This window comes from Butyrivibrio sp. (assembly GCF_017635265.1).
Lineage (GTDB): Bacteria > Bacillota > Clostridia > Lachnospirales > Lachnospiraceae > Butyrivibrio.
This window is the reverse complement of record NZ_JAGBLU010000138.1, coordinates 1-87,740: the sequence shown is the minus strand read 5'-3', so window position 1 is coordinate 87,740 and position 87,740 is coordinate 1. Positions and strand designations below refer to the sequence as shown.

Below are 87,740 nucleotides of genomic sequence, written 5' to 3'. Positions count from 1 at the left end.
TCCTTCATATATCCGCAAGTTCAACATGGTTCAGGAACTTGTTGATGGAGGTTCATTCCTTCTCAACTGCCCATGGACAGTAGATCAGCTTGATGCTGAGATCCCTGGACAGGTTAAGAAGTTCATGTATGATCACAAGATCAACTTCTACATCATGAACGGTTCTAAGATCGGTGTTGAAGTTGGAATGGGTCCTACAAGAATTAACACAATCCTTCAGTCAGCATTCTTCAACATCACAAAGATCATTCCTGAAGAAGATGCTATCAAGTTCATGAAGGATGCAGCTCAGAAGACATACGGCCGTAAGGGTGAAGATGTCGTTAAGAAGAACTGGGCAGCTATTGATGCCGGTGCAGATCCAAAGAACCTTATCAAGGTTGAGATCCCTGAGTCATGGGCTAACGCACAGGATGAAGGTCTTGACTTCAAGAAGGCAGAAGGATCAAGAAAGGATGTTATCGACTTCGTTAACAACATCCAGTCTAAGGTTAATGCACAGGAAGGTAACACACTTAAAGTTTCTGATTGTCTTCCATACGTTGATGGTGCTACACCTTCAGGATCAGCTGCATACGAGAAGAGAGGTATCGCAGTAAACGTTCCTGCTTGGGATGCTTCAACATGTATCGGTTGTGGATTCTGCTCACTTGTATGTCCTCATGCAGCAATCCGTACAATCGCTATGACAGACGATGAGATCGCTAAGGCTCCAGAAGGACTTCAGACAAAGCCACTTGCTGGAATGGATGGATATAAGTATTCAGTTGTTATTTCTGCTCTTGACTGTACAGGTTGCGGATCTTGCGCAAATGTATGTCCTGGTAACAATAAGGGCGAGACACTTAAGATGGGTGCTATCGCTGCTAACAAGGATGAGCAGAAGTACTTCGACTATGCTGTAACACTTCCTATTAAGGAAGACGTTGTTGCTAAGTTTGGCGAAGCTTCAATCAAGGGTTCACAGTTCAAGCAGCCTCTCCTTGAGTTCTCAGGAGCTTGTGCTGGTTGTGGTGAAACACCTTACGTTAAGCTTGTTACTCAGCTCTTTGGTGACAGAATGTACGTTGCAAACGCTACAGGATGTACATCAATCTGGGGTAACTCATCACCTTCAACACCTTACACAGTAAATGCTAAGGGACAGGGCCCAGCTTGGGATAACTCACTGTTCGAAGACAATGCTGAGTTTGGTATGGGTATGGTTCTCGCACAGAACGCTCTCCGTGATGCAATCAAGGAGAAGGTTGAAGAGATCGTAGCTGCAGGCGGCGCTGCTAAGGATGCTGCTCAGAAGTGGCTTGATACATTCAACATCGGTTCTGAGAACACAGCAGCTACAGAGGCTCTTGTTGAGGCTCTTAAGAACGACAGTTCAGATGCTGCTAAGTACGTTGTAAAGAATAAAGACTTTGCTGCTAAGAAGTCACAGTGGATCTTTGGTGGTGACGGATGGGCATTCGATATCGGATTCGGTGGTCTCGATCACGTACTTGCTTCCGGTAAGGATGTTAACGTTCTCGTTGTAAACACTGAGGTTTACTCAAATACAGGTGGACAGTCTTCAAAGGCTACTCCTACAGGTGCTGTTGCACAGTTCGCTGCAGGTGGTAAAGAGATTAAGCAGAAAGACCTTGCTTCAATCGCTATGAGCTATGGTTACGTATACGTTGCACAGATTGCTATGGGTGCTAACATGCAGCAGACAATCAATGCAATCAAAGAAGCTGAAGCTTATCCAGGACCTTCACTTATCATCGCATATGCACCATGTATCAACCAGGGTCTTAAGGCTGGTATGAACAAGGTTATGGATGAAGAGAAGAAGGCTGTTGCTACAGGATACTGGGATATGTTCAGATTCAATCCTCAGGCAGAGAACAAGTTCACGCTTGATTCTAAGCCAGCAACAGAAGACTTCCAGAGCTTCCTTGATGGTGAGGTTCGTTACCTTTCACTTAAGCTCAAGAATCCTGAGAGAGCAGCTAAGCTCAATGCTATGGCAGCTGAGCATGCTAAGGAGCACAGAGCTTATCTTGAAAAACTTGTTACACTTTACGGAAAGCAGTAATAAGAAAATAAAGACAAAAGAGAAGACCGGTTCGAATGAACCGGTCTTTTTTAGTAAAATGAAAAAATCAAATTTTTGAAAGTGTCTGAACGGCATTATCGGGGATGACAACCGAATAATGCTCATCCAAAAATTGCTGTGTTGCGGTACTTCCGATTTCTGTCTTGCCATATTCTGTAAGAAGTGAACAGATATTGGCAAATACACCATCTTCGATTTCACCCTGATGAAGTATCAGATAAAACTTACCGTTTACTTCATTTTTATATAAGGTGTTAATACCATTGAACTTCCTGCTTACAATTGCCGAGAATCTCATGACTTCATGTAAGGAGTCAAATGAAAAGATTCTTGAACCTTTTCGGCTTGGCTGACCTTTTTTTCGAGTGCCGGAGGTTTTCTCCTTGACTTTTTTTGAATCGGATAAAGGAGAAGAGCTTAGAGAACTGTCATAAAAATCTGACATATTGCTGTGCTGCAGTCTTCTGAAAAGACTTGAGACATCCTCGTCTTCGTCTTCGTATTCATCTTCATCATATTCATCGTAGTCGTCATCATCCTCGTCGTCATCTTCGTGAACTGAAGGAGCAAAGTTTGAAAAACGTGTATCAAGCTCTTCGGGATCATCAACTTTAGTAATGATAAGGACAATGCACTCTGAATTGATCGGGATAGCCTCTATCATAAGTGGGGTATCCTCAGCATCAAAGCCATATTCTAAATTGGCTTGCTGCATCATGTCCTGAAAAAGCTCTTTGGCTTTTTCGGTTCCATACGCAAGCTCTGTGATCTTAAGGTCGCGTTTCGCAAGGTCATCTCTGGTAAGGGTGCATCTAATCTGGTGATCATTGACTTTTTCAATCTTCATGATGCTTACCTCCTGACTTTGGAATACATAGATACTAGATGAAATGATATCCTATGTCAATACCTATATCGGCTTATTTTACTATTAAATTAAATGATATACAATAGGTTTTATGCAATTAAAATCTTAAGAAAATCTTAAGAAAATTCGATTGTTTTTCTTAAGAATTAGCTGATATTATTTTTTCTTGTGAGGTGCCTGCCGAGGATATGAATCCGGAAGGGAGGCGATTAGTTTCAGGGTACAATTTATTTTCTGCTATTCTTTTTTCTATGATTAAAATCATAGATGTCTTATGTTTAGTTTCGAAATAAAAATCCCCAAATTACTAATAAATTTTTAATCAACACAACAACAGAGCATTAACAAATCTAGTATTTTCTAATACTATTATACCATATTTTGTATAAGAAGATACGGATATAAAACAGGGTTTGGCGTTGGCATCTTACTGAGATTAAATTATGTCATATGAAAAGAATTATTAAAAAGCATTACTAACGAGGAATTATCACAAAATAAAATCCTTTTGGTTTTTGAAATCCACAAAAACAATCAATTGTATATAAGAGGCAACCCCGCCGTGAACATACATAAAGTGTAATGGTTGGATTAGGTACTTTCATAATGACGTAATAATAATTGTTTGGTATAATATAGGGCGATTGTAAAGGAGCTAGAACATGAAGAAAAAGGTGATTCCGGCGATTATTATAATCGCCCTTATTTTTATTTTAGGAGGAATCTATGCACTTCAGATTGTGTATGAACATTACTCTTATAGTACAGAGAAAGCTGATCTAAATGATTATTTTAATATATCAGGTGATAGTGATGTAGCTATTATTCTGGGAAATGAAATGATTGAAGAGAGAGCATATCTTATTGATGGCACTTACTATATGGACTTTGATTCAGTTCAGAAGTATTTAAATGACAGGTTTTATTATGGAAAGGCAGATGGAATACTGGTATATACAACCGCATCCAAAATAATAACAAATGAGATTGGAACTACGGTTTGGTCAGATACGGATGGTAATACATCAGATGAAGGCTATATCATCTCCAGACTTGATGGAGAGAATCTTTTAGTCGCTCTTGATTATGTAAAAAAATATACTAACTTTTCATATGAAGCTTTTACTGATCCCAATCACATACAGCTTACTACCAGCTGGGAAGATCAGCAGGTGGCAACCATTAAAAAGAATACACAGCTAAGAAAACGTGGCGGTGTAAAAAGTGAAGTTTTAGAGGAATTATCTGAAGGCGATAAGGTTGTAATTCTTGAAGAACTTGAAGACTGGGTTAAGGTAAAAAGTTCAGACTCCTATATAGGATATGTTGAAAAGAAACGTCTTGAAAATGAGACAACATTTAGTCCTATTCCTGTAACGGATTACGTTCCGGAAGAGTATACATCACTAACCAGAGATTATAAGATTAATCTTGGCTTTCACAATATAGGTGGATATGCAGGCAATGAGACACTTATAGCTTATGTTGAAAATACCAAGAAATTAAATGTCCTTTGTCCAACCTGGTTTGCACTTACTGATAACGATGGAAATATAAACAGTATAGCTTCAGCAGCCTATGTGGTTTCTGCTCACAACATGGGAATGGAAGTGTGGGCTCTTGTGGACAACTTCACCGGTGGAGACGGATTTTCCACATCTGAAGTTCTTTCACATGCCGCTAGCAGAGCAAACTTTATCGGTAACGTTGTTTCAAAGACACTTGAAGTTGGTGCAGACGGAATAAACCTCGATTTTGAATCTGTTGCGGCAGAGGATGGGCAGTCTTTTGTTGAACTTGTAAGAGAGATGTCGATTGCCTGCAGAAAAGCGGGACTTGTTTTTTCGATAGACAATTACGTTCCTATGAATTTTAATGATTATTATGATCTTGAAGAGCAGGGAATAGTAGCTGACTATTGCATTATCATGGGATACGACGAGCATTATGCCGGCTCCGCAGAAGCCGGGTCAGTAGCTTCTCTATCATATGTAGAAAATGGAATCATCAACACTTTAAAAGAGGTTGATCCTTCCAAGGTAATTAATGCAGTGCCGTTCTATACCAGAATCTGGCATACATCAGGTGGAGTGCTTTCAAGTGAAGCTGTATCCATGAAGGTCGCAAAAGAGTATATAAACAGTCACGGAATAGAAATGGTTTGGGATGCGGAAGCAGGACAGAACTATGGTGAATTTACTTCATCAGACGGCACTTTAAATCAGATATGGATGGAGGATGCTCTTTCTATAGGTCAAAAGATTGATGCCATGAAAGCAAGTGGCATAGCGGGTATTGCTGAGTGGTCCATTGGAATGGAAACCAGTGATGTTTGGGATGTTATTGCTGAATTTATGGAAGGGTAAGAAATTGGAAACAGAGTGTATAGTTATAGAAGAGAATAATATAGATGATACGGCTAAAAAGAATCTTCAAAGAGCCGGAGAGATTATAAAAAACGGCGGTCTTGTCGCTTTTCCGACAGAGACGGTTTATGGACTTGGGGGAGATGCATTAAATCCCGAGTCTTCCAAAAAGATATATGCTGCAAAGGGAAGACCTTCTGACAATCCGCTTATTGTTCATGTTTCTAACATGGCTGATGTTGAAAAAATTGTAAAAGAGGTTCCTGAAGCAGCAAAAAAACTGGCTGATGCCTTTTGGCCGGGACCGCTTACAATGATAATGAATAAAAATGATAAAGTTCCTTATGAAACCACAGGTGGTCTTGATACTGTAGCCATAAGGATGCCTAATAACAAGATAGCACTTGGTCTGATTGATGCTGCAGGTGGATTTATAGCGGCGCCGAGTGCCAATACATCAGGGCGTCCAAGCCCGACAGTGGCAAGGTATTGTCAGGAGGATTTGTCAGGCAAGATTGAAATGATAATAGACGGAGGCCAGGTTGGAATAGGTCTTGAATCAACTATCGTGGACCTTACAAGTGATGAACCGATGATATTAAGACCGGGCTATATAACGGCAGATATGTTAAAAGAGGTTCTTGGGTCAATAGCCATCGACAGGACAATAATAGACAGCACATCGACTCAAAGACCTAAGGCTCCCGGAATGAAATATAAGCACTATGCACCCAAAGGCGACCTTGCTATAGTTCAGGGAGAACAGGATAAGGTTATCGAATATATTAATGCAAGGTCTAAAGAGGCCAAGGCAGCAGGTAAAAAGGTCGGGATCATAGGAACAGATTCCACGAAGGCGCTCTATGAAGCTGATATAGTAAAGAGTGTAGGAAACAGAGATGATGAGAGTACCATTGCTCATGAACTTTTCAAGGTATTGAGAGAGTTTGATGATGAGGATGTTGATGTGATGTTCTCGGAGTCTTTTGACGAAAACGGAATCGGTCAGGCAATAATGAACAGGCTTTTGAAAGCAGCAGGTCACAATGTCATTTTGCTTTAGGTAGTTCTTTTGACATTGTGATGACTGTATTATAATAGTAAGGGATGGTAAGAAAATGATAGCATTAGGTAGTGACCACGGTGGATTTGAACTAAAAGAGGCTGTAAAGAAGCATCTTCAGGAGAGAGGACTTGAGTTTAAAGATTTTGGAACTTATGATCTTAACTCATGTGATTATCCTGAATTTGGAAGGGCAGCAGCTGAGGCTGTTGCAAGCGGAGAATGTGACAGAGGAATTGTAATCTGTACAACCGGAATAGGCATTTCAATAGTAGCCAACAAGGTAAAGGGAATACGATGTGCTCTTTGCTCTGAGAAAACATCAGCAAGACTTACAAGGGAGCACAATGATGCCAACATGCTTGCTATGGGTGGCGGAATGATTGGAACTGTTCAGGCACTTGAAATTGTTGATACATTTTTGGACACACCTTTTTCAGAGATGGAAAAGCACAGTCGCAGAATATCAAAAATAGAAAAATAATTACAACCAGGTTAGGAGGATTATATGGGAAAAGTAGTTATTATGGATCATCCACTTATTCAGCATAAAATAGGAATGATCAGGAGAGTAGAAACAGGTACAAAGGACTTTAGACAGACTATAAGTGAAATAGCAATGCTTATCTGCTATGAAGCTACCAGAGATCTTAATCTTAAAGATGTTGAGATAGAGACACCTATATGCAAAACAACTGTAAAGGAACTTAAGGGAAGAAAGCTTTGCGTAGTTCCTATTTTAAGAGCAGGTCTTGGCATGGTTGACGGAATGCTCGCACTTATTCCTGCAGCTAAAGTTGGGCACATCGGACTTTACAGAGATCCTGAGACACTTAAGCCTGTAGAGTACTATTGCAAAATGCCTGCAGATATTTCAGAAAGAGAGATATTTGTAGTTGATCCTATGCTTGCAACAGGAGGATCATCAGTTGCAGCTATTCAGATGCTTAAAGACAGAGGATGCAGCCATATTCATTTCATGTGTATCATTGCTGCACCGGAAGGACTTAAGGCTATGCAGGAAGCACACCCGGATGTAGATATTTACGTTGGTTCTCTCGATGAGAAACTCAACGAGCACGGCTACATCGTACCTGGTTTAGGAGACGCTGGAGACCGCATCTTCGGAACAAAGTGAGCGATAAGCGGGAAAAAGTTCAAATGATTTCAAGCTTGCTTGAGTAATCATTTGAATTTGAGACCGCAACGTACATGAGGAAGTAGTACGATAGTACGGATTCCGAATGTACGTAGGATTGCGCGAACGAAGTGGAGCAATCCGTATTATCGCGGTAGCATGTCGAGAGCGAAGCGTAGACATGCGTATTTTGTTACCAACGCTAGTATTCAAGGAGGACGCATGAAAAGAGAGGATTACATATCCTGGGATGAGTATTTTATGGGGGTTGCAAAGCTTGCGGCACTCAGATCCAAAGATCCTAATACTCAGGTGGGAAGCTGTATTGTAAGTGAAGACAACAATATATTGTCCATGGGATATAACGGATTCCCTAAGGGCTGCTCTGATGAGGATTTCCCATGGGAGCGCGACGGCGAGGATGAGTTATCAACTAAATATCCTTTTGTTACTCACAGTGAGCTTAATGCGATCTTGAATTACAAGGGTGGAAACCTGGTTGGTTCCAAGATTTATGTATCTCTTTTTCCATGTAACGAGTGTGCCAAGGCAATTATCCAGGCAGGCATAAAAACAGTAGTTTATGATAGTGATAAATATAGTTCATCAGCATCTACAAAGGCTTCAAAGAAGATGTTTGATGCAGCAGGGGTGAGGTACTATCAATATCAGCCTAGTGGAAGAAGCATAAAAATTACAATTTAAAAAGAAGGCATGAAAAGACGAGGGGATTGGGGAGTTACAACTAAATATAGAAAGCATTTTTTAATAATTGCATTGACCGTATTTGCTTTTTTTCTGGGGACAGCTTTTTTTCCTATTGAAACCCACGCTACTGAATCAACCAAAAAGCAGCTTGAAGAAGCAAAGGAAAAAAAACAACAATCTCAGGACGAGCTTGATAATACTAAAGATGATATAGCTGAGATGAATGAAGAGAAGTCTTCTCTTCAGGGACAACTTAATTCTTTGAATAATCAGCTCAGCGAGGTCAGCAGCAATCTGGAAGAAATAGAAGAGCAGATTGATGTCAAAGAAACAGAAATTGAAAATACGCTTGCAGAACTTGAAGCGGCCAGAAATACAGAAGCTGAACAGTATGCTTCTATGAAAAAAAGAGTTCAGTTTATATATGAAAAACAGAACTTTGTTTTTTTCGATATGATTCTTAGCTCAGGAAGCTTTGCGGACTTTCTCAATCAGAATCACTTTATAGAAGAGCTTTCGGCGTACGATAAGAGAAAGTTTGAAGAATATATTCAGACAAGAAAACTTATTGAGGAAAAGGAAGCAGCTCTTGAGGAGGAAATGGACCAGCTTGAGGAGTATCAGGTTAAAGAGCAGGCGGAGCAGAGCAGGGTTTCAGGGCTTGTAAGTCAGACTTCGGGAACTATTAAGCAGTATGCTAATGATATTTCTGATGCTGAGTCCAAGGCAGAGGAGCTTGAAGCGCAGATCAAAGCACAGGAAGCTGATATTAAGGCCCTGGAAGCAAAACTTGCGGAGGAAATGAGATTATCAAAACTGGCTGCAGCCTCAAAATGGAGAGATATTTCGGAAGTTACATTTGCAGAAGGTGACAGATATCTTCTGGCAAATCTGATTTATTGCGAGGCAGGTTCAGAGCCTTATGAAGGAAAGGTTGCGGTAGGTGCTGTAGTTATAAACAGAGTGTTAAGTTCTGTTTATCCGGATACTGTGGTAGGGGTAATCTACCAGAACAAACAGTTTTCACCGGTTGCAAGCGGAAGACTTGCACTTGCACTTGCTGAGGGTAAAGCCACAGCCGCATGCTATCAGGCAGCGGATGAAGCTATGACAGGATATTCCAATGTAGGAAACTGCGTATATTTTAGAACACCGATACCGGGGCTTTCAGGAATAAATATAGGTGGTCATGTCTTTTATTGATCATTATTTACAATTATTTTTTCAATAGGACCTACTAGGGACTCGATGCCATTATCGTATATTTCATTAAGGAGTCTGTTCAATGTGAGCAGACTCTTTTTAAGAAGAACTTCATCAATGAGGCGTTTTTCAAAAGCTTCAGAGAGTTCATCGAGGTCCACAACTTTGATAAGCCCGTTAGGATAAACTTTAACATCGGCCAACAGGTCGATTACCAGAAGCCTATTGGTTTCTTTATCATAGTCATAGGTAATAATATCACAATACCAGCATAACAAAGAGCCATCATCTTTGAGAAATTTGCTGACTTTGTAACCGCGATCAAGATAATAACATGAATATCCGCTAGATAAGTCGCACCTTTTGCGTATGGTGCTCCATTTAGTAACAATGAAAGAATCGGTTTGCTCCAGAATAATGTCATCCTTAAGCTCAAGACATTCGTCCGGAATGAAACGTTTGCGATAAAGAACGGGATTTTCCATAAGGGAACCTCCTTTTGGAAAAATCTTACTATTATATAAAATGAAAGTCAATTATGCGAGATAATTTAGTTAGAATAACGATAATAAAAATCATATATGCCATAGTGGTATTTGTAGTTGCTGTATTTATTCTAGGAAAGCTTTCAAATGGTGACAATGCAGATATGACAGCCAAAATGCAACCTGCAACGCTTCCGGTTGTTACGCTTGTTACTGATGAAGGCGCCGTAAATCCGCTTCATGGTTATCTTTCTGCTGTTGATGTCAATTACATTAGAGGATCGGTTTTGCCGACTGATCAAGACAGAAAATTTTCTTTTAATATAAATACCTATGGCAATAAGGTCTGGGATTTAGGTTTTGAACTTAGAAGTATTGATGGTTCAAGGCTTATAGAAAACACGCAGATAGTAGATTATGCTGAAAACGGCGATGTAATATCAGGTGATATACAGTTAAAAGACCTTATTACCACTGATACAGAGTATATGCTTGTCCTCGTTATGCAGACAGAGAGCGGCACAGCAAAGTATTATACAAGAGTTGTGTGGCCTGAAGATGGCAGCAAATACAATTTGGATGAGTGCCTTGACTTTGTGCTTGGCTTTTCCGAGGCCACATTCAGCAAAACAGCAGCAAAAGAATATTCGAAATATCTTGAGTCTAATTCAGAGGGGGATAATACAACCTTTAATAAGGTAGATATTCACAGTAGTTTTAATCAGGTAACATGGGGAGATCTTAATATCACAGCTCACACAACTCCGGATGTTTATGTTACTGATATACATTCTCAAACAGCCAGTTTTGAACTTCAGTACAGAGTTTCGATTAAAGATGGGACAATCAACAGAACCTACAATGTAGTTGAAGACTATCGTGTCAGGTATACGTCTGACAGACTGTACCTTTTAAATTTTGAGAGATCAATGAATTATATATTTGATTCAGGTTCATACTCCATCACTCAAAACGGTATTTATCTTGGCATCGAAGATCCTGAAATTGAGTTTAAAGAAAGTGACAGCGGAAGTGTATTTGCATTTGTAAGCGAGAATCGCCTGTTTGTTTTTAACAATTCTGAGAGTAAGCTGGCTTATGTTTTTGGCTTCTATGATAGTGATAATGATGATATAAGAACAAGGTGGAACAAGAATCTTATTAAGATTTTGAATATTGATGAAGCCGGAAATGTTAAGTTCGCTGTGGCCGGTTATATGAACAGGGGACTTCATGAGGGCGAAGTTGGAATTGCCGTATATGATTACAACATTTCTTTGAATGCTGTAGAAGAGCAAGTATTTATTAACAGTAGCAGTTCAGCTGAAATACTTATGAGTTATTTCGATCGACTGGCCTATGCAAGTAACAACGAAATGTTCTACTGTATGCTGGATCAGAACATATACGAGATAGATCTTATAGAGAAAACGGGAAGTTCTGTGGTTGATGATATAGGAAACGGGCAGTATAAAATATCTGAGTCCGAAAATGTTATCTCATGGCAGAATGACGATTTTAAGAGTCTTCATGTTATGAACCTGAATACCAGAGCTACTTCGGAGATTACTGCAGAGGACGGAGACTACATTATTCTTTTGGGCTTTATGGGGGAAGATTTAATATATGGACTTGTTCATGAGAGCGATGTCCTAAATGATCAGATAGGCAACCCTATTTATGCTATGTATAGTCTTAGGATTGAAGATAGTGAAGGAAATCTTTTGGAGAAATACAGCCCCGATGGAATATATATTACGGGAGTAACTGTCAATGGCAATCAGCTAAAGATGACAAGAGTTGTCAAGGACGAAGAAGGAACAGGGTATATAAGTACTTATGATGATCAGATCATGAACACACTTGAGGTCGAAAGTGGCAATAATACAGTTGATGTGTCATCAGTAGATGTATTTGAAAAGATTGTTCAGATTACTACCAAATCAGAGATCAAAACAAAACAGCTTCGAGTTCTTACACCGAATCAGACTCTTTTTGAGGGAGACAGAGATGTTGAGCTTGCAATTGAGAGAGATACGGAAAAGAATCCTCTTTACTATGCGTATGGACTTGACGGATCTGTTCGTATATATGCAAATCCTGCAAGTGCTATATTGGATGCTAATGATGCACCGGGCGTAGTTACTTCAGACAATAATGAATACATCTGGATCAAAGGAAACCTTTTAAGGTCCAATCAGATTATGGCCATAACAAGAATGGGTGAAAGTTATGAGAATATGACATCTCAAAACCCGGTGGCAGTATGCCTGGATCTGGTGCTGCAGTTTAAGGGGACGAACAGAGACGTTGAAGCATTATTGGAAAATGGAATGGGGGTTGAACAGATTCTTGAGAACTCACTGACTCAGGCCAGAGTTCTTGATCTGGATGGATGTCCGTTATCAACAGTTTTGTATTATGTGAATCAGGATATACCTGTGATATGTCTTTTAAATAATGGGGAAGCAATGCTTGTAATTGGATTTAATGAGCTTAATACAGTTCTTATGGATCCAAGTACCGGCACAGTTTATAAATATGGAATGAATGACTCGGCTCAGTTATTTGAAAATAACGGCAATCATTTTATTACCTATATTACGGAGGGTTAAACAATGAAAATTTTTGATTATAACAGGGTAAAAGATCCGGAGTTTTTTAAGGAGAATGTTATACCGGCGCATTCAGATCATGTGGCTTATGCTTCTGATGATGAACTTGAGGCCGGAGTAAGCTCACTTAAAATGTCTCTTAACGGACTTTGGAAATTCCATTATGCCAAGAATTACAGAGCGACAATAGATGGTTTTGAAAAAGAAGAATATGACTGCAATTTTTGGGATGATATACATGTTCCTGCTCATATGCAGATGGAAGGCTATGATATTCCTGCATATATCAATGTTCAGTATCCATGGGATGGGCATGAGGACATAGAGCTTGGAGAGATTCCGGAGGAGTTTAATCCGGTTGGAAGCTATGTTAAGTATCTTGAAGTGCCTTTTGATTGGAGCGGAAAAGAAATCCATGTAATATTTGAGGGTGTTGAAAGCGGATATGCTCTTTGGCTTAACGGAAGGTATGTTGGATATAGCGCTGATACATTTACTCCATCAGAGTTTGATCTCACACCATTTATAAAGCAGGGTGTGAACAAGATGGCAGTTCAGGTTTATAAATGGACTTCAGGAAGCTGGATGGAGGATCAGGATTTCTTTAGATTTTCAGGAATATACAGAAATGTATTTTTACAGCTTGTACCGGCAGTACATCTAAATGACCTTAAGGTCAGAACAATCTTAAACGAAGATTTTACAGAAGCTGAACTTGAAGTTACCCTTAAGCTTAATAAGGCAGCAGGAACAACAGAGTATGTACTTCTTAGAAACAATCATCCTGTTGTAAAGGGGAGTGTTTCCAATAAAGAAGAAGTTGTGATATCTGAAAAAGTCCAGAGCCCGGTTTTATGGAGCGCTGAAGATCCACAGCTCTATCAGCTTCTTTTGCATATCAAAGGCGAAAATGGGGAAGACCTCGAAGTAATTCGTCAAAACGTAGGTTTTAGGCGCTTTGAGATGAAGAACGGAATCATGCTTATCAACGGAAAGCGCATTGTATTCAGAGGCGTTAACAGGCATGAGTTCTCTTGTGACAGCGGAAGAGTAGTGTCAGATGAGGATACTCTTTTAGATATTCTCACTATGAAAAAGAATAATATAAATGCCATAAGAACCAGCCATTATCAGAATTCATCCAAGATTTACGAACTCTGTGATATTTATGGACTTTATATGATCGCAGAAAATAACATGGAGACTCACGGAAGCTGGTCTGCTGCATCAAGTCAGGAAGCTGCAATAGCAGGCGCAATACCGGGCAGCAGGGATAACTGCATGGATGTAATGCTCGACAGAATTAATACCACATATCAGCTCGATAAGAACCATCCATCAGTACTTATTTGGTCTATTGGTAATGAGTCCCACGGTGGAAAAGTGCCTTTCGAGATGAGTCAGCTCTTTAGAAAACTTGATCCGGACAGACTTGTTCATTATGAAGGCGTTTGTCACGACAGAACCTACAATGACACAAGCGATATGGAAAGCCAGATGTATCCTTCAGTTGCAAGCATTGAGAAATTCCTTAAGGAACATCCTGATAAGCCGTTTATCTGCTGCGAGTACACACATGCTATGGCCAATTCTAACGGCGGCATGTTCAAATACACGGACCTTGCTGACAGGGAAGAAAGGTACCAGGGAGGCTTTATTTGGGACTATGTGGATCAGTCAATCAGAAGCCGCAACTGCTTTGGCGAAGAGTATCAGGCATATGGTGGTGATCACGGAGAAAGACCTACTGACTTTAACTTCTCAGGAAACGGAATAGTAGACGGTCAGAGGAAAGAATATGCTAAGATGCAGGAGGTTAAATTCAACTACCAGAGCATCAAAGTGTATGTAGAAAAAGATAAGGTGAAGGTTGTAAACAAGAATCTTTTCACCAATACAAGTGAGTACACATGTGTAGCTGTTCTTGAAAGAAACGGCAAAAAGCTAATGGAGAGATTCATTGCTACAGCTGTAGAGCCTTTAGATGAAAAGACCTATGATCTTCCGGAAGCAATTGTAAATAAGATGTCTGTTTTCGGAACTGAACCATATGACGAAAATGGTCCTTTCCCGGTTGATGAATATGTGGTTACAGTTTCATTCAGACTTCGCGATGATACAAGCTGGGCAAATAGAGGTCATGAAGTTGCGTTTGGACAGGGAGTATTTAGAAATTCTGCTTCTACATATATTTCCTGCGCAAAGATAAAGGTTATCAAGGGATCTTTCAATATAGGAGTTAAAGGAAATCATTTCTCAGTTCTTTTCTCAAGAGACCATGGACTTGTATCTTATAATTATGCAGGAAAAGAAATGTTGGAATCTATTCCAAGACCAAACTTCTGGAGAGCGCCTGTTGATAACGACAACGGAAACAGAATGCCTCAGAGATATGCTCAGTGGAAGATTGCAAGCAGCTATATGACTCACTATCCGATAGTTGAGGACAGCACAGGTTACGTAAACGGTTCAGAGGAAGAGAGAAAGACATATCCTGTAATAAAGGAAGAGGAAAACAGCGTAAGCTTAACTTACAGATTTTTCCTTCCTACAACGCCTGCTTCATCTGTAGACGTGACTTATACAGTAACAGGTGATGGAAGAGTATGGGTAAAAGAAGATTATGAACCTGTAAAGGGACTTACTCCAATGCCTGAATATGGCATGATGTTCAGAATAAGTCCTGAGTACAAATTTGTTGAATACTATGGAAATGGGCCTGAGGAGAACTACTGCGACAGAAATAAGGGCGCAAAGCTTGGTGTGTTCAAGACTTCTACAACAGATGCCATGGAGAGCTATCTTGTTCCACAGGAAACTGGTAACAGAACAGATGTAAGATGGGCCAAGGTTATAGACAGAAAAGGAAGAGGACTTTTGTTTGAAGCTCCAATGACTATGAATTTCAGTGCGCTTCCATACACACCTGACGAGTTGGAGGCAGCAAAGCACCCTTATGAGCTTCCAAGAGTATTTAAGACTATCGTAAGATGCAGCCTTGTTCAGATGGGAATTGCAGGAGACGATAGCTGGGGAGCAAGAACTCATGAAGAGTTCCTTCTTCCAAACGATAAGAAACTTTCATTTGTAATGTCATTTAAAGGAATTTGATGATAACTGGGGCAAAAGTATGAGACCCTAAAATCATTTGATCAAAGGAGGAAATGAAAAATGGAACCGGTTAACAGCATTGATGCAGAGGACGATCAGTTTGCGTACAGATATGACACACAGCTTTTGATCGATAGAAGAGATGAGGATCTTGATGAGGATGAGATCGCAGATTATATCACAACTCACATTGAGGGGAACTCCCTTATTGCGGCAGGAGATGAGGATCTTGTTAAGATTCATTTTCATACCAATGAACCTTGGAAGGTCCTTGAATACTGCAATTCAATAGGTGAGATCTACGATATCGTTGTTGAGGATATGATCCGCCAGTCAGCAGGACTTCAGGGATAAGTTGTTAATGTCTCTTGGCAAGAAGAGATGTGTAGTATTTACAGATAGCAAATACTGGCTTGAGGTTACATTCAGTTGAAACAACTGATAAATCGTGCATGAATAAAAGTAGGAGAGAAGGCTATGAACGAGAACATTGTTAAGAGAAACGAATTGTTGGCACAAAAGGTTATCAAGGGGCTTGAATCCAGAAACATGACAGGCTACTATGCAGCTACCAAAGAGGAAGCGCTTAAGAAGGCACTTGAGCTTATTCCTGAAGGCAGCAGCGTATCTATGGGCGGAGCAATGAGCGCTCATGAGATAGGTCTCGTAGAAGCAGTGAAAAAAGGCAACTACAACTTTATTGACAGAGATGCCATGGAAGATAAGCGCGCAGCGATGCTTGCTGCTTATGATGCGGATTATTTCCTTGTAAGTGCCAATGCTATGACAGAAGATGGTGTCATTGTAAATATCGATGGCAATTCAAACCGCGTTTCTGCAATAGCCCAGGGCCCTAAGCATGTTCTTTTCATAGTTGGAATGAACAAGATATGTGATGATGTTGATGGAGCTATGAAGCGTGCAAGAAACGTAGCAGCACCTATCAACGCACAGCGTTTTGGCCTTTCTACTCCCTGCGCCAAGACAGGTTCATGCATGAATTGTAAATCTCCTGATACAATTTGCTGCCAGTTTTTGATTACACGTTTTTCAAGACACAAGGACCGCATCCATGTGATCCTTGTTAATGACAATTTGGGATTCTGAAAACTATAAATTGTGGAAAAGCCAGATAAAAAAGTAAGGAAATGTGGATATGCCAGTTAACGATATTAAAGCCGTGATATTTGATATGGATGGTACGCTTACTGATACGGAGAAGTATTATCAGATAGCATGGCCAAAAGCTTTTGCACATTTTGGATATGAAGCCCCAAAGGATTTTGCCCTTGAACTAAGATCCCTTGGAAGACCTTTTGCTCCCAGGAGGTTTAAGGAAGTATTTGGAGAAGATTTCGATTACGCAAAGGTGAGAGAGTATAGAAAAGGACTTGTTGAAGAACTCATAAAAGAGCAGGGGATTCCTCTAAAGCCCGGCGCCAAAGAGATATTGTCATGGCTTCGAGAACATGGAATCCTGACAGCCCTTGCCACAGCCAATGAATATCCAAGAGCAGAGCGATATCTTAAGAAAATCGACCTGTTTGACTACTTCGACAAGATAATCTGCGCCAACATGGTTGAGCTTGGTAAACCCGCTCCCGACATTTATGCCTATGCCTGCAATGAACTGGGCCTTTCGCCAGAGGAAACCTTCGCTGTAGAAGACTCACCAAACGGCGTAAACAGTGCGTACTCCGCAGGCTGCAACGTCATCATGATCCCCGACCTCACAGAACCTGACGAAGAACTTCGTGGAAAACTATACGCAAGACTAGATCGACTTGTGGATATTAAGAGTCTTTTTCTTAACTCATAAATAGTAAGACGCTTAATAGTGCGACCTTGATTCCTTGCAGAATATCTAAAACGTGGATTCAAGAAAGCAGTGGAAATGGGGCAAGTGTAGCTGGCTCGATTTAGAGTTTTTGGAATAATTTATGAAATGAAAAAAGAAGGTTCAAAGACCTGTTCTGAATAACATGAAAGGTCTTTGGGCCTTCTTTTTGAGTTTCAATAAATTACCAAAAAATCTATCAGAGAGCCGGATGCACTTGCCCCATTTCCACTGCTTTCTTGTTCACAATTTAGATTTTTTTCTCAGCTTCAAGGCTAGCACGAAGCTCTCCGCTGTTGTAGCGCTCAATGATATTGTTGATACGTTCAACAGGATTAAGAAGGTCGCTGATAGAAGCGTCGTGGTTAAGTGTATCAATAAGGTAGGCGATATACTTGCTCATATCGCAGCTGATATACCATTCACGTGAAAGAAGCTCAGGTGTCTGGTAAACAAGGTTGGTTGTAAATACTCTGTCGATGATTCCTTCTTCATAAGCCTTGTCGAATATATCCAAACCGCTTGTAAATAATCCAAATGTTGAGAATGCGTAAATTCTCGCAGCTTTGCGTTGTTTAAGTGCTCTTGCCACATCAAGCATGCTCTCACCTGATGAAATCATATCATCAACAATGATAACGGATTTACCTTCTACACTTGTTCCAAGGAATTCGTGAGAAACAATTGGATTACGTCCATTAACTACCTGTGTATAATCACGTCTCTTATAGAACATTCCTACATCAAGACCAAGTACACTTGCAAGATAGATGGCTCTTCCCATTCCGCCTTCATCCGGGCTTATTACCATCATGTGGTCAGAATCAATCTTAAGATCCCATATATTGCGAAGAAGTGCTTTTATAAATTGATATGTTGTGCGAACTGTTTCGAAGCCGTTAAGTGGAATGGCGTTTTGAACTCTGGGATCATGTGCATCAAAGGTGATGATATTATCAACACCCATTTTGACAAGTTCCTGAAGAGCGATAGCGCAGTCAAGAGACTCTCTTGAGCTTCTTTTGTGCTGACGGGACTCATAGAGGAATGGCATGATTACAGTGATTCTTCTTGCCTTACCGCCTACTGCTGCAATGATTCTTTTTAAATCCTGATAGTGATCATCAGGAGACATATGATTTTCTTGTCCGAAAAGAGAATAGGTCTGTGAATAGTTACATACATCTACAAGAAGATAAAGGTCATCTCCTCGTACGGAAGTTTTAATAACTCCTTTTGCTTCACCGGTTCCGAATCTTGGAACCTCAGCCTCTAAGATATAAGAAGGACGCTCATAGCCTGTAAATGCAAGGCTACCTTTATGTTCGTTCTCTCTTTCTGCTCTCCATTTTACGAGATAGTAATCGACTTTCTCTGCAAGGGACTGAACTCCCTTAAGTGGAATAATTCCCAGAGATCCTACAGGAATAGTCTCCAGATTACGTTTCTCTTCTCTTTTTGGCATTACTGAAAATCCTCGCTTTCTTTTCTTGCAATTTTCTTTATTTTTCTGATATCCTGACCTGAAAGTTTCAGGAGTCTGAAATTACTTGTTATCCTTGAAAAAATTCTGTCAGAGTAAGTGTTTTGCAATTGTTCAAGAGAAAGATTTGTGGTAATGATCGTCGCTTTTTTTCTGTTGTCGCGTTCGTTGAGACAGGAGAAAAGCTCGGAAGCCACAAAACTATTTGTACGTTCTGTACCAAGATCGTCGATGATCAGTAGTTCACAATTGTACAAATCCTCATAGATCCCCCTAAGTTCCCCCTTATTTTTGTAGTCAAATGAATTCTCAGCCAGTAGTTCAAATAATCCGGTCGAGCTAAAATATATTACAGAATGGCCTTTTTTAAGAAGCTCATTGGCAATACATATCGAAAGGAAAGATTTGCCAGTACCAACTGTACCATAAATAAAAAGATTTTGGTAGTCAGAACAAAAATTATTTATAAATTCTTCAGCAGCTTTGACTGCACCGCGGAATTTTATCAGATCCTCACCTTGATAGTATCTATCGGTTAAAAGCTTAAAATTAGCACTTTTTGTGAGCATTCTGAGATTGGATTTATCATAAAGAGTTTCAATTATTTTCTGTTTGAAACAGTGACATTTTTCATTGCCGATATAACCGGTGTCTTTGCAATCCTGACAGGTGTAACCCATATCAAGGTAGTCTGAAGAAAAACCTGCTTCAGTTAAAAGAATGAGTTTTTGTCTTGCAAGTTCTTCAAGCTCTCGTCTAAGAACAGACCGGTCCAGACGTTCTCCTGAAAGAAGCCTTTTGCCAAAAGCTACGCTGGCAGAAGCTGTTTCGTCTTCAAGCTCTTTATAGCCTTCAACAGTTTCGTAAACGTATCGCTGTCTGTCTTCTAATTCCTGTCTGTGAAGAGCACGCCGCTCTTCATATTCATGCATGATTTCATCATACTGAGCATTAGTTAGTGCCATGGTTTGTCCTCCAATAAGGCTTTGCATGTACTATTCAGTCAGCAGCCAGCACTGTGCTGCGGGCTGCGTGAGAAGGTGATTCAAGTGGCAATTTTGCTCATTGAGAAGTGATTTAATTGCAAAATTGCAGTATTACTGGTCAGGAACTGAACAGCAATCTTTGCACAATACAGCCCTGTACGTGCTTCAGGGAAGGCCTTGGCCGCCGCCGAACCAAAAGTACAGGGCTAAATTTTTGCAGTTCTTATCTGATTCCCCAATCAGGTAAGAGCTATTCCGGTTACCGGGCTGTTTTGTATAGTAACCTTAGTTGTCCAGAAGTTGTTTCTCAAGCTCGGCAAAATCATATGTATTTTGCTGAAACTGATTAAAACGGTTCTGGCTTCCGCTTGGGCGAATATATGATTCGTCAAAGCGGCTTTTAGTAGTGATGGATGATACGGAAGCCTTAGATCTTTTTTTCTTGAGATCTGCGGTAAAGTCGGCATCCAGTCTGGCAATATCCTCCCTTGAACTTGCTTTCTTTTCATGCCAGCTGCGAAGAATGCTGTCGCAATACTTCAAACGGTTTTTTTGAGTCGCCATAACAGTGCGGTCACAGGCTTCCATAATAATATCCATCGAAAATCCCAACTCCCCAAGCCAGGAACTGATGAAGTTTCCTTCTTTCTCAGTTGGGCTGTTTTCCATACCCAGGGCCTTCATGATACCGATTACATTCGGATCATGCTTATAGATTTCCGCGTGAGCCTGCTTTGGCGTCTTGATGCCTTCCTGACTCCAGTTTATAGCCACCTTTTCTACATATCTGAAATCAGCTTTATGATTATCGACGCAATATTGCATCAGATAGTCCAATAAATCATCTGAGAATTTAAGCTCATCATGAATATAGTAAAGCGTAAGCGCTTCTGTAGAAGTGAGAGGTCTTCCGAAATATTGCTCTGCAAGGAATACAATTCCTGCGCCTTCTTCTTCTTTGAAAGCGCGAAGCTCAGCGGCAGAGTATTTAGGCTTTGCCGGAGCTTTTTTTACTTCCCCTGCAATGTGTTCATCAGCAGCAATTTTACTGATCACAGGCTCACTGACAGTATGCTCACGAATATCCGGAAGAGGTCTTAAAACAGTATCGTTCTTTCTTCTGCCGAAATTAGTCTTAGGATTAATGTCCTCCATATGAATTCCGGTAAGATTACCTGAACCGTCATATTCAAGTGTGATAAGCTCTTTCTTTTCCCAGTATTTAAGTGCTCTTATGACATCTTTTTCTGTATGATTAAATTTATCTGCAAGTGCCGAAACGCTGGTAGGCAGGTTGGCACTCATCATACGCAGTAAAAAGAGGTAGATCTTAATCTGCGCATCATTTGCGTCTTGCATGTACTCGTCAATAAAAATATTGGAAACATTCGTAGAATCCTCCCCTAAATTATGACTGATTGTTACTCGCCCCATCATGTTATATTTTCACCTCAAGTTTAGTTACGAAGTTCAAAGATGCATTCATTTATTTGGTGCTCTCTTTCGAACAATTCAAATCTTAACACACAAATATCTTAAATGATATGGGAAAAAGTAACGAAGAAATCCAGCACTGGTGCGCATTTGGGGAATTGAGCCAATTGTGTGGACAATGTGGATAATGTGGATTAAATTATAAAAAAAATATAAAATAGCCAATCCATCAGTAAATAATGGATTGGCTGTTTTCCACCGGAAATTGTTTATACTTTTTTTATAAAAAAAGTGGATATGTGGATAAGTATCATTTACCAAGGAGTTCGTCGCCTATTTTAACAACATCACCGGCACCCATGGTTATCAACAAATCTCCTTTAGTGCAATTTTGCAAAAGGAACTTTTCTATCTCACTAAAGTTTTCAAAAGTTGGCAAATACATACATTCATGACCAAGATCTTTTATCTTGTCGCATAGCGTACGTGAGCTTATTCCCAGATTATCGGTCTCTCTTGCGGCGTAGATATCTGCCAAAACAACGTGATCAGCCAGAGAAAGAGCATCGGCAAATTCGTTCAAAAGAGCTTTTGTTCTGGTATAAGTGTGAGGCTGGAAAACACACCAGATTTTTCTGTGTGGATAGTTCTGTGCAGCTGTAAGTGTGGCCTTTATCTCTGTTGGATGATGGGCATAGTCATCAATAATAGTGATGCCGTGAACTTCGCCCTTATACTCAAATCTTCTGCTTGTTCCACCGAAAAGTGAGAGAGCAGTAGTGATGTGAGTGCTGTCTACATTTAATATAGTAGAAACTGCAATAGCTGCAAGGGCATTGTATACATTGTGAACGCCGGGAACAGCTAGCTTTATATCAAGCACAGAGCCGTCTTTTAAATGTGCTTTAAAAGAGGCGTTGCCGTGATCATCATAAGTAATGTCTGTTGGATAATAGTCAAAAGCGTCTGTGGAGCCGTAGGTAATAATTGAGCATTTAAGCTCATCCGTGATATATGAAACATTATCTATGTCACCGTTGATAACAAGAGTTCCGTCTTCAGGTAAAAGCTTAGCAAACTTTCTAAAGGAATGTCTGATATCATCAAGGTCCTTAAAGAAGTCAAGATGATCTGCATCTATATTGGTAATGATGCTGATTTTAGGGAAAAAGCTCAAAAAGCTGTTTGTATATTCGCAGGCTTCTGTAACAAAATATTCTGATTTACCAACACGGATGTTGCCCCCAATATCCTTAAATACGCCGCCGATTGAAAGAGTAGGGTCAGTATCTGCTTCCAAAAGAATCTTGGAGAGCATTGAAGTAGTTGTTGTTTTTCCATGTGTTCCTGCAACTGCAACAGGAAGATCATAATTAGTCATGATCTGGCCAAGAAGTTCAGCTCTGGTGAGCATTGGAATGCCGGCCTCTTTTGCTGCCATAAATTCAGGGTTATCGGGATGAACTGCGGCAGTGTACACAACTACGTCGATTGGTGAGCAGTCTGTTATATTTTCAGCTTTTTGTCCATATATAATGTTTGCACCTTGAGCAGAAAGTTTTTCTGTCATTTCGGATTTTTTGTTGTCCGAGCCCGAAACCTTAAAGCCCCTTTCTATTAATATATGGGCAAGACCACTCATAGATATTCCACCGATGCCCATAAAGTAAACATGTGCGGGTTTATCAAAATTAATTTTGTACATAAAATCCTCGATTCATGAATGTTTTTTTGACATAACAAATTATATTTAAGAAATCTGTAATAGCTACAAATTAATATGATATAACGCAATATATTCTAACACTTATTCTATCAAAGTCAAAAAACTATTCCCGCAATCGATTAAGCTAAATCTAATCTTAATAATCTTAATAAAAGAGATAAATAGAGTGTTTTTAATATTTATTTATGTTATACTTTTATATAAGAAAAAAGCGGTTTTCTGTGGCATGTCATTCGGCATGCCTGGTGTATCAAAGTCACGTTCTTGTGACTACAAAATGCAACGAGGTGGAACATGATAAAAAAAGAAATGATCGCCATGCTGCTGGCAGGGGGCCAGGGCAGCAGATTGGGAGTGTTAACTGCCAAGATGGCAAAGCCTGCAGTTTCATTTGGGGGAAAATACAGAATCATCGATTTCCCACTTAGTAACTGCATCAATTCTGGAGTGGACACTGTGGGAGTTCTTACACAGTATCGTCCCCTAAGACTTAATTCTCACATTGGTATAGGTATCCCGTGGGACCTAGACCGTAATTTTGGTGGAGTAACGGTACTCCCTCCTTACGAGAAGAGTTCTAATAGTGAATGGTATACCGGTACAGCCAATGCTATTTACCAGAACCTTGAATATATGGAGAACTACAATCCGGATTATGTTTTGATCCTTTCAGGTGATCATATATATAAGATGGATTATGAAACGATGCTTGATTTCCACAAGGCAAGTCATGCGGATGCTACAATTGCAGTTATGCCTGTTCCTATGGAGGAGGCCAGCAGATTCGGTATTATGATTACCGATGAAAACAAGAAGATTGTAGACTTTGAGGAAAAGCCTGAACATCCACGCAGTAATCTTGCTTCTATGGGTATCTATATTTTTTCATGGAAAGCTTTAAGAGAAGCTCTTATTGCTAACAAAGATCAGGCAGGTCTTGATTTTGGTAAGCATATTATTCCTTATTGCAAAGAACAGGGGCAGGCTCTTTATGCATATGAGTTTGATGGATACTGGAAAGATGTAGGAACGCTTACATCTTACTGGCAGGCAAACATGGAGCTAATTGATATAGTTCCTGAGTTCAATCTTTATGAAGAGTATTGGAAAATTTATACTGCAAGTGATGTTCAGCCACCACAGTATCTCGGATCTGACAGCGCAATTGAGCGCAGTATCGTAGGTGAAGGCTGTGAAATTTACGGTAAGGTTTATAACTCAGTTATAGGTCCCGGCGTAAAAATTGGAAAAGATACAGTTGTAAGTCACTCTATTATTATGAATGAAACAGAGATTGGTGAAGGCTGCAACATAGAAAAAGGTATCGTTGCCGAGAAGGTTAAGATTGGAAACAATGTAAGGATCGGAGCCTTCGAGGAAAAAGAAAATGAGACTAAGCCAAACATTTACTGTGAAGGTCTCTGCACTATCGGTGAGAAATCTGTTATTCCAAATGATGTAACAATCGGTAAGAATATTATGATTTCGGGAATTACTACTGCTGAGGATTACCCGGGCGGTGTCCTTGACAGCGGCAGAACATTAGATAAGGCAGGTGATTGACATGAGAGCGATTGGCATTATTTTAGCAGGTGGTAGCAGTAGCAGAATGCAGGAGCTCTCCAAGAAAAGAGCGGTTTGCGCTATGCCTGTAGCAGGTTTTTACAGAAGTATTGATTTTGCACTGAGTAATATGACAAACTCTCATATTCAGACAGTTGCAGTATTTACACAGTACAATGCAGGGAGCCTTAATTCACACCTTAGTTCATCAAAATGGTGGGATTTTGGACGTAAGCAGGGTGGTCTTTATGTATTTACTCCTGCAGTAAAGGCATCAGGAAATCTCTGGTACAGAGGTACAGCAGATGCAATTGCACAGAACCTTGATTTTTTAAGAAGCTGCCATGAGCCATATGTTATCATCACTTCCGGTGACTGTGTATATAAGATGGACTATGCTAAGCTTTTAGAGTACCACATTCAGAAGCAGGCAGATATTACTGTAGTATGTAAGGATATGCCTGCAGATATTGATACTGAGAGATTCGGAACCATCAGAATGAATGAGGAGAGTCGAATCGAAGAGTTCGAAGAGAAGCCTGTAGTATCAAGATCAAACACCATTTCGTGTGGTATCTATGTAATAAGAAGACGTCAGCTTATCGAACTCATTGAAAGAGCTGAAGAAGAAGAGAGATACGATTTCGTTAGAGATATTCTTGTAAGATATAAGGATATGAAACGAATCTATGGATACAAGATAAAAGAGTATTGGAACAATATCGCTTCAGTTGAGGATTATTACAGAACCAATATGGATTTCCTCAAGCCTGAAGTAAGACGGTATTTCTTCCGTGAGTATCCGGGTATCTACACAAAGGTTGTCGATCTTCCGCCTGCAAAATACAACGTGGGAGTTAACGTTAAAAACAGCCTTATATCCAGTGGATGTATTATCAACGGTGCAATAGAAGATTCCGTTATTTTCAAGGGGGCATTTGTCGGAAACAACTGTTACATCAAGAATTCAATCATCCTAAATGATGTATATATCGGCGATAATTCTCATATAGAGAACTGCATCGTTGAAAGCCATGGAACAATTCAGGCCAATTCTTACTACAAAGAAGAAAACGGCATAAAGATTGTAGTTGAGAATAATGAAAGATATGTATTGTAATTTTCTACATACATAAACACTGTTATGACCGAGAGGGGGTACATGATGAAAATAACAGACGTAAGGGTAAGGAAAGTCACAAAGCAGGGAAAAATGCGTGCAGTAGTATCAGTTACTTTTGACAATGAATTTGTGGTTCATGATATAAAAGTAATTGAGGGAGAAAGAGGATTGTTTATTGCGATGCCCAGCAAGAAGTCAACTGATGGCGAGTATCGCGACATTGCTCATCCAATCAATTCAGATACACGTAAGATTTTGCAGGACACAATTCTCGATGCTTACGACAAGGCAGCAGTAGATGAAACAGCAGATGATGATAGCATCTGATGCTTCATTCAGGGATTGACCGGTAACTCATCCGATAGAGAATCTCATGTGTGTTACTTGTTCAACCGCAATAAAAATGGTATAGTGAATAAAATTAAATGGGGCTTAAGGTACATTATGTACTAAGCCCCATTTATTTCGGTGGGGAAAAGAGTGATGAAAATGCTGGGGATTTTTAGGAAATTATTTGGAAAAAAAGAAGAGGAAACGGGAAGAATGTTTGTAATTGCGGGACTTGGAAACCCAGAAAAGAAATATTTTGAAACCAGACATAATGTGGGCTTTGCTACAATAGACGCCCTTTCAGATAAATATGGAATTGAACTTACGGAAACCAAGTTTAAGGCAGCATTTGGAAAAGGAAGGATTGGAGGAGAGAGAGTCATCCTTGTAAAGCCTCTTACTTATATGAATCTAAGTGGAGAGGCTATAAGACCGATATGCGATTATTTTAAGGTTGATACCAAGGAAGAGCTGATTGTCATATCCGATGATGTGGAACTTGATGTGGGAAATATAAGAGTCAGACCCAAGGGTAGTGCAGGTGGACACAATGGACTTAAGAACATTATCGCTCAGCTTGGACACAGTGATTTTAAGCGTGTCAGAGTGGGTGTCGGCAGGAAGCCGAAAGAGTACGATATGGTTGACTGGGTACTTGGTCACTTTGATGGCGAGGATCGGACATCCATAAAAGAAGGAATAGATTTAGCAGCAGCTGCAGTTGTTGAGATTATGGAAAATGGCGTAGACAGCGCCATGAACAGATTTAACGGTAAAAATAAATGAGAGCGATCACAACTCCTTTACATGAGTTAACTGAATTTGAAGAAATCAATAAGTATCTTGAAAAGCCCTTTGCATGTGCAGAAGTGACCGGATGCGTTGATTCCCAGAAACTGCACTTTATTGATAGCCTTGGCGCTGATTTTAAGTACAAGATTATAGTGACTTATTCCGATCTTCGGGCAAAAGAAATTTATGAGGATTACAAGTTTTATGACAAGAATGTCACTGTGTACCCTGCAAAAGACCTTATCTTTTATCAGGCAGATGTGCACAGTAACGAGATTGTAAGGCAGAGAATAAGATGCATGAGAAGACTTATTGAGGGAAGACCTGTTACTGTGGTCACAACCTTTTCTGCTCTTATGGCTCCACAGATAAAGCCTGAGATCATAAAAGAAAACATTCTTTCAATAGACAGGCATAAGCCCGTTGATGAGACCGATATTACCAGGAAACTTGTAACTATGGGATATATGAGGAACTATCAGGTTGAAGGTCCCGGCGAGTTTTCTGTTCGTGGTGATATAATTGATGTCTTTGACCTGACAGAGGAAAATCCTTACCGAATCGAACTTTGGGGAGATGAGATCCAGTCAATCAGAAGCTTTGACATTCTGTCTCAGAGATCACTTGAGAAGCTTGAATCAATAGAGATATATCCTGCATCCGAAATTATTTTGGATGAAGACAAGCTGCAGGAAGGAATGGACAAGATACAGGAAGAGACTGACAGATGTGTCGAGATGCTTCGTTCAGAGTTTAAGACCAAAGAGGCTCATCAGTTAAAAACTCAGACCGAGGAACTTAAGGAACAGCTTTTTGAACTAAAGACAACAGTTAACCTTGAAAGCTACATAAGATATTTCTATGAAGATACAGTTACAATCCAGGAGATGTTTCCCAAGGGCAAGAGCTGTATATTTATTGACGAGCCCGGAAGAGTGGCTGAGCATGCGATGGCAGTGGAGGCTGAATTCAGGGAGAGCATGACTCACAGGGCTGAAAAAGGATATGTTCTTCAGGGGCAGATGGACCTTTTGTATGGAACTGACAACTGTGTCAGCAGAATGGCAAATGGAAGAAGAGTTATTATGTCTTCACTTCCTGTTCCGAAGAGTCAGAATATCTTTTCACCGGAAAAAAGCTGGGATATTAAGGCAAGGAGCGTAGCGCCATATAACAATAGCTTTGAGTCACTGGTAAAAGACTTAAAGGCTTATGTTAAACAGGGCTATAGAGTGCTTATTTTGTCCGGCTCCCGAACAAGAGCAAAAAGAATCGTCGATGACCTTAGAGATAATCTGGTATCTGCATTTTACAGTGAGGATCCGGGCAGGGTTCTGAAACCCGGTGAAATAATGACTTATTACGGCAGGATATTAAAGGGGTTTGAGTATCCTGATATTAAGTTCGCTGTAATAGCAGAGTCTGACATTTTTACTGAGCATACCAAGAAAAGGAAAAAGAAAAAAAGTACCTATAAGGGCGAGAAAATTTCAGATTTTGCGGATCTTAAAATTGGCGATTACGTGGTTCATGAGGATCACGGACTTGGAATATACAGAGGTATTGAAAAGATAGAGACAGACCATGTGGTCAAGGATTATATAAAAGTTGAGTACGGAGATGGTGGAAATCTCTACATTTTGGCAACAGGTCTTTCTGTCATTCAAAAGTATGCATCAGGTGGAGACGACAATGAATTGTCTCATAAGCCCAAGCTTAACAAGCTAGGAAGCGGTGATTGGAGCCACACCAAAGCAAAGGTCAAGGCAGCGGTTGAGGAAGTTGCTCAGGATCTGGTTGAGCTCTATGCAAAGCGTCAGCAGGCCCTTGGTTATCAGTTTGGAAAAGACACGGTTTGGCAGCAGGAGTTTGAAGATGCCTTTCCTTATCAGGAAACTGAAGATCAGCTCACAGCCATCGAGGATACTAAAAGAGATATGGAGTCCACCAAGACCATGGACAGGCTTGTATGTGGTGATGTTGGCTTTGGAAAAACCGAGATTGCAATAAGAGCGGCGTTTAAGGCTGTTCAGGACGGTAAACAGGTTGCAGTTCTGGTTCCTACAACAATTCTGGCTCAGCAGCACTACAACACATTTTCGGAGAGAATGCGTAACTTCCCTGTAAGAGTGGATCTTATGTCAAGATTCAGAACTGCAGCGGAACAAAAAAAGACAGTACAGGACCTTCAAAAAGGCCTTGTAGATATTGTTATCGGAACTCACAGACTCTTATCAAAAGATGTGAAATACAAGGATCTTGGACTTCTTATTGTGGATGAGGAGCAGCGATTTGGTGTAACACACAAAGAAAAGCTTAAGACATTGAAAGAAAATATTGACGTTCTTACTCTTTCAGCTACTCCCATTCCGAGAACCCTTCATATGTCCCTTGTGGGAATCAGAGAAATGAGTGTTCTTGAAGAAGCACCCAATGACAGAATGCCTATCCAAACCTATGTTATGGAGTACAATGATGAATTGGTAAGAGAGGCTATTGTCCGTGAGCTTTCAAGGAACGGACAGGTTTACTATGTATATAACAGAGTAAGCACTATTGCAGATGTGGCAGCACAAATACAAAAGCTTGTTCCTGAAGCCAATGTGGCATTTGCACATGGACAAATGAAAGAGTCTGAGCTTGAAAGAATCATGTATGACTTCATTGACGGAACTATTGATGTGCTTGTATCGACAACAATCATAGAGACAGGTCTTGATATTCCAAATGTTAACACCATGATAATTCATGATTCAGACAAGATGGGACTTTCACAGCTATATCAGTTAAGAGGAAGGGTTGGTCGCTCCAACAGGACTGCGTATGCTTTCCTTATGTATAAACGTGATAAGATGCTAAAAGAAGTAGCTGAAAAGCGTCTTTCTGCTATCAGAGAGTTCACAGATTTAGGAAGCGGATTTAAGATTGCCATGCGTGACCTTGAGATTAGAGGTGCAGGAAGTCTTTTGGGCAGAAAACAGTCGGGACACATGCAGGCTGTAGGATATGACCTTTACTGCAAGATGCTTGGGGAAGCTGTCAGGATAAAGAAAGGTGACAGCAGCGATGATGAGCTTTTAAATGCTATCAATACCAGCATTGACCTTGATGTGGATGCTTTTATCCCAAATGAATATATTCTCAATGAAGAGCAGAAGCTTGAGATATACAAGAGAATAGCAACTTTGGAAAATCAGTCAGAATGTGACGATATGAGAGATGAATTGATCGATAGATTCGGCGAAGTGCCGCAGCCGGCTGATAACCTTCTTAGAATCTCTCTTTTGCGTTCAAAGGCGCATGCACTATACATTCCGGAAATCAAAGGTGGAAATGGAACGATAGAGTTTAAGATAAACCCTAATGCCAAAATAGATGCAGGCAAGATTCCCGGATTTATAGCTTCCTACAAAGGAAACATGGCTTTCCACAGCGCAGGAATTCCGGTATTTGTCTATAAATACCAAAAGGACGGCAATCCAGCTAAGGCTGCGCAGAAACTCCTTGAAGATGCAGAGGAGATTGTGGAAAAGATGAAAGCACTTGTACGTGACTAACAAAATCACAAGAAGATATACTTTCTTGTAAACGGACGCAGCCGAGCTGAAAGTGCAGGTATAGCTCTGTTCACTCTGATATTTTTCAATGTGATAAATTGGACATAAAACACCCACAAAAGCCTTGTTTCATACTTATTCAGAACACAAGTCTTTTGTGGGTTTATTTATATCCATTTATCATCATTTCAAAATAAATCGTTCACATCACTATGCCTGCACTTACAGTTCGTCTGCTGTTCTTGCAAAAATAGTAATCCCATAGCAATAAGTGATTGGCGAAAAATTATGGGAAATAGTAGAGTTGAATGGTAAGTACTTTGTTGTGAGGTGTATTGATATGGGGAATGTTCGTTTTCATTTGCCGGGGCTGAGATATAACTATCCGCTGAATATGTTTTGGATAAGTATGATGAAACAGTTCCCGCATTATTTTAGGGAGGGTGTTGAGATTGCATCATTTTTTGGTTCTTTTCCATTTTCGCTTTGGAACGGAGGAAGACTGATAGCTGATGATCAGTGTGACAGGGCCTTTGTACAAAATGTAATAAAGAGTATAAACGCAAATCACATTCCTGTACGTTTTACTTTTACTAATCCACTTATTACCGAAGTAGATTTAATGGATCCATTCTGTAATTTCTGCATGGAGACAGGAAACAATGGCATGAATGAAGTGCTGGTGTTCTCGCCACTTCTTGAGGAGTTCATCAGAACCAAATATCCTTCTTATAAGATTGATTCTACAACCTGTAAGGAGATAAAGGATCTCGACAGTCTTAATGCAGAGCTTGATAAAGACTATAAATACGTGGTTCTTGACTACAACATGAATAATAAGTGGGATCTGATAGAACAGATTCAGCACAAAGAGAAACTTGAAGTGCTGGTAAATGCCCTTTGTGTTCCCGATTGCAAGAGAAGAGGCGACCACTACAAGAACATTGCTCTTAACCAGGAAATAGTAAAAGAAAACCGTCTTCTTCCGAAGGATAAACAAAAGCCTCTGATTCCCTGGAAATGCGAGTATGGTGACAAAAACTGTATCTATACTATCCAAGATTATTCAACATACGTTTCCCCTGAGCTTATCTGGGAAAAATATGTACCTATGGGAATCAACAATTTTAAGATTGAGGGCAGAACCGCTAATCTCTTCTCTCTCATTGAGACTTACTGTCATTACATGATAAAACCCGAGTACATTGGAGAGGCGAGACTCCTTCTCATGGGAAATCTAGAAGCCTCAAAAATTATTCAGGTCAACAGGCCAAGACCTGCAGCATTTAAATAATTTACTTTCATGAGAACGCAAGAAAGTGTTGGTTCAGACTTTTCCAAGCTGCATGCGGTAGTACTTTTCGTAGAGACCTTCCTTTTTGATGAGTTCTTTGTGAGTGCCGCGCTCTTTGATACCATCTTCGTCGAGAACGATGATTTCGTCTGCTCCGAGGATGGTTGAGAGTCTGTGGGCGATTGTAATGGTGGTTCTGCCCACTGAAAGCTTGTCAAGACTGTCCTGTATGTAGCGCTCGCTTTCATTATCAAGAGCGCTGGTGGCCTCGTCAAGGATGAGAATCGGAGGGTTCTTCAGGAAAACACGCGCAATAGCTATTCTCTGCTTTTGACCTCCCGAAAGGCGGGCTCCTCTTTCTCCAACTTCAGTATCAAATCCATTTGGAAGAGTCTCGATAAATTCTAGAAGATCTGCATTTCTTGCGGCATCAATAATTTCCTCTGCGGTTGCATCAGGCTTTCCGTATGCAATATTTTCTTTTACCGTACCATTAAAAAGATATACATCCTGCTGAACGATACCGATATATGAGCGAAGTGATTTCTGAGTTACGTCGCGGATATCAGTACCGTCGATTAAAACAGCACCGTCTGTAACGTCGTAAAATCTTGGAAGAAGTGAGCATAGTGTTGTTTTTCCACCTCCGGAAGGACCAACGATTGCAACGGATTTGCCGGCATCAACGTGAAGATTAATATTCTTGAGTACTGCCTCTTCTTCCTCATAGGAAAAACTGACATTTTTATAGTCAATTACACCCTTAACATTCTTTAATTCTCCGGCATTTTTCTTATCAACAATTTCAGGCACGGTTTCCATGACTTCACGGAATCTTTCAAAGCCTGCAAGTCCTTTCTGAAGCTGCTCTGTAAATTCAACGAGGACGTTTACGGGATTTATGAAAATATTGATATATAGAGCATAAATAGCTAAATCTTCTCCTGTGATCTGACCTTTGGCTATAAAGAAACCGCCTGCTACAAGGACAGTTACAAACATAAGTCCTTCAAACAGGTTGTTTCCGGAGTGAAACCTGGCCATTTGGCGGTAGTTAGCCTGCTTGGAGTCAAGGAATGCGATGTTGGATTCGTCAAATTTCTTTTCCTCAATTTCTTCTCCGGTGAAAGACTTAACAACGCGGATTCCGCCGAGAGTATCTTGGAGAGATGAATTGATGCCTGCGATTTTCCGTCTGTTATCTGAAAAAGTTGCACGCATCTTTTTATTCTGGCTTACGGAAAAAACCGCCATACATAGTACAACCACAACGAGGCACATTGTCATCGGCACATTTATATTCATAAGAAGGATAAAAGAACCAACAATTTTAACCACTGAAATGAAAATGTTTTCAGGACCATGGTGAGCAAGTTCGGAAATATCAAAGAGGTCTGAGACCAGTTTGCTCATCATTTCACCGGTGTTGTGAGTATCATAATAAGAAAAAGAGAAGGCCTCGAAACGATCAAAGAGGTCGTGCCTCATGCCTGATTCCATTTTGGCACCCATCATATGCCCCTGATATGTGACATAGTATTTGCATAAAGACCTTACTATATACATAAGTATAAGCGCTATTGCCACAAGACCAAGACGGCTGAAGATAATCTCCGGTTCTTCAAGGAAAAGAGTACTTCTGAGAATTCTTAAAAACTGCGGGAACGCCAGATCAATAATAGAAAGAACGGTCGCACAGACAAGGTCAAACAGAAATACGCCAATATAAGGTTTGTAGTAGGGAATGAATTTTTTAATAAGTTTCATTGCAGACTCCTGTTAATAATATTAGTGTAATTTTACATTGTGCGCTATTTATTATCAAGCGCTCCATTTGGCTTTAATACTTTAAATGGTTAAAATGATGTGCTATAATTTGAGGCAGTTTAAATTGCGTTTTTGAGGAGGAAGATATGATAAATAGCCAGTACAAAGATATGCTCGGAGCAAAATCCGTTATCAGAGAGCTTTCAGAATATGCAACTGCAAGAGGAAAAGAAATAGGATATGAGAACGTTTTCGATTTCAGTCTCGGCAATCCAAGTGTGGAGGTTCCAAAAGAGTTTACCGAAGAAATGATACGTCTTTTACAAAATGAGGACACCATGACTCTTCATGGTTATACACCAAGTCTTGGAAATCCATTATATAAAGAGAGCATAGCACAATCTTTAAATGAACGTTTTGGGATGAATTATGGTCCTGAGCACATCTTTCCAACAACAGGAGCAGCCGGAGCGATTGCGCATGCAGTTAGAGCAGTCACTTCTCCCGGGGATGAGATGATTACTTTTGCTCCCTTTTTCCCTGAGTATTTTCCATATATTAAAGGCGCCGGAGTTGAACTTAAGGTCGTTCCAGCCGATACTCAGACTTTCCAGATTAACTTTGATAAGTTTGAGGAGATGCTTGGCAATAAGGTAATGGCTGTTCTGGTAAACACACCCAATAACCCCTCCGGAGTTGCCTATGGAACGGCTACTCTTACAAAACTTGCTGATATATTAAAAAAGAAATCTGCTGAATACGGACACACTATTTTCCTCATTTCAGATGAACCTTACAGAGAAATAGTATTTGAGGGGGCAGATACTCCTTATGTTTCCAAATTTTATGATAATACTTTAAGCTGCTATTCATTTTCAAAATCTCTTTCTCTTCCGGGCGAAAGGATAGGGTATGTTGCAGTTAATCCTGCTTGCGAAGGAGCAGATTTGATAGTTCCCATGTGCGGGCAGATATCAAGAGGAACAGGACACAATTGTCCACCTTCAATTATCCAGCAGGCAGTTGCAAAAGTATGCTCACTTACAGCAGATCTTTCCGTGTATGAGACCAACATGAACATTATTTATAAGACGTTAAAGGAGCTTAAATTTACTGTAGTAAAGCCTGACGGAACTTTTTATATTATGCCAAAGGCTCTGGAAGAGGATTCTATCAGCTTTTGCAAAAAGGCAAAGGACTATGACCTGATATTTGTGCCTACTGACGGATTTGGAGCGCCGGGATTCTTCAGAATGGCTTATTGTATCGATACAGAGAAGGTGGAAAGAGCCATGGATCGCCTTCGCGAGTTTGTCGAGGACAACTATACCGCATAATAATGGCAAAAATGATAACTTTTCTTTCATAAATGCGTTGACAATGCGGTTTAAACGGAGTAAACTCTATTTCGTAAATGACTTTACTGTTTTAAAGAGCTACATAAATCAAGCGTGATTTTGAGGAGGGGATTGAAATGCCTGAAGCAAAGAAGACGAATTCTTCTGTTAAGCCAGCAACTGCAACAAAAGCTCCTGTAACAGAAGTAAAGAAATCAGAAGTTAAAGAATTGACTGAAGCTATTATCAAAGCTGAATCCAAAAAGGAAACTACAAAGAAAACTGTAGCCAAGAAAGCTGCTGCAGCCAAGAAAACTGAGGCTAAGAAGGATACAGTCAAGAAGGCAGCACCAGCAAAAAATACTCAGGTCAAGAAGCCTGATACTAAGAAAGCAGCTGCTAAGGATGAAGAAGTTAAGGTAAGCATCGAGCTTCAGTATTCCTACAAGCACGTTCCATATGAAGAGATTATTCAGAATTCCAAGAATAATTACCAGTATGAAATGGGGGGAAATGTTGACGAAATCAAGAAACTCAGCATTTATGTAAAGCCTGATGAAGATGCAGCATACTATGTAGTAAATGATAAGGTTCAGGGAAGAATCGGACTTTGATCAATATGTTTATTGCGCTCTCTACTAAGTAGAGAGCGTTTTTTTGTTTTATATTTATTTTATAAAAAGCAATGTTGACATTACACTCTCATAGTGATATTTTAAGTTACAGAAGATATTAGCACTCAAATCAAGCGAGTGCTAACACCTCTAAAAATACCATTCCGATGAATTTAACCGGTGAAGACAGAGGAAGGGCAACATGGAATTAGATGAGAGAAAAAGAAAAATACTTCATGCTATAGTTAAGAATTATCTGGAGACAGGGGAGCCGGTAGGAAGCCGTACCATTTCAAAGTATACGGATCTTAATCTTAGCTCCGCGACTATCAGAAATGAAATGGCAGACCTTGAAGAGATGGGACTTATTTTACAGCCACATACTTCAGCCGGTCGTATTCCATCCGATCAGGGATATCGGGTTTATGTTGATGAGATGCTCCGTGATAAGGAACAGGAAGTTGAGAACATGAAGGAAATGCTCCTTGATAAGGAGGAGAAGCTTGAGAATCTTCTTAAGCAGGTGGCAAAGACATTGGCGATTGATACCAACTATGCCACGATGATATCTGCACCGCAGATCAGGAAAAATAAACTTAAATTTATACAGATAAGCAAAGTTGATGACGAACACCTTTTAGCAACCATAGTAATAGAAGGAAATGTCATCAAGAACAAGATCATTCCTGTTGAAGAAGTGCTGGATGATGCAACAATGCTTAAGCTCAACATTCTTATGAATACAAGACTTGATGGGCTTGCTGTTGAGGATATAAATCTTGGACTTATTGCTTCGGTAAAGCAGGAAGCAGGTATTCACAGCCAGATTATAGGAAATGTCATTGACGCGGCTGCTGAGTCGATTACAGCAGATGAGGACCTTCAGATATATACAAGTGGTACCATGAATATTTTCAAGTACCCTGAGCTTACCGATTCTACCAAAGCCAGTGAGCTTATAAGTACATTTGAGGATACCAAGGATCTTACAAGTATAGTTGAGAATACCCTTTCTTCCGACTCAGAGGAAACCGGAATACAGGTTTATATCGGCAACGAGACACCTGTACAGGCTATGAAGGATTGCAGCGTAGTAACCGCAACTTATGAGCTTGGCGATGGAATGAAGGGAACGGTCGGCATCATAGGTCCCAAGAGAATGGACTACGACAAGGTAATTTCTACATTAAAGAATATGAGACATGCGCTTGATGATTTGTACAAAAAGGGTTAGCGCAGATGATATACAAGTATTAGGAGGCACTAAAGTTGAGCACAAAGAAGAAACATGTTAGCGAACAGGAAAAGGAAGTTCTTGAGAATATCATGGAAGATCTTGAAAAAGAAGCAAAGGAAAAAGAGGCTTCTGCAGAGACTGAAAAGACTGAGCAGGATGTTGAGAAAGCAAAGGCTGATGACACAGAAGCTAAGGAACCTGACAAAGAGGAATCTTCCAAAAAAGAAAAGAAAGATCCTTTAAAAGAAAAACTGGATGAACTTAATGACAGACTTATAAGACAGGTTGCGGAGTTTGATAACTTCAGAAAAAGAACTGATAAGGAAAAGGCTCAGATGTTTGAACAGGGCCAGAGCAATGTATTAGAAAAACTGCTTCCTATCGTTGATAATTTCGAGCGAGGACTTGCAGCAGTTCCTGAAGAGGAAAAAGACGGAGCCTTTGCAGATGGTATGAACAAGATTTATAAGCAGCTTATCAAGCAGCTTGAAGACCTTGGAGTAACCCCTATTGAAGCTGTGGGAAAGGAATTTGATCCAAACCTTCACAATGCAGTAATGCAGGTTGAAACCGAAGAGTATGAATCAGGAATTGTAGCACAGGAACTTCAAAAGGGATATAAATTCCACGACACCGTGCTTAGACACAGCATGGTTGGTGTTAACAAATAAATAAGATAACAATAAGAGTTTGGAGGATAAAAAAATGAGTAAGATTATCGGTATCGACCTTGGTACAACAAATAGCTGCGTAGCAGTTATGGAAGGCGGAAAGCCAACTGTTATAGCAAATGCGGAAGGTGCTAGAACAACTCCTTCAATCGTTGCATTTACAAAGAATGGTGAGAGAATTGTTGGTGAACCTGCAAAGCGTCAGGCTGTAACAAACGCTGAAAACACAATTTCATCAATTAAGAGAGACATGGGTACAGACAATGGTCGTACAATTGATGGCAAAAAGTATTCACCACAGCAGATTTCAGCTATGATTCTTCAGAAGCTGAAAGCTGATGCAGAACAGTATCTCGGCGAAAAAGTTACAGAAGCAGTAATCACAGTTCCTGCATATTTCAATGATGCACAGCGTCAGGCAACAAAGGATGCCGGTAAGATTGCAGGTCTTGAAGTAAAGAGAATCATCAACGAGCCAACAGCAGCAGCTCTTGCTTATGGTCTTGATAATGAAAAAGAGCAGAAGATCATGGTTTATGACCTTGGTGGTGGTACATTCGATGTATCTATCATTGAGATTGGTGATGGCGTCATCGAAGTTCTTTCAACAAACGGTGATACACACCTCGGTGGTGATGACTTCGACCAGGCAATCATCAACTGGATGATCCAGGATTTCAAGAATAAAGAAGGCGTAGACCTTTCAGGCGATAAGATGGCTATGCAGAGACTTAAGGAAGCTGCAGAGAAGGCAAAGAAGGAACTTTCTTCTTCAACAACAACAAACATCAACCTTCCTTTCATTTCAGCAGGCGCTGATGGCCCTAAGCACTTCGATGTAGATCTTACAAGAGCTAAATTCGAAGAACTTATCCACGACCTTGTTGAGAGAACAGCTATCCCTGTTCAGAACGCTATGAAGGATGCAGGTCTTACTAACTCAGATATCGGAAAGGTACTTCTTGTTGGTGGATCAACTCGTGTTCCTTGCGTAGTAGAGAAAGTTAAACAGCTTACAGGTCAGGAACCTAGTAAGAACCTTAACCCTGATGAGTGCGTAGCAATCGGTGCTTCTATCCAGGGTGGTAAGCTTGCCGGAGATGCAGGTGCTGGTGACATCCTTCTTCTTGATGTTACTCCACTTTCACTTTCTATCGAGACAATGGGTGGTGTTGCTACAAGACTTATCGAGCGTAACACAACAATCCCTACAAAGAAGAGCCAGGTATTCTCAACAGCTGCAGATAACCAGACAGCAGTAGATATCAACGTTCTTCAGGGTGAGAGACAGTTCGCGAAGGACAACAAGTCACTTGGACAGTTCAGACTTGATGGAATCCCACCAGCTATGAGAGGTGTTCCACAGATCGAAGTTACATTCGATATCGACGCTAACGGTATCGTTAACGTATCTGCTAAGGACCTTGGAACAGGTAAAGAGCAGCACATCACAATCACAGCCGGATCTAACATGTCTGATGAAGATATCGATAAGGCTGTTAAGGAAGCTCAGGAATATGAAGCTCAGGATAAGAAGCGTAAAGAAGGAATCGATGCTCGTAACGATGCTGATTCATTCGTATTCCAGACAGAGAAAGCTCTTCAGGATGTTGGCGACAAGATCGACGCTTCTCAGAAGCAGCTTGTAGAAGACGATATCAAGGCTCTCAAGGAAACACTTGAGCAGACAAAGGACAAAGAGCTTTCTGACAGCGAGATCGATTCTCTTAAGAGCCAGAAAGAAAAGCTTATGAACGATGCTCAGGCACTCTTTGCTAAGATGTATGAGAATGCACAGGGAGCAGCAGGCGCAGGTCCTAACATGGGAGCTGGTGCAGGCCCGGATATGAGCGGAGCTTCAAATAATGCTTCATCAGCTGATGACAATGTAGTTGACGGAGATTACAGAGAAGTTTAATGTTACTGATTAGGATTAAACAGTAACAATTTAAGGATTAAAGGAGCAATATGGCAGAGCAGAAGCGCGATTATTATGAAGTCCTTGGCGTTAGTAAGAACGCCTCTGAGGATGAAATAAAAAAAGCATACAGAGTACTTGCCAAGAAGTATCACCCGGATATGAATCCGGGTGATGCTTCAGCTGCTGAAAAATTCAAGGAAGCATCTGAGGCCTATGCAGTACTTAGTGATCCTGAGAAAAAGCGTCAGTATGATCAGTTTGGTCATGCTGCTTTTGATGGCGGCGCCGGCGGATTTGGCGGATTTGATTTCAATGGAGCAGACTTTGGAGATATTTTCGGAGATATTTTCGGAGATTTCTTTGGCGGTGGACGATCACGTCAGGGAGCCAGAACAGGCCCGTCAAAAGGAGCTAACCTCAGAGCAAGTGTAAGGATTACCTTCCTTGAAGCAGTTTTTGGATGTGAAAAAGAACTTGAGCTTACAATTAAGGATTCATGTCCTACATGTCACGGAACAGGTGCTAAGCCCGGTACATCAGCACAGACATGTTCTAAGTGCGGCGGTAAGGGACAGATAGTTTATACACAGCAGTCATTCTTTGGAACTGTACGTAATGTTCAGACATGTCCTGAGTGCGGCGGAACAGGTAAGGTTATAAAAGATAAGTGTACCGATTGTCATGGAACAGGATATATTGCCAGCAGAAAGAAGATAAAGGTAACTATTCCCGCAGGTATTGATAATGGACAAAGCGTGAGAATTCGTGAAAAGGGTGAACCCGGTATTAATGGCGGACCAAGAGGAGATCTTTTAGTTGAGGTTATCGTATCTGATCATCCTATTTTCCAGAGAGAAGGATATGATATCTACTCAATGGTTCCGGTTTCATTTGCGGTTGCTGCACTCGGTGGAACTGTTCTTATTGATACGGTAGACGGAAAAGTTGCTTATGATGTAAAGCCGGGAACTCAGACGGATACAAGAGTAAGACTTCGTTCAAAAGGTGTTCCTTCACTTAGAGATAAGGACACAAGAGGCGATCATTATGTAACACTTGTTGTTCAGGTTCCGGAAAAACTTTCCAAGGAAGCAAAAGAGCTTCTTAAGAAATTTGATGAAAAAACAGGAGATTCCTTGACAGCTGCTGAGCGTATGATGGGCGCAGGAGATAAAGATCCAAACGGCGATGGTTCAGGCGGCAAGAAGAAAAAAGGATTCTTTAAGTAATTTTGGCATTTTAAATAATTTATGTTATTATACGCGTGAAGCGGAATTAAAAATCTGCTTCACGTTTTTTACTGTGTATAGTTTTTGCGGAGGTGTTCTATGAAGTGGATGCGCTTTAGAGTTCGTACTAACGAAGAATCGGAAGATATTATAATAAGCTATTTGGAGGACATAGGACTTGAAGGAGCTCAAATAGAGGATAATGCTCCTCTTTCTGCAGCTGATAAAGAGCAGATGTTCATAGATGCACCTGAGCTGGAACCGGATGAGAAAGATAGCGGAATTGAAAATGGTGCGGCTTTTCTTAATTTCTTTTTAGAGATAGATGATGAAAACATGCTTACTGTTGAGCTTGCAGATGATGACGGAGAGTATGTAAAAGTAAAAAAGAGCCCTGAAGAAATTGAAGAACAGATTAAAGAAAAGTTGGATGAACTCAGAAGCTTCTCTGATATTGGAGACGGAACTGTTTCTATATCAGTCACAGAGGATATAGATTGGATTAATAACTGGAAACAGTACTTCCATAAATTTTATATAGATGATATTCTTGTTATTCCATCATGGGAGAAAGAAACAGTTGAGGATGATGAAAAAGCCAATATGGTTCTTCATATAGATCCGGGCACAGCTTTTGGAACAGGAATGCATGAGACTACTCAGCTTTGCATCCGAATGCTTAAAAAGTACGTTACTAAAGATACAGAACTTCTGGATGTCGGGACAGGAAGTGGTGTTTTATCAATTCTTTCGCTTATGTTTGGGGCAAAGCATGCTGTAGGAACAGATCTTGATAAGTGTGCTGTACCGGCAGTAAAAGAGAATATGGAAAATAATGGCATTGCAGCAGAAAAGTTTGACATGATGATTGGCAATATCATAGATGATAAATCTGTTCAGGATGCTGTTGGATATGATAAATATGACATTGTTGTTGCCAATATCCTTGCTAATGTACTTGTACCTCTCACACCTGTTATACTTAATCAGTTAAAGACCGGCGGTATCTATATTACCTCCGGAATAATAAATACCAAGGAAGAAGAGGTAAAGAAGGCACATCTTGATGCTGGTCTTGAGATACTTGAGATTCATCATCAGGGAGACTGGGTTTCAATTACTTCGAGGAAAAACTGATGTATCATTTTTTTGTGGAAAGTTGTTGTCTTGCACCGGATTATAAGACGGTAGAGATTACAGGCAGCGATTACAATCATATAGCCAATGTTCTTAGGATGAAGGTGGGCGAACAGTTTTCTGTCAGCATCCGAGGTGATGAGGATGGAAAAGAGATCTTTTATGAGATTCAGGAAATAAACGACACCGGTGTTATCGGAAAGCTTATGTTTGTTGAAGAGGGGAATCATGAACTTCCTTCAAAAATATATCTTTTCCAGGGACTTCCTAAAGTTGATAAGATGGAACTGATCATTCAGAAAGCTGTTGAACTTGGAGCTTTTGAAATTATTCCGATGGCGACCAAGCGCTGCGTAGTAAAACTTGATGAAAAAAAGGCTCAGTCCAAAATAAAGAGATGGCAGGCAATTTCGGAGGCGGCTGCAAAGCAGAGTAAGAGAGCTTATATACCGAATGTTCATATGCCAATGACAATTAAGGAAGCTGTAGCTTTTGCCAAGGACATGGATGTTAAGCTTATTCCTTACGAAAATGCAGAGCATATTGATGAAACCAAAAAGCTCATAGAAGGCATTAAACCGGGAGAAAGCATAGCGGTATTTATCGGCCCGGAAGGCGGCTTTTCCGAGGAAGAGATAGGTCTTTGCAAAGAAAATGGTATAGAACCGATTACTTTGGGGACGAGGATCCTCAGAACCGAAACAGCGGGATTTACAATTATTTCATGGCTGATGTATCATCTTGAAGGAAAATAATAGGACGAAAACAAATGGAAGCATATTTAGATAATTCGGCAACTACAAGAGCATATGATGAAGTAGCGGATCTGGTTGCCAAAATAATGAAAGAAGAATACGGAAATCCTTCCAGTGTGCATCATATGGGAATGGTTTCAAGCGAAAGACTTTCGCAGTCAAGGGAAATGCTGGCATCGACTCTTAAGGTTGATCCACAGGAGATAGTTTTTACCTCCGGTGGAACTGAGTCTGATAATCTGGCACTTATTGGCGTGGCAAGGGCATGTAAATGGCGCGGCAATCACATTATTACAACTAAAATTGAGCATCCTGCAATACTTGAGACAATGGCTTTTCTGGAAAAAGAAGGCTTTGAAATTACTTATCTTTCAGTGGATGATACAGGATGTATAGATATTGATGCGCTTAAAAATGCTATCAGAAAAGAGACAATCCTTGTTTCAATAATGTTTGTAAATAATGAGATTGGAACTATCATGCCGATTCAGAAGGCGGGAGAATTAATAAAGAGCATCAATAAAGATATCTATTTTCATGTTGATGCAGTTCAAGCCTACGGTAAAATACTCATCAGACCAAGGACAATGAATATAGACCTTTTGTCTGTAAGTGGACACAAGATACACGGTCCTAAGGGAGTTGGCTTTATATATATAAAAAAGGGAACAAAGATTGTTCCTGTTTGTTATGGTGGTGGACAGCAAAGGGGAATGAGGTCAGGCACAGAAAATGTACCCGGAATAGCGGGACTTTCACTTGCGGCCAAAAAGTGTTATGAGGATTTTGACGCCAAAATAAAAAAACTTTATGATCTCAAGCAGTATACTGTTGATTCTCTCCTTGAAAGAGTTCCTGATATTAAAATCAATGGACAGAGCCCCATGGTTGGTGCGCCACACATCATAAGCGTTTCAATAAAGGGACTTGCAGCAGAAACAGTACTTAACATGCTTAGCAGTAAGAATATCTATGTGTCTGCCGGAAGTGCCTGCACTTCAAACAACCCACACGTGTCAGATACTCTTCAGGCAATAGGACTTGAAAAAGATTTGCTAGAATCAACAATTCGTATTAGTATGTCATTTATGACTACCAAAGAAGAAATTGATTATTTTTTGGATACATTATGTTCTCAGGTTTCAAACATGAGAAAGTTTTACAGGCATTAAAAAGAAAGAGGTATATATGCAGTATCATGCTTTTGTAATCAAGTATGCAGAAATTGGCGTAAAAGGGAAAAACAGATATGTCTTTGAAGAGGCATTGGTTAAACAGATACAAAGGGTTTTATCTAAGTGCGACGGTACATTTCATGTGAGCCGTGTTGCCGGAAGAATGTATATTGATGCCAAGGACTTTGATTTTAATGAGACTGTTGAGAGTCTTAAGACTGTTTTCGGTATTACAGGAATCTGCCCTGCTGTGTCTATCGCAAGGGATGGAGAGAATCATCTACCTGATACCGATGGAGTAGCAAAGGCTGTTATCGACTTTATTGATGGAGTTTACCCTGATAAGAACAAGACCTTCAAGGTAAAAGTAAGGCGAGTTGATAAGAGTTATCCCATGGATTCCATGGCTATGGCGGCAGAGCTTGGAGGAAGGATCCTGGATGCATACAAAGAGATGAAGGTTGATGTTCATGAACCTGATATTCTCATAAATGTTGAACTTAGAGAGAAGCTTAATATCTTTTCCGAAGTAATACCGGGTCCCGGAGGAATGCCTATTGGTACTGCAGGTAGGGCAATGCTTCTTTTGTCGGGAGGAATTGACTCACCTGTTGCAGGCTATATGGTTGCCAAAAGAGGTGTTGATATAGAGGCGGTTTATTTCAATGCACCTCCATATACAAGTGAAAAGGCCAAGCAGAAAGTTGTTGATTTGGCTGGAGTAATTGCTAAGTATACAGGAAAAGTTAAGCTTCATGTAATCAACTTTACTGATATTCAGATGTACATCTACGAAAAGTGCCCACATGAGGAGCTTACCATCATCATGCGCAGATATATGATGAGAATTGCAGATGAGCTGGCTTCCAGGTCCGGATGCATGGGACTTATTACCGGAGAGAGCATAGGACAGGTGGCGTCACAGACTATGCAGAGTCTTATGTGTACCGGTGAAGTTGTTACTGATATTCCCGTTTACAGACCGCTTATAGCGTTTGATAAGCAGGATATTGTGGATATTTCCTATAAGATTGATGCATATGAGACATCAATTCTTCCGTATGAAGACTGCTGTACTATTTTCGTGGCCAAGCACCCTGTTACAAAGCCCAGAGTGGATATTATCAGAAAACACGAAGAAAATCTTGCGGAAAAGATAGATGAGCTGGTACGAGTCGCTCTTGAGACTGATGAAATTATTGAAGTTAAGAGATAACCTTGGCAAGTGCTCTACACAAAAAGACCATCTTAAACAGATGTTTAAGATGGTCTTGAATAAACTTTTTAAAGAGATCTAATCCGGAAAGATTAGATCATGTAAGGCTTCAATACTTCGAGAACCTCATCTGCGCCGTCTTCAGCATGGATATTAAGATCGATAGGCTTGGAAAGATCAAGTGAGAAAATACCCATAATAGACTTTGCATCGATAACGTATCTTCCTGAAACGAGGTCGAAGTCATAATCGAACTTCGTAATATCGTTTACGAAAGACTTTACCTTATCGATAGAATTTAAAGAAATTTTTACGGTCTTCATTGCGCAAATACCTCCTTCTTTTCTTTATAGTAAACGTACTAACGGCAAAAGTCAATGATTTGACAACAACAAAATTAGAAAGAAATTTTAATATGCAAAATAACGTTAATGGATTAAAGATTGCACTTCATAATCTAGGATGTAAAGTAAATAGCTATGAACTTGATGTCATGAGCCAGAAACTTAAGGAAAACGGGGCAGAAATCGTTCCTTTTGATGAGAAGGCTGATGTCTATATTATCAATACCTGTACTGTTACAAATATCGCTGACAGAAAGTCAAGACAGATGCTGCATAAAGCCAAAAAGGAGAATCCTGAGGCAACTGTTGTTGCAGTTGGATGCTATGTTGAGACAGGAATTGACGGTGTTAAAAAGGATGAGTGCATAGACCTTGCTGTTGGAAACAACAAAAAGTCTGAGATTGTTGATATCTTAAATGAATTCATGGAAGCAAAAAATGATTCGGATGATAAGACTTTGAACGGCAGCTCGATCATTGATATAAACAATACTCATGAGTATGAGAATATGACTCTTACTCATATGCCTGAGCACACAAGAGCATATATCAAGATTCAGGATGGATGTAATCAGTTCTGCTCTTACTGCGTAATCCCTTATGCAAGAGGAAGAGTAAGAAGCAGAGCGGTAGTAGATATACTATCTGAGATAAAAGGGCTTGTGGCTGCAGGGTGCAAAGAGGTTGTTCTTACAGGAATACATACCAGCTCTTATGGAGTTGACTTCGGTGAGCCACAGCTGATTTCTCTGGTGGAACAGATTGGTGATATAGCGGGAATAGAGAGAATACGTCTTAGTTCTCTTGAGCCAAGGATAATTACTAAAGAAAATGCCAAGAGACTGGCAGCAATTCCTAAGCTCTGTCCACATTTTCATTTGTCACTTCAAAGTGGCTGCGACAGTGTTCTTAAAAGAATGAACAGGCATTATACTTCTGACGATTTTAAAGAAAGCGTCAGAATCCTAAGGGAAGTTTTTGACAGGCCGGCGATCACAACTGATGTTATTGTAGGTTTCCCCGGTGAAACAGATGAAGAGTTTGAAGAGTGCAGGAAATTTGTTACAGATATAGATTTCTACGAGATGCATGTGTTTAAGTATTCCCCGAGAAAAGGCACCGTTGCTGCAGGTATGAAGGAGCAGCTTACCGATAAGGAAAAGACAAAAAGAAGTGAAGTACTGCTTCATTTGACAAGAAAGCAGTCAGAAAGTTATCGTAATCTTTTTATCGGCGAAAAATTAAGTGTTCTGTGGGAAGACGAAGAAGAGATTAAGGGAAGAAGCTATATGATAGGGCATACTGACAGATATGTCAGAGTAGCAGTTTCCATAGATGAAAAAGAAAGGTACAGAGCGTATTCCGGGGAGATTACCACAGTTACACCTTCTGCCTTCTTAAATGGGGATACATTGCTTATTTGATTTTGATAGTGTAATATTTAATATATAATGGTGAACGGTTAATCCGTATCCGGTATCCGGCACTACGATGCCGGCTGCGTGAAATGTGATTTGAGTGCGTGTTGTATCAGATGCGTCGATGACTTGACAAAGAGCAAACTGATATCATATAAATAGTCAAGAAATGGAGATGGTTTTATGGCAGATCAGGATTTAGGAAACACCCAATTTTTCAAAGTAGAGGTTGAGCCTGAAACAGGGGTTAAGAAAGTTCTTTCTGTTGTTTATGATGCTCTCCTTGAAAAAGGATATAATCCGGTTAATCAGATTGTTGGATACATTATGTCCGGAGATCCTACTTACATTACCAGCCATAAAGGTGCCAGAAGTCTTATCATGAAAGTTGAGCGTGATGAGCTTGTAGAGGAAATGCTTACTGAGTATATTAAGAGCAATAACTGGGCAAGCAAATAATATTTTTGGAAGAAGTATATGCGAATAATGGGTCTTGACTACGGGTCCAAGACAGTTGGAGTTGCATTAAGCGATGAGCTTTTATTGACAGCAGGTGCCAAGGAAATCATCCGTAGAAAAGAAGAAAACAAATTAAGAAGAACGCTAGCGCGCATTGAGGAGCTTATTGAGGAGTTTGGGGTTGAAAAGATTGTACTTGGACTTCCTGTTAACATGGATCAGTCTCCCTCTGTGCGCTCTGAGTTGTGTCTTGAATTCAAAGACAAAATAGAGAGAAGAACAGGTATTCCTGTAGTTATGTGGGATGAAAGACTTACGACTGTAGAGGCTGACGAAATTATGGATGAAGCCGGAATCAGAGGTCGCGAGCGCAAAGAGTACGTGGATATGATAGCAGCACAGATAATTCTTCAGGATTATCTGGACAATAGAAAAACAAGTGGTGAATAATTTTGGAAAAAATAGTTTTTAGCCCCGATGGGGAAGAAGCAGTAGAATTCTACTGTCTTGAACAGACAAGCCTTGGTGGGAAGACCTACCTTCTTGTAACAGATGAAGAGGATGGAGACGGAGAGGCGCTTATTTTACGCGACGACTCCGATATTAAAGATGAAGAAGCTGTTTACGTTATTGTGGACGACGATCTGGAGCTGGATGCAGTTGCAGGTGTTTTTCGTAAACTGCTTTCTGAGGACGGAATAGATCTTGATATCTAACGGGGAGCATAGTTGGTAGCAGGTTCTGTTTGTCCGCCTATAAAAAATGGAGGATTTAATTTGAGTAAAAAGAAAATTGAAAATGCGTCCAAGCTGCAGATCATACCACTCGGTGGTCTTGAGCAGATTGGAATGAATATCACTGCCTTCAGGTATGAAGACAGTATTATTGTAGTGGATTGCGGTTTGTCATTCCCTGATGATGACATGCTTGGAATCGATCTTGTAATACCGGATATTACATATCTTCAGGAAAATATCGACAAAGTGAAGGGATTCGTGATTACTCACGGACATGAGGATCATATCGGTGCCCTTCCTTATGTCCTGCATGAACTTAATGTTCCTGTTTATGCAACACGTCTGACCATGGGAATTATTGATCATAAACTTGAAGAACACGGGCTCCTCAAAAAGACCAGAAGAAAAGTAGTTAAGTTTGGTCAGTCAATTAATCTTGGACAATTCAGAGTTGAGTTTATAAGAACCAACCATTCCATAGTAGATGCAGCGGCACTTGCTATTTATTCACCGGCAGGAACCGTGGTGCATACAGGTGATTTTAAGGTAGACTATACACCGGTATTCGGAGATCCCATTGACCTTCAGAGATTTGCGGAAATCGGTAAAAAAGGTGTATTGGCACTTATGTGCGATTCTACAAATGCTGAAAGACCGGGATTTACTGCTTCGGAAAAAACTGTCGGAAGAGCACTTGATTCTCTTTTTGAAGAACACGAGAATCAGAGAATTATCGTGGCAACCTTTGCTTCAAATGTGGACAGAGTTCAGCAGATTATAAATACTGCACACAAATGCGGCAGAAAAGTTGTTGTGGAAGGCCGCAGCATGGTAAGCATAATTGATATTGCCCAGAAACTTGAGTGTATCAAGATTCCGGAAAATACACTTATCGATATCGACCAGCTTAAAAATTATCCTGAAAACAAGACAGTAATCATTACAACAGGAAGTCAGGGAGAGAGCATGGCTGCTCTTAGCAGAATGGCAAGTAACCAGCACCGCAAGATAACAATCGGTGCCGGCGATACTGTTATTTTCTCTTCGCATCCGATTCCCGGCAACGAAAAGGCTGTTACAAATATTATCAATGAGTTGCAGATGAAGGGTGCAGATGTTATTTTTCAGGATGTTCATGTTTCGGGACATGCCTGCCAGGAGGACATCAAGCTTATATACACACTTGTAAAGCCCAAGTATGCAATTCCTGTCCATGGCGAGTATAGACATCTTATTGCTCAAAGCAATATTGCAAAAGATCTGGGAATTCCTAAGGAAAATATTTTTATTCTCACATCAGGCGATGTACTTGAAGTGGATGAGAGCAGTGCAAAAGTTAAAGGTAAGGTTCCGGCAGGAGCAATCCTTGTGGATGGTCTTGGAGTCGGAGATGTTGGAAATGTGGTGTTAAGAGACAGACAGCATCTTGCGGAAGATGGAATTGTGATTGTTGTATTCGGCATAGATCAGGAGAACGGACAGCTATCATCGGGACCAAGCATTGTTTCCAGAGGCTTTGTATACGTAAGGGAATCTGATAAGCTGATTGATGATGCAACAGATCTTGTTTATGATGAGCTTGTCAGCGCGCTTGACAAGGGCATTTATGATTGGAATAAGTTAAAAAATATTGTCAAAGACATATTGAGCGATTATATTTGGAAGAAGACAAAGAGACGACCAATGATAATGCCGATTATCATGTCTACAAATGACTGAGGCATTTAAGAGGAAGCAATTTATGAATGCAAAAAAAATATTTTTGGGACTGCTGGATACAATTATAAAAGTCGTTTTTATAATTGTTGTTGCTATGCTGATTGTAAGATATGCAAAGCTTGCATATGATTACGGATATCATATTTTTAACCAGACAGCGGTTTCGTCAGGGACAGGCAGAACAGTTTCAGTGATCATAGCAGATGGTGATTCTGCGGGAGAAATTGGAGAAAAACTATTTAGTGTGGGGCTTATTACAGACAAGACGCTGTTCAGACTTCAGGAAATGTTTTCTGATTACCATGGTATGGAAAAAGCAGGGACTTATGAGCTTAGCACAACCATGACACCTGAGGAAATGCTTGCGGCTATGTCCGGTGGAGAAAATAGTGATGATACCACAGTTGCAGACGATAGTTCTGAAAGTAGTGTGGCGGAAGAATCGTCTGAAGCTTCAGCGGAGAATTCAGAGGAAGTAAATGGTGGTTGAACAGGATAGAATTAAGGCATTTATCAATTCTCTGGACAGAGGAAACGAACCTTATCTGGATGAACTTGAAATAATTGCCAAACAACAGGACGTACCAATTATTCGTAAGGACACACAGGCACTTCTTAAGTTTTTGATGGCGCAGGCAAAGCCTGTAAATATTTTGGAGGTGGGTGCTGCTACCGGTTTTTCAGCTCTTTTGATGGCACAGTACAGCAGCCCCGAAACCAGGATAACAACCATTGAGAAATACGAAAAGCGGATACCTGTTGCCAGAGAAAATTTTATAAAGTATGACAGAGATAATAAAATCACACTTTTGGAAGGTGATGCGACAGAAATTTTAAAAGCTCTCCAACCGGGGTATGATTTTATTTTTATGGATGCGGCAAAAGGGCAATATATCAATTTTTTGCCGGATTGCCTGAGAATTCTTAATAAAGGTGGATTATTGGTGTCTGATAACTGTCTTCAGGATGGCGCTGTAATAGAATCACGTTTTGCGGTTACCAGAAGGGACAGAACGATACACGCGAGAATGCGCGAATACCTTTATGAGTTAAAACACAATGATATGTTGAATACAGTTATACTTACAGTTGGAGATGGAATGACTCTTTCTGTTAAGCTTTAAATGGAGATTGAATTATGAAAAAACCTGAATTACTGATACCGGCAAGCAGCCTTGAAGTGCTGAAAACAGCTGTTATGTTTGGTGCGGATGCCGTATATATTGGCGGTGATGCCTTTGGACTTAGAGCAAAAGCCAAGAACTTCAGTCCGGAAGAAATGAAGGAAGGAATAGAATTTTCCCATGCTCACGGCGTTAAGGTACATGTGACCGTTAATATTCTTGCCCATAATTACGATCTTGACGGTGTGGATGAGTACCTTCATGAGTTAAAAGAGCTTGGCCCGGATGCTCTTATTATTGCAGACCCGGGAATATTTATGAAGGCAAGAAAGATTTGCCCGGAAATAGATATTCACGTTTCTACTCAGGCCAATAATACAAACTATGAGACCTATAATTTCTGGCATGGTCTTGGAGCAAAGAGAGTTGTTGCGGCAAGAGAGCTTTCTTTAAGAGAGATAAAAGAGATAACGGCAAATACTCCCGATGATTTGGAGATGGAGTGCTTTATTCATGGCGCTATGTGTATTTCCTATTCCGGAAGATGTCTTTTGTCTAACTATTTCACCGGAAGGGATGCCAATAAAGGCGCATGTACACATCCCTGCAGATGGAAATATGCTGTTGTTGAAGAAAAAAGACCGGGAGAGTATCTTCCTGTCTACGAGAATGAGAGAGGAACATATATCTTTAATTCAAAGGATCTGTGCATGATAGAGCACATTCCTGAGCTTGTTGATGCAGGTGTTGACAGCTGTAAAATTGAAGGGCGTATGAAGACCGCTCTATATGTGGCAACTGTTGCAAGAACCTATAGAAAAGCCATTGATGACTTTTTCGAGTCAGAAGAAAAATACAGAGAGAATATGCCTTGGTATCTTGATCAGATTTCAAGATGTACTTACAGACAGTTCACCACCGGATTCTATTTTGGAAAGCCAAGTGATGAGGCACAGATTTATGACAGTAACACGTATGTTAACGAATATATCTATCTGGGTATAGTTAATGATGTTAACGAAAGCGGACTTGCACGCATCGAGCAGAGAAACAAATTTTCTGTAGGTGATGAGATAGAGATTATGAAGCCGGACGGAACCGATGTTAAGGCCACGGTAAAAGCCATGTACACAGAAGATGGTGAGAGTGTCGATTCCTGCCCGCATCCGCAGCAGATTATTGATCTTGAGCTTTCTGAAATTCCATCTAAGTATGATATTCTCAGAATCGCCAATAAACAGTAATATTATCTTATACTTTCTTATGCTTTCCGACCAGCATAAGAAAGTATATTTTTTTGTAGAAAAATAAGAAAGCTTGTTGTAAGATATATGGCAGAAAAATTAAACCGAAGGGGATGCATTGATGAGTGATAGGGTGAATGTTGAAGAGATCTTTGGTCAGAACGTCTTTACTCTTGCCAAGATGAGAGAGAGACTTCCAAAGAATGTTTACAAAGAAGTTGTTAGTGTTACGGAACATGGCGGTGAACTCTCCAAGGAATCAGCGGATGTTGTTGCCAATGCCATGAAGGAGTGGGCTATGGAAAATGGCGCAACTCATTACACACACTGGTTCCAGCCGCTTACAGGAATTACTGCTGAAAAGCATGATTCTTTTGTTGGAAGTGCTGACAAGGATGGAAGAATGATTACTTCATTCTCCGGTAAGGAATTGATAAAAGGCGAACCGGATGCTTCTTCGTTCCCATCGGGAGGACTTCGTGCCACATTTGAAGCAAGAGGGTATACTACCTGGGATATCACTTCTCCGGCATTTTTGAAAGAGTCGGGTGCCGGCGTAACTCTTTGCATACCTACAGCGTTTTGTTCATATACAGGAGAGGCACTTGATAAAAAGACACCTCTTCTTAGGTCAATGGAGGCTATTAACAAGCAGGCTCTCAGAATCGTTAGATTATTCGGAAATGATACAGCAACTAAAGTCAATGTTTCAGTTGGACCGGAGCAGGAATATTTCCTGGTAGACTGGGATAAATCACTGAAACGTGAAGATATCATCTTTACAGGTCGAACACTTTTTGGCGCTCAGCCACCAAAGGGGCAGGAGATGGAAGACCACTATTTTGGTGTTATCAGAGAAAGAGTTGGCGAGTACATGAAGGATCTTAATGAAGAACTTTGGAAACTCGGCGTACCTGATAAGACACAGCACAATGAGGTCGCTCCCGGTCAGCATGAGCTGGCACCTATCTACGAAACTGCAAATATCGCAGTAGATCACAATCAAATCATAATGGAAACAATGAAGCGTGTGGCAGAGCATCATCACATGAGATGTCTTTTACATGAGAAGCCATTTGCAGGTGTTAACGGTTCCGGTAAACATGATAACTGGTCTCTTTGCACAGATGATGGAATAAACCTTCTTGATCCGGGTGACACACCCAATAAAAATGTTCAGTTCCTTTTTGTTTTGGCCTGCGTATTAAAGGCAGTTGATAAGCATTCAGATCTTTTGAGACAGAGCGCATCTGATGTTGGTAATGATCACAGACTTGGGGCTAATGAAGCTCCTCCTGCTATTATTTCGGTATTCCTTGGCGAACAGCTTGAGGACGTTGTAAGGCAGCTTATAGAGACCGGTGAGGCCAAGTCAAGTAAGCGCGGCGGTAAACTCAAGACAGGTGTTTCCACACTTCCACAGTTTGAGAAGGATGCTACTGACAGAAACCGTACATCACCCTTTGCATTTACCGGCAATAAGTTTGAGTTCAGAATGGTTGGTTCATCAGATTCTATGGCCAGCTCCAATACAACACTTAATACGATTGTTGCAGAAGCTTTCTGCGAGGCGGCAGACAGACTTGAGAAAGCCAAAAATTTTGACGAAGAAGTTCACGATATTATAAAAGAATACCTTACAGAGCATCAGCGCATTATCTTTAATGGAGACGGATATTCAGATGCCTGGGTATTGGAAGCTAAAAAGAGAGGACTTCCGAATATTGCTTCAACAATTGAAGCGGCAGACACTCTTACAACCAAGAAGGCTATAGAACTCTTTGAGAAGTTTGGGGTTTATACCAAAACGGAGCTTGAGTCCAGAAAAGAGATTATTTTTGAGACTTATGCAAAGACAATCAATATCGAAGCTCTTACAATGATCGATATGGCTTCAAAACAGATTATTCCGGCAGTTATGAAGTATGCGGGAAGACTTGCAAGAGATGTCAATGAGATTACTAATGCCGGAGTAGATGCCAAACCACAGATAGATGAGCTTAAAGAAATCCAGGATAACCTCTCCAAGATGAAAAAAGCTTTGGATAAACTTAAGAAATATGAAGGTAAGGCTGCAACTATTTCAGATCAGAGGGAACTTGCTTTCTTCTACAAGGATGAAGTCAGACCTGTCATGGATGCTCTTAGAGCTCCTGCAGATGAACTGGAAATGTTGGTCGATAAAAAAGACTGGCCGTTCCCAACATATGCAGATCTTCTTTTTGAGGGATGATTATATACTCGTGAAAGCTAGGTAAAATAAGTGATTGTGAGGTTTCTTTAAAAAATTTAAAATTTTTTTAAAAAAGTACTTGCTTTTTAAAGAAACCTCACGTATAATCATTACTTGTTGATGGGCTATCGCCAAGCGGTAAGGCAACGGACTCTGACTCCGTCATTACGTAGGTTCGAATCCTACTAGCCCAGTTAATATAGTGAAGCGAGATTGGTGACAATCTCGCTTCTTTTTGTTTAAAACTTGATTATGCAGAATGATGTAAATTGTTTGTATTGGATCATTATAGTCATATTATCGGGAGGTGTCAGATGTATACCTTTAGTTCAAGAATCAGGTATAGTGAAGTTGATAGTGAAGGAATTCTTACACTTGAATCTCTTATAGATTATTTTCAGGACTGCTCAACCTTTCAAACTCAAGACGGGCCGGCAACAATGGAATATCTTAAGAGTCTTAACCTTGCGTGGGTTCTTAATTCATGGCAGATTGAGATAAAAAGATATCCAAAGCTATGCGAAGAGGTTGTTATCGGAACAGTTCCTTATGAACTTAAGGGAGCTTTAGGGCTTAGAAATTTTTTTATGGACACCAAAGATGGTGAGAGGCTTGCAGTAGCAAACTCTATATGGACTTTATTTAATTTTAAATCCAATTATCCGGCGAGGATCACATCTGTTATCCAAGAAGCTTATCCTCTTAGTGATAAACTTGAGATGAATTATGGTGACAGAAAGATTAAGATTCCATCTGACGGTATTAAGACCGACTGTGAAGAAATTGTTGTGAGACGGCACAACCTTGATACAAACAATCATGTCAATAATGGTCAGTATATCAGAATGGCCATTGATCAGATAAAGGACAAAAAAGGAGTAGTCTCTTCCATGAGGGCCGAATACAAAAGACAGGCCCGTCTTGGAGATATTTTGAAACCTGTTGTCATAGAAAATAAAAACGGTGATAATAGTGTATATACCGTGAATCTTAACAATAAAGATGACCGGTCGGTATGTACTGTAGAACTAATTGTTAAGTAATAGGACTTTAGGACGGAGGAACCATGATAAGATTAGGAGAAAAACAGACACTTGTAGTTATTAAGAAGGTTGACTTTGGAGTATATCTTGCAGAGGAAAACGGAAGTGATGAGAAAGTTCTTTTACCTGCTAAACAGGTGCCGCAGGGAACTGATATAGGGACAAAAATCGAGGTCTTTGTCTATAAAGACTCAGATGACAGACCAATAGCCACGACCAATGAGCCCAAGATAATGCTCGGTGACGTAAGAAGGTTAAAAGTAAAAGAAACCGGAAAGATTGGTGCCTTCATGGATTGGGGGCTTGAAAAAGATGTTCTTTTGCCATTCAGGGAACAGACCGCTAAGGTAAAAAAAGGTGACGATGTTCTTTGTGCTCTTTATATTGATAAGAGTTCAAGACTTTGCGTTACCATGAATGTATACAGATATCTTTTAAATGAGAGCCCATATGGCAAGGATGACAAGGTTCAGGGCACTGTTTACGAACTGAGTGATAACTTTGGCGCTTTCGTTGCTGTGGATGATATCTATTCAGCTCTTATCCCTAAAAAGGAACTCTATGGAAATATAAAGATTGGTGACAATATTTCTGCAAGAGTTACTTCAGTTAAGGAGGATGGCAGACTTAATTTAAGTCTTAGAGAGAAAGCGTACCTTCAGATGGATACAGATGCTGAAAAGATATATTCTATGTTGGAAGCCGGAGGCGGAAGAATTCCGTTTACTGATAAAGCTTCTCCTGAACTTATCAGGGAAAAGACAGGAATGAGCAAGAATGAGTTTAAGCGGGCTGTTGGTCGTCTTTTAAAGGAAGAGAAGATAGTCATAAAAGAGGACTCAATAGTTGTCAGATAAGGAGTTTGGCGTGGATTATAAAAGAGCTAACAGATCTTTTTTGTATATGATACTTGCCACATTGGCATTCACTCTGCTTTTGAGTTATTGGATCATACTTACGGGAAGCAGCCTTTCAATACTTACAAACAATGTACTTTCAGAGCTTGTGGTGTTGATTCCGGCACTGGCGGCTATTCTCTACGGCGGAGAGAAGATCACGGAGGCTGTTCCGTTTAAAAAAATAAAAATCACTACTCTGTTTATGATTGTCGTATATGTTATTAGCCTGTTTCCGCTGGTGTCCTTTGTGAATTCCGTATCTATGCTTTTTGTGGAAAATATGGTTAGTTCTATCAGCGGTGAAGTTCTTGCCATGCCGATGTGGACAATGCTTTTATCTATAGGTATTGTAGGACCTTTTGTGGAAGAGTTTGTTTTCAGAGGCTACATTCTCCATAGCTACCAAAGGACCGGGCGAATTATTGGCTCCATAGTTCTTTCTTCGATTCTTTTTGGAATGATGCATCTTAATTTTAATCAGTTTGCATATGGAACGGTAATGGGGATAATGTTTTGCATATTGGTTGAGGCTACGGGCAGTATATGGTCATCGTTTTTTGCTCATGCCCTGTTTAACTCAATCGAAGTTATCTACATGTATACTTTCCCAGACATTATAAGTGAGGCCGATGAAACACTGGAGAGTTACGGTGCAGGAGATGGAAGTACTTATCTGATGATAGGTATATATTTTGTACTGGCGGTGATATTTACAGCGATTGCTCTTTGCATAGTTTATAAGATTTCAGAGATGGAAAACAGAAGGGCTTTTGTTGACAGCATCCGTATGTATCCCGGACAGGGCTATAAACTTATTACTGTGCCTTTGATAATTGCGATGGTAATAGCTTTTGCGTGGATGGTATATGTGGCAACATACTTATAAAGCAAACGCCCGTGGCAGATTGAAAGCCAAGGGCGTTTTTTGATGGCGTTTTAGATGCGAATGTCTATGTTTCCTCCAATATCAGGATTAACAGATAACTCTGATACGGCATCAATGCCTTCGATCAAAGAACTACCTACATCCTCCATGAGATCAAGATTCTTGGAAAGCATAGCAACTCCAACATCAGTTAAAACCTTGTTCTGTGCAAGGACCATCGATAAAGCAGGAATATCCATAGGCACCTCCTGTGCGTCTGCGCTCTGAAACGTTCTTTAGGGCGCAATATACTTTATCCTGTCTTGTATATCGTCACGGTAACTTCGAATGTTAATACCAAAATGAAGAAGGTGTTTTTGTAAGTTTTGACTATGAAAATAAAAAAATGTACAAAAAAGCCCTATTAATTGGTGGATTTTTTTGTACATTTATATTAAAATGGCTATGTATAAATTCAGTAGAGCTAAGATGCTCTTCAGAAAGAGTGTAAAATGATTTCTAATCAAATTCTTCAGAATACCATTGACGGGTTAAAAAACATAGCACATGTAGATCTTTTTGTGCTTGATATTGATGGCAAGGAGGTCGCTTCCACAAGCAGTGATATAGGCAACATATCTTCTGCTGCAAGGGACTTTGTGGAATCTCCTGCTGATTCTCAGGAAATTCAGGGATATCAGTTCTTTAAAATATATGATGAGCAGAGCCTTGAGTACATTTTAATCTGCACCGGAAGTGGTGAGAATATCTATATGCTTGGTAAGATGATAGCATATCAGATCCAGACTCTTTTAGTTGCTTATAAAGAGAGATTTGACAAGGATAACTTCATTAAGAACCTGCTTCTTGATAACCTTCTTCTGGTTGATATCTACAGCAGAGCTAAAAAGCTCCATATTCAGACTGATGCCAAGAGAGTTGCCATGATCGTTGAGTCTGTTAACGGAAGGGACAATAATGCCCTTGAGATTGCCAGAACTCATTTTGGAAATGGAACAGATTTTGTCACAGAGGTTGATGAGGACAATATTATAATAGTTAAGGATGTTACTGACTTTAACAAGCCGGGAGAGATTGCCAAGTCCGCAGAAGAGATGCAGTCAGTACTTGAAAAAGAAGGGCTTTCCGGAGTAAGGATTGCCTATGGTACTGTTGTGGGAGAGATAAAGGAAGTCAGCAGATCTTATAAAGAAGCCAAGATGGCACTTGATGTAGGTAAGATATTCTTTGATGAAAGAAAGGTAATCTGCTACAGTGAACTCGGAATTGGAAGACTTATTTACCAGTTGCCGATCCCTCTATGCAAAATGTTCATCAAGGAAATTTTCGGTGGCAAGAATCCTGACGAGTTCGATCAGGAGACACTTACAACTATTGATAAGTTTTTTGAAAACAGTCTTAATGTTTCGGAAACATCAAGACAGCTCTTTATCCATAGAAATACTCTTGTATACAGGCTTGATAAACTTCAGAAGAGTACAGGATTGGATTTGCGAGTTTTTGATGATGCAATTACTTTTAAAATTGCTCTTATGGTTGTAAGATACATGAAGTACATGGAGAAGTTTACTTGATTGTAAATCTTTGCTTTTAATCTAATTAATTTGTTCTAGGAGAAATATATGGAAAAAGGCTACAGAAGAAAAAGGGGCACAAGGCAGATCCCTGATGATGAGGTAATAACCCTTGAGAATGTTACCAAGTCATATTCTACAGGTGCACCTGCATTAAATGGTGTCTCACTTCATATCAAAAAAGGGGAGTTCGTTTTTATCGTTGGAGACAGCGGTTCAGGTAAATCAACCCTCATAAAGCTTCTTCTCAGAGAGCTTGTGCCGACAGATGGTGAAATAACAGTTCTCGGTTATAATCTGAGAAAGATCAAACACAGTAAGATACCTAAGTTCAGGAGAAACCTCGGAATAGTATTTCAGGATTTCAGACTTTTAAAGGACAGGAACGTGTACGAGAATGTTGCTTTTGCACAGAGAATTGTACAGACTCCTACGAGAGAGATAAAGAGAAACGTTCCTTCTATTCTTGCAACGGTTAACCTTGCAGGAAAATACAAGAATAAAATAAACCAGTTGTCAGGTGGCGAACAGCAGAGAGTTGCCCTTGCAAGAGCGCTTGTAAATAAGCCTACAATTCTTTTGGCAGATGAGCCTACCGGAAACCTTGATCCTAACAATTCATGGGAAATTATGAAGCTCATGGAGCAGATCAACGAAAATGGTACAACAGTTATTGTGGTAACACATAACAGAGAAATCGTTAACGCCATGAAAAAGAGAGTTATAACCATGAAAAAAGGCGTCATTATTGAAGACGAGGAAGAGGGTATGTACATCGATGAGGATTAGTAGTTTCTTTTACACCATCGGACAAGGATTTAAGAATTTAGGCAGAAACAAGTGGTACACGCTTGCTTCCATAGCTACAATAAGTGCCTGCCTGTTTTTGTTCGGACTTTTTTATTCTATAATCACCAACTTTGAAAATGTAGTTAAGACTGCAGAAGAGGGAGTTTCGGTTACGGTTTTCTTTAACGAAGGAACTTCCGAGGAGCAGATACTTGCTGTAAAGAGTGATCTTGAACAGAGAGCGGAAGTCAGAGAGATAGTTTATGTTTCAGCAGATGATGCCTGGGAGGACTTTAAAGAGGAATATCTTGGCGAGTATGCTGATGGTTTTACAGAGAATCCGCTTGCTGATTCAGCTAACCTTCAGATATATCTTAACGACGTATCTTTGCAGGGAGCTTTGGTTACTTACATTGAGTCAATTGATGTTGTCAGAGAAGTTAACCGTTCAGAAGTTACAGCCAACACGCTTAGCGGCTTAAATGTTCTTATCGCGTATATTTCAGCCGGAATCATAATAATTCTTCTGCTGGTTTCCATCTTCCTTATCAGCAACACGGTTACAATGGGTATTGCGGTCAGAAAAGATGAGATTAACATCATGAAATACATAGGTGCTACTGACTTTTTTGTACGTGCGCCTTTCGTGGTAGAAGGTATCATAATCGGAATTATAGGGTCAATCATTCCGCTTGTAATAATTTACTTTGTTTATACAAATGCTATTGCTTATGTGGTATCAAGGTTTACCATGCTTTCAACGCTACTTAATTTCCTTCCTGTCAGCATTGTGTACAACAAGCTTGTACCTATTTCTCTTGCAATAGGAATTGGCATTGGATTCTTTGGTAGTTTCACGACTGTAAGAAAGCACCTACATGTATAAGTCATAAAGGATATTCTTTTACATTGAATTTACTAAAAAATGCTTATAATAACAGAATAGTTAAAGGGTTAATATGTGCAGCTACAGCAATTGCTATATTTGCAGGTAGCTGCATATCTTCGTATGCGGAAGTGACTGAGGAGAGTATCAAGGCAAAAGAAGCTCAGATCAGCGAAGCCAAAAAAGAACGTGATTCACTCAGTTCGGCAAAGACTAATCTTGAGAAGATAAAAAAAGATCTCGAAAAGAGCAAGTCGGATTTGAATGCATATATTACTGAGCTGGATGCATCGCTTACTGATATACAGACCAAGATTGACGCTCTTACGGATCAGATTACTGAAAAAGAGGCTGAGATAGAAGAAACCACAAAAGAGCTTGAGGAAGCTGAAAGAATTCAGCAGGAGCAGTATGAAGCCATGAAAAAGCGTATCAAATTTATGTATGAGCGTGGCGATACCATGTACATGGAGCTTCTGGCAGAATCAGGAAGCTTTGGAGATATGCTTAACAAAGCTGAATACATTGAAATGCTTTCCTCCTATGACAGAAAAAAGCTCAACGAATATATTGCAACCACTCAGCTTATTACTGTTACCAAAGAAGCGCTTGAAGAGGAAAAGGCGACGCTTGATCTTGCAATGGAAGAAAAGGAGCAGGAAGAAGATAATCTTCAGTCCCTTCTTTCAGCAAAGAATAGCGAGCTTTCGGCTGTTAAGACCGATATTTCCAATAAAGAAGCAGCTATAGCTGAATACGAGGCTGAAATCAAAGCTGAGAATGCTACAATAGCTGCTCTTGAAAAAGAGGTTGCCGCTGATAAGGCTGCTCTTTATAGTAGATATATGTATGATGGTGGTGTATTCACCTGGCCTTGTCCGAGCTATACCAGAATTTCTGATGATTTTGGTATGAGATTACACCCGACTCTTGGGGTTCAAAAAATGCATAATGGTATAGATCTGGCAGCGCCCGGCGGATCGGCTATCCTTGCAGCCTATAATGGCACGGTTGTAGCTGCTGACTATAACTCATCCATGGGTAATTACATAATGATTAACCATGGTGGTGGTCTTTATACCATATATATGCATTGCTCAGCGTTGTATGTCTCAAAAGGAACGGATGTTACTGCGGGAACTAAGATTGCAGCAGTAGGATCCACCGGAAGATCTACAGGTAATCATCTGCATTTTGGCGTACGCTTAAACGGAGCTTACGTTAGTCCATGGAATTATCTGAAATAATGAATTTTCCGGAGATAGGAGCGAAAAGAAATGGATTATCAAAACGGGTTCGATGAACAGCAGTACCGCGGAAGACTAAACAGAAGATTTTTAAGTGGAATTTTGGTGGGCTGTTTTGTGGCTTTATTTATAAGTGCTGCAGTTTGTATTGGGTACCTGCTTACTTTAAACGTGGCTACAGTTCAAAATGAAGTAAGTGGTAGTACGGTATTAAGCGAGGATATCCTGTCAAAGATTAACAAAATAGAAGCTGTTATCGATACTAATTTTTATAAGACGGATGTAACAACCGAGGATAAAGCAAATGGCTTATATAAGGGACTGATGGAATCTCTTGATGATCCATATTCAGTTTACTATACCGAGGAAGAGTTGACTGAACTTATGAATGATACCGAAGGGATTTACTATGGAATAGGTGCTTATGTAAGCATGGATCAGACCATGGCACTTCCACGTATCTCAGGAGTAATGGAGGGAAGCCCGGCAGAAGAAGCACAGCTTCAGACTGATGACATCATCTATGAAGTCAACAAAGAGAGCACACAGGGACTTGAGCTGAGCGAAGTAGTATCTCTTATAAAAGGCGAAGAAGGTACAACAGTTCATCTGACACTTCTTAGAGGAAGTGATCTTGAGGAAATAGAAGTTGATGTTATGCGTGCCAAGGTGTCAGTTCCAACAGTTAAAACTGAAGTCATGGAGGATGGAATCGGATATCTTCAGATTACGGAATTTGATGAAGTGACGCCGGATCAGTTTACTGAAGGGATGGCAGAGCTTAGAGCAAATAACATAGAAGGACTTATTATTGACCTGCGAAGTAATCCGGGTGGAAGTCTTACAGCGGTATGTGATATTGCAAGACAGCTCCTTCCAAAAGGAACAATAGTATATACTGTGGATAGAGAAGGCAACAGAGAAGATTATACCTGTGATGGAACTCACGAGATTGATATTCCTGTAGTAGTGCTTGTTAACAAATATTCAGCAAGTGCATCAGAAATTTTATCAGGTGCAATTAAGGACTACGGAATCGGAACGCTGGTAGGAACCACAACATACGGAAAAGGCATTGTTCAGAGAATCTTTGACCTTAAGGATGGTACTGCAATAAAGTTAACTGTAAGTAACTATTACACACCCAATGGTTCAGATATCCATGGAGTAGGAATAGAGCCTGACGTTGAAGTTGAATTTGATGCAGATGCATATGCAGAGGACAAAACTGATAATCAGTTAAATAAGGCTATAGAAGTATTAAAAGAGTCAATGAGTGAAGAGGAAGAAAAAGCTGGTTGACAAGAAAAAATAATAATAGTATCATTCAAAACTGTGCTAGGTCTTAGCACAGTTTTCTTTTTTTGGTTTAATTGCTCGTTCGAGCGCTTTTTCCAATTGTTAGAAATAGTTTTGGATTTACGTGTGTTATGAAAGGAATATCATGAAAGTTAAAGCGTGTATTTACACTGATGCTGGTAGGAAGCGCTCCGTTAACCAGGATGCTTCTCTTATCAAAGTGGCCGGCGCGGGTCAGGTTGGCAGAATTTCATTTGTTGCGGTTTGTGATGGTATGGGCGGCTTGTCAAAAGGGGAAGTTGCCAGTTGTAAAGTGATAAGGTCTCTTGAAAACTGGTTTCATGAAGAGCTGCCTTTAATGCTCGGGATTGGTGAGGATAAACTTTGGGAAGTTATTGAAAACTCATGGAGGAGACTTCTGGCGGATATGGATAAAGATATCAAACGCTATGGGAAACACAGAGGAATCAGTCTGGGGACAACACTTACAGCTCTTTTGCAAATTGGAAGGAAGTTTATTCTTATGAATGTTGGTGATTCCAGAATATATCTGGTAAGCAGGAAAGATGTGAGGAAAATCACCCATGACCATAGCCTTGTGCAGGAAAAAATTGATAGGGGAATTATTACCGAAAAGGACGCCGATGATGATCTGCAACAAAATGTACTTCTTCAGTGCATAGGACATGGAGGACCTATATCTCCTCAGATTATGTTTGGGGAAATCAGGACAAGTTCAACAGTAGTGGCTTGCAGTGATGGGTTTTGGAAAACAATTTCAGAAAAAGAAATTTTCAGATCTCTTTGTCCGCAGATGTGTGTAACATCAGAAGATATGCTGGAAGAATGCAGAAAGTTGACAGGGATGGCTATAGATCGAAAGGAACAGGATAATATCACAGTGGCTGCAATGTGCTTGGAATTTTGAAATGGATAGATTGGAGATAATAAAAAAACTTGGAGAAGGTGGAAACAGCCGGGCTTTTCTGGCCCGTGACAATAGTACCGGCAGACTTGTAACTTATAAAAGATCGAAAATATATTCCGGTGAAAATGTAGATGCATTCGTACACGAGGCATCAGTTCTAAAATGTTTTGGGACAAAAAAATACATGAACCTGATTCGTAAAAAGAGAATTCCGAAACTGGTATGTTTTGGGAGGACATTTATAGTTGTCAGCTTTATCCCCGGGGAAAACTTATTGGATTTGTTAAGAAAAAGAGGAAAACTGAGGGAAAAGGAAGTTTTGAAAATAGCAAGAGATCTTTTGACAATACTTAGAATTTTGCATGAAGGTGAAAAGCCTATTGTATATAGGGATCTTAAACCTGCTAACATTGTGATAAATGAGGAGGGACGAGCAAGTCTTATTGATTTTGGGGCGGCAAGGTTTTATCGGAAAGATAAGCAGGCGGATGATACTGTAAGCCTTGGTACAGTCGGATTTGCGGCTCCGGAACAGTATGGATGTCTTGGGCAGTCCAATGAGCAGACTGATATTTACAGCTTTGGAATGACCTTGACAGCTCTTTTGACCGGAGTGAACACCAAAGATTCAGAGGGGCTCAGTATGGTAAGGTGTGGCGGGCTAAAGGATGTTTCGCCCCAGCTTCTTTCAGTTATAGAAAAATGTATAAAAGCAGACAGAGACAAGCGCTTTAAGACATTTGAGGACGTTGAAAAAGAAATAAAGAAGGTTCCTTTAAGAATTTTTTTATGTCGTCTGGGGAGGGCTGCTAAACTTGCGGCCGCAGCTCTTTTTATATCGGCCATAATTACTATGGGAATAAAATATGGAGACAGCGCAGTTAAATTGATAAAAAACGATTTTGAAGACAGATATCCTGTCATTCAATACAGATTGCTGATTGCAAGACAGAGGATAACAGATTTCGCAGGAACATTTATAATACAGGAGAATTGATGATGACGATTTTTTTATATACATTTTTTGTGGTTTTGGGAGCTTTCGTGGTTATTATGGGCGTAGGAGGCGTACTTACCGGATATGGAGAGACAGAACATAAAAAAGAAATAGAAGGCGAAGCAACAGCTGCCATGTGTACGACAAATCTCTTAGAGGTGAGCGGCGATTTTTCCCGTGGAAAGATGGATGATCTTGTCATAGAACAGGATATGGTCTATACTTATGATTCCTTCAATCTGTGATAAAAACTGATAAAGAACAGATGTTTGCATAAGTGTAATGCTTGTGCTATACTTCCAATACATAATGTAACAAAGATGTCGCTGTATAACTTTTGGAGAATAATATGGGCGATTTTAAGTTAGTGGCTCCATATGAGCCCACAGGAGACCAGCCACAGGCTATTAAGGCTTTGGTTGACGGATTTAAGCAGGGTAATCAGTTTGAAACACTTCTTGGTGTAACAGGCTCCGGTAAGACTTTTACTATGGCCAATGTTATTGCGGCTCTGAATAAGCCAACGCTTATTATTTCACATAACAAGACTTTGGCCGGGCAGCTGTATGGTGAGATGAAGGAATTTTTTCCGGAGAACGCCGTAGAATATTTTGTGTCCTACTATGATTATTATCAGCCAGAGGCATATGTTCCTCAGACGGATACTTATATAGCCAAGGACTCTGCCATAAATGATGAGATCGATAAGCTTAGACTTTCTGCCACAGCTTCTCTTGCAGAACGTAAGGATGTAATAGTTGTAGCCAGTGTGTCATGTATATATGGATTGGGAAGTCCGGAAGAGTTTAAGGGAATGTCAATATCACTCCGTCCCGGAATGCAAAAGGACAGAGACGATATAATAAAGGATCTTGTGGCTATTCAGTATACGAGAAATGACATGGAGCTGGGAAGATGCAACTTCAGAGTTCGTGGTGATACAGTTGAGATATTCCCGGCTAACGCTGATGATTACCTTATAAGAGTTGAGTTTTTTGGAGATGAAATAGACAGGATCACAGAGGTTGAACCGGTTACAGCCAAGGTCAGAAGTGAACTGACTCACGTGATGATTTATCCTGCTTCTCATTATGTTGTTCCGCAGGAAAAGATAAACAAGGCTTGTGACAATATTGAAAAAGAGCTTGAGGAACAGGTTAAGTTTTTTAAAGGTGAAGACAGACTTATTGAGGCACAACGAATCTCAGAGAGAACTAACTTTGATGTTGAGATGATGAGAGAGACCGGATTTTGTTCCGGTATTGAGAACTATTCAAGGCATCTTAACTTCATGGCTCCGGGTGAACCTCCGCTTACACTGCTTGATTTCTTTGACAGAGACTTTTTGATAATTGTGGATGAGTCCCATATGACTATACCTCAGGTAGGGGCTATGTATCATGGAGACAGGAGCAGGAAGCTGACGCTTGTAGATTATGGCTTCAGATTGCCGTCAGCCCTTGATAACAGACCGCTTAATTTTGAGGAATTTGAGTCACATATAGATCAAATGCTGTTTTGTTCCGCAACGCCCGGTAAATATGAGGAAGAGCATGAACTTTTAAGAACAGAACAGGTAATAAGACCGACAGGTCTTCTTGATCCGGAGATTTCAGTAAGACCGGTTGAGGGACAGATCGATGACCTTATTTCTGAAATCAGAAAAGAGATAGATAAAAAGAATAAGGTACTGGTTACAACTCTTACAAAGAGAATGGCAGAGGATTTGACAGAGTACCTTGCTGAAGCCGGAATAAGAGTTAAATATCTTCATTCCGATATAGACACTCTTGAGAGAGCAGAGATCATAAGGGATATGCGACTTGATGTGTTTGATGTTCTTGTTGGTATCAATCTTTTAAGAGAAGGACTGGATATTCCTGAGATTTCTCTTGTTGCTATTATTGATGCTGATAAAGAAGGATTTCTTCGTTCGGAAACATCCCTTATTCAGACCATTGGAAGAGCAGCCAGAAACTCCGAAGGTCATGTTATTATGTATGCTGATAATATGACAGACTCTATGAAGAAAGCTATAGAGGAGACAAAGAGAAGGCGCGCCATTCAGGAAAAATACAATAAGGAGCATGGAATAACTCCTCAGACTATCAAGAAGGCTGTAAGGGATCTTATAGCCGTAACTAAGGCCATAGCCAAAGAGGAAGTTAAGTTTGAAAAGGAACCGGAGTCAATGAATCAGGAAGAACTGGAAAAACTCATTGCACAGGTTCAAAAGAAGATGAAAAAAGCGGCAGCAGAGTTGGATTTCGAGAATGCTGCAATGCTGCGTGATAAGATGGTTGAACTAAAAAAAGTTCTCAACGATCTTACTGAAGGTAAGTAACTGTGAGTAGTTTTTTATTTATACGGAGATAATATATGTCTGAAAACAGAATGACAAAAAAGAATACCACGACAAAAAGAATACTTCCGGCTGATATTCATGACTATATCAGGGTTCGTGGGGCAGCAGAGCACAATTTAAAGCATGTAAATGTGAAAATACCAAGAGATACACTTACAGTATTTACGGGGTTGTCAGGCTCCGGCAAGTCGTCTCTTGCGTTTGATACTATTTTTGCAGAGGGACAGAGAAGATATATGGAGTCCCTTTCATCCTATGCCAGAATGTTTCTGGGGCAGATGGATAAGCCCAATGTCGAGAGAATAGAGGGATTATCGCCAACTATTTCAATAGATCAGAAATCTACAAACAAAAATCCCAGATCTACCGTTGGTACTGTTACAGAGATTTATGATCATTTCAGAATGCTATATGCCAGAATCGGTATTCCTCATTGCCCTAACTGTGGTCGAGAGATAAGAAGGCAGACAGTAGATGAGATTTGCAATCAGATAATGTCTCTTGGAGATGGAACCAAGCTTCAGATTCTTGCTCCTGTAGTAAGAGGGAAAAAGGGTGAACATGCCAAGACTCTTGAAAGAGCAGTAAAATCAGGCTATGTGCGTGCGAGAATTGATGGAAGTCAATATGAGATTGCAGAAGAAGAGATTAAGCTTGATAAGAACATCAAGCATAACATTGAAATAATTGTAGATAGAATTGTGGTCAGAGATGACAACGAAAATTTAAGAAGGCGACTTACCGACTCGGTTGAGAATGCGTTGGGACTTGCTGATGGGCTTCTTTTAGTTGATGTAATCGGGGATAAGGAGCTTAGTTTCAGCCAGAACTTTGCCTGCCCTGATTGCGGTATCAGTATTTCTGAGATTGAGCCCAGAAGCTTTTCATTCAACAATCCCTTTGGCGCTTGTCCGGACTGTGCCGGACTTGGATATAAAATGGAATTTGACGAGGATCTTATGATCCCGGATAAATCTCTTTCATTAAATCAGGGCTGTATTGTTGTTATGGGATGGCAGTCTGCACACAAAGAAGGAAGCTTTACCAATGCGACACTAAAGGCTTTGGCTAAAGCGTATAAATTCAGTATGGATACTCCTTTTCAGGATCTTCCCGAAAAGGTAAGGCATATGCTTGTCTATGGTGCTGACAAGACTGTTAATGTTCACTATAAGGGTTCAAGGGGAGAGGGAGATTATCCAATTCTGTTTGACGGACTTATTAAAAATGTTGAACAGAGATACCGGGAAACTTTTTCTGAAACTGCCAAGGCTGAGTATGAGGAGTTCATGAGAATCACTCCGTGTCAGCTGTGCAAGGGCCAGAGACTGAAAAAAGAATCCCTTGCAGTAACAATTGATGACAGGAATATCTACGAGATAACTTCAATGTCAATTGATGAACTGCAAAAGTATCTTGAACAGCTACAGCTTTCAAGCTATCAGGAAATGGTTGGTGCTCAGCTTTTAAAAGAAATAAGAGCAAGAGTGGGATTTCTTGTAGATGTGGGACTTGATTATTTGTCTTTGTCCAGAGCTACCGGAACTCTTTCAGGAGGAGAAGCTCAGAGAATAAGACTTGCAACACAGATAGGTTCGGGGCTTTGCGGAGTCTGCTACATCCTGGATGAGCCCAGTATCGGACTTCACCAAAGAGACAATGATAAACTTCTTAATACTCTGAAAAATCTTCGTGACCTTGGCAATACACTTATAGTTGTTGAACATGACGAAGATACAATGAGAGCAGCAGACTATATTGTTGATGTAGGTCCCGGGGCAGGATCTAAAGGTGGAAAGATAGTTGCCTGCGGAACAGCTGAAGAAATCATGCAGGTAAAGGAGTCCATTACAGGTCAGTATCTTTCGGGAAAGCTAAAAATAGAAGTTCCGAAGACCAGAAGAGAGCCAAAAGGATGGCTCAAAGTTGTAGGAGCACAGGAGAACAACTTAAAAAATATAGATATAGATGTTCCTCTTGGTGTACTCACCATAGTAACCGGAGTTTCAGGGTCAGGAAAGAGCTCTTTTGTTAATGAAATATTGTACAAGCATCTTGCAAGAGATTTAAACAGAGCAAGAGTCATTCCCGGAAAACATAAGGGGATTGAAGGACTTGAACAGGTTGATAAGGTTATAGCGATTGATCAGTCGCCTATCGGAAGAACTCCCAGATCTAATCCGGCTACATACACAGGCGTTTTTGATATGATAAGAGATCTTTTTGCCGGAACACCTGATGCCAAGGCGAGGGGATATCAGAAGGGAAGATTCTCATTTAACGTTAAGGGCGGTCGATGCGAGGCCTGTGGCGGAGACGGAATTATCAAGATCGAGATGCATTTCCTGCCGGACGTTTATGTTCCATGTGAAGTATGCGGAGGAAAGCGCTATAATCATGAGACCCTTGAAGTTAAGTACAAGGGAAAGAACATATATGATGTTCTTGATATGACAGTAGAAGAAGCCCTCGGATTTTTTGAAAATGTTAAGACCATAAAGAGAAAGATACAAACTCTTTATGATGTAGGACTTGGATATGTTAAGCTTGGTCAGCCAAGTACCGAACTTTCAGGTGGTGAAGCTCAGAGAATAAAGCTGGCTACGGAACTCAGTAAGGTTGGAACCGGAAAAACCGTATATATCCTTGATGAACCTACTACAGGTCTTCATTTTGCAGATGTACAGAAACTTGTGAAAATCATGCATGAGCTTGTTGAACAGGGAAACACAGTGGTTGTTATTGAACATAATCTTGATGTCATTAAGACCGGTGACTACATAATTGATATGGGACCGGAGGGCGGTTCAAAGGGAGGAACCGTAGTAGCTAAGGGAACGCCTGAAGAAGTAGCTAAGTGTAAAAAATCTTATACCGGAGCATATATTAAAAAAATGCTCAAATAATAGTTAAAGTTTTTGGGGGGATATCCGATATACATAAAAGATGGATATCCCCTTTTCAATATTTTTTATTTGGTTTATAATCGAAATGATATTATAGACTGATAGTACTATCCGCTTTTATGCGCTTAGATAAATGCTAGTTTTTTTGAAAGGGGCATTGATAATATGCAGTATGCAGATATAGGAATTGATTTAGGTACAGCGTCTGTACTTGTATATATAAGAGGAAAGGGCGTTGTTTTAAAAGAACCTTCAGTTGTAGCTTATGACAGAGATACTGAAGAGATAAAAGCAATTGGTGAGGACGCCAGACTTATGCTTGGCCGTACACCGGGGAATATTGTGGCTGTTCGTCCTCTTCGCCAGGGTGTTATTTCCAATTATAAGATTACAGAGCAGATGATGAGATATTTCATCAAAAAGGCTATTGGAAGAAGAATCCACAGAAAACCCTTTATCGCCGTTTGTGTTCCTAGTGGAGCCACAGAGGTTGAGAAAAAAGCTGTTGAAGATGCTACAAGACTTTGCGGTGCCAGAGATGTTAAGACTATTGAAGAGCCTATTGCAGCTGCAATAGGTGCAGGTATCGACATAACAAAACCTTGTGGAAACATGATTGTTGATATAGGTGGTGGAACATCTGATATTGCTGTTATTTCTCTTGGAGGAACAGTAGTAAGCACATCTGTTAAGGTTGCCGGAGACGATTTTGATGAAGCAATCGTTCGTTACATGAGAAAGAAACATAATCTTCTCATCGGTGACAGAACTGCTGAAGATATTAAGATTAAGATTGGTTCAGCATACCCAAGAGCAGAGAATGATTATCTTGATGTGAGAGGAAGAAACCTTGTAACCGGTCTTCCCAAGACGGTAAGAGTGTCTTCAGAAGAAACAGAAGAAGCTCTTCGTGAACCAACATCTCAAATTATTGAGGCTATACACAGCGTTTTGGAGAATACACCTCCGGAACTTGCTGCTGATATTGCAGATAGAGGAATTGTACTTACAGGTGGCGGAGCACTTCTTCGCGGACTTGAAGATCTCGTCTATTCTAAGACAGGTATCAACACTATGACAGCTGAGGATCCTATGACAGCCGTTGCAATCGGAACGGGAAGATATGTGGAGTTCCTTGCAGGATATCGTCAGGACTAAAGCTCATCGCACTGTTCAAGGATTGAACAGTAGTAAAGCCAGGAAGGCATGAGGAATATTGTATGGTAAAAGGTCTATACACTGCTTACACAGGAATGATCAACGAACAGCACAGAATGGATGTGCTAACCAACAATCTTGCCAATGCCAATACTAATGGATATAAAAAAGAAGGTGCAACTGCTCAGGCCTTTTCTGATCAGCTTGCGCTTAAAATTAAAGACTATACTGATGCCCCGTTCACTGCTCGTGGACTGGGCATTATTAATCCCGGTGTAAAAATCGGAGAGGGATATGTTGATTGGTCTGAAGGTCCCATGAAGGAAACAGGTAATACTTTTGACATGGCCCTTGGCGGATATGGATTCTTTGGAATAGAGTATACTAATAAAGCTGTCAATATTGAGAGAGACACAGCCAATCAGACTGATATAATGTACACAAGGGATGGCAATTTTACACTTACAAACGAAGGTGTTTTAGTGACACAGGACGGAGATTTCGTTTTGTCACAGGATGGCGGACATATAGAAATTGATCCGGCACTTCCGGTAGAGATAAATACACTTGGAGAAATTATTCAGGACGGCGAAGTTGTTGCCACAATAGGAAGATTTGATTTTGAAAAGGTAACATATCCTGATGGTAGGATTACATACGAAACATTGGAACATTACGGTGAAAATATGTATATTCCTACTGATGACGCCACACAGATTGATTCTACGGCTTCGGTCTACGCCGGATTTTTGGAACAGTCCAATGTATCAGTAGTCGATGAGATGGTTAATATGATAGCGGTTCAGAGAAACTATGATACTAATCAGCGCATGATAACTACAATTGATGGTACTCTTGATATTGCAGCCAACCAGCTTGGACGTTTGTCATAAAATTTTATATTATTTTAATAAATATTCATAAGGATTGAACCGATAAGAGTATAGAAGATGTTGTTACCGGTCACGGATGACGGTGATGATATGTGTTTTATCTAATCGGAGGTGACTTATGGTAAGAAGTCTATGGTCAGCAGCAACCGGAATGAACGCTCAGCAGACAAATGTTGATACTATTTCCAATAATTTGGCGAACGTTAATACAGTTGGATATAAAGCGCAGGGCGCTCAATTTAAATCTCTTTTGTACCAGGAATTACAGACTGTTACAACGACTTCAAATGGAACCCCAAAGCCTACAACATCACAGGTGGGCTTAGGTGTGCGCACATCTACAATTAATCAGTTTTTTTCCCAGGGATCTTTTCAGAGTAGTGATAATCCAGCAGCGCTTGCAATAAGTGGCGACGGATTCTTTGCGTATATGGCAGCAGATGGCGAAACAATAAATTATACAAGAAATGGAAATTTTGTATGGGCTCTTGCTGAAGAAGGCGGTACAACACTTGAACTTACAACAGCAGAGGGCAATCCGGTTCTTGATATTGATGGGGCAGCAATAACTCTTGATGGTGCTATTGCAAGCCGTATAACAATTAGTAGTGATGGAAAAATTTACTATCCGGATGATCAGGGAGTTCCTACAGATATGGGGCTTCAGATTGGTCTGTGGCAGTTCTCTAATAGAGAAGGACTTGAGAGAGTAGGAAGTGCAGCATGGATACAGACGGCAGCAAGTGGTGAACCTATTCTTGAGAATGATGCGGATAATATAAAGAAAAGTGAGATTGTTCAGGGGTATCTGGAAGGTTCAAATGTAAATGTTGCAACAGAGATGGTTAATCTTATTGTTGCACAGCGAGCATATGAGATGAACTCAACAGCGATTCAGACAACAGATGAAATGATGCAGACTGCAAATTCACTTAAGAGATAATTGATATGAGTGATAAAAGTTAAATGAGGAAAATGCATATTTCGTTTGTAATAATAGGGGATAAAAAATGGCAGGACTAGATATCAAAGGATTAAATGCGACGGCTCTTACTGATTATGCAATGCAGGAAAGCAAGAATGCAAGTACTATAGCGCTTCAGAATAAGCTTCAAAGTACTTCCAAAACATCTACAGACGATGAACTTATGGAAGCATGTAAAAGCTTTGAGGCATATTTCCTTGAGCAGATGTTTAAAGAAATGCAGAAATCTGTAGATGCTATGAAGCCGGAGACACAGGATAATTCGACATCCACCCTGGTGGATTTCTTTAAAGACCAGACGCTTCAGGAAATTTGTTCCACGTCCGTTGATACTCAAAGTAATGGCTTTGCGCAGATGCTCTACGAAAACCTAAAGCGCAATTATGACATTCCGGAGGTTTCTGAATAATATGGATTATTGTGTCCACGTCGCAATAATCAATCAACCAAGGCAATTTTAATCGACATCGTCGATGAGGATTGTTTGATTCTATACACTTGTTCTCACGAAATCCGCAGTATATGCGGATTTCTTTATTCTAATTAATCGTCAACGAGACACTACACTAGTCATAGTTCCCTCTGTTTTTTACGACTTGAATGAAGGATTCAAGGGCTATATTGTTATGATCCTTATGGTACAGTACATAGTAATCAACTGGCGGAATCTGACCATCTAGTATTGGAATCTCAATTAGTGATCCGTCATCGAGAGATCTTTGTATCAGATGTCTTGGCAGAATGGTATACCATTCGCTGTTATATATCAGTGGAAGGACTTTAGCTGCGTTGTTGATACTTAGCTGAAAGCGATGCGATGGGGAAAAGAGCCATTGATAAGTTCCTGAATACAAGAAATCAGAATGTATCATTGGAAGCGTTTTAACCTTGGTTGAAACTATTCCAGCTTTATACTCAGTATTCTGTGAAGAGGTTGTTAGGATAACATCTTCCTGATCTACGAGCTTACATATGTAGTTTGGATTTTCGTAGGAATGGTGTGAAAAGATCACGTCATTCCTATATTTTTTTAGATTGGTTATAAGGCTATTACTGCTTTCGATTTCGACCTTTACTGAAAAATCAGGGTTTTCTTTTGTGAATCGGTCTATATTATCTTTGAGCCATAGATCGTAAAAGGCGTCCACTGTTCCAATAGACAGAAAGTGATTGTATTTACTAGTTTGCCTTATGGAATCAAGAGCGTTATTTTGAAGATTGATGATCTCTTCTGCATAGCGCATGAAGGTGATTCCTGTTGGAGTTATTGAGAGTTTCCTATTATTTCTCACAAAGAGTTCTTTGCCAATTTCCTGTTCCAACTCCTGAATACGTTTGCTTACTGTTGACTGTGCAACTATCAGGTTTTCTGAGGTTCTAGTAAAGCTCTTTGTTTCTACCAAAGATAAAAAAGTAAGTAATTGTTCTCTGTTCATTTCATATAATTCCTCACTATGAAAAAAAACGATAATAGGTATCGAAATTATTCTTTTTTATAATCATACGGATTATGTTAGATTATTTCAAGAAAAATAAAAACTCAGAGGAGGAAGGATATGAAAAATAGAAGTATTCAGAGGATAGTTGCATCTACATTGGCTTTTGTCATGACTTTGGGGATGTGTGCTTGTGGAACGACCACATCTGAACAGGAGTATGGGAGCGAGTCAGCTTCAGTAGAAGCAAGTTCAAGTAATTCAGTAGAAAGTACTGAGGAAGTTTTGGCTGAAAACGAAGAGAAAAGTGAAGTAACTGTAACAGACCTTGCAGGTAGAGAAGTCACGGTTTCTCTTCCAGTTGAGAATGCATATCTTGGCTATTACTATGAGAACTTTCTTGCTGTAGTAGGACCAGATGCTTTTACAAGAGTAAAAGCTACTTCACTTTATGACACAGAAGGTTATGCAAATACCTTAGCTACAATCTACAAAGAAAATGTGGAAGGCTATACAGACATGGTAGATGTTGGTTCTACACTTCAGGACAACTTTGATGTTGAAAAGCTCATTGAACTTGAATGTGACGTTGCGATAATGGGACAGTACCAGTACGATGCAATAGAAGATAAGGTTAATCTTCTAGAGGAAGCAGGTATTCCTGTAGTTATTATCGATTATTCAACTGCCACAGAAGAGACTCATATTGCATCTACAGAGATTCTTGGAAAAGTATTTGGTGTAGAGGATAGAGCGGGTGAGATCATTGAAAATTACAAGGCCGGAATGGCAAATGTAAGAGACATCGTATCAAAGATTTCAGAGACAAAGACAACATTCCATGAGTTCCAGAGCGTTATAAGCACATATTCAGAGGTTGGTGTATCTGATTTTGCAACATATCTTTTTGGAAGATACCTGTCACAGGCTGGAGCTGATGATATCGCATTTCCTATTGCGGAGACAGCAGAGAGCGGAAGAAGTACAACCCTTGATATGGAATATATCCTTGATAAGGATCCAGAGGTTTGGTTCATCATTGGCGGTGAGACAGCAAATGACGAAACTGATGGAATTGTGATGGGATATGGAATTTCTGAAGAAGACCTTATTGCTTCTGCTAAAGGAATGATCGATAGCAGACCAGGTTTTACTAACCTTAGTGCTGTCAAGAATGATCAGATCTACTGCGTTGAAAACAATACCTTAAGAACCCTTAGGGACTACATCATCATTGAGTATATTGCAAAAGTTCTTTATCCAGATGAGTTTGCAGACCTTGATCCTGAAAAAGAGTTTGAGGAGTATTCAAAGAAATACTTACCTTCAGTACCTACAGATGGAACATTTATCTATCATTTAGAGGTTGCAGATATTGAGTCATGAGTACGGGATACAGAAATCTTAATAGAAAAAGAATCTTTGTAATAGTCTTGATGGCTATAGTGATGATACTGCTTATTTTTGCAGATCTTTTCACTGGATCATCCAATATGTCGGTAAAAGAAGCCATAGATATCCTTTTGGATGGTCCTTCAAATGAAAGTAAATACCATTTTATTTTATGGGCTGTAAGAATGCCAATGACTATGACCTGCCTTGGAGTAGGGGCGTCATTGGCCCTTGCAGGGGGACAGATGCAGACAATCCTGCAAAATCCTCTTGCTAGCCCATACACTCTTGGAATATCTTCTGCAGCCGGATTTGGTGCTGCACTTTCTGTGGTAACTGGTTTTCCATTTATACCAATCTCTTGGATCAACATATCAGTATCGGCCCTTATCTTTGCCCTTGGAACATCAGCCTTGATCTTTACATTATGTAAAAGAAATGCTGATACAAAGACAATGATCCTAATAGGAATAGTGGTGACTTTTCTATTTAGTGCACTTCAATCTCTTATGCAGTATCTTGCAAGTCAGGAACAGCTCTCAGAGATAATGCACTGGATGTTTGGGTCTTTATCTAAGGCCTCTTCACAGGGAGCAGTTGTGTGTATCGCCTGCTTTGTGTTCATCTTTATCTTATCAATGGGATCCACATGGCAGCTCACCTGCCTTTCAGCTGGAGAAGAAAGAGCAAAGAGCCTTGGAATCGATACTGAGAGGCTTAGAAGAAAGATATACCTGTGCTCATCTCTTTTGACAGCAGTTTCAGTTTCTTATGTTGGATCAATAGGGTTCATAGGGCTTGTAGCACCACATCTTGCAAGGTCCTATGTCGGTGATGATCAGAGGTTCTTACTGGTTCTTTCTCCAATAATGGGAGCAATCATTCTCCTTGCAGCATCTATAGTTGCCAAGATCATGAAGCCAGGAGAGATAATACCCGTTGGAATCATTACAAACCTCGTGGGTGTTTCATTCCTTCTTTATCTTTTGTTGAGGAAAAGACTATGAGAGAACGATGCAATATGGAGCTGAAGATTCAGGATATTAAGGTGAGCTTTGGCGATAAAAAGGTATTAAAGGGTGTGAACCTGGAACTATCTGGTGAAGGACTATATGCGGTTGTTGGTGTAAATGGAACTGGTAAAAGCGTTCTGATGAAGTCCCTTGCAGGCATTCAAGCATATTCTGGAAAGACCATTCTTACTGATGGTGATGAAGCTTGTCCTAAAAAGGATATAGCTTATGTGCCTCAGGCTACTAATCTTAATTCTTCATTAACTGCTTTTGAGATGGTCCTTTTAGGGAAAGTAAAGCAGCTAAGGCTTAGAGTACCGGATGATGTTATCAGTGAAGTATATGAAGTTATGGACAGACTAAAGATAAGAAATCTCGAGAACCAAAAATTTGCATCTTTATCTGGAGGCCAAAAACAGCTGGTGATCATGGCCCAGGCTCTTTTATCAAAACCAAAGCTATTACTACTTGATGAGCCTACATCTGCCCTTGATCTGTATCATCAGCTTAATCTATTGTCCTTAGCTGGTCAGTACTGTAAAGAGTCAGGAGCAATGGCGATAATCATCATGCATGATCTTTCACAGGCTGCTAGGTTTTGCAAAAAGATTGCTGTCCTAAAGGATGGAAAGGTATTTAGGTTTGGAAAGCCAAAAGAGGTTTTAACAGAGCAGATAATAAGAGACGTCTTCAACGTAGACGCAGAAATAGGGTGTAGTGGCAGCGGATATACGACAGTTCTGCCCGTAGCCATTACGACTTAAAGAAAAATGAGCCACAACCGTCCCTAGGGCTCAAAAAGATGGATATATGAACGAGAAAAATAGCATAATAACAGGAAATCTATGGACCTCCATACTTAAATATCTGGCGCCACTTCTTTTAAGCATGCTGATACAGCAGTCCTACCAGACTATAGATGCGATAATAATAGGACAAGGCTCCGGTTCAAGAGCACTTGGTGCAATTGATTCGACCTATGGCTTTATTAAGCTACTTATCAACTCATCAATTACTTTAACTAGCGCTGCATCAGTTCTTGTATCTAAGAGTTATGGTGCTGGAAATATAGCAAAGGTAAAGAACTATATTAGAGCCTTGGCCCTATCATCATTCGCAATAGGAATCATAATTTCGATTTCACAGTTCTTTTTGACAGCTGGCATATGTGACATCATGAATGTTCCTGAGGAGATGGTAAAAGACGCATCGCTTTATACAGGAATTTATCTTGGCGGGGCAGTATTTATGATGCTCTATAACTGCGGAGCTAGTATCTTAAAGAGTATTGGTAATTCTGTATTTCCATCAAATGTCCTGATGATCTCAAGTATTCTTAATGTCTTACTTGATCTCATATTTATTTATGGACTTCATATGGGAGTTGCAGGGGTGGCTATAGCTACGGTTATCTCCCAGGCAATCAGTGCTGTATTAGTGCTAACAAAGTTATTAAAATTATGGAACAGCTTTGAGACGAAGGAACAGGATAGACATAGTGGCAATCCCATGCTGGAATCTATAAAAGATATCCTGGCTTTTGGAATGCCGGCAGCAGCCCAGTCCATATTATTCTCATTTTCAAATATCTACATGCAGTCTGCAATAAATAAATGCGGAACAACAGTAGTTTCGGCCTGGGCTGTATGTGGAAAGCTTGATTTTTTGATATGGATAATCGCAGATGCACTTTCTATTACCGCAGCTACATTTATTGCCCAGAACCTTGGAGCAGGTAAAAGAGATAGAGTAAGAAGAGCTAGGAACCACATAGTTTTAATCTTTGTGATGATAATAGGACTTATAAGCGTATTACTATATGCCTTTACGCCGGTGCTTTCAAAAATCTTTATAAAAGATAAAGATGTGATCGAGGGAAGTGTTATGCTTATGCGACTTATAGCGCCATTTTATGTGACTTGTATAGGAGCAGAGTTATTTAGCGGTATCCTAAGAGGATATGGAGATCCTCTAAAGCCAGCGATCTTTACACTTATTGGTACTGTTGGTGGAAGAGTTTTGTGGATAGTAGCCTGCGACATAGCAAGGCACAGTGGAATAAACTGGATTATCTTGGCTTATCCTTTTAGCTGGATATTAACGACGATTCTTTTTCTCATATATGGACTTTATAGAATTAAATTCTTGACAGAATAACAATAGATGTTGTCTCAATATTCGATTATTGCTGATAATTATTATCAGTTATTCCCGATAATCCCGTGAACCATATTGCAATGTCTACTTTATTTTTTGAAGATTTTAAAACCAGGCAGTAGCCTAAAATTATGACTACTTATAAAACAGAAAAAAAACTGAATTAGGCAGTAACATGATGTGCGTTAAATCGCAAAATTCATTTTTTTAATATCGGACTCGCAAATAATCCGCTATCCCTTGCTGTTTCTGGATTTAAAGTTTGAAAAATCTGAACAAAGCCACACTTTAAGTGCCTGCCGGGCACATTTTTATGTTGCATCAATTTCTAAATTCTGTCATCGATCCTTCTCCTCAATGAAAACTTTTACGAAGATAAAAGCTCAGATTACAGAAAAGTACATTGTATTTTTTCTGGGCATAAACCATAATGAGAGCATAGATTTAGAAAAAATGATTGGCTTACTGAGAACGGACTGGATATTGGTTTTGATGGATAATTAAGGGAATAAGTTCAATAAGTAGAAAGAGTTGGATTTTTTTGATCTTGTCAGGACTTGCCACAGGTGCATCATGGTTGTGCTATTACAAGGCACTTCAAATGGGCGAAGCTTCAAAAGTGGTACCCATTGATAAGCTTAGTGTTGTAATAACACTGGTGTTGGCATTTGTCTTTTTACATGAGGAATTTACGATAAAATCCCTGATAGGATGCGTGCTGATCGGTGCAGGGACGTTGATTATGGTGATTTGATGGGAATTGCGGTTATGAAAAAGTGTAAAGGTGGAAAAAGATTTGCTTGGAGAAGGAAGCAGTTTACCAATACAGGGAGTAAGTATAAATTGGAACAACATAAGTGAGAAAAGCTATCTTCGCAGTCTTACCATGGATTATATCAGGAGAAAGCACAAGGATTGGGATAGGCTGTGCCACAATACATGGGAAGAAAGCAAGATGTTTGGAAATAAAGATATAACGGTGACTTAGGAGTGATGGAGCGTATTTAAATGGCATCAATAAGAGAAGATATAACGAAGTATATAAAGAAAAAATACAAGGCTTATCCGGAATATCTTTGGAAGAGATACCCGGAGTATGCGGTTTTCAGACATGACGATAACAAAAAGTGGTTTGCCATAATCATGGATGTTGAGGCAGATAAATTGGGGTTGCCCGGCGCAGAGCGTGTGGACATTGTTGATGTAAAAATCGACGATTTAATGCTTCGTGATATCTTATTGCAGCAGGAAGGTTTTTTACCGGCATATCACATGAACAAGGGAAGTTGGATGACAATACTTCTTGATGGGACAGTGAGCCTTGATGAAATCTGCAATATGATTGATGCCAGCTTTTTGGACACTGCATCTAAAAAGAAAAAGGACAGGTTCCGTCAGCCTAAAGAATGGTTAGTACCGGCAAATCCCAAGTATTATGACATTGAACATGCTTTTGACGATGCAGATGAAATTGACTGGAAGCAGGGGGCAGGAATTATAAAAGGTGATACGGTGTTTATGTATGTAGGTGCACCTGTATCTGCGATTCTTTATAAGTGCAGGGTTACAGAGGTTGATATACCTTATGACTATGAGGATAAAAATCTTAAGATCACAGCTCTTATGAAGATAAAGCTTCAAAAGAGATATAAGCCTGACAAATTTAATTTTGACAGGTTGAAATCTGAATATGGAATATATGCTGTGCGAGGGCCAAGAGGAATACCTAACAGCCTTAGTGCGGCTTTGAAATAGAAGCTAGAGTGAAATTAACGATGTTTAGGAGCAGGAAATGGCAGAAAAATAGAAGAGTTTATATGCGGTGGATATTCAGATTGTGTAGTATAATAATTTATGAAACTGTAAACATTTTTGTTGGAGGAAATAAAAATGGCAGATATTGCAGAAATCATTAAGAAAGTAAGTGAAAACAAAGAGCTTATGGCTCAGATAGCAAAGGCAGATCCGGCACAGGCTAAAGACCTTCTTAAGAAGGCAAACATTGATGTGTCTGAGGATGACATCAAGAAAGTTCAGTCGGCGGTATCAGATGGCAAGCTTGACATGGGAGATCTTAAGAACCTTGCCGGCGCATTCTTTAAGAAATAAACTATCAGACAGAAAGAGTGATAAAACCTCTTAAAAACAGATATAAATAATTGGCAAGTCCTGTAGTAGAAAATACCTCTACAGGGCTTTTTTTACGCTCTTAAAAAGGATATAGTAAATGATATGCACCCACTCTTTTGATGTGAATATTTGATCAGATTGGAACATAGAATATGATTTATTGGATAATAGCTACTCTGGCTGCATTTTATATAAAGGGACTTTGTGGATTCGCCAATACCCTTGTATTTACTTCGATACTTAGTTTTGGAGTGGCAAATATAAATATATCTCCGGTGGAATTGATTCTGGGGTACCCAACCAATATGACCATCAGCTGGAAAGAACGAAAATCAATCGATTTAAAGATAGTACTTCCTCTTTCAGTCATGGTGATCATTGGTAGCTTTATTGGAGCTTTTTTCTTAAAAAACACGGACACAAGCATAATAAAGATAATTTTTGGAATATTGGTCGTTATTGTTGGAATAGAGATGTTATTTAGGGAATTGGCTAAAAAGAAAGCGAAAAATTCAAGAATATTGCTAATTGTGATTGGTGTAATATCGGGGCTTTTATGCGGACTTTATGGAGTAGGCGCACTGCTGGGTGCCTATATAGGCAGAACAACCGATAATCCCAAAGCTTTTAAAGCCAATATTTGCACAGTATTTATTATTGAGAATACATTTAGGATTTTAATGTATCTCTTTTATGGAATCCTGAATATAAATATGCTAAAGAGAGCTGTGATGCTGTCGCCGTTTATGTTAGTCGGACTCGGTGCAGGAATGTATAGCGCCGGAAGAATAAATGAACAGATAGTAAAAAGAATAGTAATCATAGTTTTGATAATATCAGGTGTGGCGCTGATAAAATTTGGGTGAACATATTCAGATATGATGCCTGTAAGTGTAAAATGATTGTATGAGAAAGGAGCCGATTATGGAAACATGGTATTACGTAGTTGTAAGCATAGACGGTGATTATGCCAATTTAAAGAGAACGGATATTGAATCTGAAGATTTGAAGCTGGTGGCAAGAGCTCTTTTACCTGAAGGAATAGCCGAGGGAACACAGCTTAAGTATGAGCTTATGCAGTATTCTATTGTGTGAGGGTGGAGCAGACTATGTACTCTAAAATTGTATTGTGTATATCTGAAACGGAAGATGAGATCCTAAAAAAGCAGCTCGCTATGTTAAGTGAGAGACATCATGCAGACGTTGAAAGAGTTGACATAGGTAAAGCTGCAGGTATTATTGCTGATTGTGAGCCTGACATTCTTTTTATCAGTGATGATGAGAAATTGCTGTCGGAAGCCAAAGATAAAGGAATGGCAATTAATACTCCGGCTGGGATGAGAGAATCATATAAAAAGGCAATGGAAATGCTAAAAGCATTAGGTACAGGCAGGAGTTTTTAAAAGAAGAATGTAAGCAGATGAGCTGGTTAATGAGAGATAACAAGATTTTAAGGAGGATAACAAATGCCATTTATTTCAACGAAAACCAATGTAACGGTAACAAAGGAAAAAGAGACACAGCTTAAACAACGCCTTGGACAGGCTATAGCAATCATTCCGGGTAAAAGTGAGAACTGGCTCATGCTGGCTATCGAGGGCGGTATTCCTATGTACTTCAGAGGTGATGATTCTCAGCCAACGGCTTTCATAGAGGTTAAGATTTATGGAGATGCTTCTTCAGATACATATGGGAAGATGACAAAAGAGCTGACTGGAATTTATGGGGATATTTTGGGAATAGCACCGGATCACATGTATATCCGCTACTTCGGATCAGATGATTGGGGATGGAACGGAAGTAATTTCTGACACACCTTTGGGGCTATAATAGTTAAAGATTGTATACAAAAAATGGGACTGCGTTATACAGTCCCTTTTTATGTGGGAATAAGTTAGCGGAAGCTAACAAAATGTAGTATCATTAATTATGATGATCTATATATTTTGAAAATGAAGGGGTATTGACAATGAAAACAGCAGAGCAATATAAGAAACTTACTATCAGTGAATTTACCAAAGCCGCTGATATATATGAGACAGATCATGCAGGTATTTACGAAATGTGTAAGGATGATTATCCATATATTGAGGCGGAACTTTCACATATAGAATATCAGGATTTGCTGGACTGCGGATGTGGTACGGGACCTATGATATCTCTTTTACATGAAAAGGACAGTTCAAGGCATTATGTGGGATTGGATATTACTCCAAGGATGATAGAGGTTGCCAAAAGCAAAAATCTTAAAGGAACTGAGTGGATAGTCGGAGATTGTGAAAACCTGCCTTTTGATGATGAATCTTTTGATGTAGTCATTTGTACAAACAGTTTTCATCATTACCCCAATCCTCAGAAATTCTTTAATAGCGTAAAGAGAGTATTAAGATCTGATGGAATGCTCATTCTTCAGGATTATACAGCGCCGGTGCCTATTCTATGGCTTATGAATCACACGGAGATGCCACTTGCCGATCTGATCGGACATGGTGATGTTGCGGCAAGATCACTTGGTGAAGTCAGGGGATTTTGTGAAAACGCCGGCTTACAAGTGGAAAAATTAAAGAGAGCCAGAAAAATGCGCATGCATCTTGTTGCGAGAAAAAAGCGTATTGAAGTTATTTAAAGTTTTTTTGTTTTCCGGGCCATTTACGGAAGATAGGATTTTGCATGTTAAGATGGAGCGTGGGGCGGAAATAAAAGCTTTCACTGTAGGAGATGAATAGGTGCTGGAGGGTAACTGAAATTTGGACTGGACAGCAGCGCCGGAAAATAATGATCAATAGAATATTGACTCGAAAAGTTACAAAGCTTATACTCGAAGATAACATTTACAGGAGGATCTGATTCATTATGACAAACGCACGTCTCGTTAACATAGTGGTCACAAACATGCTCGTGAATAATAATCAGGAGTTTAGTTTACTATGTAAGATGAGGCAATCGTGTTATAAGATGAATCTATAAGTATCCGGTATTAGTGAAAACGTAGATAGAGGCCTTATCAAGCATAATGTTTGATAAGGTTTTTTTTTACCGGGAGGGAATGATGTATGAAGATTGCACAGAAAAAATATGATTTGCCAAACGGGGAGATCGCAATAATAAAAAGCGCCGGGGCTGATGATGCACTTAAGGTAAAGCTTCATCGGGAGGCTACCTCAGCTGAAACTCACTTTATGGCCAGATATCCCGAAGATGGAGAGTTTAATCTGGAAAGAATTACAAATGTGCTTAAGAGCATTGAGGACAGTGAGCGTGATTTTATGGTAAGCGCATATATTGGAGATGAAATGATTGGAGATCTTGGAGTTACTTTAGTGCGTCCGCACATAAAATATTTACATCGTGGATATCTTGGTATGTCTATCAGACAAAAATATACAGGAATGGGACTGGGAAGCTTCATGATGAAAGTTGCGTTGGAGCAGGCCAAAGTCAATGGATTTGAGCAGGTTGAACTTGGCGTTTTTAGTGACAATGACAGGGCCAGACATCTCTATAGCAAGATGGGTTTTAAGGAATATGGGATGAATCCAAGGGCATTTAAGCTTAAGGATGGGACTTACAGAGATGAGATTATAATGGTCAATTTTCTTGATTGATGAGCATAGGGAGGTTCAGATGATTATAAAAAACGAGATACCGATTCTTGAATATGATGACAGTTCAGTGGAGGTGATAGCTCCGGATCATGACTTACAAGAGTTAAAGTTGCCGGAAAAGTGTTTGTTTGCTTTTCTAGGGGATGTTGTTCACAAATATGCAGAAGAAAACAATGCTGATGTGGCTGAAGAGCTGATAACCGTGTCGCATAATATAAAGATTTATGTCTTGCATGAGGAAAAAGAAGATATCTGTCTTGTCCAGTCTCCGATTGGATCTGCAGCAGCTACGCAGGTACTGGACACACTTGTAAATTGCGGATGTAAGAAAGTTATAGCTGTTGGTTCATGCGGCGTGCTGGCAGACATTCCGGAGAATGCTTTTCTTGTACCTACAAAAGCCCTCAGAGCTGAAGGAACATCTTACCACTATCTTCCGGCCACCCGGTATATTGATATAGATACAGAACCTGTGACTGTAATAGAAAATTGTTTTAAAAAGCATGAACTGCCTTTTGTTACTTGTACAACGTGGACTACTGACGGATTCTTTAGAGAAACAAAGGACATGGTTCAGTATCGCCTTGAAGAAGGTTGTACTGTAGTCGAAATGGAATGTGCTGCATTGGCTGCTTGCAGCAGAAAGAGAAAAGCTTTATTTGGGCAGTTTCTTTTTACTGCGGATTCCCTTGCCAATGTTCACGATTATGATGCCAGAGATTTTGGAATCGGTTCACATGAAAAAGCACTGCGTTTAGGATTGGATGTTTTGAGAGATTGGAAATAAAGGAGAGGACGAATGGAAGAAATCGTAATCAGAGAAGCAACAGAAAATGATGCAGAGCAGCTAATTGAATATACTAAAATCATAGGTGGTGAAACAGATAATCTGACATATGGCGCAGAAGGACTGCCAATAACAGTTGAACAGGAAAAAGGCTTCCTGCAAAAAATCAGTGAGGATAAGCATAGCGTATTTTACTGTGCCTGGAAAGATTCGGTTTTAGCAGGAACAGCGAATCTTGGTGGAATGCCGAGAAGAATGTCACATAGGGCGGAACTTGGCATATCAGTATTAAAATCCGAGTGGAATAATGGCATTGGAACTGAACTGATGAAGCATATTATTGATTATGCCAAGGAGAATGGAATAGAGATCATCAATTTGGAGGTTCGCTCTGACAACAGTGCTGCTATACATTTGTATGAGAAGTTTGGATTTAAGAAAACTGGCACTATACCTGCTTTTTTCAAAATTATAGATGAATATGCGGACTTTGATATAATGAGTTTGGATTTAAGATAATAGCAGAAATATAAATTGTTTTTAATGAGCTGTCATAATTGTTGGGAGGATTCTATGGACGCTAGGGAGTACTTGGAAATATTGCATGTAGCAGAAAGGCTAAAAGACACACCAAGACATTGTACAACAACAAAAGGAAGGACAGAAAGCGTAGCTGAGCATAGCTGGCGTATTTCTCTTATGGCATTTTTGTTAAGGCATGAATTCAAAGATTTAGACATAAATAAAGTAGTTGATATGTGTCTGGATAAACTTGAAGCATTAATCCAGCATAACGAATCACCGCTTAATACCTGGTCTGAGAATGAATTTGAACTCAATAAAACTTATGCTTTTGATACGGTAGCGTTTTCTTCATGGCTTACTGAATTGAGGAAAAGCATTCTCGAAGACACTTTGAAGAAAATAGAAACGGAGAGTTAAAAATCGTAATATCCGGGGAGAAGCATAATGATTGAGTATAAACAGACAAAAGAATTTACAGCTGCTCAGCTGCAGAGATTATTTCTTTCTGTTAACTGGGAATCCGGAGTATCAAGGCTATCATATCGGAGATAATCTTATGAAACAGATTATAAGTTTGTTTGAAAATCTTTTGTATGTAAAAATTATTCCATCAGATCCCAAAACAATTCCTTTTTATGAGAGATATGGCTTTAAGCAATATGACAATTATTCTGCCTTGGTTCTAAAGCAGTTTTCGTGAAGTGGAAATGCAGGCAGTAACACTGCCAATATTAAAAGAATACTAGTAATAGCAGTAGTAAGAAAAGGTTAATAATCGGAAGTAGAAGTTAATCGCACAAATTCAATTTTGCAGGAGAAACAGATGCTTAAGTATAGAGAAATGACAGAGGACGACAATGCTGCTGTTGCCAAACTTATAAGAAAAAATCTGGAAAAGCACAAACTTGATATTCCGGGAACGGTTTATTTTGATAAAGGGCTTGACCACCTTAGTGACTATTACGGAGTAGATGAGAGAAGATATTACGTAATAGAAGATGCCTGGGGAATAGTCATTGGGGGTATTGGCTTTTCGAAGCTTGATTTCATGGAAGAGACAGCAGAGCTTCAGAAACTGTATCTTGATGATTCTGCTAAAGGGTCGGGATTGGGATATGAGCTTATAGCATTGATAGAAGAAAAAATGAGGAGTGCAGGATTTCAGTATTCATATATGGAAACTCATGATAATCTTCAGGCTGCAATTCATATTTATAAGAAGAGCGGATATGTTGAGATAGAAAGACCAAAAGAAGTAGTTCATAGTTCAATGAACAGATTCTTTAAGAAACGTTTGGATTGATTTATGGTAAAAGAGCCTAAAAATTTCAGAAAAAAAGAGGCATTTATGGACACTTCCAGAAAGACAATAAACGTAGTAGCTGCGCTGATCAGAGACGGTAAAAGAGTTTTTGCCACAGCCAGAGGCTATGGGAATTATAAGGGTTGGTGGGAATTTCCGGGCGGAAAAGTTGAACCTGGAGAAAGCCCTGAAGATGCTTTAGCAAGAGAAATTAGAGAAGAGCTTGATTCAGAGATCAGCGTTGATGAGTATATTAGTACAATTGAACATGATTATCCGGAGTTTCATCTATCCATGCGGTGTTACTGGTGCAGTTTGATATCAGGAGATCTTGTGCTAAAAGAAGCTGAGGATGCTAAGTGGCTTGATGTTGAGACCATTGATTCAGTTAAGTGGCTTCCGGCGGATATTACTTTGATAGATGAG

General features: G+C 39.9%; 83 protein-coding genes, 1 tRNA gene and 1 pseudogene. 75 read left to right on the top strand and 10 right to left on the bottom strand.

Annotated features, from left to right (window positions below):
• Positions 1-2,071: thiamine pyrophosphate-dependent enzyme (locus J6O61_RS17915; RefSeq protein WP_292215678.1), on the top strand; the 2,071-nt coding region annotated here is incomplete at its 5' end.
• Positions 2,072-2,138: 67 nt separating this feature from the next.
• Here J6O61_RS17915 and J6O61_RS17910 read toward each other — a convergent pair.
• Positions 2,139-2,939 (bottom strand): adaptor protein MecA, encoded by an 801-nt coding sequence (locus J6O61_RS17910; RefSeq protein WP_292215677.1) that lies wholly within the window; start codon positions 2,937-2,939, stop codon positions 2,139-2,141.
• A gap of 683 nt (positions 2,940-3,622) precedes the next feature.
• Between J6O61_RS17910 and J6O61_RS17905 the strand changes: the two genes are divergently transcribed.
• The 6 genes from J6O61_RS17905 (at position 3,623) to J6O61_RS17880 (ending at position 9,438) form a co-directional block, all read left to right on the top strand.
• Positions 3,623-5,326, top strand: a complete 1,704-nt coding sequence (locus J6O61_RS17905; RefSeq protein ID WP_292215676.1) for a glycosyl hydrolase family 18 protein — start codon at positions 3,623-3,625, stop codon at positions 5,324-5,326.
• A gap of 4 nt (positions 5,327-5,330) precedes the next feature.
• On the top strand, positions 5,331-6,389 hold the full coding sequence (locus J6O61_RS17900; protein ID WP_292215675.1) for an L-threonylcarbamoyladenylate synthase: 1,059 nt from the start codon (positions 5,331-5,333) through the stop codon (positions 6,387-6,389).
• A 55-nt stretch (positions 6,390-6,444) separates the two neighbouring features.
• On the top strand, positions 6,445-6,873 hold the full coding sequence (rpiB, locus tag J6O61_RS17895; protein ID WP_292215674.1) for a ribose 5-phosphate isomerase B: 429 nt from the start codon (positions 6,445-6,447) through the stop codon (positions 6,871-6,873).
• A 24-nt stretch (positions 6,874-6,897) separates the two neighbouring features.
• Positions 6,898-7,527: a uracil phosphoribosyltransferase gene (upp, locus tag J6O61_RS17890; RefSeq protein ID WP_292215673.1), complete on the top strand. Its 630-nt coding sequence runs from the start codon at positions 6,898-6,900 to the stop codon at positions 7,525-7,527.
• A gap of 222 nt (positions 7,528-7,749) precedes the next feature.
• Positions 7,750-8,232, top strand: a complete 483-nt coding sequence (locus tag J6O61_RS17885; RefSeq protein WP_292215672.1) for a deoxycytidylate deaminase — start codon at positions 7,750-7,752, stop codon at positions 8,230-8,232.
• A gap of 9 nt (positions 8,233-8,241) precedes the next feature.
• Positions 8,242-9,438 carry a cell wall hydrolase gene (locus J6O61_RS17880; protein WP_292215671.1) on the top strand — a complete coding sequence of 399 codons (1,197 nt, stop codon included), beginning with the start codon at positions 8,242-8,244 and terminating at the stop codon, positions 9,436-9,438.
• Here the strand turns inward: J6O61_RS17880 and J6O61_RS17875 are convergent.
• Complete coding sequence (locus tag J6O61_RS17875; RefSeq protein WP_292215670.1) at positions 9,432-9,923, bottom strand: DUF402 domain-containing protein; 492 nt, start codon at positions 9,921-9,923, stop codon at positions 9,432-9,434. The two genes, J6O61_RS17880 and J6O61_RS17875, sit on opposite strands and share 7 nt — an antisense overlap.
• Before the next feature lie 53 nt (positions 9,924-9,976).
• On the opposite strand from J6O61_RS17875, the gene J6O61_RS17870 reads away from it, so the two are divergent.
• From J6O61_RS17870 to J6O61_RS17850, 5 genes are all read left to right on the top strand, one after another.
• Positions 9,977-12,538 (top strand): hypothetical protein, encoded by a 2,562-nt coding sequence (locus tag J6O61_RS17870; RefSeq protein WP_292215669.1) that lies wholly within the window; start codon positions 9,977-9,979, stop codon positions 12,536-12,538.
• 3 nt (positions 12,539-12,541) lie between these two features.
• Entirely contained in the window at positions 12,542-15,649 is a 3,108-nt protein-coding gene (locus tag J6O61_RS17865) for a glycoside hydrolase family 2 TIM barrel-domain containing protein (protein ID WP_292215668.1), read from the top strand.
• 60 nt (positions 15,650-15,709) lie between these two features.
• Positions 15,710-16,003 (top strand): hypothetical protein, encoded by a 294-nt coding sequence (locus J6O61_RS17860; protein ID WP_292215667.1) that lies wholly within the window; start codon positions 15,710-15,712, stop codon positions 16,001-16,003.
• 123 nt (positions 16,004-16,126) lie between these two features.
• A complete protein-coding gene (locus tag J6O61_RS17855; RefSeq protein ID WP_022775230.1) occupies positions 16,127-16,756 on the top strand; it encodes a lactate utilization protein in 630 nt (209 codons plus the stop codon).
• A gap of 49 nt (positions 16,757-16,805) precedes the next feature.
• The gene (locus J6O61_RS17850; protein WP_292215666.1) at positions 16,806-17,468 is read left to right on the top strand and encodes an HAD family hydrolase; all 663 of its coding nucleotides are present in this window, start codon (positions 16,806-16,808) and stop codon (positions 17,466-17,468) included.
• A 268-nt stretch (positions 17,469-17,736) separates the two neighbouring features.
• On the opposite strand, the gene J6O61_RS17845 is transcribed toward J6O61_RS17850, so the two are convergent.
• From J6O61_RS17845 to murC, 4 genes are all read right to left on the bottom strand, one after another.
• On the bottom strand, positions 17,737-18,951 hold the full coding sequence (locus tag J6O61_RS17845; protein ID WP_292215665.1) for a ribose-phosphate pyrophosphokinase: 1,215 nt from the start codon (positions 18,949-18,951) through the stop codon (positions 17,737-17,739).
• Positions 18,951-19,934, bottom strand: coding sequence for an ATP-binding protein (locus J6O61_RS17840; RefSeq protein ID WP_292215664.1), 984 nt, complete (start codon positions 19,932-19,934; stop codon positions 18,951-18,953). The genes J6O61_RS17845 and J6O61_RS17840 overlap by 1 nt, the downstream gene beginning before the upstream one ends.
• 306 nt (positions 19,935-20,240) lie before the next feature.
• Complete coding sequence (locus J6O61_RS17835; RefSeq protein WP_292215663.1) at positions 20,241-21,392, bottom strand: DnaD domain protein; 1,152 nt, start codon at positions 21,390-21,392, stop codon at positions 20,241-20,243.
• Between the two features lie 307 nt (positions 21,393-21,699).
• The gene (gene murC, locus J6O61_RS17830; protein ID WP_292215662.1) at positions 21,700-23,094 is read right to left on the bottom strand and encodes a UDP-N-acetylmuramate--L-alanine ligase; all 1,395 of its coding nucleotides are present in this window, start codon (positions 23,092-23,094) and stop codon (positions 21,700-21,702) included.
• 315 nt (positions 23,095-23,409) lie between these two features.
• On the opposite strand from murC, the gene J6O61_RS17825 reads away from it, so the two are divergent.
• From J6O61_RS17825 to J6O61_RS17800, 6 genes are all read left to right on the top strand, one after another.
• Positions 23,410-24,678: a glucose-1-phosphate adenylyltransferase gene (locus tag J6O61_RS17825; RefSeq protein ID WP_292215661.1), complete on the top strand. Its 1,269-nt coding sequence runs from the start codon at positions 23,410-23,412 to the stop codon at positions 24,676-24,678.
• 1 nt (position 24,679) lies between these two features.
• A complete protein-coding gene (gene glgD / locus J6O61_RS17820) occupies positions 24,680-25,798 on the top strand; it encodes a glucose-1-phosphate adenylyltransferase subunit GlgD (RefSeq protein WP_292215660.1) in 1,119 nt (372 codons plus the stop codon).
• Positions 25,799-25,843: 45 nt separating this feature from the next.
• Positions 25,844-26,128 (top strand): septation regulator SpoVG, encoded by a 285-nt coding sequence (gene spoVG, locus J6O61_RS17815; protein ID WP_292215681.1) that lies wholly within the window; start codon positions 25,844-25,846, stop codon positions 26,126-26,128.
• Positions 26,129-26,284: 156 nt separating this feature from the next.
• Positions 26,285-26,917: an aminoacyl-tRNA hydrolase gene (pth, locus tag J6O61_RS17810; protein ID WP_292215659.1), complete on the top strand. Its 633-nt coding sequence runs from the start codon at positions 26,285-26,287 to the stop codon at positions 26,915-26,917.
• Entirely contained in the window at positions 26,914-30,480 is a 3,567-nt protein-coding gene (gene mfd, locus J6O61_RS17805; RefSeq protein ID WP_292215658.1) for a transcription-repair coupling factor, read from the top strand. The genes pth and mfd overlap by 4 nt, the downstream gene beginning before the upstream one ends.
• A gap of 340 nt (positions 30,481-30,820) precedes the next feature.
• Entirely contained in the window at positions 30,821-31,774 is a 954-nt protein-coding gene (locus J6O61_RS17800; RefSeq protein WP_292215657.1) for a hypothetical protein, read from the top strand.
• Positions 31,775-31,807: 33 nt separating this feature from the next.
• Here the strand turns inward: J6O61_RS17800 and J6O61_RS17795 are convergent, their stop codons facing one another.
• The gene (locus J6O61_RS17795; protein WP_292215656.1) at positions 31,808-33,541 is read right to left on the bottom strand and encodes an ABC transporter ATP-binding protein; all 1,734 of its coding nucleotides are present in this window, start codon (positions 33,539-33,541) and stop codon (positions 31,808-31,810) included.
• Between the two features lie 146 nt (positions 33,542-33,687).
• Here J6O61_RS17795 and J6O61_RS17790 point away from each other — a divergent pair, with 146 nt between their 5' ends.
• The 10 genes from J6O61_RS17790 (at position 33,688) to thiI (ending at position 44,833) form a co-directional block, all read left to right on the top strand.
• Positions 33,688-34,878, top strand: a complete 1,191-nt coding sequence (locus tag J6O61_RS17790) for a pyridoxal phosphate-dependent aminotransferase (protein ID WP_292215655.1) — start codon at positions 33,688-33,690, stop codon at positions 34,876-34,878.
• 137 nt (positions 34,879-35,015) lie between these two features.
• Positions 35,016-35,492 (top strand): DUF6465 family protein, encoded by a 477-nt coding sequence (locus tag J6O61_RS17785; RefSeq protein WP_292215654.1) that lies wholly within the window; start codon positions 35,016-35,018, stop codon positions 35,490-35,492.
• A 202-nt stretch (positions 35,493-35,694) separates the two neighbouring features.
• Positions 35,695-36,726 carry a heat-inducible transcriptional repressor HrcA gene (gene hrcA / locus J6O61_RS17780; RefSeq protein WP_292215653.1) on the top strand — a complete coding sequence of 344 codons (1,032 nt, stop codon included), beginning with the start codon at positions 35,695-35,697 and terminating at the stop codon, positions 36,724-36,726.
• A gap of 92 nt (positions 36,727-36,818) precedes the next feature.
• Positions 36,819-37,400, top strand: coding sequence for a nucleotide exchange factor GrpE (gene grpE, locus J6O61_RS17775; protein ID WP_292215680.1), 582 nt, complete (start codon positions 36,819-36,821; stop codon positions 37,398-37,400).
• A gap of 34 nt (positions 37,401-37,434) precedes the next feature.
• Positions 37,435-39,318, top strand: coding sequence for a molecular chaperone DnaK (gene dnaK, locus J6O61_RS17770; protein ID WP_292215652.1), 1,884 nt, complete (start codon positions 37,435-37,437; stop codon positions 39,316-39,318).
• Positions 39,319-39,368: 50 nt separating this feature from the next.
• Complete coding sequence (gene dnaJ / locus J6O61_RS17765; RefSeq protein WP_292215651.1) at positions 39,369-40,550, top strand: molecular chaperone DnaJ; 1,182 nt, start codon at positions 39,369-39,371, stop codon at positions 40,548-40,550.
• Positions 40,551-40,649: 99 nt separating this feature from the next.
• On the top strand, positions 40,650-41,687 hold the full coding sequence (gene prmA, locus J6O61_RS17760) for a 50S ribosomal protein L11 methyltransferase (RefSeq protein WP_292215650.1): 1,038 nt from the start codon (positions 40,650-40,652) through the stop codon (positions 41,685-41,687).
• Positions 41,687-42,442: an RsmE family RNA methyltransferase gene (locus tag J6O61_RS17755; RefSeq protein ID WP_292215649.1), complete on the top strand. Its 756-nt coding sequence runs from the start codon at positions 41,687-41,689 to the stop codon at positions 42,440-42,442. The genes prmA and J6O61_RS17755 overlap by 1 nt, the downstream gene beginning before the upstream one ends.
• Before the next feature lie 14 nt (positions 42,443-42,456).
• A complete protein-coding gene (locus J6O61_RS17750) occupies positions 42,457-43,614 on the top strand; it encodes a cysteine desulfurase family protein (RefSeq protein WP_292215648.1) in 1,158 nt (385 codons plus the stop codon).
• Positions 43,615-43,630: 16 nt separating this feature from the next.
• Positions 43,631-44,833, top strand: a complete 1,203-nt coding sequence (gene thiI / locus J6O61_RS17745; RefSeq protein WP_292215647.1) for a tRNA uracil 4-sulfurtransferase ThiI — start codon at positions 43,631-43,633, stop codon at positions 44,831-44,833.
• A gap of 92 nt (positions 44,834-44,925) precedes the next feature.
• On the opposite strand, the gene J6O61_RS17740 is transcribed toward thiI, so the two are convergent.
• Entirely contained in the window at positions 44,926-45,156 is a 231-nt protein-coding gene (locus J6O61_RS17740; RefSeq protein WP_022775464.1) for an HPr family phosphocarrier protein, read from the bottom strand.
• A 92-nt stretch (positions 45,157-45,248) separates the two neighbouring features.
• Between J6O61_RS17740 and mtaB the strand changes: the two genes are divergently transcribed.
• The 13 genes from mtaB to J6O61_RS17675 all read left to right on the top strand — a co-directional run bounded on the left by mtaB (position 45,249) and on the right by J6O61_RS17675 (position 56,939).
• Positions 45,249-46,601: a tRNA (N(6)-L-threonylcarbamoyladenosine(37)-C(2))-methylthiotransferase MtaB gene (mtaB, locus tag J6O61_RS17735; RefSeq protein ID WP_292215646.1), complete on the top strand. Its 1,353-nt coding sequence runs from the start codon at positions 45,249-45,251 to the stop codon at positions 46,599-46,601.
• A gap of 177 nt (positions 46,602-46,778) precedes the next feature.
• On the top strand, positions 46,779-47,054 hold the full coding sequence (locus J6O61_RS17730; protein WP_022775461.1) for an IreB family regulatory phosphoprotein: 276 nt from the start codon (positions 46,779-46,781) through the stop codon (positions 47,052-47,054).
• A gap of 18 nt (positions 47,055-47,072) precedes the next feature.
• Complete coding sequence (gene ruvX, locus J6O61_RS17725) at positions 47,073-47,504, top strand: Holliday junction resolvase RuvX (protein WP_292215645.1); 432 nt, start codon at positions 47,073-47,075, stop codon at positions 47,502-47,504.
• Positions 47,505-47,506: 2 nt separating this feature from the next.
• Positions 47,507-47,770 carry a DUF1292 domain-containing protein gene (locus J6O61_RS17720; RefSeq protein WP_292215644.1) on the top strand — a complete coding sequence of 88 codons (264 nt, stop codon included), beginning with the start codon at positions 47,507-47,509 and terminating at the stop codon, positions 47,768-47,770.
• A 60-nt stretch (positions 47,771-47,830) separates the two neighbouring features.
• Positions 47,831-49,510, top strand: coding sequence for a ribonuclease J (locus tag J6O61_RS17715; RefSeq protein WP_292215643.1), 1,680 nt, complete (start codon positions 47,831-47,833; stop codon positions 49,508-49,510).
• Positions 49,511-49,532: 22 nt separating this feature from the next.
• The gene (locus J6O61_RS17710; RefSeq protein WP_292215642.1) at positions 49,533-50,000 is read left to right on the top strand and encodes an endolytic transglycosylase MltG; all 468 of its coding nucleotides are present in this window, start codon (positions 49,533-49,535) and stop codon (positions 49,998-50,000) included.
• On the top strand, positions 49,993-50,634 hold the full coding sequence (locus tag J6O61_RS17705; protein ID WP_442861715.1) for an O-methyltransferase: 642 nt from the start codon (positions 49,993-49,995) through the stop codon (positions 50,632-50,634). The genes J6O61_RS17710 and J6O61_RS17705 overlap by 8 nt, the downstream gene beginning before the upstream one ends.
• Positions 50,635-50,648: 14 nt before the next feature.
• A complete protein-coding gene (locus J6O61_RS17700) occupies positions 50,649-51,878 on the top strand; it encodes a peptidase U32 family protein (RefSeq protein WP_292215640.1) in 1,230 nt (409 codons plus the stop codon).
• A 121-nt stretch (positions 51,879-51,999) separates the two neighbouring features.
• Positions 52,000-54,111 (top strand): glutamine synthetase III family protein, encoded by a 2,112-nt coding sequence (locus J6O61_RS17695; RefSeq protein WP_292215639.1) that lies wholly within the window; start codon positions 52,000-52,002, stop codon positions 54,109-54,111.
• 121 nt (positions 54,112-54,232) lie between these two features.
• A tRNA-Gln gene (locus tag J6O61_RS17690) sits at positions 54,233-54,305 on the top strand.
• Positions 54,306-54,425: 120 nt separating this feature from the next.
• Entirely contained in the window at positions 54,426-55,154 is a 729-nt protein-coding gene (locus J6O61_RS17685; RefSeq protein ID WP_292215638.1) for an acyl-[acyl-carrier-protein] thioesterase, read from the top strand.
• 23 nt (positions 55,155-55,177) lie between these two features.
• Positions 55,178-56,011, top strand: a complete 834-nt coding sequence (locus J6O61_RS17680; RefSeq protein WP_292215637.1) for a CvfB family protein — start codon at positions 55,178-55,180, stop codon at positions 56,009-56,011.
• Entirely contained in the window at positions 56,001-56,939 is a 939-nt protein-coding gene (locus tag J6O61_RS17675) for a CPBP family intramembrane glutamic endopeptidase (protein WP_292215636.1), read from the top strand. The genes J6O61_RS17680 and J6O61_RS17675 overlap by 11 nt, the downstream gene beginning before the upstream one ends.
• A 50-nt stretch (positions 56,940-56,989) precedes the next feature.
• Here the strand turns inward: J6O61_RS17675 and J6O61_RS17670 are convergent, their stop codons facing one another.
• On the bottom strand, positions 56,990-57,178 hold the full coding sequence (locus tag J6O61_RS17670; protein WP_292215635.1) for a YjfB family protein: 189 nt from the start codon (positions 57,176-57,178) through the stop codon (positions 56,990-56,992).
• A gap of 252 nt (positions 57,179-57,430) precedes the next feature.
• On the opposite strand from J6O61_RS17670, the gene J6O61_RS17665 reads away from it, so the two are divergent.
• The 14 genes from J6O61_RS17665 (at position 57,431) to J6O61_RS17600 (ending at position 73,375) form a co-directional block, all read left to right on the top strand.
• Positions 57,431-58,513 (top strand): PucR family transcriptional regulator, encoded by a 1,083-nt coding sequence (locus J6O61_RS17665; RefSeq protein WP_292215634.1) that lies wholly within the window; start codon positions 57,431-57,433, stop codon positions 58,511-58,513.
• Between the two features lie 48 nt (positions 58,514-58,561).
• Positions 58,562-59,302, top strand: coding sequence for a cell division ATP-binding protein FtsE (gene ftsE, locus J6O61_RS17660; protein ID WP_292215633.1), 741 nt, complete (start codon positions 58,562-58,564; stop codon positions 59,300-59,302).
• On the top strand, positions 59,292-60,188 hold the full coding sequence (gene ftsX, locus J6O61_RS17655; protein ID WP_292215632.1) for a permease-like cell division protein FtsX: 897 nt from the start codon (positions 59,292-59,294) through the stop codon (positions 60,186-60,188). The genes ftsE and ftsX overlap by 11 nt, the downstream gene beginning before the upstream one ends.
• 23 nt (positions 60,189-60,211) lie before the next feature.
• Positions 60,212-61,435: a murein hydrolase activator EnvC family protein gene (locus J6O61_RS17650; protein WP_292215631.1), complete on the top strand. Its 1,224-nt coding sequence runs from the start codon at positions 60,212-60,214 to the stop codon at positions 61,433-61,435.
• Positions 61,436-61,465: 30 nt separating this feature from the next.
• Positions 61,466-62,737 carry a S41 family peptidase gene (locus J6O61_RS17645; RefSeq protein WP_292215630.1) on the top strand — a complete coding sequence of 424 codons (1,272 nt, stop codon included), beginning with the start codon at positions 61,466-61,468 and terminating at the stop codon, positions 62,735-62,737.
• 142 nt (positions 62,738-62,879) lie between these two features.
• The gene (locus J6O61_RS17640; RefSeq protein WP_292215629.1) at positions 62,880-63,662 is read left to right on the top strand and encodes a PP2C family protein-serine/threonine phosphatase; all 783 of its coding nucleotides are present in this window, start codon (positions 62,880-62,882) and stop codon (positions 63,660-63,662) included.
• A 1-nt stretch (position 63,663) separates the two neighbouring features.
• Positions 63,664-64,659 carry a serine/threonine protein kinase gene (locus J6O61_RS17635; RefSeq protein WP_292215628.1) on the top strand — a complete coding sequence of 332 codons (996 nt, stop codon included), beginning with the start codon at positions 63,664-63,666 and terminating at the stop codon, positions 64,657-64,659.
• Positions 64,660-64,661: 2 nt separating this feature from the next.
• Entirely contained in the window at positions 64,662-64,904 is a 243-nt protein-coding gene (locus J6O61_RS17630; protein WP_292215627.1) for a hypothetical protein, read from the top strand.
• Between the two features lie 104 nt (positions 64,905-65,008).
• Positions 65,009-67,003: an excinuclease ABC subunit UvrB gene (gene uvrB, locus J6O61_RS17625; RefSeq protein ID WP_292215626.1), complete on the top strand. Its 1,995-nt coding sequence runs from the start codon at positions 65,009-65,011 to the stop codon at positions 67,001-67,003.
• Between the two features lie 50 nt (positions 67,004-67,053).
• On the top strand, positions 67,054-69,930 hold the full coding sequence (uvrA, locus tag J6O61_RS17620; RefSeq protein WP_292215679.1) for an excinuclease ABC subunit UvrA: 2,877 nt from the start codon (positions 67,054-67,056) through the stop codon (positions 69,928-69,930).
• A gap of 165 nt (positions 69,931-70,095) precedes the next feature.
• Positions 70,096-71,088: a rod shape-determining protein gene (locus tag J6O61_RS17615; RefSeq protein ID WP_292215625.1), complete on the top strand. Its 993-nt coding sequence runs from the start codon at positions 70,096-70,098 to the stop codon at positions 71,086-71,088.
• A 62-nt stretch (positions 71,089-71,150) separates the two neighbouring features.
• Positions 71,151-71,981 (top strand): flagellar hook-basal body protein, encoded by an 831-nt coding sequence (locus J6O61_RS17610; protein ID WP_292215624.1) that lies wholly within the window; start codon positions 71,151-71,153, stop codon positions 71,979-71,981.
• Positions 71,982-72,099: 118 nt separating this feature from the next.
• Positions 72,100-72,924: a flagellar hook-basal body protein gene (locus J6O61_RS17605; RefSeq protein ID WP_292215623.1), complete on the top strand. Its 825-nt coding sequence runs from the start codon at positions 72,100-72,102 to the stop codon at positions 72,922-72,924.
• Positions 72,925-72,991: 67 nt separating this feature from the next.
• Positions 72,992-73,375 carry a hypothetical protein gene (locus J6O61_RS17600; RefSeq protein ID WP_292215622.1) on the top strand — a complete coding sequence of 128 codons (384 nt, stop codon included), beginning with the start codon at positions 72,992-72,994 and terminating at the stop codon, positions 73,373-73,375.
• A gap of 157 nt (positions 73,376-73,532) precedes the next feature.
• Here the strand turns inward: J6O61_RS17600 and J6O61_RS17595 are convergent, their stop codons facing one another.
• Positions 73,533-74,402 carry a LysR family transcriptional regulator gene (locus J6O61_RS17595; protein ID WP_292215621.1) on the bottom strand — a complete coding sequence of 290 codons (870 nt, stop codon included), beginning with the start codon at positions 74,400-74,402 and terminating at the stop codon, positions 73,533-73,535.
• A 120-nt stretch (positions 74,403-74,522) separates the two neighbouring features.
• On the opposite strand from J6O61_RS17595, the gene J6O61_RS17590 reads away from it, so the two are divergent.
• The 20 genes and pseudogenes from J6O61_RS17590 to J6O61_RS17495 all read left to right on the top strand — a co-directional run.
• Positions 74,523-75,788 carry an ABC transporter substrate-binding protein gene (locus J6O61_RS17590; RefSeq protein WP_292215620.1) on the top strand — a complete coding sequence of 422 codons (1,266 nt, stop codon included), beginning with the start codon at positions 74,523-74,525 and terminating at the stop codon, positions 75,786-75,788.
• Positions 75,785-76,801: a FecCD family ABC transporter permease gene (locus J6O61_RS17585; protein WP_292215619.1), complete on the top strand. Its 1,017-nt coding sequence runs from the start codon at positions 75,785-75,787 to the stop codon at positions 76,799-76,801. Before J6O61_RS17590 ends, J6O61_RS17585 begins: the two co-directional genes overlap by 4 nt.
• On the top strand, positions 76,798-77,571 hold the full coding sequence (locus J6O61_RS17580) for an ABC transporter ATP-binding protein (RefSeq protein WP_292215618.1): 774 nt from the start codon (positions 76,798-76,800) through the stop codon (positions 77,569-77,571). The genes J6O61_RS17585 and J6O61_RS17580 overlap by 4 nt, the downstream gene beginning before the upstream one ends.
• A gap of 46 nt (positions 77,572-77,617) precedes the next feature.
• On the top strand, positions 77,618-78,964 hold the full coding sequence (locus tag J6O61_RS17575) for an MATE family efflux transporter (RefSeq protein WP_292215617.1): 1,347 nt from the start codon (positions 77,618-77,620) through the stop codon (positions 78,962-78,964).
• A gap of 505 nt (positions 78,965-79,469) precedes the next feature.
• Positions 79,470-79,718: pseudogene (locus J6O61_RS17570) on the top strand (EamA family transporter); the annotation flags it as partial.
• Positions 79,719-79,748: 30 nt separating this feature from the next.
• Positions 79,749-79,952, top strand: a complete 204-nt coding sequence (locus tag J6O61_RS17565; protein WP_292215616.1) for a hypothetical protein — start codon at positions 79,749-79,751, stop codon at positions 79,950-79,952.
• Between the two features lie 20 nt (positions 79,953-79,972).
• Positions 79,973-80,719 (top strand): MmcQ/YjbR family DNA-binding protein, encoded by a 747-nt coding sequence (locus J6O61_RS17560; RefSeq protein WP_292215615.1) that lies wholly within the window; start codon positions 79,973-79,975, stop codon positions 80,717-80,719.
• A 135-nt stretch (positions 80,720-80,854) separates the two neighbouring features.
• Positions 80,855-81,073, top strand: a complete 219-nt coding sequence (locus J6O61_RS17555; protein WP_292215614.1) for a hypothetical protein — start codon at positions 80,855-80,857, stop codon at positions 81,071-81,073.
• A 173-nt stretch (positions 81,074-81,246) separates the two neighbouring features.
• Entirely contained in the window at positions 81,247-81,960 is a 714-nt protein-coding gene (locus J6O61_RS17550; RefSeq protein WP_292215613.1) for a sulfite exporter TauE/SafE family protein, read from the top strand.
• Between the two features lie 58 nt (positions 81,961-82,018).
• Positions 82,019-82,189 (top strand): hypothetical protein, encoded by a 171-nt coding sequence (locus J6O61_RS17545; RefSeq protein WP_024865717.1) that lies wholly within the window; start codon positions 82,019-82,021, stop codon positions 82,187-82,189.
• Positions 82,190-82,203: 14 nt separating this feature from the next.
• Positions 82,204-82,497 (top strand): hypothetical protein, encoded by a 294-nt coding sequence (locus J6O61_RS17540; protein WP_292215612.1) that lies wholly within the window; start codon positions 82,204-82,206, stop codon positions 82,495-82,497.
• A 63-nt stretch (positions 82,498-82,560) separates the two neighbouring features.
• A complete protein-coding gene (locus tag J6O61_RS17535) occupies positions 82,561-82,905 on the top strand; it encodes a phenylpyruvate tautomerase MIF-related protein (RefSeq protein WP_292215611.1) in 345 nt (114 codons plus the stop codon).
• 158 nt (positions 82,906-83,063) lie between these two features.
• Positions 83,064-83,720 (top strand): class I SAM-dependent methyltransferase, encoded by a 657-nt coding sequence (locus tag J6O61_RS17530; protein ID WP_292215610.1) that lies wholly within the window; start codon positions 83,064-83,066, stop codon positions 83,718-83,720.
• A 427-nt stretch (positions 83,721-84,147) separates the two neighbouring features.
• A complete protein-coding gene (locus J6O61_RS17525) occupies positions 84,148-84,699 on the top strand; it encodes a GNAT family N-acetyltransferase (RefSeq protein ID WP_292215609.1) in 552 nt (183 codons plus the stop codon).
• 19 nt (positions 84,700-84,718) lie between these two features.
• Entirely contained in the window at positions 84,719-85,486 is a 768-nt protein-coding gene (locus tag J6O61_RS17520; RefSeq protein WP_292215608.1) for a nucleoside phosphorylase, read from the top strand.
• A gap of 12 nt (positions 85,487-85,498) precedes the next feature.
• On the top strand, positions 85,499-86,005 hold the full coding sequence (locus tag J6O61_RS17515) for a GNAT family N-acetyltransferase (RefSeq protein WP_292215607.1): 507 nt from the start codon (positions 85,499-85,501) through the stop codon (positions 86,003-86,005).
• Positions 86,006-86,059: 54 nt separating this feature from the next.
• Positions 86,060-86,428: an HD domain-containing protein gene (locus tag J6O61_RS17510; RefSeq protein ID WP_292215606.1), complete on the top strand. Its 369-nt coding sequence runs from the start codon at positions 86,060-86,062 to the stop codon at positions 86,426-86,428.
• Between the two features lie 88 nt (positions 86,429-86,516).
• A complete protein-coding gene (locus J6O61_RS17505; RefSeq protein ID WP_330613824.1) occupies positions 86,517-86,711 on the top strand; it encodes a GNAT family N-acetyltransferase in 195 nt (64 codons plus the stop codon).
• A 123-nt stretch (positions 86,712-86,834) separates the two neighbouring features.
• Complete coding sequence (locus tag J6O61_RS17500) at positions 86,835-87,314, top strand: GNAT family N-acetyltransferase (RefSeq protein WP_292215604.1); 480 nt, start codon at positions 86,835-86,837, stop codon at positions 87,312-87,314.
• Positions 87,315-87,317: 3 nt separating this feature from the next.
• A partial coding sequence (locus J6O61_RS17495; protein ID WP_292215603.1) for a (deoxy)nucleoside triphosphate pyrophosphohydrolase occupies positions 87,318-87,740 on the top strand: 423 nt, incomplete at its 3' end.

Coding starts and splice junctions, on each gene's coding strand:
- J6O61_RS17910 (WP_292215677.1), bottom strand. CDS start 2,939: ATGAAGATTGAAAAAGTCAATGATCACCAGATTAGATGCACCCTTACC.
- J6O61_RS17905 (WP_292215676.1), top strand. CDS start 3,623: ATGAAGAAAAAGGTGATTCCGGCGATTATTATAATCGCCCTTATTTTT.
- rpiB (WP_292215674.1), top strand. CDS start 6,445: ATGATAGCATTAGGTAGTGACCACGGTGGATTTGAACTAAAAGAGGCT.
- upp (WP_292215673.1), top strand. CDS start 6,898: ATGGGAAAAGTAGTTATTATGGATCATCCACTTATTCAGCATAAAATA.
- J6O61_RS17885 (WP_292215672.1), top strand. CDS start 7,750: ATGAAAAGAGAGGATTACATATCCTGGGATGAGTATTTTATGGGGGTT.
- J6O61_RS17880 (WP_292215671.1), top strand. CDS start 8,242: ATGAAAAGACGAGGGGATTGGGGAGTTACAACTAAATATAGAAAGCAT.
- J6O61_RS17875 (WP_292215670.1), bottom strand. CDS start 9,923: ATGGAAAATCCCGTTCTTTATCGCAAACGTTTCATTCCGGACGAATGT.
- J6O61_RS17870 (WP_292215669.1), top strand. CDS start 9,977: ATGCGAGATAATTTAGTTAGAATAACGATAATAAAAATCATATATGCC.
- J6O61_RS17865 (WP_292215668.1), top strand. CDS start 12,542: ATGAAAATTTTTGATTATAACAGGGTAAAAGATCCGGAGTTTTTTAAG.
- J6O61_RS17860 (WP_292215667.1), top strand. CDS start 15,710: ATGGAACCGGTTAACAGCATTGATGCAGAGGACGATCAGTTTGCGTAC.
- J6O61_RS17855 (WP_022775230.1), top strand. CDS start 16,127: ATGAACGAGAACATTGTTAAGAGAAACGAATTGTTGGCACAAAAGGTT.
- J6O61_RS17850 (WP_292215666.1), top strand. CDS start 16,806: ATGCCAGTTAACGATATTAAAGCCGTGATATTTGATATGGATGGTACG.
- J6O61_RS17845 (WP_292215665.1), bottom strand. CDS start 18,951: ATGCCAAAAAGAGAAGAGAAACGTAATCTGGAGACTATTCCTGTAGGA.
- J6O61_RS17840 (WP_292215664.1), bottom strand. CDS start 19,934: ATGGCACTAACTAATGCTCAGTATGATGAAATCATGCATGAATATGAA.
- J6O61_RS17835 (WP_292215663.1), bottom strand. CDS start 21,392: ATGATGGGGCGAGTAACAATCAGTCATAATTTAGGGGAGGATTCTACG.
- murC (WP_292215662.1), bottom strand. CDS start 23,094: ATGTACAAAATTAATTTTGATAAACCCGCACATGTTTACTTTATGGGC.
- J6O61_RS17825 (WP_292215661.1), top strand. CDS start 23,410: ATGATAAAAAAAGAAATGATCGCCATGCTGCTGGCAGGGGGCCAGGGC.
- glgD (WP_292215660.1), top strand. CDS start 24,680: ATGAGAGCGATTGGCATTATTTTAGCAGGTGGTAGCAGTAGCAGAATG.
- spoVG (WP_292215681.1), top strand. CDS start 25,844: ATGAAAATAACAGACGTAAGGGTAAGGAAAGTCACAAAGCAGGGAAAA.
- pth (WP_292215659.1), top strand. CDS start 26,285: ATGAAAATGCTGGGGATTTTTAGGAAATTATTTGGAAAAAAAGAAGAG.
- mfd (WP_292215658.1), top strand. CDS start 26,914: ATGAGAGCGATCACAACTCCTTTACATGAGTTAACTGAATTTGAAGAA.
- J6O61_RS17800 (WP_292215657.1), top strand. CDS start 30,821: ATGGGGAATGTTCGTTTTCATTTGCCGGGGCTGAGATATAACTATCCG.
- J6O61_RS17795 (WP_292215656.1), bottom strand. CDS start 33,541: ATGAAACTTATTAAAAAATTCATTCCCTACTACAAACCTTATATTGGC.
- J6O61_RS17790 (WP_292215655.1), top strand. CDS start 33,688: ATGATAAATAGCCAGTACAAAGATATGCTCGGAGCAAAATCCGTTATC.
- J6O61_RS17785 (WP_292215654.1), top strand. CDS start 35,016: ATGCCTGAAGCAAAGAAGACGAATTCTTCTGTTAAGCCAGCAACTGCA.
- hrcA (WP_292215653.1), top strand. CDS start 35,695: ATGGAATTAGATGAGAGAAAAAGAAAAATACTTCATGCTATAGTTAAG.
- grpE (WP_292215680.1), top strand. CDS start 36,819: ATGGAAGATCTTGAAAAAGAAGCAAAGGAAAAAGAGGCTTCTGCAGAG.
- dnaK (WP_292215652.1), top strand. CDS start 37,435: ATGAGTAAGATTATCGGTATCGACCTTGGTACAACAAATAGCTGCGTA.
- dnaJ (WP_292215651.1), top strand. CDS start 39,369: ATGGCAGAGCAGAAGCGCGATTATTATGAAGTCCTTGGCGTTAGTAAG.
- prmA (WP_292215650.1), top strand. CDS start 40,650: ATGAAGTGGATGCGCTTTAGAGTTCGTACTAACGAAGAATCGGAAGAT.
- J6O61_RS17755 (WP_292215649.1), top strand. CDS start 41,687: ATGTATCATTTTTTTGTGGAAAGTTGTTGTCTTGCACCGGATTATAAG.
- J6O61_RS17750 (WP_292215648.1), top strand. CDS start 42,457: ATGGAAGCATATTTAGATAATTCGGCAACTACAAGAGCATATGATGAA.
- thiI (WP_292215647.1), top strand. CDS start 43,631: ATGCAGTATCATGCTTTTGTAATCAAGTATGCAGAAATTGGCGTAAAA.
- J6O61_RS17740 (WP_022775464.1), bottom strand. CDS start 45,156: ATGAAGACCGTAAAAATTTCTTTAAATTCTATCGATAAGGTAAAGTCT.
- mtaB (WP_292215646.1), top strand. CDS start 45,249: ATGCAAAATAACGTTAATGGATTAAAGATTGCACTTCATAATCTAGGA.
- J6O61_RS17730 (WP_022775461.1), top strand. CDS start 46,779: ATGGCAGATCAGGATTTAGGAAACACCCAATTTTTCAAAGTAGAGGTT.
- ruvX (WP_292215645.1), top strand. CDS start 47,073: ATGCGAATAATGGGTCTTGACTACGGGTCCAAGACAGTTGGAGTTGCA.
- J6O61_RS17710 (WP_292215642.1), top strand. CDS start 49,533: ATGAATGCAAAAAAAATATTTTTGGGACTGCTGGATACAATTATAAAA.
- J6O61_RS17700 (WP_292215640.1), top strand. CDS start 50,649: ATGAAAAAACCTGAATTACTGATACCGGCAAGCAGCCTTGAAGTGCTG.
- J6O61_RS17695 (WP_292215639.1), top strand. CDS start 52,000: ATGAGTGATAGGGTGAATGTTGAAGAGATCTTTGGTCAGAACGTCTTT.
- J6O61_RS17685 (WP_292215638.1), top strand. CDS start 54,426: ATGTATACCTTTAGTTCAAGAATCAGGTATAGTGAAGTTGATAGTGAA.
- J6O61_RS17680 (WP_292215637.1), top strand. CDS start 55,178: ATGATAAGATTAGGAGAAAAACAGACACTTGTAGTTATTAAGAAGGTT.
- J6O61_RS17670 (WP_292215635.1), bottom strand. CDS start 57,178: ATGGATATTCCTGCTTTATCGATGGTCCTTGCACAGAACAAGGTTTTA.
- J6O61_RS17665 (WP_292215634.1), top strand. CDS start 57,431: ATGATTTCTAATCAAATTCTTCAGAATACCATTGACGGGTTAAAAAAC.
- ftsE (WP_292215633.1), top strand. CDS start 58,562: ATGGAAAAAGGCTACAGAAGAAAAAGGGGCACAAGGCAGATCCCTGAT.
- ftsX (WP_292215632.1), top strand. CDS start 59,292: ATGAGGATTAGTAGTTTCTTTTACACCATCGGACAAGGATTTAAGAAT.
- J6O61_RS17645 (WP_292215630.1), top strand. CDS start 61,466: ATGGATTATCAAAACGGGTTCGATGAACAGCAGTACCGCGGAAGACTA.
- J6O61_RS17640 (WP_292215629.1), top strand. CDS start 62,880: ATGAAAGTTAAAGCGTGTATTTACACTGATGCTGGTAGGAAGCGCTCC.
- J6O61_RS17635 (WP_292215628.1), top strand. CDS start 63,664: ATGGATAGATTGGAGATAATAAAAAAACTTGGAGAAGGTGGAAACAGC.
- J6O61_RS17630 (WP_292215627.1), top strand. CDS start 64,662: ATGACGATTTTTTTATATACATTTTTTGTGGTTTTGGGAGCTTTCGTG.
- uvrB (WP_292215626.1), top strand. CDS start 65,009: ATGGGCGATTTTAAGTTAGTGGCTCCATATGAGCCCACAGGAGACCAG.
- uvrA (WP_292215679.1), top strand. CDS start 67,054: ATGACAAAAAAGAATACCACGACAAAAAGAATACTTCCGGCTGATATT.
- J6O61_RS17615 (WP_292215625.1), top strand. CDS start 70,096: ATGCAGTATGCAGATATAGGAATTGATTTAGGTACAGCGTCTGTACTT.
- J6O61_RS17610 (WP_292215624.1), top strand. CDS start 71,151: ATGGTAAAAGGTCTATACACTGCTTACACAGGAATGATCAACGAACAG.
- J6O61_RS17605 (WP_292215623.1), top strand. CDS start 72,100: ATGGTAAGAAGTCTATGGTCAGCAGCAACCGGAATGAACGCTCAGCAG.
- J6O61_RS17600 (WP_292215622.1), top strand. CDS start 72,992: ATGGCAGGACTAGATATCAAAGGATTAAATGCGACGGCTCTTACTGAT.
- J6O61_RS17595 (WP_292215621.1), bottom strand. CDS start 74,402: ATGAACAGAGAACAATTACTTACTTTTTTATCTTTGGTAGAAACAAAG.
- J6O61_RS17590 (WP_292215620.1), top strand. CDS start 74,523: ATGAAAAATAGAAGTATTCAGAGGATAGTTGCATCTACATTGGCTTTT.
- J6O61_RS17585 (WP_292215619.1), top strand. CDS start 75,785: ATGAGTACGGGATACAGAAATCTTAATAGAAAAAGAATCTTTGTAATA.
- J6O61_RS17580 (WP_292215618.1), top strand. CDS start 76,798: ATGAGAGAACGATGCAATATGGAGCTGAAGATTCAGGATATTAAGGTG.
- J6O61_RS17575 (WP_292215617.1), top strand. CDS start 77,618: ATGAACGAGAAAAATAGCATAATAACAGGAAATCTATGGACCTCCATA.
- J6O61_RS17560 (WP_292215615.1), top strand. CDS start 79,973: ATGGCATCAATAAGAGAAGATATAACGAAGTATATAAAGAAAAAATAC.
- J6O61_RS17555 (WP_292215614.1), top strand. CDS start 80,855: ATGGCAGATATTGCAGAAATCATTAAGAAAGTAAGTGAAAACAAAGAG.
- J6O61_RS17550 (WP_292215613.1), top strand. CDS start 81,247: ATGATTTATTGGATAATAGCTACTCTGGCTGCATTTTATATAAAGGGA.
- J6O61_RS17545 (WP_024865717.1), top strand. CDS start 82,019: ATGGAAACATGGTATTACGTAGTTGTAAGCATAGACGGTGATTATGCC.
- J6O61_RS17540 (WP_292215612.1), top strand. CDS start 82,204: ATGTACTCTAAAATTGTATTGTGTATATCTGAAACGGAAGATGAGATC.
- J6O61_RS17535 (WP_292215611.1), top strand. CDS start 82,561: ATGCCATTTATTTCAACGAAAACCAATGTAACGGTAACAAAGGAAAAA.
- J6O61_RS17530 (WP_292215610.1), top strand. CDS start 83,064: ATGAAAACAGCAGAGCAATATAAGAAACTTACTATCAGTGAATTTACC.
- J6O61_RS17525 (WP_292215609.1), top strand. CDS start 84,148: ATGAAGATTGCACAGAAAAAATATGATTTGCCAAACGGGGAGATCGCA.
- J6O61_RS17520 (WP_292215608.1), top strand. CDS start 84,719: ATGATTATAAAAAACGAGATACCGATTCTTGAATATGATGACAGTTCA.
- J6O61_RS17515 (WP_292215607.1), top strand. CDS start 85,499: ATGGAAGAAATCGTAATCAGAGAAGCAACAGAAAATGATGCAGAGCAG.
- J6O61_RS17510 (WP_292215606.1), top strand. CDS start 86,060: ATGGACGCTAGGGAGTACTTGGAAATATTGCATGTAGCAGAAAGGCTA.
- J6O61_RS17500 (WP_292215604.1), top strand. CDS start 86,835: ATGCTTAAGTATAGAGAAATGACAGAGGACGACAATGCTGCTGTTGCC.